Source organism: Mesorhizobium kamtschaticum (assembly GCF_056174585.1).
In genome coordinates this window covers 6207138-6322480 of sequence record NZ_CM149691.1, presented here as the reverse complement: position 1 = coordinate 6322480, position 115343 = coordinate 6207138, and the positions used below count along the sequence as shown (strand labels likewise).

Annotated in this window: 93 protein-coding genes, 6 pseudogenes and 1 riboswitch (1 of these 100 only partly in view); of the genes and pseudogenes, 50 read left to right on the top strand and 49 right to left on the bottom strand. The window is 64.1% G+C overall.

Features of this window, described 5'->3' with window-relative positions:
• The first annotated feature begins 189 nt into the window (after nt 1-189).
• The 3 genes from AC0V7N_RS31410 (at nt 190) to AC0V7N_RS31400 (ending at nt 3387) form a co-directional block, all read left to right on the top strand.
• Nucleotides 190-627, top strand: a complete 438-nt coding sequence (locus AC0V7N_RS31410) for an SRPBCC family protein (RefSeq protein WP_475452064.1) — start codon at nt 190-192, stop codon at nt 625-627.
• 9 nt (nt 628-636) lie between these two features.
• Nucleotides 637-2157: a zinc-binding dehydrogenase gene (locus AC0V7N_RS31405; RefSeq protein ID WP_475452063.1), complete on the top strand. Its 1521-nt coding sequence runs from the start codon at nt 637-639 to the stop codon at nt 2155-2157.
• 195 nt (nt 2158-2352) lie between these two features.
• Nucleotides 2353-3387, top strand: a complete 1035-nt coding sequence (locus tag AC0V7N_RS31400; RefSeq protein WP_475452062.1) for a LacI family DNA-binding transcriptional regulator — start codon at nt 2353-2355, stop codon at nt 3385-3387.
• Here AC0V7N_RS31400 and AC0V7N_RS31395 read toward each other — a convergent pair.
• Both AC0V7N_RS31395 and AC0V7N_RS31390 read right to left on the bottom strand, forming a co-directional pair.
• Nucleotides 3375-4325, bottom strand: coding sequence for an alpha/beta hydrolase (locus tag AC0V7N_RS31395; protein WP_475452061.1), 951 nt, complete (start codon nt 4323-4325; stop codon nt 3375-3377). The genes AC0V7N_RS31400 and AC0V7N_RS31395 overlap by 13 nt on opposite strands.
• 18 nt (nt 4326-4343) lie before the next feature.
• Nucleotides 4344-5492: a Gfo/Idh/MocA family protein gene (locus AC0V7N_RS31390; RefSeq protein ID WP_475452060.1), complete on the bottom strand. Its 1149-nt coding sequence runs from the start codon at nt 5490-5492 to the stop codon at nt 4344-4346.
• 174 nt (nt 5493-5666) lie between these two features.
• On the opposite strand from AC0V7N_RS31390, the gene AC0V7N_RS31385 reads away from it, so the two are divergent.
• The 11 genes from AC0V7N_RS31385 to AC0V7N_RS31335 are packed head-to-tail and all read left to right on the top strand — an operon-like array spanning nt 5667 to nt 15167.
• Nucleotides 5667-6086 (top strand): hypothetical protein, encoded by a 420-nt coding sequence (locus AC0V7N_RS31385; RefSeq protein ID WP_496627494.1) that lies wholly within the window; start codon nt 5667-5669, stop codon nt 6084-6086.
• A complete protein-coding gene (locus tag AC0V7N_RS31380) occupies nt 5983-7014 on the top strand; it encodes an extracellular solute-binding protein (protein ID WP_496628039.1) in 1032 nt (343 codons plus the stop codon). The genes AC0V7N_RS31385 and AC0V7N_RS31380 overlap by 104 nt, the downstream gene beginning before the upstream one ends.
• A gap of 2 nt (nt 7015-7016) precedes the next feature.
• Nucleotides 7017-7949: an ABC transporter permease subunit gene (locus AC0V7N_RS31375; protein WP_496627493.1), complete on the top strand. Its 933-nt coding sequence runs from the start codon at nt 7017-7019 to the stop codon at nt 7947-7949.
• Complete coding sequence (locus AC0V7N_RS31370; RefSeq protein WP_475452057.1) at nt 7946-8782, top strand: carbohydrate ABC transporter permease; 837 nt, start codon at nt 7946-7948, stop codon at nt 8780-8782. Before AC0V7N_RS31375 ends, AC0V7N_RS31370 begins: the two co-directional genes overlap by 4 nt.
• A gap of 5 nt (nt 8783-8787) precedes the next feature.
• On the top strand, nt 8788-9609 hold the full coding sequence (locus AC0V7N_RS31365; protein ID WP_475452056.1) for a sugar phosphate isomerase/epimerase family protein: 822 nt from the start codon (nt 8788-8790) through the stop codon (nt 9607-9609).
• Nucleotides 9610-9620: 11 nt separating this feature from the next.
• Nucleotides 9621-10697: a Gfo/Idh/MocA family protein gene (locus AC0V7N_RS31360; RefSeq protein WP_475452055.1), complete on the top strand. Its 1077-nt coding sequence runs from the start codon at nt 9621-9623 to the stop codon at nt 10695-10697.
• On the top strand, nt 10697-11515 hold the full coding sequence (locus tag AC0V7N_RS31355; RefSeq protein WP_475452054.1) for a sugar phosphate isomerase/epimerase family protein: 819 nt from the start codon (nt 10697-10699) through the stop codon (nt 11513-11515). Before AC0V7N_RS31360 ends, AC0V7N_RS31355 begins: the two co-directional genes overlap by 1 nt.
• Nucleotides 11515-12348: an alpha/beta fold hydrolase gene (locus AC0V7N_RS31350; protein ID WP_475452053.1), complete on the top strand. Its 834-nt coding sequence runs from the start codon at nt 11515-11517 to the stop codon at nt 12346-12348. Before AC0V7N_RS31355 ends, AC0V7N_RS31350 begins: the two co-directional genes overlap by 1 nt.
• The gene (locus tag AC0V7N_RS31345) at nt 12345-13067 is read left to right on the top strand and encodes a ribulose-phosphate 3-epimerase (protein ID WP_475452052.1); all 723 of its coding nucleotides are present in this window, start codon (nt 12345-12347) and stop codon (nt 13065-13067) included. Before AC0V7N_RS31350 ends, AC0V7N_RS31345 begins: the two co-directional genes overlap by 4 nt.
• Nucleotides 13064-14083 carry an ROK family protein gene (locus AC0V7N_RS31340; protein ID WP_475452050.1) on the top strand — a complete coding sequence of 340 codons (1020 nt, stop codon included), beginning with the start codon at nt 13064-13066 and terminating at the stop codon, nt 14081-14083. The genes AC0V7N_RS31345 and AC0V7N_RS31340 overlap by 4 nt, the downstream gene beginning before the upstream one ends.
• Nucleotides 14076-15167, top strand: a complete 1092-nt coding sequence (locus AC0V7N_RS31335; protein WP_475452049.1) for an ABC transporter ATP-binding protein — start codon at nt 14076-14078, stop codon at nt 15165-15167. The genes AC0V7N_RS31340 and AC0V7N_RS31335 overlap by 8 nt, the downstream gene beginning before the upstream one ends.
• Before the next feature lie 74 nt (nt 15168-15241).
• Here AC0V7N_RS31335 and AC0V7N_RS31330 read toward each other — a convergent pair whose 3' ends face one another.
• Entirely contained in the window at nt 15242-16570 is a 1329-nt protein-coding gene (locus AC0V7N_RS31330) for a dicarboxylate/amino acid:cation symporter (RefSeq protein WP_475452048.1), read from the bottom strand.
• A gap of 287 nt (nt 16571-16857) precedes the next feature.
• Here AC0V7N_RS31330 and AC0V7N_RS31325 point away from each other — a divergent pair, with 287 nt between their 5' ends.
• From AC0V7N_RS31325 to AC0V7N_RS31315, 3 genes are all read left to right on the top strand, one after another.
• Nucleotides 16858-18696 (top strand): ATP-binding protein, encoded by a 1839-nt coding sequence (locus AC0V7N_RS31325; protein ID WP_496627492.1) that lies wholly within the window; start codon nt 16858-16860, stop codon nt 18694-18696.
• On the top strand, nt 18693-20081 hold the full coding sequence (locus AC0V7N_RS31320; protein WP_475452047.1) for a sigma-54-dependent transcriptional regulator: 1389 nt from the start codon (nt 18693-18695) through the stop codon (nt 20079-20081). Before AC0V7N_RS31325 ends, AC0V7N_RS31320 begins: the two co-directional genes overlap by 4 nt.
• A 63-nt stretch (nt 20082-20144) precedes the next feature.
• Nucleotides 20145-20567 carry a GNAT family N-acetyltransferase gene (locus tag AC0V7N_RS31315; protein ID WP_475460575.1) on the top strand — a complete coding sequence of 141 codons (423 nt, stop codon included), beginning with the start codon at nt 20145-20147 and terminating at the stop codon, nt 20565-20567.
• 10 nt (nt 20568-20577) lie between these two features.
• On the opposite strand, the pseudogene AC0V7N_RS31310 reads toward AC0V7N_RS31315, so the two are convergent.
• The 9 genes and pseudogenes from AC0V7N_RS31310 to murA form a co-directional block, all read right to left on the bottom strand.
• Nucleotides 20578-21678: pseudogene (locus tag AC0V7N_RS31310) on the bottom strand (anhydro-N-acetylmuramic acid kinase); the annotation flags it as partial.
• Nucleotides 21678-22685 (bottom strand): serine hydrolase domain-containing protein, encoded by a 1008-nt coding sequence (locus tag AC0V7N_RS31305; protein WP_475452046.1) that lies wholly within the window; start codon nt 22683-22685, stop codon nt 21678-21680. The pseudogene AC0V7N_RS31310 and the gene AC0V7N_RS31305, both read right to left, overlap by 1 nt.
• Nucleotides 22686-22915: 230 nt before the next feature.
• The gene (locus AC0V7N_RS31300) at nt 22916-24664 is read right to left on the bottom strand and encodes an ABC transporter ATP-binding protein (RefSeq protein ID WP_475452044.1); all 1749 of its coding nucleotides are present in this window, start codon (nt 24662-24664) and stop codon (nt 22916-22918) included.
• A complete protein-coding gene (locus tag AC0V7N_RS31295) occupies nt 24661-25500 on the bottom strand; it encodes an ABC transporter permease (protein WP_475452043.1) in 840 nt (279 codons plus the stop codon). Before AC0V7N_RS31295 ends, AC0V7N_RS31300 begins: the two co-directional genes overlap by 4 nt.
• On the bottom strand, nt 25500-26459 hold the full coding sequence (locus AC0V7N_RS31290; RefSeq protein WP_475452042.1) for an ABC transporter permease: 960 nt from the start codon (nt 26457-26459) through the stop codon (nt 25500-25502). The genes AC0V7N_RS31295 and AC0V7N_RS31290 overlap by 1 nt, the downstream gene beginning before the upstream one ends.
• Before the next feature lie 27 nt (nt 26460-26486).
• On the bottom strand, nt 26487-28004 hold the full coding sequence (locus AC0V7N_RS31285) for an ABC transporter substrate-binding protein (RefSeq protein ID WP_475452041.1): 1518 nt from the start codon (nt 28002-28004) through the stop codon (nt 26487-26489).
• Nucleotides 28005-28102: 98 nt separating this feature from the next.
• Nucleotides 28103-29026: an N-acetylmuramic acid 6-phosphate etherase gene (murQ, locus tag AC0V7N_RS31280; RefSeq protein ID WP_475452039.1), complete on the bottom strand. Its 924-nt coding sequence runs from the start codon at nt 29024-29026 to the stop codon at nt 28103-28105.
• A 168-nt stretch (nt 29027-29194) separates the two neighbouring features.
• On the bottom strand, nt 29195-30073 hold the full coding sequence (locus tag AC0V7N_RS31275) for a glucosamine kinase nucleotide-binding domain-containing protein (protein ID WP_475452038.1): 879 nt from the start codon (nt 30071-30073) through the stop codon (nt 29195-29197).
• Nucleotides 30070-31326 (bottom strand): UDP-N-acetylglucosamine 1-carboxyvinyltransferase, encoded by a 1257-nt coding sequence (gene murA, locus AC0V7N_RS31270; protein ID WP_475452037.1) that lies wholly within the window; start codon nt 31324-31326, stop codon nt 30070-30072. Before murA ends, AC0V7N_RS31275 begins: the two co-directional genes overlap by 4 nt.
• Nucleotides 31327-31503: 177 nt before the next feature.
• Here murA and AC0V7N_RS31265 point away from each other — a divergent pair, with 177 nt between their 5' ends.
• A complete protein-coding gene (locus AC0V7N_RS31265; protein ID WP_475452036.1) occupies nt 31504-32364 on the top strand; it encodes a MurR/RpiR family transcriptional regulator in 861 nt (286 codons plus the stop codon).
• Between the two features lie 3 nt (nt 32365-32367).
• Here the strand turns inward: AC0V7N_RS31265 and AC0V7N_RS31260 are convergent, their stop codons facing one another.
• The 3 genes from AC0V7N_RS31260 to AC0V7N_RS31250 form a co-directional block, all read right to left on the bottom strand.
• Nucleotides 32368-34557 (bottom strand): TonB-dependent siderophore receptor, encoded by a 2190-nt coding sequence (locus tag AC0V7N_RS31260; protein WP_475452035.1) that lies wholly within the window; start codon nt 34555-34557, stop codon nt 32368-32370.
• Between the two features lie 136 nt (nt 34558-34693).
• Complete coding sequence (locus AC0V7N_RS31255) at nt 34694-35578, bottom strand: helix-turn-helix domain-containing protein (protein ID WP_475452034.1); 885 nt, start codon at nt 35576-35578, stop codon at nt 34694-34696.
• 133 nt (nt 35579-35711) lie between these two features.
• The gene (locus AC0V7N_RS31250) at nt 35712-37067 is read right to left on the bottom strand and encodes a glutamine synthetase family protein (RefSeq protein WP_475452033.1); all 1356 of its coding nucleotides are present in this window, start codon (nt 37065-37067) and stop codon (nt 35712-35714) included.
• Between the two features lie 675 nt (nt 37068-37742).
• Here AC0V7N_RS31250 and AC0V7N_RS31245 point away from each other — a divergent pair.
• Entirely contained in the window at nt 37743-38084 is a 342-nt protein-coding gene (locus AC0V7N_RS31245) for a hypothetical protein (protein WP_475452032.1), read from the top strand.
• 84 nt (nt 38085-38168) lie between these two features.
• Here AC0V7N_RS31245 and AC0V7N_RS31240 read toward each other — a convergent pair whose 3' ends face one another.
• The 9 genes from AC0V7N_RS31240 to AC0V7N_RS31200 form a co-directional block, all read right to left on the bottom strand.
• Nucleotides 38169-38867 (bottom strand): GntR family transcriptional regulator, encoded by a 699-nt coding sequence (locus tag AC0V7N_RS31240; RefSeq protein ID WP_475452031.1) that lies wholly within the window; start codon nt 38865-38867, stop codon nt 38169-38171.
• A gap of 197 nt (nt 38868-39064) precedes the next feature.
• Complete coding sequence (locus AC0V7N_RS31235; RefSeq protein ID WP_475452030.1) at nt 39065-40204, bottom strand: C45 family autoproteolytic acyltransferase/hydrolase; 1140 nt, start codon at nt 40202-40204, stop codon at nt 39065-39067.
• A gap of 122 nt (nt 40205-40326) precedes the next feature.
• Nucleotides 40327-41112 carry an ABC transporter ATP-binding protein gene (locus AC0V7N_RS31230; RefSeq protein ID WP_475452029.1) on the bottom strand — a complete coding sequence of 262 codons (786 nt, stop codon included), beginning with the start codon at nt 41110-41112 and terminating at the stop codon, nt 40327-40329.
• 1 nt (nt 41113) lies between these two features.
• Entirely contained in the window at nt 41114-41884 is a 771-nt protein-coding gene (locus AC0V7N_RS31225; RefSeq protein ID WP_475460573.1) for an ABC transporter permease, read from the bottom strand.
• A gap of 68 nt (nt 41885-41952) precedes the next feature.
• Nucleotides 41953-43311: a histidinol dehydrogenase gene (hisD, locus tag AC0V7N_RS31220; protein ID WP_475452028.1), complete on the bottom strand. Its 1359-nt coding sequence runs from the start codon at nt 43309-43311 to the stop codon at nt 41953-41955.
• A gap of 29 nt (nt 43312-43340) precedes the next feature.
• Nucleotides 43341-44081: an SDR family NAD(P)-dependent oxidoreductase gene (locus AC0V7N_RS31215; RefSeq protein WP_475452027.1), complete on the bottom strand. Its 741-nt coding sequence runs from the start codon at nt 44079-44081 to the stop codon at nt 43341-43343.
• A gap of 23 nt (nt 44082-44104) precedes the next feature.
• On the bottom strand, nt 44105-44818 hold the full coding sequence (locus AC0V7N_RS31210) for an SDR family NAD(P)-dependent oxidoreductase (protein WP_475452026.1): 714 nt from the start codon (nt 44816-44818) through the stop codon (nt 44105-44107).
• The gene (locus tag AC0V7N_RS31205; protein WP_475452025.1) at nt 44815-45699 is read right to left on the bottom strand and encodes a polysaccharide deacetylase family protein; all 885 of its coding nucleotides are present in this window, start codon (nt 45697-45699) and stop codon (nt 44815-44817) included. Before AC0V7N_RS31205 ends, AC0V7N_RS31210 begins: the two co-directional genes overlap by 4 nt.
• A gap of 70 nt (nt 45700-45769) precedes the next feature.
• The gene (locus AC0V7N_RS31200; RefSeq protein WP_475452023.1) at nt 45770-48910 is read right to left on the bottom strand and encodes a N,N-dimethylformamidase beta subunit family domain-containing protein; all 3141 of its coding nucleotides are present in this window, start codon (nt 48908-48910) and stop codon (nt 45770-45772) included.
• A 141-nt stretch (nt 48911-49051) separates the two neighbouring features.
• On the opposite strand from AC0V7N_RS31200, the gene AC0V7N_RS31195 reads away from it, so the two are divergent.
• The 19 genes and pseudogenes from AC0V7N_RS31195 (at nt 49052) to AC0V7N_RS31105 (ending at nt 71799) form a co-directional block, all read left to right on the top strand.
• Nucleotides 49052-49873 (top strand): helix-turn-helix transcriptional regulator, encoded by an 822-nt coding sequence (locus AC0V7N_RS31195; protein WP_475452022.1) that lies wholly within the window; start codon nt 49052-49054, stop codon nt 49871-49873.
• Nucleotides 49874-50105: 232 nt separating this feature from the next.
• On the top strand, nt 50106-51143 hold the full coding sequence (gene ftsZ, locus AC0V7N_RS31190) for a cell division protein FtsZ (protein ID WP_475452021.1): 1038 nt from the start codon (nt 50106-50108) through the stop codon (nt 51141-51143).
• Nucleotides 51144-51285: 142 nt separating this feature from the next.
• A complete protein-coding gene (locus AC0V7N_RS31185; RefSeq protein WP_496627491.1) occupies nt 51286-51588 on the top strand; it encodes a hypothetical protein in 303 nt (100 codons plus the stop codon).
• Nucleotides 51521-52672, top strand: coding sequence for an SWIM zinc finger family protein (locus AC0V7N_RS31180; protein WP_496627490.1), 1152 nt, complete (start codon nt 51521-51523; stop codon nt 52670-52672). Before AC0V7N_RS31185 ends, AC0V7N_RS31180 begins: the two co-directional genes overlap by 68 nt.
• A complete protein-coding gene (locus AC0V7N_RS31175; RefSeq protein WP_475452019.1) occupies nt 52669-54096 on the top strand; it encodes a DUF5691 domain-containing protein in 1428 nt (475 codons plus the stop codon). The genes AC0V7N_RS31180 and AC0V7N_RS31175 overlap by 4 nt, the downstream gene beginning before the upstream one ends.
• A 31-nt stretch (nt 54097-54127) precedes the next feature.
• A pseudogene (locus AC0V7N_RS31170) lies at nt 54128-55205 on the top strand (ATP-binding protein).
• A gap of 4 nt (nt 55206-55209) precedes the next feature.
• Nucleotides 55210-57459: a DUF5682 family protein gene (locus AC0V7N_RS31165; RefSeq protein WP_475452017.1), complete on the top strand. Its 2250-nt coding sequence runs from the start codon at nt 55210-55212 to the stop codon at nt 57457-57459.
• Nucleotides 57452-58687 carry a VWA domain-containing protein gene (locus AC0V7N_RS31160; RefSeq protein WP_475452016.1) on the top strand — a complete coding sequence of 412 codons (1236 nt, stop codon included), beginning with the start codon at nt 57452-57454 and terminating at the stop codon, nt 58685-58687. The genes AC0V7N_RS31165 and AC0V7N_RS31160 overlap by 8 nt, the downstream gene beginning before the upstream one ends.
• A 243-nt stretch (nt 58688-58930) precedes the next feature.
• Nucleotides 58931-59905, top strand: coding sequence for a sugar-binding transcriptional regulator (locus tag AC0V7N_RS31155; RefSeq protein ID WP_475452015.1), 975 nt, complete (start codon nt 58931-58933; stop codon nt 59903-59905).
• Nucleotides 59906-59950: 45 nt separating this feature from the next.
• Nucleotides 59951-61396, top strand: coding sequence for an ABC transporter substrate-binding protein (locus tag AC0V7N_RS31150; protein WP_475452014.1), 1446 nt, complete (start codon nt 59951-59953; stop codon nt 61394-61396).
• Nucleotides 61397-61555: 159 nt separating this feature from the next.
• Complete coding sequence (locus AC0V7N_RS31145) at nt 61556-62479, top strand: carbohydrate ABC transporter permease (RefSeq protein WP_023777019.1); 924 nt, start codon at nt 61556-61558, stop codon at nt 62477-62479.
• Nucleotides 62480-62488: 9 nt separating this feature from the next.
• Nucleotides 62489-63346: a carbohydrate ABC transporter permease gene (locus tag AC0V7N_RS31140; RefSeq protein WP_475452013.1), complete on the top strand. Its 858-nt coding sequence runs from the start codon at nt 62489-62491 to the stop codon at nt 63344-63346.
• A 2-nt stretch (nt 63347-63348) separates the two neighbouring features.
• Nucleotides 63349-64467 carry an ABC transporter ATP-binding protein gene (locus AC0V7N_RS31135; RefSeq protein ID WP_027041279.1) on the top strand — a complete coding sequence of 373 codons (1119 nt, stop codon included), beginning with the start codon at nt 63349-63351 and terminating at the stop codon, nt 64465-64467.
• Nucleotides 64464-65588 carry an ATP-binding cassette domain-containing protein gene (locus AC0V7N_RS31130; RefSeq protein ID WP_496627489.1) on the top strand — a complete coding sequence of 375 codons (1125 nt, stop codon included), beginning with the start codon at nt 64464-64466 and terminating at the stop codon, nt 65586-65588. Before AC0V7N_RS31135 ends, AC0V7N_RS31130 begins: the two co-directional genes overlap by 4 nt.
• Nucleotides 65588-67142, top strand: a pseudogene (locus AC0V7N_RS31125) (FGGY family carbohydrate kinase). The gene AC0V7N_RS31130 and the pseudogene AC0V7N_RS31125 overlap by 1 nt, the downstream one beginning before the upstream one ends.
• A 10-nt stretch (nt 67143-67152) precedes the next feature.
• Nucleotides 67153-68193: a 2-hydroxyacid dehydrogenase gene (locus AC0V7N_RS31120; protein ID WP_475452009.1), complete on the top strand. Its 1041-nt coding sequence runs from the start codon at nt 67153-67155 to the stop codon at nt 68191-68193.
• Between the two features lie 45 nt (nt 68194-68238).
• Entirely contained in the window at nt 68239-69756 is a 1518-nt protein-coding gene (locus AC0V7N_RS31115; protein ID WP_475452008.1) for a glycerol-3-phosphate dehydrogenase, read from the top strand.
• The gene (locus AC0V7N_RS31110) at nt 69726-70814 is read left to right on the top strand and encodes a class II aldolase/adducin family protein (protein ID WP_496627488.1); all 1089 of its coding nucleotides are present in this window, start codon (nt 69726-69728) and stop codon (nt 70812-70814) included. The genes AC0V7N_RS31115 and AC0V7N_RS31110 overlap by 31 nt, the downstream gene beginning before the upstream one ends.
• A 43-nt stretch (nt 70815-70857) precedes the next feature.
• The gene (locus AC0V7N_RS31105) at nt 70858-71799 is read left to right on the top strand and encodes a TIM barrel protein (protein WP_496627487.1); all 942 of its coding nucleotides are present in this window, start codon (nt 70858-70860) and stop codon (nt 71797-71799) included.
• 64 nt (nt 71800-71863) lie between these two features.
• Here AC0V7N_RS31105 and fba read toward each other — a convergent pair whose 3' ends face one another.
• Nucleotides 71864-72928, bottom strand: coding sequence for a class II fructose-bisphosphate aldolase (fba, locus tag AC0V7N_RS31100; protein WP_010914722.1), 1065 nt, complete (start codon nt 72926-72928; stop codon nt 71864-71866).
• Nucleotides 72929-73202: 274 nt separating this feature from the next.
• Here fba and AC0V7N_RS31095 point away from each other — a divergent pair, with 274 nt between their 5' ends.
• The 3 genes and pseudogenes from AC0V7N_RS31095 to derI all read left to right on the top strand — a co-directional run bounded on the left by AC0V7N_RS31095 (nt 73203) and on the right by derI (nt 75218).
• Nucleotides 73203-73967: a DeoR family transcriptional regulator gene (locus tag AC0V7N_RS31095; protein WP_496627486.1), complete on the top strand. Its 765-nt coding sequence runs from the start codon at nt 73203-73205 to the stop codon at nt 73965-73967.
• Between the two features lie 55 nt (nt 73968-74022).
• Nucleotides 74023-74750, top strand: a pseudogene (locus tag AC0V7N_RS31090) (triose-phosphate isomerase).
• A gap of 27 nt (nt 74751-74777) precedes the next feature.
• Entirely contained in the window at nt 74778-75218 is a 441-nt protein-coding gene (derI, locus tag AC0V7N_RS31085) for a D-erythrulose-4-phosphate isomerase (protein ID WP_475452004.1), read from the top strand.
• Here the strand turns inward: derI and dhaL are convergent.
• From dhaL to AC0V7N_RS31065, 4 genes are all read right to left on the bottom strand, one after another.
• Entirely contained in the window at nt 75215-75850 is a 636-nt protein-coding gene (dhaL, locus tag AC0V7N_RS31080) for a dihydroxyacetone kinase subunit DhaL (protein ID WP_475452003.1), read from the bottom strand. The two genes, derI and dhaL, sit on opposite strands and share 4 nt — an antisense overlap.
• 13 nt (nt 75851-75863) lie before the next feature.
• Entirely contained in the window at nt 75864-76877 is a 1014-nt protein-coding gene (locus tag AC0V7N_RS31075; protein ID WP_475452002.1) for a dihydroxyacetone kinase subunit DhaK, read from the bottom strand.
• Nucleotides 76878-76935: 58 nt separating this feature from the next.
• Nucleotides 76936-77409 (bottom strand): 6,7-dimethyl-8-ribityllumazine synthase, encoded by a 474-nt coding sequence (locus AC0V7N_RS31070; protein WP_475452001.1) that lies wholly within the window; start codon nt 77407-77409, stop codon nt 76936-76938.
• Nucleotides 77410-77486: 77 nt separating this feature from the next.
• A riboswitch (FMN riboswitch) is annotated at nt 77487-77634 on the bottom strand.
• Between the two features lie 100 nt (nt 77635-77734).
• Nucleotides 77735-78904: an MFS transporter gene (locus tag AC0V7N_RS31065; protein WP_475452000.1), complete on the bottom strand. Its 1170-nt coding sequence runs from the start codon at nt 78902-78904 to the stop codon at nt 77735-77737.
• Nucleotides 78905-78953: 49 nt separating this feature from the next.
• Between AC0V7N_RS31065 and AC0V7N_RS31060 the strand changes: the two genes are divergently transcribed.
• Nucleotides 78954-79493, top strand: a complete 540-nt coding sequence (locus tag AC0V7N_RS31060; RefSeq protein WP_475451999.1) for an Lrp/AsnC family transcriptional regulator — start codon at nt 78954-78956, stop codon at nt 79491-79493.
• A gap of 32 nt (nt 79494-79525) precedes the next feature.
• Here AC0V7N_RS31060 and mtnA read toward each other — a convergent pair whose 3' ends face one another.
• Both mtnA and mtnK read right to left on the bottom strand, forming a co-directional pair.
• A complete protein-coding gene (gene mtnA / locus AC0V7N_RS31055; RefSeq protein WP_475451998.1) occupies nt 79526-80620 on the bottom strand; it encodes an S-methyl-5-thioribose-1-phosphate isomerase in 1095 nt (364 codons plus the stop codon).
• Nucleotides 80617-81891, bottom strand: coding sequence for an S-methyl-5-thioribose kinase (mtnK, locus tag AC0V7N_RS31050; protein ID WP_475451997.1), 1275 nt, complete (start codon nt 81889-81891; stop codon nt 80617-80619). The genes mtnA and mtnK overlap by 4 nt, the downstream gene beginning before the upstream one ends.
• Before the next feature lie 136 nt (nt 81892-82027).
• On the opposite strand from mtnK, the gene AC0V7N_RS31045 reads away from it, so the two are divergent.
• The 3 genes from AC0V7N_RS31045 (at nt 82028) to AC0V7N_RS31035 (ending at nt 85718) form a co-directional block, all read left to right on the top strand.
• Nucleotides 82028-83539 carry a sugar ABC transporter ATP-binding protein gene (locus tag AC0V7N_RS31045; RefSeq protein ID WP_475460571.1) on the top strand — a complete coding sequence of 504 codons (1512 nt, stop codon included), beginning with the start codon at nt 82028-82030 and terminating at the stop codon, nt 83537-83539.
• An 81-nt stretch (nt 83540-83620) separates the two neighbouring features.
• On the top strand, nt 83621-84616 hold the full coding sequence (locus AC0V7N_RS31040; protein WP_475451996.1) for an ABC transporter permease: 996 nt from the start codon (nt 83621-83623) through the stop codon (nt 84614-84616).
• 49 nt (nt 84617-84665) lie between these two features.
• Nucleotides 84666-85718, top strand: coding sequence for a substrate-binding domain-containing protein (locus AC0V7N_RS31035; RefSeq protein WP_475451995.1), 1053 nt, complete (start codon nt 84666-84668; stop codon nt 85716-85718).
• Between the two features lie 65 nt (nt 85719-85783).
• Here AC0V7N_RS31035 and AC0V7N_RS31030 read toward each other — a convergent pair whose 3' ends face one another.
• A complete protein-coding gene (locus AC0V7N_RS31030; RefSeq protein WP_475451994.1) occupies nt 85784-87838 on the bottom strand; it encodes a bifunctional aldolase/short-chain dehydrogenase in 2055 nt (684 codons plus the stop codon).
• An 86-nt stretch (nt 87839-87924) separates the two neighbouring features.
• Entirely contained in the window at nt 87925-88890 is a 966-nt protein-coding gene (locus AC0V7N_RS31025) for a sugar-binding transcriptional regulator (protein WP_475451993.1), read from the bottom strand.
• Nucleotides 88891-89091: 201 nt separating this feature from the next.
• On the opposite strand from AC0V7N_RS31025, the gene AC0V7N_RS31020 reads away from it, so the two are divergent.
• The 5 genes from AC0V7N_RS31020 (at nt 89092) to AC0V7N_RS31000 (ending at nt 97902) form a co-directional block, all read left to right on the top strand.
• Nucleotides 89092-90732, top strand: a complete 1641-nt coding sequence (locus AC0V7N_RS31020) for an AMP-binding protein (RefSeq protein WP_496627485.1) — start codon at nt 89092-89094, stop codon at nt 90730-90732.
• A gap of 435 nt (nt 90733-91167) precedes the next feature.
• Nucleotides 91168-91776, top strand: coding sequence for a TetR/AcrR family transcriptional regulator (locus AC0V7N_RS31015; RefSeq protein ID WP_475451992.1), 609 nt, complete (start codon nt 91168-91170; stop codon nt 91774-91776).
• A gap of 54 nt (nt 91777-91830) precedes the next feature.
• Entirely contained in the window at nt 91831-92973 is a 1143-nt protein-coding gene (locus AC0V7N_RS31010; protein ID WP_475451991.1) for an efflux RND transporter periplasmic adaptor subunit, read from the top strand.
• 243 nt (nt 92974-93216) lie between these two features.
• Nucleotides 93217-96357 carry an efflux RND transporter permease subunit gene (locus AC0V7N_RS31005; RefSeq protein WP_496627484.1) on the top strand — a complete coding sequence of 1047 codons (3141 nt, stop codon included), beginning with the start codon at nt 93217-93219 and terminating at the stop codon, nt 96355-96357.
• 189 nt (nt 96358-96546) lie between these two features.
• Nucleotides 96547-97902: an NtaA/DmoA family FMN-dependent monooxygenase gene (locus AC0V7N_RS31000; RefSeq protein WP_496627483.1), complete on the top strand. Its 1356-nt coding sequence runs from the start codon at nt 96547-96549 to the stop codon at nt 97900-97902.
• 51 nt (nt 97903-97953) lie between these two features.
• On the opposite strand, the gene AC0V7N_RS30995 is transcribed toward AC0V7N_RS31000, so the two are convergent.
• The 16 genes and pseudogenes from AC0V7N_RS30995 to AC0V7N_RS30920 form a co-directional block, all read right to left on the bottom strand.
• Nucleotides 97954-99663, bottom strand: a complete 1710-nt coding sequence (locus AC0V7N_RS30995) for a trimethylamine N-oxide permease (RefSeq protein ID WP_475451990.1) — start codon at nt 99661-99663, stop codon at nt 97954-97956.
• Between the two features lie 254 nt (nt 99664-99917).
• A pseudogene (locus AC0V7N_RS30990) lies at nt 99918-102288 on the bottom strand (trimethylamine N-oxide demethylase).
• Between the two features lie 264 nt (nt 102289-102552).
• Complete coding sequence (locus AC0V7N_RS30985; protein ID WP_475451987.1) at nt 102553-103176, bottom strand: sarcosine oxidase subunit gamma; 624 nt, start codon at nt 103174-103176, stop codon at nt 102553-102555.
• Nucleotides 103169-106149 (bottom strand): annotated as a pseudogene (locus tag AC0V7N_RS30980) (sarcosine oxidase subunit alpha). Before AC0V7N_RS30980 ends, AC0V7N_RS30985 begins: the two are co-directional and overlap by 8 nt.
• Entirely contained in the window at nt 106149-106424 is a 276-nt protein-coding gene (locus AC0V7N_RS30975; protein WP_475451985.1) for a sarcosine oxidase subunit delta, read from the bottom strand. Before AC0V7N_RS30975 ends, AC0V7N_RS30980 begins: the two are co-directional and overlap by 1 nt.
• Before the next feature lie 10 nt (nt 106425-106434).
• Complete coding sequence (locus AC0V7N_RS30970) at nt 106435-107688, bottom strand: sarcosine oxidase subunit beta family protein (protein WP_475451984.1); 1254 nt, start codon at nt 107686-107688, stop codon at nt 106435-106437.
• A gap of 36 nt (nt 107689-107724) precedes the next feature.
• Nucleotides 107725-109032, bottom strand: a complete 1308-nt coding sequence (gene glnT, locus AC0V7N_RS30965) for a type III glutamate--ammonia ligase (protein ID WP_258585068.1) — start codon at nt 109030-109032, stop codon at nt 107725-107727.
• A 91-nt stretch (nt 109033-109123) separates the two neighbouring features.
• Complete coding sequence (locus AC0V7N_RS30960) at nt 109124-110452, bottom strand: FMN-binding glutamate synthase family protein (protein ID WP_027034102.1); 1329 nt, start codon at nt 110450-110452, stop codon at nt 109124-109126.
• 6 nt (nt 110453-110458) lie between these two features.
• A complete protein-coding gene (locus tag AC0V7N_RS30955; protein WP_475451981.1) occupies nt 110459-111187 on the bottom strand; it encodes a GltB/FmdC/FwdC-like GXGXG domain-containing protein in 729 nt (242 codons plus the stop codon).
• Between the two features lie 4 nt (nt 111188-111191).
• Complete coding sequence (locus tag AC0V7N_RS30950) at nt 111192-112088, bottom strand: class II glutamine amidotransferase (RefSeq protein WP_475451980.1); 897 nt, start codon at nt 112086-112088, stop codon at nt 111192-111194.
• 85 nt (nt 112089-112173) lie between these two features.
• The gene (locus AC0V7N_RS30945; RefSeq protein WP_475451978.1) at nt 112174-112503 is read right to left on the bottom strand and encodes a hypothetical protein; all 330 of its coding nucleotides are present in this window, start codon (nt 112501-112503) and stop codon (nt 112174-112176) included.
• Nucleotides 112500-113189, bottom strand: a complete 690-nt coding sequence (locus tag AC0V7N_RS30940; RefSeq protein ID WP_475451976.1) for a hypothetical protein — start codon at nt 113187-113189, stop codon at nt 112500-112502. The genes AC0V7N_RS30945 and AC0V7N_RS30940 overlap by 4 nt, the downstream gene beginning before the upstream one ends.
• A 45-nt stretch (nt 113190-113234) precedes the next feature.
• Nucleotides 113235-114629 carry an APC family permease gene (locus AC0V7N_RS30935; RefSeq protein WP_475451975.1) on the bottom strand — a complete coding sequence of 465 codons (1395 nt, stop codon included), beginning with the start codon at nt 114627-114629 and terminating at the stop codon, nt 113235-113237.
• A 14-nt stretch (nt 114630-114643) separates the two neighbouring features.
• Nucleotides 114644-114805, bottom strand: coding sequence for a hypothetical protein (locus tag AC0V7N_RS30930; RefSeq protein WP_475451973.1), 162 nt, complete (start codon nt 114803-114805; stop codon nt 114644-114646).
• Nucleotides 114806-114820: 15 nt separating this feature from the next.
• Nucleotides 114821-115198 carry a hypothetical protein gene (locus AC0V7N_RS30925; RefSeq protein ID WP_475451972.1) on the bottom strand — a complete coding sequence of 126 codons (378 nt, stop codon included), beginning with the start codon at nt 115196-115198 and terminating at the stop codon, nt 114821-114823.
• Nucleotides 115199-115210: 12 nt separating this feature from the next.
• Nucleotides 115211-115343, bottom strand: partial view of a hypothetical protein gene (locus AC0V7N_RS30920; protein WP_475451971.1) — the 3' end only. Its footprint extends 155 nt past the window's final position; the window shows 133 of its 288 coding nt (coding positions 156-288); its start codon lies off the right edge, out of view — the gene reads right to left on this strand; it ends in the stop codon at nt 115211-115213.

Below are 115343 nucleotides of genomic sequence, written 5' to 3'. Positions count from 1 at the left end.
TCCTGCCGGACATCTCCCCCTCAAGGGAGGAGATCGGCCGTCATCAACGGTGTCGCCAACCTCCAAATTCGGAATGTCGGGGCAGATGGAAAACTTGCCAATCTCCCCCCTTGAGGGGGAGATGCCCGGCAGGGCAGAGGGGGGTACGCCTGGGCGCGGACTTCGTCATTCGATCCTCGGCTCGCAAGCATGACCAAGGTCTATGTTTCCTCGGTCATTCCCGCGCCGGCGGCGGAAGTCTGGAAGCTTGTGCGCAACTTCAACGCATTGCCAAGCTGGGCGCCTTTCGTCGCCGAGAGCCGCATCGAGCAGAATGCGCAAGCCGACCAGATCGGTTGCATCAGAAGTTTCACGCTCAAGGACGGCGGGCGCATCCGCGAAAGGCTGCTGGCGCTGTCCGATTACGATCTGTCCTGCAGCTACGCCATCCTCGAAAGCCCGATGGCGGTCGAGAACTATGTCGCCACGCTGTCGCTGACGCCGATCACCGACGGCAATGTCACCTTGGCCGAATGGCAGGCGGAGTTCGACTGCGCGCCGGATCGCGAGGCATCCTTGATGCAGCAGATCGGCAACGGGGTGTTCCAGACAGCCTTGACCGCGCTGAAACACCGGTTCGGGCGCTGACGCCGGCCGATGGTCAGGGTTTGCCAGAGCACGATCATCGAGGCACCGGTCGACGCGGTCTGGGCGATCCTGCGCGACTTCAACGGCCATGACCGCTGGCATCCGGCGATCGCCTTCAGCGAGATCGAGGGCGGCGAGCCGGTCGATGCCGTCGGCGCCGTGCGTCACTTCAGGCTGAACAATGGCGGCGAATTGCGCGAGCAATTGCTGGCGCTGTCGGACAAGGACCGGCGGCTGAGCTATTGCCTGCTTGAAGCGCCGCTGCCGCTGATGGGCTATGTCGCCTCGCTGCGGCTGAAACCGGTGACCGACGGCAATGCCACCTTCTGGGAATGGCGCTCCGAGTTCCAGCCGCCGGCGCATCGCCGCGACGAACTGGTCAGGTTGGTCACCGAAGGCATCTATCAGGTCGGCTTCGCGGCCGTGCGCAATCTGCTGCGACGCAGGAGCGCGGCCCCACCAGTTGAGACGAGAACGCCCCAAGTGATTGCCGCGCCGGCGCTGTCCTTGGACATGCCGCGTGTCGCGTCAAGGGTCGCGGCAGGCCAGACCGCAACGACCCGTGCGATCGTTGTCGAGCGCTATGGCGGGCCGGAGGAACTACAGCTGAGGGAAATCGGGCTGCCGCCGCCCGCGCCGAACGAGGTACGGATCCGCCATACGGTGATCGGCGTCAATTTCATTGATGTCTATTGCCGCACCGGGTTTTTCGACCTCCTGCAGCCGCCTGGCGTGCCGGGTATGGAGGCGGCCGGCATCATCGAAGCGGTTGGACCGGCGGTGTCGGGCTTTTCGATTGGCGACCGCGTTGCCTATGCCTGTCCGCCGGTCGGCGCTTACAGTGAGCAGCGCAACGTGGCGCCCGATCTGCTGGTCCATGTCTCGGACGACATTGCCGATGAGATTGCCGCCGCCGGCCTGCTCAAGGGCGTCAGCGCGAGTTTCCTGCTGCATGATGTCCATGCCGTAAAGCCGGGCGACGTCGTCCTCATCCATGCGGCCGCTGGCGGCATCGGCCAACTCTTGGTGCAGTGGGCGCGTCATCTCGGCGCGACTGTGATCGCCACTGTATCGAGTGACGACAAGGCGCGTGTCGTCGAGCGTCTCGGTGCGCACCACGTCATCGTCTATTCCCGCGAAAATTTCGCCGATGCGGTCATACGGCTGACGGGGGGCAGGGGCGCCGATGTCGTCTATGACGCGGTCGGTAACGACACGTTCGGCGGCTCGCTGGCGGCCCTTGCCGTGCGCGGCCATCTCGTCAGCTTCGGCCAGGCTTCCGGGCCGGTCGGCAATTGGGATATCGGCCGCTTCGCTTCCAAGTCGCTGACCATCTCGCGGCCGAACTACGCGCACTACACGGATACCCCGGAAAAACTCAGCCCCCACGTTGCCAGGTTCTTTCAGGCGCTTCGCCAGGGCGTCGTTCGGGTCGAGGCGCCGACGCCTTACACCCTCGCCAACGCCGCCGATGCGCACCGCGATCTGGAAGCGCGGCGCACGACGGGAGCGCTGGTGCTGCTGCCGTAACCGAGGCTCAAAGTCCGGGTTTCAGTTTTAAAGCGTCAATAAATAATTTGACGCGCGCAACTCTTTTGCGTTGTACTGGAAACGCTGAAATTTGACTGAACAAATTTGGTCAAGCAATGCTGCCTCTCGGCAACGGCCGCAAGACTGATTCTGGCTGGAAGGCTGGCAGCGAGGGCAAAGGGGCCTGAAAGATCGATGGCGGAGAAGACCCACCGCACGATGGATGATTTCGCCAGGGCGTCCGGCGTATCGCGGCCGACCCTGTCGAAGTATTTCGACGACCCGGCCAGCGTGAAGCCGGCGACGCGGGCGCGCATCGAGGCGGCGCTGCGGTCCTCGGACTATCAGCCCAACGTTTTCGCGCGCAATCTCAACCGCAAGCGCACCCGCAATGTCGGCATCGTCGTGCCGGCGCTGACCGATCCGTTCTATGCCGAGATGGTCAGCCGCATCGAACTGCGCTGCCGCGATGAGGGTTTCTGGCCGATCGTCATCTCCTCGCACGGTTCGCCGAAACTGGAGGCGGAATCGGTCAAGACGCTGTTGTCGCTGAAGGTCGCCGGCGCCATCGTCGCTCCGCTCGGGTTGGTCTCCGAACCCGGCGTCTTCGAGCGGATGAGCGAGGACATTCCGATCGTCTATTTCGACACCTACATCGAAGGCGATACGCCTTTCGTCGGCAACGACAACCACCAGAGCACGTCGACCATCGTCGACTATCTCTGCCGGTCTGGCGAACCGCCGGTCTATGTCGACATTCCGCACGTCAACCACAATTCGGGCGAGCGCCTGCAGAGCTATATCGAGACGATGCGAGCCGCCGGCCTGGAACCTGTCGTTCTCGAGGCGGCGGGCGGCTACAACTGGGACTTCGAGCGCATCGGCCATGAGTGGATGGAGAGGACGCTCGAGAAAGGCGGCCTGCCGGCCCGCACGCTGCTGTGCGCCAATGACCGTCTCGCCTTCGGCGTCATGGCGGCGGCTTTTTCGCGCGGGCTGAAGATCGGCCGCCGCGCCGATTGCGACTTCCGTGTCGCCGCCCATGACGATCATCCGCTGAGCCGCTACACCTGCCCGGCGCTGACCACCATGGCGCAGGATTTCGCCGCCATGGCCGGCCGCAGCGTCGAGATGTTGCTGGCCTTGCTGGACGAGGCCGACCCATCTGGCCTGGGTCTGGCGCGCAACGTCAAGCTCGGCGCGACACTGGTGATGCGTCAGTCGGCCTGAGCGGGCGTCTGCTGTTTGAGCCAGGCCGCCGCCTCGCTCACCGCTTGCCGCGCAGCCAGCATGTGGCGGCCCATCGAGACGAAGCCGTGGATCTGACCTGGCCAGTGTCGCAACACCAGCGGCACGCCTCCGACCCGCAGGCGCTCGGCATAGGCCGTGCCTTCGTCGGCAAGGATGTCATGGCCGGCGCTCACGACAAACGCAGGTGCGGCGCCGGCAAGGCTTGACGCCAGCAGCGGCGAGACGCGCCAGTCCGTGATGTCGTCCGGTGTTCGCACATAGTGGTCGCGGAACCAGGCCATGGTGGCGGCGGTGAGCCCGAAGCCGTCGCCGAAACGCCGATAGCTGTCCGCAATCTGGCGGGCATCGGTGTTGGGATAGATCAGGATCTGGGCGGCAAGCGGTGGTGCCAGCCCGTCACGAGAGAGCAACGCCAGGACGGCGGCAAGGTTGCCGCCGGCGCTGTCGCCGGCGACGGCGATATGGGCCGGGTCGATGCCGAACTCGCCGGCGTTTTCCGCCATGAAGCGGAGCGCCGCCGCGCAATCCTCGAGCCCTGCCGGAAACTTGTGCTCCGGCGCCAGCCGATAATCGGGGCAGACGACGACGGCGTTGGCCAGATTGGCCAGCCAGCGGCAGATCTCGTCGTGCGAGGAGAGATTGCCGATGACCCAGCCGCCACCATGCAGATAGAGCACGGCGCGTGCTCCGGTCCGTGGCGCGCCGATGCCGCGATGGATGCGGATCGTGACCGGGCCGTTTGGCCCGTCGATCTCTTGCTGCGAGGTCGCCGCGACCGGCTCGTGCTCGCCCTGCTGTGCCGGGAGCGAGGTGATGTAGGCGGCGCGCGCCGCCGCCACGCTGCCGTTTTCGAACGGCTCGCCGCCGGCCGCACGGCCGATTTCGAGGACACGCAGCGCATCCGGATCGAGCGTCATTGCCATCTCCGTCATGAACTAGGCGAGCAGGCTGCTTGCTTCATCCTCGGTGAGCAGCGCCGGCTGGACGACATCGCCGGCAATGGCGACCGAGCTCTTCGTTTCGCCCGAATGCAGGATCGCCTCCATGATCTCCAGCACATGCAGCGCCAGAGTGCCGGACGCGCGCGGTGCTGCACCAGTCTTGAGTGAACGCACCAGATCGGCGACGCCGAGCATGCGGTAATTGGCGCGATCGGGTGCGGCATAGGGCCAGTTGCGGGCGCCGTAGAGTTCGCCTTCGCTGACGAAATCCTTCCACTCCGCGCCGCGTTCGGACAGCGACACCGTGCCGCCAAACGTGTCGGGATCGGGCAGGCGCAGCGAGCCTTCCGTGCCATGCAGTTCAATCGGATGGTTGGAATGCTTGAAGACATCCCACGAGGCGCCGAAGGTGACGGTGGCGCCGGAGCGGAATTCGAGCAGCGACAGCACGTTGGTCGGCGTGCCGACCTTGAATTTGGTGTTCTTGAACGGTCCCTCGGCGGTAATCAGACGCTCCTCCTGGCCACGCGTCGCCATCGCCATGACGCGCGCGACCGGGCCAAGCAGATTGACCAGCATGGTCAGGTAGTAAGGACCCATGTCGAACACAGGGCCGCCGCCCGGCTGGTAGTAGAATTGCGGGTTCGGGTGCCAGTGCTCCATGCCGCGTCCCATCATGAAGGCGGTGCCGGTGACCGGGCGGCCAATGGCGCCTTCATCCATCAGGCGGCGCGCCCGGCGCCCGGCGGCACCGAGGAATGTGTCGGGGGCCGAGCCAAGCAGCACGCCGCGCTTGGCGGCCTCGGCTACCAGCCGGCGTCCGTCGCTGGCCGAAGTCGCCAGCGGCTTTTCGGTGAAGACGTGTTTTCCCGCCGAAAGCGCGGAAAACGAAATGTCGAAATGCGCTGCGGGAATGGTCAGGTTGAGCACGAGATCGATCTCGGGATCGGCGAGCAGCGCATCGACGCCGAGCGCCTGGATGCCATATTCCTTCGCTCGCAGCGCCGCCATCTCGGCCGAGATATCGGCGCAGGCGCGCAGCTCTATGCCACCGAAAAGCGCGGCATTGCGCAAATAGGTCATCGAGATGTTGCCGCACCCGATGACGCCGATTCCGAGCTTGCCCTTTGATTTTGCCTGCATTTTTGGCCGTACCTCCCAACTTCGTCATGCTCTGCCGGATCCGCTGCGCCGGCAACAGATCGTTCTGGGAAAGCGCTATACAACATTTTAAATATTGACGCGCGTAAAATTTTTATAGAACATGCGAAAATTCTGGCGCGACATTCGGGAGGCTGCCAGCCCTAGGAGGAGAAAATGACAGACATGAAAAAACGGCCGACCGCCGACACTAAGCCTGTGGGTCATGTGACGATCGCCGATCGTCGGCAATTTCTCATCGGTTCCGCCGGCCTGCTTGGCGCGGCGGCATTCGGGGCAGGGACGTCCCTCGGCATTGGCCGTGCTCGCGCCCAGTCACGCGCCGAGATCAGCTTCGCCAGCGCGGCCTTCTTCGGCAAGGAGACCTTCGGCGACCTGATCAAGGTCTTCAACGAATCGCAGGACCGCGTCCTGGTCAGAGAATATCGAACTGCCGCCGCCGAGCTCCTCGACGGAGGTCTACCAGGGCTTGGTGCAGCAGCTTGCCCGCCGCAACGGCACGCCGGACGTCTTCAGCCAGGACGTGATCTGGATCGCCGGCTTTGCCGCCGCCGGATGGGCGCTGCCGCTGGATGAGTATTTCCCCGCCGACAAGCGCAGCGCCTACTTCACCGGCACCCTCAACGCCTGTACCTATGGCGGCAAGCTGACCGCCCTTCCCTGGTTCATGGATTCGGGCATGTTCTATTACCGCAAGGATGTGCTGGAAAGGCATGGCGGCAAGGTGCCGGAAACCTGGGCCGACATGGCGACCATCGCCGCCGCCGCGCAGAAGGCAGGCGACATCGATTTCGGCTATCTCTGGCAGGGCAAGCAGGCCGAGGTGCTGGTCTGCGACGCGGTCGAGATCATCACCTCCAACAATGGCGCTATCCTGGCGCCCGACGGCAAGTCGTCGCTGATCAACCAGAAGGGCGCGGTGGAAGCCATCCAGTTCCTGCACGACACCATCGCAACCACGAAGATCAGCCCGCAGGACGTGCTGTCCTGGGATGAGGAACCGTCGCGCCAGCCTTTCACCTCGGGCAAGGCGCTGTTCATGCGCAACTGGTCCTATGTCTATCCGATCGCTCAGGACGCCAAGGCGTCCCAGGTCGTCGACAAGGTTGGCGTCGCACCTCTGCCGTCATTCCCCGGCGGCAAGAGCTCGGCCTGCCTCGGCGGCTATCAGCTCGGCGTCAACGCCAACTCCAAGCAGCGCGAAGCCGCGATCGAACTCTTGACCTGGCTGTCGTCGACCGAGACCCAGCATCGCATCGCACTGAACTTTGGTCTGGCACCAACGCGCCCGGCGCTGTTCCAGGACGAGCAGATCAAGAAGGAACAGCCCTTCATGGCGAGCCTGGAGAAAGTATTCACCGGCGCCACGGCGCGGCCGATCACGCCGCAATACGCCAAGGTGACGCTGGCCTTGCAGTCCGGCATCTCCAAGGCCCTGGTTTCCGGCAACGTCCAGGCCGAGATGGACGCGACCGCCGACCAGATTAACAAGATCGTCGCCTGATCATGACCGCGGCCGCCACCATTTCAGGCGCTGGCCGGCCGCGGCGGTTTGGCAGGGCGCTTCCCGGCGCCTTCTGGGCCCTCATCCTGCTGACGCCGGCCTTCGTGTCGCTGGCGTCAGTCTCCTTCTACCCGATCGTCAACGGGCTCTACCTCTCGCTCACCAACACCTCGCTGATCACGCAGGATCAGGATTTCACCGGCTTTTCCAACTATGTGCAGCTGTGGGGCGACCCGCAGTTCTGGAATGCCTGGTGGCACACGATGTGGTTCACCGCCGCGTCGACGGTGCTGGAGACGGTGATCGGGCTCGGCATGGCGCTGATCCTGTGCGAGGCCTTCAAGGGGCGAGGGCTCGTCCGCGCGGCCATGCTGGTTCCCTGGGCTATGCCCACCGTCGTCACCTCAAAAATGTTCGGCTGGCTGTTCGACGGCCAGAACGGCATCATCAACTACATGCTCCTGCATGCTGGCCTGATCGCCCAGAAGATCAACTGGTACGGCTCTCCCGACACGGCGATGATCACCATCATCATCGCCGACGTCTGGAAGACGACGCCGTTCATGGCGTTGCTGCTGCTGACCGGTCTGCAGACGGTGCCCAATTCGCTGATCGAGGCGGCACGCATGGATGGCGCCAAGGGTTGGATCACCTTCTGGCACATCCGCCTGCCGCTGTTGATGCCGACCTTGCTGATCGCCGGCCTGTTCCGCGCGCTCGACGCTTTCCGCGTCTTCGACCTAGTCTATGTGCTGACCGGCGGCGGCCCGGCCGATTCCACCGAAACGCTGTCGACGCTGTCCTACAAGGTGCTCTTCTCGACGCTGCAGTTCGGTTACGGCTCGGCCGTGTCGACCGCGATGTTCATCACCGAGGGTCTCATCGCGCTGGTCTTCGTCGTCTTCCTCATCCGCCAGATCAGGAGGGCGCAATGAACGAGACGCGCTCGCCACTGCAGAGCTTCGCCATCTATGCCGGCGCCGTGCTGATCCTCATCTGGTCGGGCGGTCCGTTCCTCTGGCAGTTCTCGACCTCGTTCCAGCTCGACAAGATGCTGACCTCGGGCTCGCCGTCGCTGATCCCGCATCCCTTCACGCTGGAGCACTATTACAACGCCTTTTTCGAGAAGCAGCTGCACCGCTATGTCTGGAACTCGCTGGTGGTGTCGCTGGCGACGACGTTCCTCTGCCTGTTCGTCGGTTCGCTGGCCGCTTTCGCTCTGTCGCGGCTCAACATCAAGGGCCGCTTCGGCATCCTGATGGTCATCCTGTCGGTGTCGATGTTCCCGCAGATCGCGCTGGTCGGCCCGCTCTATCTCGTCGCCACCAATCTCGGCCTGCTCGACACCTACACGGCGCTGATCATTACCTATCTGGCGCTCGGCCTGCCGCTCGTCACATGGGTGCTGTTCGGCTATTTCGAGACGCTGCCGCGCGAGATCGATGAGGCCGCGCGCATGGACGGAGTCAGCGTTCTCGGCCTGCTCTGGCGCATCATCCTGCCAATGTCGCTGCCCAGCCTGGTGACGACCGGCCTGCTTGCCTTCATCACCGCGTGGAACGAATTCCTGTTCGCGCTTGCCTTCACCTCCAACATCGACCGGCAGACGATCCCGGTCGGCATCGCCAACTTCACCAACCTCTATTATGTGCCCTGGGGCGACATCGCGGCGGCCTCCGCCGTGGTCACCGTGCCCTTGATCCTTCTGGTGCTGTTCTTCCAGCGCCACATCATCGAAGGCTTGACACAGGGCGGCGTCAAGGAATGAACGACATGACAAAGACGAAGCTCAAGGTCGGCTGCCAGACCTTCACCTGGGAAATGCTGGGCGACCGTTTCACCGGCGGCCCCGACGATCTGTTGAAGGCCATCGCCGATGGCGGCTATGCCGGCATCGAGATCACCGACACCATGATCGGCCGCTACGCCGACCGGCCGTCGGAGTTCGCCGTCGCGCTGAAATCGTCCGGCCTGACGCTTGTTTCCTTCGCCTTCGGCTCGAACAGCGGTTTTACACTCACGGAGGAGATCGGCGCCGACCTCGACACCGCCAAGCGGTGGATCGACTTTGCCGCCGCCTTTCCCGGCGCATTGGTCTCGATGGGGTCGGCAACCGTGGTGTCAGACGGGCCGCGCGACGACAAGTTCGCCATCGCCGCGGAGGTTTACAACAAGGCCGGTGAACTCGGCCGCCAGGCCGGTGTCCAGGTGGCGGTGCATCCGAGCTCACACCACAACACGCTGCTGTTCGACCGCGCCGACTATGACCGGATCTTTGCCTTGCTCGACCCCGGTCTGGTCGGCTGGGTGCCGGATACCGGCCATCTCCTGCGCGGCCACAAGGACATGGCCGACACGCTGCGTAGCTATCGCGACCGCATCCGATACATCCATTTGAAGGACGTCGACGCCAACGGCACCTGGGCGATGCTGGGTGAAGGCGTCTGCGACACATCAGCGGTCATCGAGATCGCAAACACCGCGCCGCACTTCAATGGCTGGCTGGTGCTCGAAGAGGAATCCGACACGGCCGCCGCCGACCCCGCCGGCGCGGTCAAGACCAACCGCCAGACAATGCGCAGCTACGGCGCCTGAAGAACGAGACGATGATCAAGAAACAAGACAGACGCCTCAGGGTCGGCGTACTCGGCTGCGGTCCCATCGCGCAGTTCGCGCATCTGCAATCCTGCACGAAGGCCGCCAATGCCGATCTCTACGCCATCTGCGATGCGGCGCCGGATTTGCTCGCCCGCATGGGCGCCACCTACGAGCCGCAAAAGATGTATGCCGACTATGACGCCATGCTCGCCGATCCCGAGCTGGAGGCGGTGATCGTCGCCACCTCGGACGCCTATCACGTGCCGATGTCGATCAAGGCGCTCGACGCCGGCAAGCATGTTCTCTGCGAAAAGCCGATCGGCACCTCGGTGGAGGAAGGCGAGGCGCTGGCGGCGGCGGTCAAGCGTTCGGGCAAGGTGCTGCAGGTCGGCCACATGAAGCGCTTCGACCCGGCGCTGGAGGCGGCGCGCGACTTCGTTCGCGACGAGATGGGTGAGGTGCTGGCGCTGAAGGCCTGGTATTGCGATTCCACCCATCGCTACACCAACACCGACGCCATTCAGCCGCTGCCGGTCACCAGCAAGCTGGCGAGGAAACCATCGGGCAATCCGAAGGCCGACTTGCGGCAGTACTTCATGCTGGCGCACGGCTCGCATCTCGTCGACACGGCGCGCTTCCTATGCGGCGACATCACAGCGGTCCGCGCCCGTCTCAACGAACGCTTCGGCGCCTATTGCTGGTTCGTCGAGACCGAATTCGCCAGCGGCGCGCTTGGCCATCTCGATCTCACGGTTGCCGTGCGCATGGACTGGCATGAAGGGTTCCAGCTCTATGGCGAAAACGGTTCCGTCATGGCGAAAACCTTCAACCCCTGGTACTTCCGCGCCAGCGAGGTCGACATCTTCCATGAGAAGGACGCAACCTCGCGCAAACCACTCGGCGCCGACGGCCATTTCTTCCGCCGCCAGCTCGAAGGTCTTGCCGATACGGTGCTGAACGGCACGCCGATGCGCGGCGCCAATGTCGAGGACGGCATCGCCTCGATCCGTGCGATGGTGGCGATTGCCCGCTCTGTGGAAACGGGCGAGCGGGTTGAACTCGCCTCGGTTTCGGGTGCGGTCTGATGCGTCTGGGCATCTTCGCCAAGACTTTTCCCGGCGCTGACCCGGCCGCCGTGCTGGCTGCGGTGAAGCAGGCCGGATATGAGACGACGCAGTTCAATCTTGCCTGCGCCGGCCTGCCGTCGATGCCGGATGTCGTGCTTGATACAGCCATTCTAGACATCCGTGCCGCCGCGCGATCGTCCGGTGTTTCGCTAGCCGCTCTGTCGGGCACCTACAACATGGCGCATCCCGACAAGGCGGTGCGCGATGACGGTCTTCGCCGTCTCGCTGTCGTCATCAAGACGGCGGCAGCTCTCGGCATTCCGCTGGTCACGCTCTGCACCGGTTCGCGCAATGCCGCAGACCAATGGGCGTATCATCCCGACAATGCGACATCAGCCGCCTGGTCCGACATGGCCGTTGAGATGGAGAAAGCGCTGGCGCTGGCGGAAGACGCCGGCGTCGATCTCGGCATCGAGCCAGAGCAGGCCAACATCGTCACCTCGGCCACGGATGCGACACTCCTGATTGCCGACATGGGCTCCAGGCATCTCAAGATCGTGCTCGATCCGGCGAACCTGTTCGAGCACGCGACGCCGGACGAGGCGCGCGCCATCGTCGCCACCGCGATCGACGAAGCCGCTGGCCACATCGCCATGGCGCATGCCAAGGATCGTCACGGCGACGGCCGCTTCGCCACATCGGGGCAAGGCATCGTCGACTTCCCGGATTTCGTCGCGCGGCTGAAGGCCGTGGGTTTCGACGGAGCGCTGGTCACGCACGGGCTGTCCGCCGATGAGGCGCGCGATGTCGCCGCCTTCCTGCGAGGGCTGCTCTGATGAGTGCGGCGCCAACGATCCTGCTGCGCGACGATGCCGCTCTTCGTGTCTTCGACACCGGGCAGGGCGGGCTTCCCGTTATCTTCCAGCATGGTCTCGGTGGTGATGCCGCCCAGGTGGCGCAGAATTTTCCAGACAGCCCGTCATACCGCCGGCTGACCGTAGAGTGCCGCGCGCAGGGCGGCGCCGGCGCCGGCAGCACGCGTCCGTTCTCGATCGCCATGTTCGCCGATGATGTGCTGGCTGCCGCCGATGCGGCCGGGCTCGACCGCTTCGTCGCCGGCGGCATCTCGATGGGCGCGGCCATCGCGATGCGACTTGCCGCCCGCCACCCGGACCGCGTGCTTGGCTTGGTGCTCGTGCGTCCCGCCTGGACCTTCGATGCGGCACCGCAAAATATGCGCCCTTACGTTGAAGTGGCGGAGCTTATCCGGAGGCTCCCGCTGGCTGAGGCGCGCGACGCCTTCGCGTCCTCCGCGACATCGGCTCGCTTTCGCGCAGAGGCGCCGGACAATCTCGCCTCGCTGCTCGGCTTCTTCGCGCGTGAGAACGCGACCGTCTTCGCCGAGGTGATGCAGGCGATCGCAAAGGATGGGCCCGGCGTGACGCGGACGGAAGCCGCTGGTCTCGCAATTCCCACGCTGGTCATCGGCAGCGGCATCGATCTCGTCCACCCCTTGGCGACCGCCCGCGAACTTGCTGAGACCATCCCCAATGCCGCCTTCGCAGAGGTGACGCCGAAAGCCACCGACAAGGATCGCCATTTCGCCGAAATCCGCGCCGCCATCGGCGGCTTTCTCGACAGACATTTCAACAATCAGGACCAATCATGACTTCAAAGCCCCTGTCAGGCCCCGCCGCCATCGCCGCATTGCCGCGCGATCGCTTGATCGCCGAATTTTCGCTCTGGTCGGCCAATCTCGCCAATTTCGAGAGCGATCTGAAACGGATCGAACCTCATGTCGATCTGCATCACATCGATGTCGCGGACGGCCATTTCGCGCCGTCCTTCCTGTTCTTCCCCGATCTCGTCGCCCGCATCGCCGGGCTGACGGCAAAACCCATCCACGTCCATCTGATGGTCGATGACGCGATCGTCGAGGCACAGACGCGTCAGTTCATCGAGGCCGGCGCCGACATGATCAGCGTCCATGCCGAAAATGGCGAGGCGGGATTGCGCGCCGTGCGGCTGGCACGTGAACTCGGCGCCGAAGCCGGAATCGTGCTGCGGCGGGAGACGCCGGTCGAGGCCGTAAAGCCTTTCGTCTCCGAGGTCGCCTTCGTCACGCTTCTGGGCACGGCGATCGGCGTCAAGGGCCAGAGCCTGTCGGAAGAAGCCTGTGACAGGCTGGGCGCCGCCCGTGCCATCCTGCGAGAGGCCGGCCGCGAGGCTGCGGTCGTGCTTGCGGCCGATGGCGGTATCCGCCACGAGACCGTGCCGTTGCTGCGCGCCGCCGGGGCCGAGACGGTGGTGCTGGGTTCGCTCGCCTTTGGCGACAAGGATCTGGCCGGCCGCATCGGCTGGCTGCATGGGCTGAAGGTTGCGGCATGACCACTGAAGCCGCCCTTGCGATCGATCTTGGCGGCACCGAGCTTCGTGCCGCGCTGGTCGACCGTGACGGCAAGATACTGGCCTTCGCCGCGGTGCCGACACAGGCACAGGCCGGGCCCGACGTGGTGATCGGCCAGATCGAGGCGCTCGCCGCGACCGTTCATGCCGAGGCGCCGGGGCTTGCTATTGTCGGCGTCGGCGTCGGCGCGCCGGGACCGCTCGATCCGCTGGCCGGCATCGCCGTCGGGCCGCCGACGCTGGCCGGCTGGCAGGATGTGCCGCTGGCCGACATCCTCGAGCGGCGGCTCGGCCTGCCGGTGCGGCTGGAGAACGACGCCAATGCGGCGGCCCTTGGCGAATGGCGCTTCGGCGCCGGCCATGGCGCCCGCTCGCTGGTCTTTGTCACGGTCTCCACCGGCATTGGCGGCGGTGTCGTTGCCGACGGACGCATCCTGCATGGCCGCCGTGGCCTGGCCGCCGAGATCGGCCATATGACCATCACCAATGAGGGCGAGCGCTGCGTCTGCGGCGTCGTCGGTTGCTTCGAAGCCATCGCCTCGGGCACGGCACTTGGCCGCCGCGCCAACGCCGCGACATCAGCCTTCGATGGCTCGACGCTGCGTCGTCTCTCGACCAACGGCGAGGTCACGGGTCGTCATGTGGTCGAAGCGGCGCGGCTGCAGGACGACCTCGCCGTGGCCCTGCTCGAGGAGGAGGCGCGCTGGCTAGGCGTCGGTTTCACCAATCTCCTGCATCTCTATTCGCCCGACGTGCTGGTCGTCGGCGGCGGCATCGCCAATGGCCTAGACCTCATGCATCCGGTCATCGAAGCGACCATCCGGCAGCGCGCCATGCGCGCCTATCGCGACGTGCCGGTCGTCCAGGCGCAGCTCGGCCGCCATGCCGGGCTGGTCGGCGCCGCCAGCCTTGTCCTGTTCGACGATGGCAGCCTGGCGGCCCGTATGCCGGTCGGTCCAAGCACGTTTCCAGAAGCGAGGAGGGACTTCAATGGCTGAGCTCAAGCTGCGCGGCGTGCGCAAGTCCTATGGCGGTGTGGAGGTGATCAAAGGCGTCGACCTCGATGTCGGCGACCGCGAGTTCGTCGTCTTCGTCGGCCCGTCCGGCTGCGGGAAGTCGACGTTGCTGCGCATGATTGCGGGGCTGGAGAAGATCACCGCGGGTGAGCTGATGCTCGATGGCGCGCGCATCAACGAGGTCGATCCGTCCGAGCGTGGCCTTGCCATGGTGTTCCAGTCCTATGCGCTCTATCCGCATATGACGGTGGCGGAAAACATGGGCTTCGCGCTGAAGATCGCCGGCCTGCCGGTGGCCGAACGCGACGCCAAGGTCAGGGCGGCTGCCGACGTGCTGCAGCTGTCGGCTCTGCTCGAGCGGCGGCCGAAGGAACTGTCCGGCGGCCAGCGCCAGCGTGTCGCCATTGGCCGCGCCATCGTGCGCCAACCAAAGGTCTTCCTGTTCGATGAGCCGCTGTCGAACCTCGACGCCGCACTGCGCGTCAACATGCGGCTGGAGCTGATGCAACTGCACGAACGGCTCGCCGCCACCATCGTCTACGTCACCCACGACCAGACCGAGGCGATGACCATGGCCGACAAGATCGTCGTCCTCAACGGCGGCACGATCGAGCAGGTCGGCACTCCGCTCGATCTGTACAACCGCTCGGCCAATGTCTTCGTCGCCGGCTTCATCGGCTCGCCGAAGATGAACATGCTGCCGGTCCGGGTTCTTTCGGCCGATGGGAATGGCGTTGCTGTTGCCTTGCCGGACGGGGCCAGCCTGGTTATCCCTGTCGAGGCCGGAAGGTTTGCGCCGAACAGCGAACTGCTGCTCGGCATCCGGCCGGAGCATATCCGCATCGCGAGTGCGGGGCAGTTCAAGGGTGAGGCGGTGCTGGCCGAACGGCTCGGCGGCCTGACCATCCTGCACACCGACATTGGCGAGAAGGCACGGCTTGTCGTGCAGACCGAAGGCACCGACACCACCCCGCTGCACAGCCCCATCGCCATGCAGGTCGATGCGTCCCACTGCCATCTCTTCGCCGCCGACGGCAAGGCGCTGGCGCCGCTCGGCAAAGCCTGACATCACCGACGCACGAAAATGGCCGGAGGCAGCGATGCCTCCGGCCATTTGGTATTGCTATGCGATCGCCTGGACTACTCGGCGGGAACGACATCCGCCGGCAGGCTGTCGTCGGCCGTTCCGGCCAGAGCCCTGGCGAGCTTTGCCTCGTCGAGCTCGCCTTCCCAGCGCGCGACAACCAGCGTGGCGACGGCATTGCCGACGAAGTTGGTCAGCGCCCGGCACTCCGACATGAAGCGGTCGACGCCGAGGATCAGCGCCATGCCGGCGACCGGCACCGAGGGCACCACCGAGAGCGTCGCGGCCAGCGTGATGAAGCCTGCCCCGGTGATGCCGGCGGCGCCCTTGGACGAGAGCATCGCCACCAGCAGCAGCAGGATCTGGTCACCGATAGACAGATGGATGTTCGTCGCCTGCGCGATGAACAGCGCGGCAAGCGTCATGTAGATGTTGGTGCCGTCGAGGTTGAAGGAATAGCCGGTCGGGATGACCAGGCCGACCACCGAGCGCTTGGCGCCGGCCTTTTCCATCTTTTCCATCAGCGAGGGCAGGGCGGCTTCCGACGAGGAGGTGCCCAGCACCAAAAGCAGCTCTTCCTTGATGTAGCGCAGTAGCGACAGGATGGAGAAGCCGTTGTAGCGGCAGACGGCGCCCAGCACGACGAACACGAACAGCAGGGACGTCGCGTAGAAGGTGCCGACCAGCATGGCGAGGTTGATGACCGAGCCGATGCCGTATTTGCCGATGGTGAAGGCCATGGCGCCGAAAGCGCCGATGGGGGCTGCCTTCATCAAAACGCTGACCAGCTTGAACATCGGCGCCATCAGCGCCTGCAGGAAGTTGAGCACCGGCGCGCCCCGGTCGCCGACCAGCGCCAGTGCGATGCCGAACAGCACCGAGAAGAACAGCACCTGCAAGATGTCGCCATCGGCGAAGGCGCCGACGATCGTGCCGGGGATGATGTTCATCAGGAAGCCGGTGACCGACTGGTCATGCGCCTTGGCGGCATAGGTGTTGACGGTCGAGGCATCGAGCGTCGCCGGGTCGATGTTGAAGCCGGCGCCGGGCTGCACGACGTTGGCGACGATAAGGCCGATGATCAGCGCCAGCGTCGAAAAGGTGAGGAAGTAGAGCATCGCCTTGCCGGCGACGCGGCCGACCTTCTGCAGGTCGCTCATGCCGGCGATGCCGGTCGCGACCGTCAGGAAGATGACCGGGGCGATGATCATCTTGACCAGCTTGATGAAGGCGTCGCCGAGCGGCTTCATGCTCTCGCCGACAGACGGATAGTAGTGGCCGAGCAGGATGCCGACGGTGATCGCCACCAGCACCTGCACGTAGAGTTGGGCATAAAGGGGCTTGCGCTGCGCGGCGGGCGCGCCCGATTGGTCTGCGATGTGCATCGATCTCTCCCTGGCCGGATGGACGGAAACCGCCCTGCGTGACTTCTCCCATCGCGGCGTTCCGGTCGCCCGCCGCTGGAAGGAGTTTTGCAAGCGCCGTGCCAGATCGCGGAAAGCCCGGAATCCCGGGATTCCGGGCATTCTTCAGCGTCCTTTGGTGGAGGTTTGTGCGGATTTCCGCACACGAAACATTTTGCCTGGGCGGAATTTCGCATTACAGTGACCTCGAGGCCGCTAGCAAAGGGAGAGGGCAGACGCCGCAAGCAAGCACCGATAGCGGTCACGCAGTGTTTGCCGGTCGCGAACTGCTGCGTGAGGCGGTGGCCCGGCTGCGCGATGGCCGCTGGGTTATCGTCGTCATTGCCCTGGCGATCCTTGCAGGCGCGATCGCCATTGCCGGGCGCATCGCTACCGGCCAGGCGGCCGATGATCTGCGCGACGCAGCGCTTGCCGCTTTGCCTCTGGCGGCGGGAACGCTGACCGGCGAGATCGAAAAACAGCGCCTGGTTCCCTTGGTGCTGGCCCGCGACGATGCCGTGCGCGGGGCGCTGCGCCGGGCCGGAAAGATGCAGGAAGCGGCCCTCAACGACAAGCTCAAGGCGATTGCCGGCGATGCCTCGGCGTCCGCCATCTATGTCATCGACACGGCGGGCATCGCGATATCGGCCAGCAATGCCGGCGAGCCGACGAGCTTTGTCGGCATCGACTATAATTTTCGTCACTATTTCAACGAGGCCATGGCGAAGGGCTCTGCCAGCCAGTACGGCCTTGGCACGATCAGCGGCCGGCCGGGACTCTATCTTGCGAGCCGCGTCGACGATAACGGCAAGCCGCTGGGCGTCGCGGTGCTGAAAGTCGAACTCGACGGCGTCGAAGCCAATTGGCGCTCCAGCGGCTTCCTCGTTTTCGTCACCGACGAACACGGCGTCGTGCTTGCCACCAGCCAGCCCGAATGGCGGTTTCACGCGTTGGCGCCATTCTCCGCCCAAGATGCCGCCGCTGCCCATGAGCAACTGCAATTGACGGACGCCGCCTTCGAACCCTTGCCGATACGACGCGGCGCCGGCGACGGCCTGGCGACGATCGACAGCTCCGGCAAGCCGCGCCAGTTCGTCGAGGTGGTGCAGGACCTGCCCGGTGCGGTCCCCGGCTGGCGCCTCTGGCTGTTGACGCCCGCCGACGCCGCTCTGTCGTCCGCCGCCAACACGGCGCGGCTGACGACGCTGCTCGGGCTGCTGCTGACGGGTTTGCTTGCCTACGTGCTGACAAGACGGCGCCGCACACGCCGGCTGCGGCAGGAGGCGCTGGCGCGCATGAATACCGAGCTCGAAAGCCGCGTGACCACGCGAACCGCCGAGCTGACACGCTCCAACACCGCACTTGCCGGCGAAATCGCCGAGCGTGAGAGCGCCGAAGCCAAGGTGCGCCGGCTGCGCGACGATCTCGCCCAGGCCAACCGGCTTTCCATCCTCGGCCAGATCGCCGCCGGCGTGGCGCATGAGATCAACCAGCCGGTCGCCGCCATCCGCACCTATGCCGAGAATGCCGGACGCTTCCTCGAAACCGGCAAGACCGAACCGGCAAGCGGCAATCTGACCTCGATCGTCTCGATGACCGAACGCATCGGCGCGATCACCAGCACCTTGCGCACCTTCGCCCGCCGGCCGGGCCTAGCTGCCTCGCCCTTGCCGGTGCGCGAGGCGATCGATGGCGCACTGTCGCTGCTCTCCGGCCGTATCCGCGATTCCGGCGTCACCATCGTCAAGCCGCGCGGCAACGCCTCGCCATTGGTGATGGCCAGCCGCATCCGGCTGGAGCAGATCCTCGTCAACCTGCTGCAGAATGCGCTGGATGCCATGAAGGATCAGCCCGATCCCCGCATCGAGATCGAACTCGCCGAGCGCGACGACCACGTGCTGATTTCGGTGCGTGACAATGGTCCCGGCCTCGGGCCGGAAGCGGCCGGCAATCTGTTCATGCCGTTCCAGACAACCAAGGAGAAAGGGCTCGGCCTCGGGCTGGTGATTTCGCAGGAGATCGCCCAGGAATTGGGCGGCACCTTGCAGCTCGATCCCGACAGCGCCAAAGGCGCGTCCTTCACCATCGATTTGAGGCGACTTGAATGACGCAGGGATCAGGGCGGGTGGCGCTCGTCGACGACGATGCTGACCTGCTGCACGCTACAACGCAGTTGCTCGAGCTTGCCGGCTTCACGGTCGTCGCGCGCGATGCCGCCGAGGCCGCACTTGCCGTCGTCGACAGGGATTTCGACGGCGTGGTCGTCAGCGACATCCGCATGCCGGGCATGAACGGGCTGCAACTGTTCGATCGCATCAAGGCGATCGACCCAGATATACCTGTCATTCTGGTCACCGGGCACGGCGATGTCGATCTTGCGGTGGCCGCGCTCAAGGACGGCGTCTACGATTTCATCCCGAAACCCTATGCCGGCGATCGTCTGATCGAGGCGCTGAAACGGGCGAGCGAAAAGCGGCGGCTGGTGATGGAGAACCGGCGGCTGCGCGAAGCCGCCGCATTGGCCGCGGATGGCCTGCCGCTGATCGGCGAAGCGCCTGCCATCCGCCGGCTGCGCGAAACCCTGCGGCAGATCGCCGACATGGATGTCGACGTGCTGGTCGAAGGCGAGACCGGAACCGGCAAGGAAGTGGTGGCCGACCTGCTGCACCGATGGGGCCGCCGCCGCGCCAAACCCTTCGTGGCGCTGAACTGCGGCGCCCTGCCGGAGACCGTCATCGAAAGCGAGCTGTTCGGCCACGAGGCCGGCGCGTTCACCGGTGCGCAGCGGCGGCGGATCGGCCGCGTCGAACATTCCAGCGGCGGCACGCTGTTCCTCGACGAGATCGAATCCATGCCGCCGGCCCTGCAGGTCAAGCTGTTGCGGGTGCTGGAGACGCGCAGCCTCACGCCGCTCGGCTCGAACGAGATCCGGCGCCTCGATCTGAGGGTCGTCGCGGCGACCAAAATCGACCTCGGCCGGCCTGACCAGCGCGGCGATTTTCGCGAGGATCTCTATTTCCGCCTCAACGTGGTGACGCTGCGCATCCCGCCGCTGCGCGAGCGGCGCGGCGACATCCCGATGCTGTTCGGCCATTTCCTCGGCAAGGCGGCGGAACGGTTCGGCCGGCCGGTTGCCAAGGTGAACGCCGCGGTCAGCGATCATCTCCAGTCGCATGCCTGGCCGGGCAATGTGCGTGAGCTCGCGCATTTTGCCGATCGCGTCGCGCTTGGTCTTGGCCCGGACGATGAGACGAGGGCGGTTTCCCGGCAATCGCCGGAGCCAGCGGCCGCCTCACTGCCCGAACGCGTGGGCCATTATGAAGCGCAAATCATCCGCGATGCGCTGCGCGATCATGGCGGTGACGTGCGCGGCGCCATCGACGCGCTCGGCGTGCCGCGCAAGACGTTTTACGACAAGCTCAAGCGCTACGGCATTGCCGCATCAGAATTCCGCAACGGCGGCGATCCGCAACCTGTTCGAGAGCAGACATAGATTGCGCGGACCTCACGCTTCATAACCCTTAATCCCCTCCAGCCATGCATTCCGGAAAGAGCCATGAACACGACACTCGAAACGACGGCAAACCCCTTGCCGGAAGACCTCGCCTTTCTCAGCGAACGGCTGACGGCGTTCAACGACGGCGATGTCGGAGCTTCCGAGAGAAAGGCGCTGGCCGTGTTCGTGCGCGACGAGGAAGGCGCCGTAGTCGCCGGCATCTCGGGTTACACGGCCTGGGGCTGGCTTTACGTGCAATGGCTGTGGGTCGATGAAAGGGTGCGCGGCCAGCATATGGCCGGCCAGATGCTGGCCGCGGCAGAGCACGAAGCCTTGGCGCGCGGCTGCCAAAACGCCTGGATCGACACCTTCAATCCGAACGCGGCCAAGGTCTATCAGCGCCAGGGCTATCAGCCCTTTGGTACACTGGCCGATTTTCCTGTCGGCCGCAGCCGCATTTTTCTGCAGAAGAAACTGGCTTAACCGGCGAGTTTCCCCCGCGCATCGGCTGCGGCGCGCCGGTCGTGCTTGGAAAACTGATCGGCAAGCCGCGCAGCACGCGCACCGCGAGGAAGGCAAAACACTCGGCCTCCACCGCATCGCCGCTCCAGCCAAGGCTTTCGGCCTGTACCACCTCGACGCCGGCGCGGCTGGCGAGCATGGCCATCATCGTCGGATTGTGGCGGCCGCCACCGCTGACCACCAGCTTTTTCGGCCGGCTCGGCAAGAGGTCGAGGGCCTTGCCGACGGCGCCGGCGGTGAAGGCGGTGAGTAGGGCCGCGCCATCCTCGGCATTGAGGCCGTCGGCCATGGCAGCGCCGAAGTCGAAGCGGTCCAGTGATTTGGGGTAGGGCTTGCTGAGATAGGGATGCTGCAGCAGCTTGGCGAGCCTTGCTTCGTCGACCGTTCCCGCGCGGCCAAGCGCGCCGTCGCGGTCCATGTCGCCGAGCCCCTTCGACTTGATGAAATCGTTGAGCGGCGCGTTGGCGGGGCCGGTGTCGAAGGCGACGACATTGTCGGCGCCGTCCCACCAGGTGACGTTGGCGACGCCGCCGAGATTGAGCACGGCCACCTCGCCGCTGGCGCCGGCGCTGCGCATCAGGGCGGTGTGATAGGCAGCGGCCAGAGGCGCGCCTTGCCCGCCGGCGCGCATGTCGGCCGAGCGGAAATCATAGGCGACCTTGGTGCCCAATAGGCTGTGCATCAGTTCGCCGTCGCCGAGCTGCCGGGTCTGGCCGAGCCGTCCGACCTGCGGCGCGCGATGCAGCACCGTCTGGCCGTGAAAGCCGACAACGCCGATATCGGCCATGGTCATGCCATAGCCTTCGACCAATTCCTTCACAGCCGCCGACTGGGCACGCGTCAGCGCTTCCTCGGCTTTGCGGAAGATCGCTGGTTCCGGCCCGACAAAATTCCAGGCCCGCGCCGCCGTCAGCGTCTCTTCCAGCAGCGACCGGATCGACTGGGGATAAGGCATCAGCCGGTAGGTGCCGAAATCATCGATGCGTTCGCCATCGGTCTTGATCAGCGCGACGTCGATATTGCCGTCAAGCACGGTGCCGGTCATCAGGCCGATGGCCCAGATTGGTTCCATCATTGAGCTCCATTCAAGATATCGCCGACCGCTTGCCGAAGCTGAACGATTCCGCTGTCGAAATGACGTGTCGGATGGATCCGGTTGGTGAGCAAGGTCCAGGCCTTGCCGCTGTCGAAATCGATCCACAGTCCGGTGCCGGTAAAGCCGGTGTGGCCGATGGTTTCGGGGCTGCATAAGGACCCGCCGGACCAGCCGTCGTAAGGATGTTCCCAGCCATGGGTGCGGGTGGCGGACAAGGGCGTGCGCATCAGCGCGATCGAATGTTCGGTGGCACCTCTACCGTCGAGCAGCCCTTGCGCGAAATCCAGCACCGACGCAGCTGTTCCGAACAACCCGGCATGACCGGCGCCTTGCAGCGCCGAGCAGTTGTCGTCATGCACCTCGCCGGACAGCACGCGATGGCGCCAGGTGCAGTCCTCGGTCGCCGCGGCGACATCCGGCTCCGTCGACCAGACAAAGCCGGGGCCGGGATCCATGTCGCGGATCGTCTTTCCCGACAGCCGCTCGAGCGCAAAGCCGAGCAGGATGAAGTTGATGTCGGAATAGACGGGATCACGGGCGCGCCATTCGCGCTGCAGGATGAAGGCGCGCAACAGTTCGGGGTCCCGCCCGTAAGTGTAGATCGGTTCGACGGCCGGGAAGGGTGTCTGGTGGCCGAGACACTGGCGGAAGGTTACCTTTCGCTCCCAGGCCTCGGCATCATATTGGCGCAGGTCGGGCAGCACCGAGATCAGCGGCGCGTCGAGATCGATGACGCCATCTTTCGCCAGCGCCAGGATGCGCGGCGTGGTGAAGATGATTTTGGTCAGCGATGCCAGGTCGAACCAGGTTTCGGCGGTCATCGGCCGCTGCTTGGGCACGAGTTGCGCCGAGCCGATTGCCTTGGTGATGCGGTGGCCATTGCTGTCGACGATGCCGAGTACACCGCCGGGAATACGCTTGGCAGCCACTGCGGCTTCCAGCGGTGCGAACGCGCGGTCGAAGAGGGAGGCGGGGGTGCTCAAGGGCAGCCTCCACTCGAAAGTTGGCGATCCTTGTCGCCCCCCTCTGTCCTGCCGGACATCTCCCCCTCAAGGGGGGAGATTGGCAGTTTGAAGGTTCCGCTCGCCTTCCAACGTTGGAGATTGGCGAAAGCCGCAACGACATCCGATCTCCCCCCTTGAGGGGGAGATGCCCGGCAGGGCGAGAGGGGGGTGCTGTCCCGCCAACCTCGCATATCCCCGCACACCACCCATCACCCTTCCACCCTCGCCATATGATCCCCGCCAAACTTCTCCCACCGCGCCGGCGCCGGCTCAAACCCCTGCGGACGCACCAGCGAGGGCACCTGGCGGGTGTCGATCTCGAAATGCTCACGCCGCCGGTCGACGGTCGGAACGGCGGCGATGAGCTTCTTCGTATAGGAATGCTTCGGCATCGACAGCACCGAAGCCGCATCGCCGATCTCGACGATCTGGCCGGCATAGATGACGGCGATGCGATGCGCGATCCGCTCGACGACCGCCATGTCGTGCGAGATGAACAGATAAGCCAGCCCAAATTCCCGCTGCAGATCGACCAGCAGCTCCAGCACCTTGGCCTGCACCGAGACGTCGAGCGCCGACACCGCCTCATCGAGAACGACCACGGACGGGTTGAGCATCAATGCGCGGGCAATGCACAGCCTTTGCCGCTGGCCGCCGGAGAATTCATGGGGATAGCGCTGCAAGCTGTTCGCAGGCAGGCCGACGCGTTCCAGCAGGCTCGCCATTCTGGCCCGCGTCCCGGCATCCATACGGCCGCCGGTGGCGATCACCGGCTCGGCCAGGATGCTTTCGATGCTGAGCCTCGGATTGAGCGAGGCATAGGGGTTCTGGAACACCATCTGCACGGGCTTGGCGCTGTGCTCTGCCGAGGCTGTTCGGGTGCCGACCGAGAAGCTGCCGCGCGTCGAGCGCACCAGCCCGAGCACCGCCTTCGCGGTGGTCGATTTGCCCGAACCACTCTCGCCGACAATCGCCAGCGTCTCGCCCGGCATCAGGTCGAAGTCGACGCCGTCGACGGCATGCACCGCGCCTGTCGCGCGGCTGAAGAAATTGCTCTTGAGAGGAAACCGCACCACGAGGCCGTCGACCTTCAAGGCCGGTTCTGCGCCTGCATCTTTGTCGCGCTGTCCGTCCGCGCGCGTCGCGCTTCCGTTGGCGAAATGCGGCACGGCGTGCAACAGATGCTGCGTGTAGGGATGCTGCGGCCTGTCGAGGATCTGGTTCAGTTCGCCTTGCTCCACGGCCTGCCCGCTCTGCATCACCATCACCTTGTCGGCGATGCCGGCAACCAGGCCGATATCGTGGGTGATGAAGATCATCGACATGCCGGTCTCGCGCTTCAATTCGGCCAGCAGCGCCATGATCTGCGCCTGCACGGTGACGTCGAGCGCCGTCGTCGGCTCGTCGGCGATCAGCAGGCGTGGATTGCAGGCGAGCGCAATGGCGATCATCACGCGCTGCAGCATGCCGCCCGAAAGCTGGTTGGGCGTGTATTTCAGCCGCCTTGCCGCATCGGGAATGCGCACGCGGTCGAGCGCATCCCTGGCTGCCGCCGTGGCCTGCCGGCCGGTGAGGCCACGATGCAGCCGGAACGATTCCTCGATCTGCGTGCCGATGGTCAGCACCGGATTGAGCGATGTCATCGGCTCTTGGAAGATCATGCCGATCTCGGCGCCGCGAATGCCGGTCAGCTGCGGTTCGGTCGCTCCCATCAGGTCGAAGAGACTGCCATCGGCCCGCTTCAGTTTCATCGCGCCGCCGGTAATGCGGCCGCCGCCAAAATCGATGAGCCGGTTGATCGACAGTGCGGTGACGGATTTGCCGGAGCCGCTTTCGCCGACAATGGCCAGTGTTTCGCCATCGGCCAGATCGAAGCTGACGCCGCGCACCACTTCGTTGGCTTGGCGGTCGCGGCCGAAGCCGACGCGAAGGTCGTTGACCGACAGCAGCGGGCTCATGCCGGCGCCCTCCGCATCCTGGGGTCGAGGATGTCGCGCAAGGCATCCCCCAGCAGGTTGAAGCCGAGGATGCTGATCATGATGGTCAGCCCAGGAAAGATCATCAGCCAGGGCGCAGTTTCCATCAAATTGCGGCTGTCGCTCAGCATCAGGCCGAGCGAGGCGGCGGGCGGCTGCGTGCCGAGACCCAGGAAGCTCAGGCCGGCTTCCGTCAGCAGCGCCCAGGCCAGCGCCAGCGTCACCTGAACGGTCAACGGCGCCACCAGGTTGAGCAGCAAATGGCGCGTGACGATGTAGAACGAGCTGCTGCCGAAGGTGCGCGCGGCGTCGACGAATTCGCGTGCCTTGAGTGAGAGGGCAGGGCCGCGCACCACGCGGGTGAAGATTGGCGTGTAGACGATGCCGATGGCGACGACGCTGGTCCATGTGCCTGGCCCGGCGACAGTGACGATGAGCAGCGCCAGAAGGATGGCCGGGAAGGCCAACAGCACATCCATGATGCGCATCACCACACCATCCCAGCGGCGACCGAGCCAGGCGGCGGCCAGCCCGAGCACGGTGCCGGCGAGAGTGGCGAAGGCCACCGAGAAGAAGGCAACCGTGAACGACTGGCCGACGCCCGCCATCAGCCGGCTGGCCACGTCGCGCCCGAACAGGTCGGTGCCCATCCAGTAGGCGCCGTTGGGCGCGTGCAGCCGGTCGACGCGGAACTGCGTGATCGGGTTGTGCGGCGTCAGCCCGACCAGCCCGAGGATGGCGATGAGCAGATAGACGCCGACAATGACGCCGCCGATGCGGCCGCTGCCGTGGCCGAAGATGGCGCGCAGGATGCGCATCACTGCTCTCCCAGCCGGATGCGCGGATCGAGCGCGACATAGGCGAGGTCGACCAGGAGATTGACGATCATGAAGTTGAAGGCGATGAACAGCACGGCTCCCTGCACCAGTGCGTAGTCGCGCTGCAGGATGGCGTCCAGCACCATGCGTCCAAGCCCAGGCAGCGCATAGATCTGCTCGACGATGACGGCGCCGCCCAAGAGATAGCCGAACTCGATGCCGCTGAGCGTGACGACGGGGATCAGCGCGTTGGGCAAAGCATGGCGCCAGATGACGCTGCGCGCCGAGGCGCCCTTGCTGCGCGCGGTGCGCACATAATCATCGCTCAACACGTCGAGCATCGCTGAGCGCGATATGCGGGTCACGGACGCCGCGAAGGCGAAGCCGAGCGTGATGGCGGGCAGGATCAGCTGGCTGAGGTTGCGCAGGGGATCCTGCCAGAGCGGTGCGAATTCGCCCATTGCCGGCAGCACGCCGAAACCGGCCGACAGCGTGTAGATGATCAAGAGGCCAAGCACGAAGCTCGGCGTCGACTGGCCGATCATGGCGACGATGCGTACTCCGAGATCGGACAGTTTTTCATTGTGCGTGGCAGCGAAGATCCCGGCTGGCAGGCCGACCACCAGCGCAATGATCATCGACAAGATTGCCAGTTCCAGCGTCAACGGAAATCGCTCCAGAATCACGTCGAGAACCGGCCTGCCGTAGGTGACGGAGATGCCGAGATTGCCGTGCAGGATGCCGCCGATCCAGCGCCAGTACTGGACGAACCAGGGCTGGTCGATGCCGAAATAGGCGGCGAGCGAATCCCGCTGCGCCGGCGTCAGCAGGCCGGCTTCGGTACCCAGCATCGCCGTGATCGAATCGCCCGGCACCATCCGGATCGCGACGAAGACCAGGATGGACACGCCAAGCAGGACGAGAGGAAACGTCGCCAGTCGTCGCATCAGATAGTTCACGCGAAGAAGTCCTCTCGCCAGCGGCGGCTACTGCTGGATGGTAACCTTGCTCAGGCTGAACAGCGTGCCCGTCGGCGTCGGCACGAAGCCGGCGACGTTCTTCTGCTGGGCCGTGTAGCTGTAGGACGTGTAGAGCCAGATCCACGGTGACATCTCGGCGAGGTGCTTCTCGAACTCGGCGAAGATCGCCTTGCGCTTGGCCGGGTCGGTCTCGGCACGGCCTTGCTGCATCTGGCTGTCCAGCGTGTCATCGATATAGTTCGCCACCTTCTGCAGATTGCCTGCCTTGGTCCAGTAGCGGTTGTACATGGTGTAGGGGTCGGCGCGGCCGCCATTGAGCGCGATCGCCATGTCGAAATCGCCCTTCAGCCAGGCGTCGACATAGACGTTGAGCTCCATCATCTTGATGTCGAGCTTGACGCCGATTTCGGCCAGCTGCGACTGGATGACCTGAGCCTCCGCCGCCGCCGTCGGCGGCTCGCCGGTGGCGCCGATCACGGTCGCCGAAAAGCCATCGGCAAAGCCGGCTTCCGCCATCAGCTTCTTGGCCTTTTCGACGTCGCGCTTGTAGCAGAACAGCTGGCTCGGATCGGTCGCCAGCGCCGGGATGGTCAGCGGCCCGGTGACCTTGCCTTCGCCAAGCGAGGCGGTGTCCAGCACCTCCTGCCGGTCGATGGCGCAGGAGATCGCCTGGCGCACCTTGAGCTCTGTCATCGGCTTGCGCGACGGGTTGAGCTGCAGCACGTGGTAGGAGAGCACCGGCACGCGGTTCAGCTGCAGGCTGGCCTCCTTCGGCACCAGCGTGGCGACCAGCGGGTCGTTGAGCAGCGCGAAATCGATCTGCTTGGTGCGCATGGCGGCCAGGATCGCCGCTTCGTCCGGCAGCACGCTGATCTCGATGCCGTCGACACCGGTCGCGCCGCCGGCCCAGTCCTTGTTGGCGCTCAGCACTTCCTTGGCGTTGGGGTCCCATTTGTCGAGCTTGAACGGGCCGGAGCCGACCGCCTTGGTGCCGATCGAACCGGCCTTGATTTCAGCCGCCGGAACGATGGCCGCATTGACGTCGCTCATCGCCGTCAGGATCGGCACGTCGGGCTGCGACAGATGGAAGACGACGGTTGCCGCATCGGGCGTGTCAATGCTGGCGATCGACAGGAAATTGGCGCGCGCGGCCGCCCCCGTCTTCTCGTCGAGGATGCGCTCGAACGAGGCCTTGACGTCGGCCGAGGTCACGGCCGTGCCGTCCTGGAATTTAGCCTTGGGGTCGAGCTTGAAGGTCAGCTCCTTGCCGTCCTTGGAAAACTCCCAGGAGGTGGCGATGGCGGGGATGATTTGCAGGCTGGCATCGACGCGCACCAGCGGCTCATAGATCAGTTCCAGCAGCCGCAGCGACGAAAAGGCCGTCTGCTTGTGCGGATCAAGCCCGGTGGCGTCCTGCGACCAGGCCATATGCAGCGTCGCCGCCTGCGTCGAAACCGTGGCCATGCCGAGCATCGCGGCAACCGTGATGCCCCACAGCAATGTTCTTGCGAGATGCCTTGTCATTTTCGTCTCCCATTATGATTTGACTTGATGCCTTGCAGTTTCTGCGGACCGCTTCCAAGACACACATGCTTCGGAGTATCGGCCCAGTCTATGCGGCTTCATGCCGTCTTGTCGCTGATTGCCTTTCGCAGGAAGCCTCCGGCCTTGCCAAGGGCGGTTCGCGCCGCCTCGACATCAAGGCCAGTGATTGTCACCAGGATCGCCAGCTTCACGTCATTGCCGGTTTGCTGGAGCGCCTGTTTGGCCTGCTGCGCCGAACAGCCGGTGGTCTGCATGACGATCCTGATCGCCCTTGCCACCAGCTTCTTGTTGGATGGGTTGAGGTCAACCATCAGGTTCTGAAAACTCTTGCCGATACGGATCATCGAGGCCGTGGTCAGCATGTTGAGCACCAGCTTCTGCGCGGTCCCCGATTTCAGCCGGGTCGAGCCGGTGAGCACCTCAGGCCCGACGACGGGCGAGATGGCGATATCGGCGATGCCGGCAATGGTCGAGGCCGGATTGCACGACAGGGCAACCGTTGTAGCGCCTACTTGCCTGGCATACTTCAGACCACCGATGACGTAGGGCGTGCGCCCGCTGACCGCGATGCCGACCACCACGTCGTCCGCTGTGAGCCCGATCTCCTGCAATGCCTTGGCGCCCATTTTCGGATCGTCCTCGGCGCCTTCCAGCGATCGCACCAGGGCATCGGAACCACCGGCGATCAGGCCGACGACCATGCCTTCGGGCACGCCGAAAGTGGGCGGGCATTCCGAGGCGTCGAGAACCCCGAGCCGGCCGCTGGTGCCGGCGCCGATGTAAATCAGCCGCGCGCCTTTCTGGAAGGCAAGCACGATCCGGTCGACCGCGGCGGCGATTTCCGGCAGCACCTTTTCGACAGCCGCCGGGACAAGCCTGTCCTCGTCATTGATCTTGCGCAGCACATCGATGGTCGGCAGCAGGTCGATGTCCATGGTCCGCGGGTTGCGGCCTTCGGAAACCAGCAGGTCCAGCTCAGACATCAACCCTTGCTCGGTCATTCCAGTGCTTTCAAAAATTCTGCCACCGGCGTTCGGCATGGTTCAACGGGCACCAGGGCACACGGACCTCGGGTCCGTCATCGCGGTTTTTCTTTGTTAACTTTTTAGAATTGTATATTCGTATCGTCAACAGAGATTTGGAATATTTTATTCCTGACGGCGCAAAACCTACCGTGCGCAGAGCGACCTCTTGGCAAGGATGATCGCGCCGGACACGGCGTCGCCGTCGGCGGGCTTCAGCCGGCGCCGCACATCGGGCGAAAGCCAGGGTTCGAGCGGGCTAGCGAGGCCGCCCAGCAAGGTCACGCGCGGCGCGCCTTTTTCGAACAGCACCCGTACCAGCGTGTCGATCTGCTCGGCCGCGCTTTGCACGATGCGCCGTCCGGCCGGGTCGCCCTGGTCGGCATGGCGCATCACCATTGGCGCCAGCGCCGCATAGTCGGTGGCGCTGGCGCGGTCCATCCAGGCGACGGCCTCCATCGGGTCACCGTCGAAGCGCTGCATCACCTCCGCCAGCAGCGCCGTCCGCTCGTGCCGGCCGTCATGGCCGCGTAGCGCCAGTTGCACGGCTTTCAGGCCAAGATCGGCGCCGCTGCCTTCGTCGGAGATCGGAAAGCCGTAGCCGCCGACGCGCAAATCGCGGCCTTCGGCGAAGCCGAGGCCGATCGAACCCGTACCGGCAATGACGATAGCGCCGTCCTGGCCGGAATGCGCGCCAAGGCAGGCGCCGACGCCGTCGCTGACGAAATCGATGCTGGCAAAGGGATGCGCGATCGCCCGCAACGCCTCCAGCGCGCCCTTGCGGCCGATGCCGGCAAGGCCGATGCCGGCACGAATTCCAGCGATCTCGGCTGGTCCGAACCCCGTCTCCTCGATTGCCGCGCCAAAAGCTTTCGCAATGGAGGCCCAGGCTGCGTCGATGCCGAGCCGCGTCGTCGCCGGGCCGGACAGGCCTTGCCCCAGCACAGTTCCCGCCGCATCCTCGATGCGGGCTCGGCAGCCGGTGCCGCCGCCATCGACGCCGAGAAAATAGTCCGCGCCGCTCATGCGCTTAGCCGCTCGATGTCGGCGCCGCACAGGCGCAGCTTGCGGTCCAACTGCTCATAGCCGCGGTCGAGGTGGTAGACGCGGTTGATGATCGTCTCGCCTTCGCTGACCAGCGCCGCCAGCACCAGCGACACCGAGGCGCGCAGGTCGGTGGCCATCACCTGCGCGCCATGCAGCCTCTCGCCGCCGCGCACCAAAGCCATGGTGCCTTGCAGCTTGATGTTGGCGCCAAGCCGCATCAGTTCCGGCACATGCATGAAGCGGTTTTCGAAAATGGTTTCGCGCAGCAGCGAAGCGCCGTCGGCGCAACACATCAGCGCCATGAACTGCGCCTGCAGGTCGGTCGGAAACCCCGGATAGGGCTCCGTCGTGAGATCGACCGCCTTGAGCGGCCGCTCGCGTGACACGATGAGCCCACGGTCGCCGGGCCAGACGTTGACGCCGGTGGCCTCCAGCAACTGCACCACCGAGGCCATGTGCTCGAGCCGCGCGTGGGTCAGTTCGAGCTGGCCGCCGGTGATCGCCGCGGCGATGGCGTAGGTGCCGGCCTCGATGCGGTCCGGGATGATGTCGTGCCGGGCCGCATGCCAGCTGGTGTCGCCGGCGATCAGGATGCGGTGCGTGCCGGCGCCTTCGATGCGCGCCCCCATGGCGTTGAGGCAAGCGGCGAGATCCGCCACTTCCGGCTCGCGCGCGGCGTTGAGGATCTCGGTTTCGCCCTTGGCAGTCGTCGCCGCCATCATGGCCGTTTCGGTCGCTCCGACCGACGGTGAGCTCAAGACGATGCGCGTGCCGGTCAACCCGTTGGGCGCCGAGGCGACGATCGAGCCGTTCTCGATCGCAATCCTTGCACCCAGTGCTGCGAGTGCCGCCACATGCATGTCGACCGGCCGCGCGCCGATCGCGCAGCCGCCCGGCAGTGAAACCCGGGCATGGCCGAACCGGGCCAGCAGCGGCGCCAGCACCAGCACCGTCGCGCGCATCTTGCGCACCGTGTCATAAGACGTTTCCTTCGAAACGGCGGCGCTGGTGTCGATCGTCGCGGCATGCGCCGACCGCGTCACCTCGGCGCCATGAAGCCGCACGACGCCGAGCATGTTTTCAACGTCGGTGACATCCGGCAGGTTGGTCAGTTCGAGCGGGTAGGGGCTGAGCAGGGCGGCCGCGATCTGCGGCAGAGCCGCGTTCTTGGCGCCGGAAATGGTCACCGCGCCTTCCAGTCTTCGTCCGCCGACGATCCGCAATCTGTCCATGGTTGAACCCTTGTATGGCGAAAGGGTTAGTGGCCCGGTTTCGCTCTCCGAAAGACCTGCCTCGAATCCCGGGCTTTCGCCGACCCATTGAGAATTAATTCTGCGTTCTTGGCTGTCAATCGAAATTGGAATAATTTATTCCTCTGACGTCGAGCACCGAAGCGCTGTAGAGGGTTCATGTCCGTCCTGAAGACGATCAATGCGAAGCTCGATGGCATGGCGGCCGGCGATCGCGAGATCGGCCAGTACATCGTCGACAATCCCGACCAGATGCTGCGCCTGTCGACGGCCGCACTTGCGGCCGAGATCGGCCGCAGCCAGTCTAGCGTCGTCAAGTTCAGCCAGAAGCTCGGCTATGCCAGCTATCAGGAGCTCAAGCTCGCCGTCAGCGAGGCTAAGGCGCAGGACTGGCAAGTGCCGGCCGGCGTCATCCATGGTTCGATCGAGGTCGGCGACACCTATCCGGTCATCCTGAAGAAGCTGATCGGCAGCAAGCTGCTGTCGATGCAGCAGACCGTCGCGGCCAACAGCGAGCGCATCATCTCCCGGACGCTGGAACTGCTGGATGGCGCGCGCCGCATCCACCTGGTCGGCGTTGGCGCCTCCTCGCTGGTGGCACGCGATTTCTCCTACAAGCTGATGAAGCTCGGCCGCAATGTGCTGCATGACAGCGACAGCCACATCCAGATGGCCAATGTCTCGACGCTCGGGCCCGGTGACGTGCTGTTCGCGCTCTCCTATTCCGGCGCCAGCATCGAAACCTTGCGCATCGCCGAGCTTGCCCGCAAGCGCGGCACGACGGTGATCGCCGTCACAGGCCTGCACGACAATCCGCTCAGCCGCGTCGCCGACATCCGCCTCTACACCATCGCCGACGAGGAGCGTGCGCGCTCCTCCTCCATCACCGCGCGCGACGCGCAGCTGACGCTGACCGATCTGTTGTTCATCCTCCTGGTGCAGAGGCAGCCGGACGCCAACGACTATGTCCACAACAGCGAGATGGCGGTCTCGGTGCTGAAGGCCGAGCGGTCCTCGTAAGCGCTACCAGGTCGTGTGCATCTTCAGCTTGAACGAGCGGCCTTCGCCGTAGGAGCAGGTCAGCGTCGTCTGGCAGCTGGCGACATAGGTCTTGTTGAACAGATTGGTGACGTTGAGATCGACGCCCCAATTCTCCTTTTCGTAGCCGAGTTTCAGGTCGGCCAGTGTCACGGCCGGCACCTTCGCCGTGTTTGCATTGTCGGCCCATGACGAGCCGATATAGCGCAGACCCCCGCCAATCGAGATACCGTCATACCAGTCACCACGGAATGTGTAGTCGGCGGAGGCCGAGGCCATCACTTCCGGGACGATAAAGGGCGTCTTGCCGATGAGCGCCGAGTTGGCGTCCTTGGTGATGTCGATATCGTAAGCGGTGAAGGCGCCCGTCACCCGGAAATCATCGGAAATGTTTACCTTGCCTTCCAGTTCCACGCCGCGCGAGCGCACTTCGCCGGTCTGCATCTGCGTGAACAGGGTGACATTCGACGGCACGTTCTGACGCGTCAGATCAAACAGCGACACGGTGAACAGGCCATCGACAAAGGTCGGCACATACTTCACGCCGACTTCATATTGCGTACCCTCTTCGGGCTTGAACAGATTGCCCGTCGCGTCGGTGCCGATGATCGGATTGAAGAAGGTTGCGATGCTGGCATAGGGGGTTACGCCGTTGGCGAACTCATAGGCGAGGCCGGCACGGCCGGAGAAATCGCCTACCGTGCTGCTCTGCGTGCTGGAGCTCGACGAGTAATAGGTCGGACGATTATCGGCGTCGAGCCAGCCACGGTCGTAGCGGCCATTCAGCGTCACCAGCCAGCCATCGCCAAAACGCAGCTGATCCTGCGCATAGAAGCCAAGCTGCTTCTGCGTCAAGTTCTGGTTGAGGTAGCTGACGCGCGGCGTCAGCGGCGAGCCGTATACCGGATGGAAGGCATCAATGGGATTGTCGTAGTTTGGATCGTAAAGGCCGGACGACTGGACCTGGTCGATGTTGTAATATTTGAAATCGATGCCGGCGAGGATCGTGTGCTCGACCGGGCCGGTCACGACCTTGCCTTCGATCTGGTTGTCGAGAAGGAAGGTTTTTGCCGTCGTGTCGTGGTCGAAATTGATGCGGGCGAGATCGGTAGGCCCCGCCGTTACGGACCATCCGTTGGGGTAGACGCTGACTTCGTTGATATCGGCTGCGGTGAAACGGGCGTTGGAGCGCACCGTCCAGTCACTGTCGAACGTATGCTCGAATTCGTAACCGATCGACCCCTGCTCACGCTTGTAGAGATCGATGCTCGGTTCGGTGAAATTCGCATCCGGATCGATGCGGCCGTAGTTCACCCCGTCGACGATCCGGTCCGTCACCGTCCCCGCATAGGGCAGGAAGCTGCCGCCATTGTGGTTCTCGTCGATGTGGCTGTAGTTGGCCAGGACGGTCAGCGTGGTCGCTTCGTCTGGCTTCCAGCTGATGCTGGGCGAGATGAAGCCGCGCCAGCCGTTCTGGAAGTCGCTGTAAGTATCGCCGCCGGCGACCTTGCCATTGATGCGGTAGCTGACCGTGCCGTTGTCGGCCACGTCGCCAATGTCGAAGCCGAGATAGACATTGCCGGCATCGTTGACGCCGGTCTCGACATAGCGCTTGCGCTCGAACTCTGGCCGCTTGCTGACATAGTTGACCACGCCGCCCGGATTGCTGCCGCCATAGAGCACGGAAGCCGGGCCTTTCAGCACCTCGATCCGCTCGAGCCCAAAACTGTCGACGTAGAAGCCGCCAAAGGCATAGCTGAACAGCTGCAACCCATCCATGTAGGTGCCGGTGGCCGTCGCATCGAAGCCGCGGATGTACAGCCAGTTGGTGTCGCTGTCCGGGCCGAAGGGCTGCGCGAAGACGCCGGCCGTATAGCGCAGGGCTTCATCCTCCTTCTGCGCGCCCTGGGCGTCGATTTCCTGCATGCCGACCACCGAGACCGATTGTGGGATGTCCTTGATATCGGTTGCCGTCTTCGAGCCGGTCGTGGTCTTCTTGGCAACGACACCGTCGACCGGGCCGGTGGCGCTGCCGCCAGCCTCGCCCTCGACCACCACGGGTTCAAGCTGGGTGCTCGCAGGTGCTGTTTGCGCGAAGGCGGCCATCGGCGGGATCACCGCGGCTGCTGCGACGCCGCCCGCCAGAAGCGCCTTCATCCGGTAAAGTCTGCTCATCAGGAAAGTCCCCGCCTGTCGTCGTTGAGATACTTGATCATTTATCTCAACTTATATGCGGGTCATTGGATGGATTTGGGCGGCTTGTCCATTCTTGTCCAAACGAGGGACATCGCGGCGTCATGTTGCGGAAATGTCACGGGCTGCCGGCGCTCTTCATCCAGGCGCCGGGCGTCACGCCGACCACCGCCTTGAACACCCGCGTCAGATGCGCCTGGTCGAAGAAGCCGGTCGCCTCGGCGATGTCGGCAAGCGAGGCGGCGTCATGCGCCATCATCGCCTTTGCCCTGTCGACCCGCGCCTGCATCTGCCAGCGGTGCGGCGGCACGCCCGTTGCCGCCTTGAAGGCATGGCTCATCGCGGTTTCTGAGAGGCCAGTCAGCGCGGCGAGATCGGCAAGCCGGATCCGGTCCAGGCAGTGCGCGTCGATGTAGTCGGTGACCAAGCGCAGCTTGCGGCGCGACAGCGGTGACCGACGCCTGGCAGCACCCGGCTGATCGATCTGGAAAAGGCTGGCGAACAAGGCATTGAGCAGGCCCTCGCCGTAGAGATCGTGCAGAGGCTGATCGCTGCCGCATTCGGCAGCGATCAGGCCGGCCAGCATGGCGATGCGTTCGTCGCGGAACTGGAAGCGCGACATCTGCAAGGCTTCGCGGTCGAGGCTGCGGCCGAAGCGGCGCGTCAGCGTCGCCACGTCGAAATGCAGGTCGAGATGCCGGATCCGGCGCAGCCCCTCGACCCGGCCATGGACCGGCACACCGGCCGGAATGTAGGCCATGGAGAGGGCCCTGTCGTGGCGGGATACTTCGCCATTGGCGCCTTCGACGAAGAAGGCGCCGTCGCCATCGACGTCGAGCGCGACAAACAGCCGGGGATCGGGAGAGACATAGTAACCCTCTGCCCGCTCACTGCACGAGACATCCCAGAGGTCGGCAACCACGCCGTCCCACAGGTGCCATTTCAGGTCGCCGATGACGGAAAAGCCCTCTATCCGGCTTTCCATGCGCGCAACGAAGGTCAAGTCCTGTCTATCCCCGGGCATAATACATGATAAAAATAATCATGTTTATGCCCGATCACGGATCGCGCCGCAAGCCTCCTGCTTTTACGACTGTTCGAAGGTCGTCCGCGCCAAAGCCGATGGTCCGTGGAGCCTAAACGCTTTCGAGATAGGTCTCGATCTCGAAGTCGCTGACATTAAGCGCGAAGGTGTTCAGCTCCTGGCGTTTGCAGGCGACGAAGGAGTCGCGCAGGATCGCCGGAAAGATCTCCGCCACATGCGTTCCGCTCTCGAACGTGGCGATCGCGGACGCCCAGTCCGGCGGCAGCTTGGCCGGCACAACGCCTTGTCCGTCGCTGCCGGTCGGGTCGCCCGGCGACATCTGCCTTTCGATGCCGATCAGTGCCGCGCCCAGTATGGCCGCAAGCACCAGATAGGGATTGGCGTCCGCTCCCGACACGCGATGCTCAATGCGGCGCGCGCCGGTCGGGCCGCCGGGAATGCGGATCGCGACCATGCGGTTCTCGTAGCCCCAGGCGACTGCGGTCGGTGCATAGGAGCGCGGGCGAAGCCTGCGGTAGGAATTGAAATGCGGCGCAAACACCAGCGTGCTCTCGGCCATCGCCGCCAGCAGGCCGCCGACCGCATGGCGCATGATTTCGGAGCCCTGATCGGTGCCGTCGTCGAACACGTTGCGCCCTTCGGCGTCGACAAGGCTGAAATGGACGTGAAAGCCGTTGCCCGCCCGATCGCCATAGGGCTTGGCCATGAAGCAGGCGGCAAAGCCGTGCTTGCGGGCAATGCCCTTCACCGTGCGCTTGAACAGCACGGCGTCGTCGGCGGCCCGTAGAGCGTCCGCGACATGGTTCAGATTGATCTCGAACTGGCCGACGCCATTTTCGGCAATCGCCGTGTCGACGGGAATGCCTTGTGCCCGGCAGGCCTCGTAGACGTCATGGATGAAGGATTCGAAATCGTCGATCTCGTCGATCGACAGCGCCGCGTCGGAATCGAGACGGCGCCCGGTGACCGGCGAGACGGGTCCCACCGGCCGCTGCGACTGCGGATCGACCAGGTAGAATTCGAGTTCGGTCGCTGCGACAGGGGTCAGGCCGAGCGCCCTGTAGCGGTCGAGGATGCGCGCCAGCGCCCGCCGAGGATCGCCGAGATAAGGCGCGCCGCTTTCGTCGGCGAGCCAGAGCGGAACGAGTGCCGTCGGATGCGCCGTCCAGTCCACCGGCAGGATGCCGCGTCCCGTCCATTGGCAGAGGCCATCGGCATCGCCGGTCGAGAAAACCAGGGTGTTGCCTTCGATATCCTCGCCCCAGATGTCGAGCCCGATCAGCGAATAGGGCATGCGCAGCTTGCCTTCCAGCGCCTTGCGGGCCTGTTCCACGGGGATGCGTTTTCCCCGCATGACGCCGTTGAGGTCGCACACCGCCGCCCTCAGGCTCTGGATGTCGTTTCTGCTTTCAAGCCAGCTCAGGACGTCCGCAATTGCATCGCTCAATTTAAAACCTCTGGTTTTCGAAGGTGCCTAAGCCGGATCGGCTGCACTGTCCCTGGTAAAAAATGCTTGTGAGTTTTCGGGAAGCCTATCCGACGATTGCCGGATAGTTTTCCTTATTTTTTCAAGTCACTAACCGGGATGTCGGGAGGCATTTTCAAAACCAATTGCGCGATCTGCGATCGCAACATAGAGGCAAGAGGACAGAAAGCCAAGGGGCATTCGGGTCGTGGGTCAGTTTGAAATTCGGCCTTCAACCGGTCCCCTTGAAGTGTCATATTGTTGGCATGAACCCCAAAATAGAAATCAGGGCTTGGATTGTCCCTGTCTGGACCACTAACGACCCTCCTATGGCCTTCTGCTGGATCGCTGGGTACGGCGACCCCATGGAGGCGCAAGAGGCTGTGAGGCGAAAAATTGGGACAGCCGATATCAGGGACCCGTCTCCTGTATCAAATGCGACCGCTGACAAGTTGGGCGTCAGACCGGGCGAGGCGTGGCTACTATGATCGACAAGTACCCGAAGTGGCCGCGTATCGCGCATGATCCCGGCGATGGCCGCTGGCGTTGCCAAAAAGCTTTGGCGGTGGAGATATCATTGCTCCGATCGAAGTGAGGGAGGCCGAAACGCTGATGGTTCGCGGGTCGTATAAGAGACGGGAAGCGTAAGGTGAAAGCATGCGAGATGAAGAACGGCGTTCTAGCATCCGCTCATTGGTTGAGTTAGATCGGCCTGTTGCCGAGCTTGAAACGCTCCTAGCGCCGCTTCCTTGGGACTATCCAAAACCGCTGGTCAGGCTGACCTACGATCATATTCGAAGCGTTCTCTTGCGCTTTCTCGCTGGGAACCTTGATGCGAAGGACGTAGAGGAATGGGCCGATCTTGTTGAAATGCGAGATGACATCGAGTTCGCGGACGAGCGGACGCAAGAGGTAATCCACATGCTGTCCACGCCGCAAATCCACTTTCCTATCGACGGCCAGCTTGCGCAGCTTCTGCTCTCGCCAATTTCAAACTGAACCACTACCGGCATTCGTCTTTCTGGATCCGCCACCGAGGCAACATGGCTGGACCCGGGCTCCAACAACTGCCCACCGGCAATCCTAGCTTCTTGCGTTCGGAAATCTGGCCTGCCGCAGGATGTGTGCAGCACCCTCGTCAATGTCGCGGACAATGGCTGCGCGGGCGCGCGCGCCGTCCTGGGCCTCGATCGCCGCGACGACTTCCTCGTGATAGTCGATGTCGAGGATGGAGGAGAGATCGTCCTCGAAGCCCATGGCGAGATTCCTGAGGAAGGGGCCAACCTGCATCCACACGGTCTCGATCAGGAAGACCATCTGCTCGTTGCCGCAATGGCGGTAGATCGAGAATTTGAAGGCGTAGTTCTTCCTGAGATAGTCATCGATATCGCCCTGGCGCGCTGCCAGGGTCAATTCGGTGCTGTGGCGCCGGATCGTCCGCAGATTGTTGCCGTTGATGCGTTTTGTCGCGAGCTCCGTCGCCGAACCTTCGAGGATCGTGCGCACGGCGGTCAATTGCGAAAACCGGTCGGCCGAAATGACAGGCACCTCGACGCTGCCGTTCGGCATCGGGCTCAGCGCCCGCAGCGCCTGCAGCCGCATGAAGGCACTGCGCACCGGCATGTCGCTGGTGCCGAGTTCCTTGGCGAGCTTGCGCGAGGTCAGCTTCTGCCCGGGCGTGAACTGGCCGGACATCAGGGCCCGCACAAGCTCCAGATAGACCTTCTCATGCAGGGGCACGCTGTCGATGGCGCTCAACCCGAATTGTGTTCTGTCGGCCATTGGCGGGGGCGCTACTTCATTCGTTCTGAAATCTGGCCTGACGACAACAGCCGCGGACAATCCGATCGGGCCGAGCATGGCGGAGATGCCGAAGCCGGAGATTTATCAGGGCATGATAGACGCTTCAATCGTTGCGCGGCAAGCCGTCTAGCAATGCGGCCAAGGGCAGGTTCGACATTGAAGGCCTCTACGCGTTGCTACCGCTTTTTGGCCTTCTCCAGAACCGCCTCCCCCATTGCCAGTTCGTAGCGTGTGAAGGTGCGGTTCTCGCCAGGCAGCGGCGCGATTTCCATGAACCCGCTCGCCGGCTCGAAGATGATCATCGCCACCGTCGCCGACAGATTGCCGCCTCCCTCGCGGATCGCCGGGCGGCAGACGCTGAAGGGCGCGGCAAAATCGTCGAACAGTGCCTCCTTGAGGTCATCGACGGTGATGACGCCATGCCGAGCCGCGAGATGCCGGCGCACGCGGTAGTCGCGGTAGAGACTATCCGGCACGTCGCTGAGCCCGGTCTCGCGCAGCTTCGATAGCGCGATCGGGCTTTGCCAGTGATTGGCATGCACGATCAGGTCGTTCTCGGGATAGATCGGGAAGGCTTCGTCCGGCGCGCATTCGATGTCGACGGCAAAGCCTTCGGCGGTGCTCAGCATCATGTTGTTGGAACAGGACTTCGGCGTCGTCGCCACCACCTTGATGGCGTGGGCGAGATGCCTTGCTTCCAGCACGCGGCGGCGGATGAAGGGCAGGGGGATGCCGATGTCGCGATAGTCGCGATCGGATTCCAGATAGTTCGCGGTGATGCCGATGCCGGCCGCGTTGAAGCCGCTGCGGGCGAGCCCGCCGGCCTCGGTGAAGGTAAGCAGATCCGGGCCGTTTTCGCGCCGCACACGCAGCACAATCGAAGTTTCCGCGCATTCGATGCGCCAGTCCCAGTTCTGGCCGTGGATCAGCCTGCCGGCCTTGGTCGCTTCCGGCAGGATCACCGCGCCCGTGCAGCCGTCGGGCTCGTCATCGGTGATGCCCTTCTCGCGCTTGGCCTGTTGCAGGATTTCGGTGCGGCCGTTGACGAGCAGGATCGCGGACAAGTCGACACCAGCGCCGGCGGCGATGCCTTCCATCTCCTCGACAAGGTCGGGCGCCCATTGTCGAAGACGGGGCAGGAACATGCCGCCGAAGCGCTCGATGTCGCTCTCGCCGAAGCCGAACCGGTCGAGCTGCGCGGCATAGAGCGCGACGGATGCATGGATGCGGCCACGCGCCTGCTCGCCATAGGCATTGCCGCGCTCAGTGGGTGTTCCGCTCACATCGATGAGCGGAAAGGGCGCGACTGCCGTCATGGAAAAGACCTCGAATTTTTGCCGGTGCCCTCGACCATAGTGCACTTCGTCAGGCGTCGGAATTCACCTTTCCGCCACATCCGCCGCGAAGCCTCGCCCGCAGGCGAGTTGCCGCCTGACGCTCAGTCGAACTCGGCGCGTCGCGTCTCTTCGCGAATGGATTTCAGCACTTGCGCCTGAAGTTCTAGGACGTCGCGGTCATGCTGAATGCCGGTCGGTCTTGGCCTGACCGCAGGCACCGCAATGCACTCCTTGATGCGCCCCGGATTGAGGCCCATGACGAAGATCCGGTCGGACAGATAGACAGCCTCCTCGACATCGTGGGTGACGAAGATCACGGTCAGGCGATGCTCCTGCCAGATCTGCATCAGCAGTTCCTGCATCTGGCCGCGGGTCAGCGCGTCCAGCGCACCGAAGGGTTCGTCCATCAGAAGCATTTTCGGCCGGTAGGACAAAGCGCGCGCAATGGCGACGCGCTGCTTCATGCCGCCGGACAGCTGGCTCGGAAAGCTGTCGGCAAAGCGCGAAAGCTTGACCAGGTCGAGATGCTGGCGCGCCACCTCGGGGATGTCCTTGGCGTCATGTCCGGTCTCGCGCAGCGCGAACTCGACATTCTGCAGCGCCGTCAACCATGGCAGCAAGGTGTAGGACTGGAAGACGACGCCACGGTCGCGGCCCGGTCCGTTGATCGGGCTGCCGTCGACCAGCATCTCGCCTTGCTCGTAGTCCTGCAGGCCGGCGATGATCGACAGCAGTGTGCTCTTGCCGCAGCCCGACGCGCCGACCAGCGAAACGAACTCGTTGTCGCCGACTTCGAGGTTGATGTCGTCGAGCACCTTGATCGTCGACCGTCCGTTGGTGAACGATTTCTGCAGATGCGAAATCTTCAGCTTGGGATACGCCTGCATGTCAGGACTTCCTCTCATATTTGAAGAAATGCCGACCGAGGAATCGCATGATCTGGTCCGTCGCCAGGCCCAGTATGCCGAGCATCAGTATGTAGCCGATCGCCATGTCGGTTTGCAGGTAGCGCTGGGCAACCGTGATCCGGTAGCCAAGCCCGGAATTGGCGGCGACCAGTTCGGCCAGCGTCACCCAGGTCCAGGCCCAGCCGAGCGAGATGCGCAGCGTGTCCCAGATCTGCGGCATCGCCGAGGGCACGACAATGCGCATCAAAACGCGCAGATCGCTCATCCCCAGTGTCCGTCCGAAGCCGATGAAGTCCGTGGGAACGCGTTTGATGTTGTCCTTGAACATCAGCGCCTGCTGGAAATAGGTGCCGATCCAGATGATCAGGAATTTCTGGATATCGCCGGTGCCGCTCCACAGGATGGTCAGCGGCACGAAGGCGACGACCGGCATGTAGCGGACAAAGTCGAGGAACGGCTCGATCGCCGCCTCCCAGAAGCGGTAGGCGCCGATCAGGATGGCCGTCGCCAGCGCCATCACCGAGGCGATGAGGAAGCCGATCATGATGCGGTAGACGCTGTTGCCGACATCGCTGGCCAGCGTTCCGTCCATTGCCAGTTTTGTCAGCTTGGCGACGACGGCAAGGGGCGAGGGCAGGAAGATGGGTTTGGTCATGCCAAGCCCGGTTGCCAGGAACCACGCCGCGATGAAGAGCAGGAAGGCGCAGACGGCGATGAACAGATAGGTCGAGCCGGAAATCTCCGCCGCCATGCTCAGCAACGGCTTGCGTTGGGGATGTTGCGTGGTCTGCTTCGGGGCCGCTGTGTCGGTCTGTACGGTCATTGTGATCTCGCCCGCGGGGCTGTGAAAGGTCTGCTGTTCGACAGGATGCGATCGCGGATTTCCGAAACCGAATTCGCGTGCGCCATGAACCCTTCATATTGGGCGAAGGTGCGGGCGGCGGGCGCCAGCCGTTGATAGGCCGCCTGGGACAGGTAGGCGATCGAGGAGCGCTTCATGAAATCGAAGACGGACAGCGGCGATGCCGTGTTGGCCCGCCCGCCGGTCGGCAGGACGTGGCTCGGTCCCAGCACGAAGTTTGCGATCGGGATTGCCGAATGCGGGCCGAGCAGGATTTCGCCGGCATTCCTGATCCTCGGCAGCAGCTCGAAGGCCGACGTCGACAGCACGGCCAGATGCTCGGCGGCATAATCGTTGATGAAGTCGAACGCCGCTTCGATCGAAGGCGCCAGCACGATGCCGCCATTCCTGCCGTTCAGCACGGTGCGGGAAAAATCCGCGCGATACTCGCCCATCGCCTCCCAGAATTCCGGTACCGCGGCGGCGATGGCCTCCGCCAGCGTCCGGTCGGTGGTGACGACGAAGGCAGACGAGTCCGGGCCATGTTCCGATTCCACCGTCAGCTCCAGTGCTGCGAGTGCGGCGGGAACCGAGTTGTCGGCATAGACCAGCAATTCGCTTGGGCCGGCGGGGCTGCCCGGATCGATCCGGTTCGACAGAAGCTGGCGCGCCGCGCTGACCCATGGACTGCCGGGGCCGACGATCTTCGCGCATTTCGGCACGGTCTGGGTGCCGTAGGCAACCGCCGCCACCGCCTGGGCACCACCGCAGAGATAGATGTCCTCGATGCCGATCAAGGAAGCGATGAAACGCGTGGCGGAATCGGCCGTGCCGTCCGCTCCGGGCGGTGTCACGATGACCACCCTTGGCACGCCGGCCACCTTCGCGGGCACTGCGGTCATGATCGCGCTCGACGGGAAGAATCCCTTGCCGCGCGGCACGTAGCAGGCGACGGAATCGATCGACGTCCAGCGGTCGCCGATCAGCGCGCCTTCGGTTGCCTCGCTCAGCCAGAGATTGTCGGGCATCTGCGCCTCATGGAAACGCCTCACTTGCGCCACCGAGAGCCGGATCGCCGCGACGATCTCGGCATCGAGTTCCTTTTCGGCGCCGGCAATCTGGCTTGCGGACACCTTCAAAGCCGCGCGGTCCAGCGTCACGCCGTCGAACCGGGCGGCAAGCTCGATCAGGGCATCGTCCCCCCTGGTCCGCACTGCGGCGATGATCGGTTCGACCTTGCTGATCGTGTCGGTGAGGTCGGCCTCGGTCCGCTCGAGCAGGCTTGTGCGCGCCTCGGACGACATTTGCGCCAGGTCGTGGATTGCAACAGGTGACATTCTCTTTCCTTCGTGCTGTCTGAACGCCCTCACGGGGCGACGCGTGCGGCAAGCCAGCCGCCGTCGATATTGAGGATGTGGCCGGTGATGAATTGGGCGTCCGGGCCGCACAGGAACAGGATGCCGCCGGCGACGTCCTCTGCCGTGCCGACGCGCCGGATCGGCGTGGTTTCGATCATGGCCCGCCGGTACCAGGCGTCCGAGGCGATCCGCCCGGCGACGATCGGCGTGTTGATAACGCCAGGCGCCACACCGTTCACGCGGATTCCGTCGGCCGACAGGTCGGCAGCCAGCTGGCGCGTCAGTTGCGACAGCGCGCCCTTGGACGCGGCATAGGGTGCCGTGTTGGGGAAACCGACCTCGCCGAACACCGAACAGACATTGACGATAGAGCCGCCCGGCCTCGTCAGATGCGGAAGCATGTCGCGGGTCAGCCGCATCGCGGCGCGTACGTTGATACCCATGACATGGTCGATCAATTCGTCGCTGCTGTCGGCAAGCGACTTTGGACCGGCGACACCGGCGTTGTTGATGAGAATGTCGATGGTCCCGAACTGTGCCTTGGCGGCAGCTATGATCCGCGCCGGGGCATCGTCATCGGAGAGATCGATCGTCAGTTTCGGTTCCGCGCAATCCGCCAGATAGTCTGCGTTCCAGTCGACCGAGAGCACCTCGGCGCCTTCGGCTTGCAGCCGCCTGGCCGTGGCGAGACCAATGCCGTTGCCGGCGCCGGTCACCACGGCGGTCTTCCCTTGAAATCGCCTTTCCATTGTCAGCTCTTTTTCTTGAGTCTCTAGATCGTCTGCCCGCCGTCGATCGTGAATTCCGACCCGGTGATGTATTCGCTGCCCGGTGACGCCAGGAACGCCACGAGATGCGCGACCTCCTGCGGGCTGGCCAACCGGTTGAGCGGCACCGAGGCGGTCATAGCAGCCAGGTTCTCGGCGGTGTTCTCGCCAAGCATCGGCGTGTCGACCAGGCCCGGATGCACCGCGTTGACCCGGATGTTGCGGCCGGCAAGTTCGCGCGCCGCGACCTTGGTCATGCCGCGGATCGCCCATTTCGAGGTCGAATAGGCGAAGGCGCCGCTGAAGCCTCTCAACCCGCCCGTCGAGCAGACGTTGACGATCGAACCGCCCTGCGCCGGCATCAGCGCCGCAGCAGCGCGCATGCCGAGAAACGTGCCCAGCTGGTTGACGTCGGTGACGGCCTGGAAACCGCTGACGCTTTCTTCCAGGAACGGCACCGGATTGAAGATGGCGGCGTTGTTGACCAGCGCATCGATAGGGCAGAACCGCTGGGCAACCATGGCCGAAATCCTCACCCAATCGGCTTCATCAGCGACATCGAAGGAGGCCGACAGGATCTGACCGGCACCGGTCGCCTGTTCACTCATGCCGGTGAACGACCGGTCGAGCGCGATCACGGTGGCGCCTGTCGATGCGAACAGCGTCGCGATCGCCGCGCCGATCCCGCCGGCGGCACCGGTGACGATTGCCGTTTTCATCTGGCCAGCCTGTTGTCGCCGGCGTCCGCGGGCAGGGATGGCGAACGCCCCTTGCGCCACTGCCGCACATAATCCTGGCATGTCGTGAAGCCGGCGCGTTCATGCGAGGCGACATGGCGGATGAATTCCTCGAGCATCAGCAGCCGATGGCCGCGGCCCATGATCTGCGGATGCATGGTCACCACCATCACGCCACTGCCAATGCGCTGGTAGAGGAAGTCGAACTCGGCCTTCCAGATCTCCAGAACTGTCGACGGCGGGCGCCCGCCGGGCAGATAGCCCTTGTCGGTCGCCAGGAACTCGAATTGCGGAAAATCATCCAGATGCCAGGCGACAGGCATTTCGACGAGGTCGACCGGCAGACCGAAGCGGAATTCTTCCGACGTCGACCACGCATCGCCGATCCGGCACCAATAGGGCTCGTGGTCGTTGCCCATCATCGAGCTCTCATATTCGAAGCCGAATTCGAGCAGCAGTTCGATGGTGGACGGGCTGTTGTCCCAGGCCGGCGAGCGGTATCCGGATGGCTTGACGCCCGCGACCTTGTCCAGCGCGTCCAGGCCTCTCAGCAGGACGTTGCGCTCTTCCTCCCGCGTCATCAGCACCGGGTTCTCATGAACCCAGCCATGATGGCCGATCTCGTGGCCGCCATCGCGAAAGGCGCGCACGACCGGCGGGAAGGCGAGCGCCGAATGGCCGGGCACGAAGAAGGTTGCCGGGATGCCGGCGTGCTCCAGCACATTGAGAATGCGGCGCGCGCCGATTGGATCGAACTCGCCACGCGAAAGCATGCTTGGCGACGTCGCCCGATGGCTGCCGATCCATGTCGAATAGCCGTCGAAATCGAACGTCAAGGCGACTTGAACGTCGGTGCTGGTCATGTCTGGGTTTCTTCCCGCCATTGCGATGGGGAGGCAGAGCCGCGATGACCTGCCTCCCGGTCGCTGGCGACTACTTGGAATGCGCCACGGTCGAGTCGATGGCTGCGTCGTAGGCGATGTCCTTGTCGATCAGCTTGGCCGCGATCGCCGCCTTGACGATGCCGGGATAGGTGTCGGACTTGAACACGCCGTTGAGCGCCTTCTGGCTTTCGCTGACCGAGTAATACGACACGCCGTCGAAGGCTGTGGCGAGGTCCGCCGGCTCGGCGCCGACGCCCTTGGCGATGATGGCGCGGCCTTCCTCGGTGTGGGCGCGATAATATTCCAGCGCCTGATCCCAGCTCTTCAGCATGGCCTGCACCTGGCCCGGCTTCTTCTTCAGCGTCTCTTCCGGCACGGAAAGCACGTCGCTGATCAGGCCTGGCGCCTCGCCGGCCTCGGCCAGCACCTTGATGTTCTTGTCGGCGCCAATGGCCGCCGAAATATACGGCTCATAGGTCACGGCCGCCGGCACTGTGCCGGAAATGATCGCGGTGCCGGCGCTGGCCGCCGGCATCGGCAGGACGCTGACGTCGTCGATGGTCATGCCGTTCTTCCGCAGCACATAGTTCAGCAGCAGATCGCTGGTCGAGCCGCGCTCGAAGGCAACCTGTTTGCCCTTGAGGTCGGCCACCGTCTTGATGTCGCCGTTGACGAGGATGGCATCGGCCTTGGTGCTGGCATCGAGCAGCAGCACACCCTTGATTGGAATGCCGGCCTGCACCTTGGCCAGCAGCTGCTGGATGGATTCATTGTCACCGTCGACCTGGCCGGCGGCAACCGCCGCGCCCATGTCCTTGTCCTCGACGAAGTTGGTCAGCTCGACGCCTTCCAGCCCGTTGGCTTTGAAGAAGCCTTTTTCCTGCGCGATGTACCACATGCCGTAGCCGAGCCAGGGCGATATTGCGAGCTTGAACACGCCCGGTTCGACCGGCAGGTCCTGCGCCTTCGCCGGTTGCGCGGCGAACGGCAGTGCGGTGGCGAGCGCCAACAGGGCGACCGCCCCGACGAAATGTTTTCTCAATCCCATGATCCTGGTCCTTGTTCCCAAAGTGTGATGTTGAACTGTCGTTATTGAAGCCGATGGGGCGGCGGGTTGGCTCCCGCTCTGTTGCTGTCGATCCCGGGCCGGCCGGCTCTTTGCCGGCGCCAGATGCGTCAGCAAATTCTTGGTAATCCTGCCGACGTCGTTCATGGCGTCGCCGGTCGGCAGAGCGCCGCACCAGGCGACCGAACTCGCGCAAAAGATCAAACCGCCTGAAGGCAGATGGCGCAGCGTCATCTCCGCGCAGCGCCGCGATGCGCGTTCCTCCGCGCCACCCTCATACCAGCGCGTGGCGTCATGGACGAAGCTGTCTGGAAAGCCGGTTGCGCGCGCTATGACTGTCGTATCAGGGGAGGTGCCCAGATGCGGGTCGGTGGCATCGACCTCGTAGCCGGCCGCACCGCCAAGCACGATGCCCTCGTCGCCGAAGGTTTCGTTGGCGACGCCGTCGAACAGCCATGCGGCCGAAGGTACACGGCTTTGTGGTGTGCGGGTGAAGGGCCGCGCGCTGTCAAAACCCATCAGCGAGATGGCGACGCCGGTCAGCGAGAATTCACCACGCCCGCTGGCGCGCAGATGGCCGCCCGGCTGGTTGGTCATCGACAGCGATTGTTCGGCGATCGGTCCGTCCCAGGTGCGGCCGGCCTCGAGCGGCGAACGGCGCAGTTCCATCAGGTCGTCCTGGAACGCCACCTTGCCGGCAAAGCCATTGCCGCCGAGATAGGCGATGCTGCCGCCCGTCGCCGCGAACTGGCGCAGTGCATGCTCCATCTCCACCGACATGTATTCGGGATGGCTGCCGGTGATGACCGCCTGGTAGCCCTGCAGGCCGGCAAGGCCGCGCCCATGCAGGTCGCGGTCGGTGATGAGATCGAAGGCGATGCCGTTATTGTGGCAGAAGCGCAGAAAATGCAGGTCGACCGGCAGATTGTGAGGGCAGCCGCACAGGGGATAATTGTAGTCGTCGCGCAGCGTCGCCTTCGGCTTCCTGGTGGAAGAGATGGACACGCCGCTGAGGTCGCTGTGATAGTCGTAGAGCGACTTCAGATTGTTATCGATGGCGAAGCGATGGCCGCGATCTTCGCACATCCATTCATAGAGATGCGCCGGCAGGAATTCATCCGCATAGGCGAGATAGGTGGCCGTCGGCACCAGGAACAGCAGCGGCGCCCGGCGTGCGGTCGAGGTGATGAAGAACACGATGCGCTCCGATCCTTCGTCATGACCGACCTCGAAGGCATAGATACCGGCAGAGGCTTCGGCGGGGATCTGCAAACGGTATGAAGCGGGCCAATCCAATGACCCCATGTCGTCGTCGTGGCAATGCACCGCATCGTAATGCAACGGCACCAGCCGGGGATCGAAACTCGACCCGTCCCAGCGGCGCGAGGTCATGCAGAACGCCGGTTGGTTGATGGTGTCCAGCAAGAGGACGCCATCTCCGCCGGTCGAGGCGATCGGACCGCCCGGCAGCAGAGTGGGGAAGGTCCAGGCGATGCGTCCGGCCGCGGTTTGCAGGGCGATTGCCGAGAATTTGGCGTTGAGCGACCTGACATCGTTTGCCGCGCTGGTGCCGAAGACCATGTCACCGGACAGCGACCAGCGCAGATCGAATTGGTGATGCAGGCGAAACGGCGACAACAAATCGTCGGAGCCGATGTTCAGGATCGTCCCGCTGCCATCGGACGAAATTTCGACCGTGAGCCAGGTGTTTGCCGGCAAGACCTCGCCCGTTTCCAGCGGCTTGCCGTCATGGCCTGATGTCAGCCGCCCGTCCTGCAATCCAAGACGCAAGTTTCCGCACTCGAAGAGCACGCGGGCGCCGTCATTGCGGGTCAAATAGACTTCGAAGGCGACGCCGCTGATTTCGGTGGCCTTGGCCAGCTCCGATGCCGCGATCCTCAGGAAGGACCCATGATCGAAGTCGCGGTGCGACACGGCAGTCCCGGTTGGTTCGACATGCCAGTCCATGAATTCGGGCGAAGGCGTGTCGAGCCGTACGATCCCTACATTGCGCACTTGCTGCGAGGACGAGACATGAAGCGCGACGGGCGTACCAGTCGCTGTGTGCCAAGGAACGGTGTAGCCCGAAACGGCCATGGCGCCATGATCGACGGGACGCTTCATCGCGGCAAAGAGCCGCGCCGCGATCCCGGCCTGTATGCGCTCTTGAATGGCAAACTGGACAATTCTCTCGTACCCCTTTCTTTTTTGATTTACACTACGGGCATGGTTTCTTGGGGATATACCCCCATCGGGGTATGATTGGTGACAAAGTCTGTTTTTGAAGGTCTCGCGCTGGCCATCGACGCGATCGGCAAGCGCGAGTTCTATCCGGCTGTTACCGAGTATCTGCGGCGCTGCCTCAGCTACGACAACGTCATCGTCATCGTTTTCTCGGGCACCGCGGTGCCGAGCGTGCTCTACAAGAAGATCTACGGCCCGGACGTGTTTCGTTATCTCGCCGAACAATATCTGCCGGCGGCCTATCTGCTTGACCCGATCTATCATTTTCACCTGAGGCGCGGCGCGCCGGGGCTTTATCGTCTTCTCGACGTGGCGCCGGATCAGTTTCGCCGCAGCCGCTACTTCAAGTGGTATTACGGCCGGATCGGCATCACCGACGAGATCTCGGTCGTGCTGCCGATCGGCGAGAACGCCACCATCACCATCTCGATGGGCAAGGACGGTTCGTCCGGCCAGGCCTTCGCGGCCAAGGCCGAGGAATGCCTGCGGGCGCACGAGCCGGCGATCATGTCGCTGCTGCGCGCCCACTGGGTCGCATCCGAAGCGCCGCCCGCAACTGCCCCGCGCCCGATGTCGATCACCGACAGCCTGATCGCGGCGATGCGGAAGCACCACGATGTCCTGTTGAGCAAACGCCAGGCTGAAGTGGCGCTCCTGATCTTGCAGGGGCACTCCTCGCCATCGATCGGTTTGAACCTTGGGGTCAGCCCGCAGACCGTGAAGGTCTTTCGCAAGCAGCTTTACAACAAATGCAGCCTGTCATCGCAGGCGGAACTGTTCGCCCTGATGATGCCGATCCTGGAACGGGCGACCAGTCAGGTTCCGGAGCGCAGGGCGTCCTGAAAAGCCTCCGGATCGCGCATGATCGCCCAGGACCGGACACCCGGTCGCGCAAGGTCAATCCCTTCATCACAAATCTTGACCTTTCCCGCACTTGCACGTCCGGCCGCTCTCTGGCTTTTTGGGGCACCCATCCGAACGGACTGATTCGCGTCATGCCGCTCGATTGCAATGTCCTAGAGGCAGTCTGCGGATGGGTCGTGAAGCGCGCGCAATTGGCGAAGGAGAAGCAGGCATGGCCGAGTTCAAGAAGCCGGAAATCTCCGAGATGAGACCCAAGATCACCGTTATCGGCGTCGGCGGCGGTGGCGGCAACGCCATCAACAACATGATCACGGAGCAGCTTCAGGGAACCGAATTCATCGCCGCCAACACCGATGCGCAGGCGCTGACCATGTCGAAGGCGATGCGGCTGATCCAGCTTGGCGCCCATGTGACCGAAGGTCTCGGCGCCGGCTCGCTGCCGGAGATCGGCCGTGCCGCGGCCGAGGAATCGCTCGACGAGATCATGGATCATCTGGCCGGCACGCATATGTGCTTCGTCACCGCCGGCATGGGCGGCGGCACCGGCACCGGCGCTGCGCCAATCATTGCGCAAGCCGCGCGCAAGGCCGGCATATTGACGGTTGGCGTCGTCACCAAGCCTTTCACCTTCGAGGGCAGGCGCCGCATGCAGATGGCCGAGGAGGGCATCGAGCGGCTGCGCGAGGCCGCCGACACGGTGATCGTCATCCCGAACCAGAATCTGTTCCGCATCGCCGATGCCAAGACCACCTTCGCCGACGCCTTCGTCATCGCTGACCGGGTGCTTTATTCCGGCGTCAGCTGCATCACCGACCTGATCGTCAAGGAAGGCCTGATCAATCTCGACTTCGCCGACGTCAAATCGGTCATGCGCGGCATGGGCCGCGCCATGATGGGAACCGGCGAGGCGTCGGGCGACGGCCGGGCGATGAAGGCGGCGGAGGCCGCGATCGCCAACCCGTTGTTGGACGAGATGTCGATGAAGGGCGCCAAGGGCGTCCTGGTCTCGATATCGGGAGGCAGGGACATGACCTTGTTCGAAGTCGACGAGGCAGCCACCCGCATCCGCGAGGAGGTCTATGAGGACGCCGACATCATCGTCGGCGCGATCTTCGACAAGAGCATGGAAGGCCGCTTCAGGGTTTCGGTGGTGGCCACCGGTCTCGATCGTGCGCTCGGCGCGGAGGATGCCGGTGTCGGCGTCGCGCATGACCGCGCCGCCCAGTCGCCATTGCGGACGCTGCAGTAAGTCTTAGGTTGGCTGGCGCAACGATCGCGGTCAGCTGTATCGATCTCTGTGCCGCTGCTGCTACAAGAATCCGTCATAGACGGTCCTCTATACTGGCAGTCCGTATCGTTCGAGCGACGAGAGGCGCGGCTTGGAATTTGACTTGAAAACCATCGAAGCGCTCGCGCCTGACCAGGCGTCGCTGAGCTCGGCTTCCAAGTTGACCAAGCAATCGAACTGGCCCCGGCTCGAAAAGAACGAGCAGCTGGCGCTCATCTGGGGAGAATGCCAGGGCTCCGGCTCCAACCCTTATCGCGTGATCGTCGACACCGGCGACCACGGCTACAAATGCACCTGTCCGTCGCGGAAAATTTCCCTGCAAGCACACATTGGCGCTGATGTGGATCGCTGCCACCACGCCAGCCAGTTTCACCGCCGCCGGCTCGACGCCGGAATGGGTGAATGACTGGCTCGGTCGTCGCCGGAAAACCAGCTCGCAGCCTGCCGCACCGGCGCCTGGTGCGGGAGGCAAGAGCATTGGCGAGGCCTCGCGCGATGATGAAAGCGCCGTTGTCGAGGATGCCGCCACGGTCGAGCGCCGCGAGGCCGCGCAGCGCAAACGCGCCCAGGATACGCGTTCCGCCGTTTCGGCCGCACTGGACGAGCTCGATCAATGGATATCGGATCAGCTGCGGCTTGGCCTTGCCGGTTTTGTCGACAACAGCAGCGATCGTTGCCGCCGCATCGCCGCGCGGCTGGTCGACATGAAGGCGACAGCGCTTGCCGGCCGCATCGACGAGATTCCATCCCGGCTGATGGGGCTGCGCAGCGAGGAACGGCCGGACGCCGCGATCCGCGAGCTCGGAAAGCTTGTGCTGCTGGCCAAGGCCTGGCGATCGACACCTGACGACGCCGAGCTGCGGCGGCTGGTATCGACTTCGGAAAGCCGCGAGCAAGTTCTTGCCAATTCCGACGCGATCCAGGTCGACAGCGTCTGGGAGGTGCTCGGCGAGAAGATCGAGACGCGCCGCGATGGTCTTGTCAGCCATTCGACCTGGCTGCTCGATCTGAACAGCGCCAGTCCGCGATTCGCCCTGCTGCTCGACTATTTCCCGGCCTCCGCCGGCCGTCGGTCCAACGCGTTCACGCCGGGCGATCGCTTCGATGCAAGGCTGGTCTTTTATCCGGCACGCCAGCCGCTGCGGGCGCTGGTGGTCGAGCGCAAGGGCGATGTATCGTCAGGGCAATGGCCGGATTTCGGCTTTGACGCGGCCGATCCGCTCGCCGCCCATGTCGCTCACCAGGACACGGCCCCCTGGCTCACCGACTGTCCCGTCATGCTGCCGCCCGGCGCGATCCTGCTCGACGATCGCGGCGATGCCTGGTGGCAGTCCGCCGATGATCCGCACGGCATCGCCTTGCCGATCGCCGATACCGTGAACCCGACGCTACTTGGGCTGGACCTCGTGGCAACGGCAGCGCTTTGGAGCGGCAGCCGACTTCATCTGCTGGCGGCGCAAAGCGGGTTCGGGAGGCTAGATCTGTCGTGAACGAGATCGAGCAGACGGGTCTCGCGACCATGCGCGATTGCTGGATCACCGGCGGCACCAGCTTTGACCTGGCTCCGGCCGCCTGGAAGGACATCGCCGCTGGCGCAAACCCCGACGAGCGTGAGCGCCGGCTGCTGGCAATCGCCGCGCAAGCCCTCGAAATTGCCTTGCGGCCGGCAGCACCAAAGACGCTGAAGCGGCGCCCGCCGCTGCCTGAACTTGCCTTGCCGATGCTGCCTGAGCGGTTGCGGCCGCTGTTGCGGGCGGCGCTGAAGCACGCCGTCGACGCGAGAGGCAAGTCGCGTGTGGTGGCGCTCGTCGCCAGCCGCGGCTTCGTGCTGCATCCGATGGATTGGATGCCGGCCGCGTCGGATCAGACCAGTCCGGACGTCTATGCGCCGTGGATCGACTGGCAGGCTGGCGTGGATGGCGAAAAACACACGAGACGTGAGCAACTGACGGCGCAGAATTGGGACGATTTCTATCCCGCCGCGCGCCGCAGTGCGCTGGCCGATATGCGCCGCACCGCGCCGGCTGTAGCCCGGCAACTGATCGAGACCAAGGGATCGGCCGAGCCGGCGGAGATCAGGCTTGCGTTCATAGCACTCATGCATTTCGGCCTGGGGGCCGATGACGTGCCCTTCCTGAAGAGCCTGTCCGCCGATCGTTCCGGCAAGGTGCGCGAATTGGCCGGCCGGCTGCTGGCGCGGTTGGGGCAGCTTGGCCAGCCAGGCGATGGCGGGCCGGAAAATCCCACGGCCGAACTCGCCGCCTTCATCACGGAAGGCAAATCCGGCTTCATCCGCCGCCGCACCACCTACACGCCGGCAACACTGAGATCGCCGGCGCAGGAACGACGCCGCGCCGAATTGTTCGAGACCTGCAACCTGGTCGATCTTGCCGCGCGCTTCGGCGTCACCGAATCCGACTTCATCGGCGCGTGGCAGTTCGGCGCCGACAACCACGTCGATATCCTTGTCGCCCGCATGGTCGCCGCGTCGGGCAGTGACACCGCGGTCACGCACATGGCCGATACGCTTGTCGCTGAGGGCGGCAAACCGGCGCTTTTCGTCCTGCATTTGATGCCGCGCCTGGACAGTCGCCGGCAGCGTGTCCTGGTCAGGCTGATCCTGAAGGACACGCAATATCTCGGTGCGCTCAGCCTGGCCGAGGGCGTCGAAGCAGGCTGGCTGGACTGGGCCGACCTGACGAACGGCAAGACGCTGCCGGCGCTGCGCGCCGCTGTCGCGGGAAACGATGACGCCGTGAAGCGCGGCGTCGACCAGCTTCTGGAAACGCTGGGCTTTCTCGCCACAGCGGCGGCGGCGGAAAAATTGATCGGCGATGTCGTCGCGGCCGGTATGGCGCCGGCAGCACCTTCGCTCGGTCTTCTGCGCCTCAACGCATCCCTGACCGCGCCTTGAACCATCACATGATCAATCCGGAGAACAGCAAATGAACGCAGCCATCCGTCTTCCGGTCGAGCAGGCCTACGCCGGCGAATTGCAAGCGCTCGCGCGCAACGACGACCGGCAAAGGCCCGCCGGCTGGAGCCTGTCGCCAAAGGCGGTGCTGACCTATCTGCTTGGCGGAAAGGCCGACGACGGCACGCTGATAACGCCCAGATGTCGGCCGGCGCCGGCTGATGGAAACCGCCGTGGCGACGCTCGCCACCGACCGCGCCCTGTTGCTGCTCGGTGTTCCCGGCACCGCCAAATCCTGGGTGTCGGAACATCTCGCCGCCGCCATCATGGGCGACTCGACGCTGATCGTGCAATGCACGGCCGGCACCGACGAGAACCAGATCCGCTATGGCTGGAACTACGCGCAGCTTCTGGCCAAGGGCCCCAGCCAGGACGCGCTGGTGCCGACGCCGCTCTACCGCGCCATGCAGGACGGCAAGCTCTGCCGCCTCGAGGAACTGACGCGCATGGGCTCGGACGTGCAGGATACGCTGATCACCGTGCTGTCCGAAAAAATGATGCCGATCCCGGAACTCAACACCTCGATCTATGCGCAGCGCGGTTTCAACATCATCGCCACCGCCAACAATCGCGACAAGGGCGTCAACGAGCTGTCCTCGGCGCTGAAGCGCCGCTTCAATGTCGTCGTGCTGCCCTTGCCTGAAGACATGGCGGAGGAAGTGGCGATCGTCTCCAAGCGCGTCGGCGAGATGGCTGGCGGTCTCGACCTGCCGGTGCCGAAGAATGTCGGCGAGGAGATCGCCCGTGTACTGACCATTTTTCGCGAATTGCGCTCGGGTGCGACAGCCGACGGTAAGGTGACGTTGAAGACGCCGTCCGGTTCGCTGTCCACGGCCGAGGCGATCGCCACCATGGTTGGCGGCCTCAGCCAGGCGGCCTGGTTCGACAGCGGCAAGCTCGGCGCCGAAGGTCTGGCGGCCAGCCTTGTCGGCGCGATCGTGAAAGATCCGGTGCAGGACAAACTGGTGCTGGAGGAATATCTGGAGACCGTGCTCAAGAAGCGACCCGATTATGCCGGCTATTACGCGGCCTTGAACGCAGCGATCTGACGCCATGGCATCAGGCGACGTTTCCTATTTCGGCATCCGCCATCACGGGCCCGGCTCCGCCGCCAGCCTGGTGCAGGCGCTGCAGGAGTTGAAACCGATCGCCGTGCTGATCGAAGGGCCGGCCGATGCCTCGGCGCTGCTGCCCTTGCTCGCCCACCCCGAAATGCAGCCGCCGGTGGCGCTGCTGTGCTATCCCGAAGACGATCCGGCCTCGACGAGTTTTTGGCCGTTTGCCGAGTTCTCGCCGGAATATCAGGCGACGCTGTGGGCCGTCGCCAACAACGCGACGGTCCGGTTCATCGACCTGCCGTCTTCGGCCCGGGTCGCACCGGCTGAGGCCACGGAAATAGCCGATGCCGACGGGACGGAGGTCACCGTCGAGACCGAGACGGCACCGCATCTGCGTGACCCGATTGGAACCCTGGCGCAGGCCGCCGGCTATGAAGATGGCGAGAGCTGGTGGGCCGACATCATCGAGCAGAATCCTGAGCCGGGTCCCATCTTCGCCGCAATAGCCGATGCGATGACGACGCTGCGCCAGGGCGAAGGTCCGCTTGCCGAATTCGAGGCAAAACGCGAAGCCCATATGCGGCTTGAAATCGCCGCCGCGCGCAAGGAATTCGACGGGTCGATCGCTGTCGTCTGCGGCGCCTTCCATGTGCCGGCACTGCAGGCGACGCGTCCGCTCAAGGAAGACCAGGCCCTGCTCAAGGGGCTGGCCCGGCGCAAGAGCACGATGACCTGGGCGCCATGGACCGGGCCGCGCCTGGCGCTCGGCTTCGGTTATGGCGCCGGTGTCGTCGCGCCCGGCTGGTGCAAGCATCTGTGGCGCACGCGGGGCCGCCACGACGCCGCAATCCTGTGGCTCGCCATGATCGCCGCAGTGCTGCGGGCAAAGGGACACATGGTCTCGACCGCCTCGCTGATCGAAGCCGAAAGGTTGGCTCGTACGCTGGCCGTGATCCGCGAGCGGCCAAAGCCTGGCTTCGAGGAATTGCGCGATGCAGCGATTGCCGCTCTGTTCAACGGCGAAGCGGTGCTGTGGGCGCTGGTCGAAGCCGAACTGCTGCTGGGCGCCGATGTCGGTGAAATTCCACCCGACACCCCGCTGGCGCCGCTGATCGAGGATCTGCAACGCAACCAGAAGGCGGCGCGGCTGAAGCCCGAGGCGCTGGCGCGCGAACTGTCGGTCGACCTGCGCAGCGACAGCGGGCTGTTCCGCTCGACCCTGCTGCACCGGCTGAACGTGCTTGGCGTGCATTGGGGCAGACTGACCGACAGCGGCCGCAGCCGCGGCACGTTTCGCGAGCGCTGGACGCTGGCGTGGGAGCCGGAATATGCCGTTCGCCTGGTCGAGAACTTGGTCCATGGGCCAACCATCGAAAAGGCGGCCAATGGCCGGCTGATCCAGATGATTTCCGCAGCGACATCGCTCGATGCACTGGCGGCACTGGTTCAAGGTGCCATCACGGCCAACCTGTCGGAAGCCTCGACGGCAGGGCTGGCCACATTGGAGGAGCGGGCGGCGCGCAGCAGCGAATGCCTGGAAATCCTGGCATCGGTGCCGCCGCTTGCCGACATCATCCGCTATGGCGAAGCCCGCAAGACCGAAACGGCCCGCCTGTCCGGTCTGCTGGAGCGGCTGATCGTCGAAGGCGGCATCGCGCTTCCCTATGCCGCCCGCGACCTCGATGCCCAGGCTTCGACGGCGCTGGTCGGCGCCATGCGCAGGGCCGACGAGGCGATCAAGCTGGTCGAGCCGGAACAGGACGTGCTGGACGCCTGGCGCAATGGATTGGCGGCCGTGCTCGACGGATCGCGATCGACGGCGCTGGTGGCCGGCTGTGCCGCGCATCTGCTTTACGAGGCCGGCCATCTGTCCGCCGACGCCGCGGCAGGCCTGATCGCGCGGCGCCTGTCGCCGGGCACGCCGGTCGCCGAGGCCGCAGGGTTCTTCGAGGGCTTCTTCAGCACCGCCGGTCAGCGGCTGATCTATGACGAGGGCCTGCGCGGAGCGGTCGATGCCTGGCTCAAATCGCTCGACGAAGACGCTTTCATCGCGCATCTGCCACTGCTGCGCCGGGTTTTTTCGCATCTGGACTCGATGGAGCGGCGGCGGCTGATCGAGGCAGTCCTCGGCCGCGCCAGGCGCCTGCCAGTGGGGCTGACACCGACGCCCGGCGGCGACGAGGCCTGGCGCCGGCATCTGGAACGGCTTGGACCCTTGCTGATGAGCGAGAATGGCAATGGATGACGAGGCCGACATCAGCGAAACCGAGCCGGCCGGCGACGGACGGGAGCGCCGCTGGCGCCTGGCGATCGGCGCCGATGACGAAACCTCTTCAGCGCTGTCCGATACCGACAAGCGGCTGTCGGCGGCGCTCGATGCACTCTATGGCGATGGCGCCGGCGATGCGGCTGCCGATCCGCGCAAGCGGCGCGGCGGGCTTGGTCGCTCGGCGCCGAAGGTGGCGCAGTGGATGGGCGATATCAGATCGTTCTTTCCCGCCCAGGTCGTCCAGATCGTCCAGAAGGATGCCTTTGAGCGGCTCAATTTGAAGCAGATGCTGATGGAGCCGGAATTCCTCAAGGCGATTGAGGCCGACGTCAATCTCGTCGCCGACCTGATCTCGCTGCGCTCGGTCATGCCGGCCAAGACCAAGGATATCGCCCGCACCATCATCGCCGACATCGTTGCCAAGCTGATGCAGCGGCTGGAACAGAAGACAGCCGAGGCGATCCGTGGCGCGCTCGACCGGTCGCAGCGCACCAACCGCCCACGCCAGCGCGACATCGACTGGCCGCGCACCATCTCGGCCAACCTTCGCCATTACCAGCCCGAGCACAAGACCATCGTGCCGGAGAAGCTGGTCGGCTTCATGCGCAAGCAGCGCAGGCTGGTCGATCTGGACGAGGTCGTGCTGTGCGTCGACCAGTCGGGCTCGATGGCAAGTTCGGTGATCTACGCTTCGATCTTCGCCGCGGTGATGGCCTCCTTGCCGGTGGTGCGCACCAAGCTCGTCTGCTTCGACACGGCCATCGTCGACCTGACCGAGGAGCTCAGCGACCCCGTCGAAGTCCTGTTCGGCGTACAGCTCGGCGGCGGCACCGACATCAACCAGGCCGTCGCCTATTGCGCCGACCGCATCGAACGGCCGACCAAGTCGCATATGGTGCTGATCACCGACCTCTATGAAGGCGGCAACGGCCAGGAATTGCTGCAGCGGCTGGCGGCACTGGTTCGCTCCGGCGTCAATGTCGTGGTGCTGCTGGCGCTGACCGATCAGGGCAGGCCGGGTTATGACCCGAAGATGGCAGGCTCGGTGGCAGCGCTCGGCATTCCGGTCTTCGCCTGCACGCCGGATCTGTTTCCAGACATGATGGCGGCGGCCTTGCGGCGCGAGGATATCGGCGCATGGGCGGCCGGGGCCGACATCAAATTGGTTCGTGCCGAGACCGACAGTCCCGAGGCCGGCGCGTAAAACGCGCTCTTCACGCGCCTAGCGTAATCAAAAGCGGCAATCCAAAACCGGGCTTGAAGAGCCGGCGATGCTGACCTGCACGCCGGATGCGGCTCCTCGCATCACCATTCACTGACATCGCCAGACAGACGACCGAAGCCTGCTTCGGCCGTCATGTCGTGATTTGTGCCAAGCGGTCGCTTGACTCTGATCGCGCCTTGTGAAAAATTTTGCATCAACTGATAAAAATATCAAAGGGTGGAAATGGTAGGGTTCGGCAACGGTCTCCTGCGCGACGATGAAACCAGCATGGCGACACGTGCCGCGTGGCTTCACTATGCCGGCGGGCTCACCCAGTCCGAGGTTGCCAAGCGGCTGGGGCTGACCAGCCTCAAGGCCCATCGCCTCATCACCAAGGCCAACCAGGAAGGGCTGGTGAAGGTCTATATCGACGGCGAAGTGTCGGAATGCGTCGAGCTTGAGGACGAGCTGTCCCGCCGCTACGGCCTCGACTATTGCGAGGTGGTTCCGGACTTCGATTCCGAGGATCTGCCGCTCAAGGCGCTCGGCATTGCCGGCGCGCAGTTCCTCAAGCGCGAGATCGAGCGCGGCGAGGAGGCGCTGATCGGCGTCGGCCATGGTCGCACGCTGGCAGCTTGCGTGGAATATCTGCCGCGCACCTCGACCGACAAGATTCGCTTCGTCTCGCTGCTCGGCGGCCTGACGCGGAAATTCTCGGCCAACCCGCACGATGTCATCCACCGCCTGGCCGAACGCACCGGCGCTGAAGCCTATGTCATGCCGGTGCCGATGTTCGCCAACACGGCGGAGGACCGCACCGTCCTGCTTGGGCAGAAAGGCATCAGCGAGGTCTTCGATCTCGCCAAATCCGCCGACCTTTTGTTCGCCGGCATCGGCACCGCCGAACGCGAGGCGTCGCTGGTTGCCACCGGCATGATCGAAAAGGGCGAGATGGAGGAGATCCGCCGCAATGGAGGCGTCGGCGAATTGCTCGGCCATTTCTTCGACGAGGCCGGCAAGGCGGTGGCGACGACCGTTTCCGACCGGGCGCTGGCCTTGACGCGCGAGGACATTGCCAGCCGCCGCATCGTCGCCGTCGCCGGCGGCAAGATCAAGGTTCGCGCTATCAAGTCGGTGCTGGAGGGCCGCTATCTCAAGGGCCTGATAACAGACGAGCGGACGGCGCGATCGCTCGTGGAAGAGACGCCGGTCGGGTAGCCGGTATCAGTTTGGTTGAAACTACCCTGTGGAGGAGAAAACGAAATGCATGAGAAAGAGAAAGACCTCATTGACGCCTTCCTGCGCGGACAAGTCGACCGTCGCGGGCTGATCAAGGGCCTGGGTGCGATGGGCCTTGCCGCCGGCACCGCCGGTACCCTGCTCAACCTGGGACAGACCCGGGCGCTGGCCGCGGATTTCGACTGGCAGGCGCATAAGGGCAAGACCATCAAGCTCCTGCTCAACAAGCATCCCTATGCCGATGCGATGATCGCCGATCTCGAAAACTTCAAGAAACTGACCGGCATGGAAGTCGTCTACGACGTGTTTCCTGAAGACGTCTATTTCGACAAGGTCACGGCAGCACTTTCGGCAAGCTCGCCCGAATACGATGCCTTCATGACCGGCGCCTACATGACCTGGACCTACGGCCCGGCCGGCTGGATCACCGACCTCAACGAATGGATCAAGGATCCGGCCAAGACCAACCCGAAATACGCCTGGGACGACTTCCTGCCCGGCGTCAAGAACTCCTGTGCCTGGAATGGCAAGCCAGGCGGCGCGCTGGGTTCGGACGACGCCAAGCAGTGGTGCATTCCGTGGGGCTTTGAACAGAACAACATCACCTACAACAAGGCGATGTTCGACAAGGCCGGCGTCGCCATTCCCGGCAACATGGACGAGATGGTTGCCGCGGCGGCCAAGCTCACCAAGGATGTCGGTGGCGGCGTCTACGGCATCGGCGTGCGTGGCTCGCGCTCCTGGGCGACGATCCATCCGGGCTTCCTGTCGGCCTATGCCAATTTCGACCAGAAGGATCTGAACGTGTCGGCCGACGGCAAACTGTCGGCCGCCATGAACACCGCCGGATCCAAGGCCTTCCACAAGCAGTGGGTGCAGATGATCCAGGAGAGCGGCCCCAAGGACTGGTCGACCTACACCTGGTACCAGGTCGGTACCGATCTCGGCGCCGGCGCCTCGGCGATGATCTTCGACGCCGATATCCTCGGCTATTTCATGAATGGCGGCGACAACAAGATGGCCGGCAAGCTCGCTTTCGCGAACTTCAAGGCCAATCCGGCAGCCAAGGCGGCGACACCCAACATCTGGATCTGGTCGCTGGCAATGTCCAACTTCTCGAAGGACAAGGACGCCACCTGGTACTTCATGCAATGGGCCTCCGGGCCGGAGCATGGGTTGTTCGGAGCGACCAAGATGGACTTCGTCAATCCCGTCCGCCAGTCGGTCTGGAAGGACCAGGGGTTCCGCGACAAGCTGAACAAGAGCTATCCGGGCTATGTCGAGATGTTCGACGCCTCGGCGCCGGGCGCCTCGATCAAGTTCACGGCACAGCCGCTGTTCTTCGACCTCACCACCGAATGGGCGGCGACGCTGCAGAAGATGGTGGCCAAGGAAGTGCCGGTCGACGAGGGTCTCGACAAGCTCGCCGAAAGCATCAACGGCCAGCTCAAGGAAGCCGGCCTCGGTTAAGTCGCTACGAGGGCCGGCCTGCTTGGCGGACCGGCCCCCGTCACACCTTTTGACGTTTGCGATGCGGTGCCGGAAGGTGGCCGCTATTTCGCCCGACCGGTCGCCTTGCTCCCTTAGGCGGCCGGCAGGGCTAAGCGACAGCAACAACGGAGCAGCTCGATGACTGCGGTGGTATCGCAAAGGCCCAAGCCATCCGGCTTCAGGATCAGCAAGCGGGTGCTGCCCTATGTGCTCAGCCTGCCGGCCTTGCTCGTCTGCATCGGCATTCTGATCCCGTTCCTGACCTCGGTCGTCTACTCGTTCCAGCGCTACCGGCTGAGCCAGCCCTGGGCGCGGCAATTCAACTGGGGCGACAACTACATCTCCTTCTTCACCGACCCGAAATTCTGGAACACGCTGAAGGTGTCGCTGCTCTATGCCGGCACCACCGTCGTGCTGGAACTGCTGCTCGGCCTCGCCATCGCCCTGCTGCTGCAGAAGCGCTCGACGCTGAACAATTTCATCTCGATCATGCTGTTGATGCCGCTGATGACGGCGCCCGCACTTGCCGCGCTGATGTGGAAGCTGATGACCAATCCCGGCTTCGGTGTGCTCAGCTATCTCGCCAGCCTGATCGGGCTGCAGGATTTCCGCTGGGCGTCGTCACCGTCGACAGCGCTGTTCACCGTCGTGCTCGTCGACATCTGGGTTTACACGCCCTTCATCATGATCCTGCTGCTCGCCGGCCTGCGCAGCCTGCCGACGCAGCCCTTCGAAGCGGCGGCCCTCGATGGCGTGCCGAGGAGTTTCGTCTTCTTCCGCATCACGCTGCCGATGCTGACGCCCTACATCCTGACCGCGACTTTGTTTCGCCTGCTCGATTCCATCCAGCAGTTCGATATCATCTACGCCATGACCCAAGGCGGACCGGGCGACACGCTGACCGTGTTCCAGGTCGAGGCCTATCTCAACTTCTTCCAGTCGACCAATGTCGGCCGCTCGGCGGCGCTGATGATCATCCTGTGGGCGATCACCTATTTCCTCTCCAACATCTTCATCAAGAACTGGCTGCGGCTGCGCGAACGCGCCCGTGGCCAGGCATAGGAGGCCGGGATGGAACACACCTCGCTTCTCGAACGCATCCTGCGCGGCGTGGCACTGACGCTGGTCGTGATCTTCTTCATGTTCCCGATCGTCTGGATCTTCATGATGTCGTTCCAGACCAACGAGACCATTTTGCGCATTCCGCCGCAGCTGATCTTCGAGCCGACGCTCGCCAATTACACGGCGTTGATCACCGGCAAGCTGATCACCGCCGCCGGCACGCTCGACATCGCCTTCATGCGCAACCTCTGGAATTCGGTGTTCCTGTCGACAACCTCGGTGGCGGTCGCGCTGCTGCTTGGCGTGCCGGCGGCCTACGCCTTCGCGCGGCACAAGTTTCGCGGCTCGGAGGACATCGCGTTCACGCTGCTGTCGTTCAAGTTCGCGCCGGCGCTCCTGGTGCTGTTGCCGCTCACCCTCTATTTCCAGAAGCTTGGGCTCGCCAACACCTATATCGGGCTGATCTGGGTCTACCAGCTGATCTGCCTGCCGCTGATCTTGTGGATCGTGCGCGGCTATTTCGAGGATATTCCCGCCGACATCGAATATGCCTATCGCATCGGCGGCCATTCCTGGTTCGCCACCTTCCGCAAGATCGCGCTGCCGCTCGCCGGCCCCGGCATCGCAGCCGCCGGCCTGCTTGCCTTCATCTTCGCCTGGAACAATTTCGTCTTCGCGTTGGTGCTGGCCTCGGCCGACAAGCAGCCGGTGACGGTCGGCGCGCTTGCCTTCATCACCTCCTCGGGTATCCAGTACGGCCAGATCTCGGCGGCCATCGTGCTCTCGATCACGCCGACGCTGGCGCTCGCCCTCTATGCACAGCGCTATCTGGTCGAAGGCCTCTCGCTCGGTGCGGTGAAAGGATAGATATGGCCAGCCTCGAACTCAGAAACATCGTCAAGCGCTACAAGAGCCAGACTGTCCTCGACAATCTGTCGTTGACCGTGGCCGATGGCGAAACCCTTGTGCTGTTCGGTCCGTCCGGCGCCGGCAAGACGGTGCTGCTTAGGCTCGTTGCCGGCGTCATCGATCCGGATGAGGGCAAGATATTCATTGGCGGCGACGACATGACCGATGTCGATGCGGAGTTCCGTGGCATTGGCATGGCGTTCCAGAATTTCGCGCTGTTTCCGCATATGACCGCCTTCGACAACATCGCCACGCCGCTGGAGGCCAAGCGTTCCTCGCAAGGCGCCATCAAGGCCGGCGTCGAGAGCGTCGCCAAGCTGTTGAAGATCGCCCATGTGCTCTCCCACAAGCCGCGCGCGCTCTCCAACGGCCAGAAGCAACGCACGGCACTCGCCCGCGCCCTGGTCGGCTCGCCGCCGCTTCTGCTGCTCGACGATCCCTTGCGCAATGTCGACGCCAAGCTGCGCTTCGAGATGCGGCTCGAGCTGCCGCGCCTGCTTGCCGATCGCGGCGCCACCGTCGTCTACGTCACCCAGGACTACAAGGAAGCCATGGCGCTCGGCGACCGCATCGCTGTCATGTCGCAAGGCGTCATCAGGCAGCTCGGCACGCCCGAGCAGATCTATCGCGAGCCGGCCAATATCGAGATCGCGCGGCTGTTCGGCGACCCGACCATCAACCTGCTCGACGTCAAGCCCGCGCGGGATAGCAGGGGGATTTATGTCGGCCTCTCCAATGTCCAGGTCCATCTGGCAGGCGCTTACGACACGGCGGTCGGCCGCGACTGTGTGATCGGCTTGCGGCCGGAAGCGTTGAGCTTCGTTGAGGAAAGCACCCCCGGCGCCATTCCGGTGACGGTCGAGGCCGAAACGCCGCTCAACGAAAAGATCGTCACGCTGGTGCGCACCGTGCGCGGTCGCGAGATCCTGGTTTCGCGCCCGGCCGGAACGCCGGGGCGCAGCGAGGGCAAGGCCCATATCGCCGTCGACGGCAAGAGCGCCTTGCTGTTCGATCACGCCAGCGGCGAGCGCATCGGTTCGAAGAACGTCGTTGCTTTGCGCAATGGAGAAGCGGCATGAGCCAGAGCGCACTCACCATTTCAGGTGTCGACAAGTTCTATGGTCCGATCGACCGGGGCGTGCACGCCGTCAAGAACCTGACCATGGCAATCGCCAAGGGCGAGATCGTCGCCCTGCTCGGTTCGTCGGGCTGCGGCAAGACCTCGACGCTGCGCATGATCGCCGGTTTCGAGGACGTGTCGCGCGGCGAGATCGCCGTCGCCGGCCGCAAGGTGCACACTCTGGCGCCGGTCAAGCGCAATGTGGCGATGGCGTTCGAAGGCTACTCGCTCTATCCGCCGCTGACCGTGCGCGAGAACATGGCTTTCGCGCTCAAGGCGGCGAGGCTGCCGAAGGCCGAGGTCGACGCCAAGGTCGCCAGCATCGCCAAACTGCTCGAGATCGAGGACATACTGGAGCGCTACCCCAGCTCCATCTCCGGCGGTCAGCAGCAGCGCGCCAGCCTTGGCCGGGCGCTGATCCGCGAGGCCGACCTGCATCTCCTGGACGAGCCGATGGGGCAGCTCGAACCGCAGCTGCGCGCCGTATTGCGTGGCCGCATCAAGCACTTCATCAAGGAGCGCGGCCTGACCGCGATCCTGGTCACCCACGACCAGACCGAGGCCAATGCGCTTGCCGACCGCATCGCGGTGATGGAAGGCGGCGTGTTGCAGCAGTTCGACACGCCGGACCGAATCAAGGAGCGCCCGGCGAACCTGTTCACCGGCACCTTTGTCGGCGAACCGCCGATGAACGTCTTCGAGGCTTATGTCGGGACCGCCGCCGGCCGCATCAATCTCAGGCTGCCCGACGGCCTGTCGCTCGACTACGACAAGGACGCCTTCAGCGCTCCGGTTCGCGATCAACTGCTCAGCCGCGAGCGGGTCGTCATCGGCATCAGGCCCTACGCGGTCCGGCGCTCGAAGGAGGGTGTTCCCGCCAGGGTTTCGGCCAACCAATGGCTCGGCGACCAGACCCATATCGCCGCCGACTTCGCCGGCGGCTCGCTGGTTCTCGTCGAACATGACCGCACCCGCCTCGACCTTGGTGCGCCGATCAATGTCAGCATCGATCCGAAGAACTTGCATGTCTTCGACCAGGCGAGCGGTGAGGCGATCTCGCACGGCATGGAGCTTGCCTGATGCGCGACGTCATGATCGGCATCGATGCCGGCACCTCCGTCATCAAATCCATAGCCTTCGACACGGCCGGCCGGCAGATCGCCGCCGCAGCACTGCCGAACCACTATGAAACGCTGCCGGGCGGCGGCGCCGAACAGGATTTGGCGCGCACATGGAGCGATGCCGCTACAACCTTGCGCCAACTCGCCGACAAGATGCCGGACCTTGCCAACCGGACGGTGGCGATCGCGGTCACCGGGCAAGGCGACGGCACCTGGCTGATCGACGACAAGGGCGAGCCGGTGGCCAAGGGCTGGCTCTGGCTCGACGCGCGCGCCGCCGCCGTCGTCGAAGAAATCCCGCGCGCGGCCCGAGGACCGGCTCCGCTTCGAAAAGACCGGCAGCGGTCTCGCCGCCTGCCAGCAGGGTTCGCAATTCGTCTTCATGAAGCGCACCATGCCCGAAATGCTCGGCAAGGCGGCGACCGCCTTCCACTGCAAGGACTGGCTCTATTTCAGGCTGACCGGCGAACGCGCCACCGATCCGTCCGAGGGAACATTCACCTTCGGCGATTTCCACACCCGCGACTATAGCGACGAGGTGCTCGACGTGCTTGGCGTCGCCGATCTCAGGCATCTGCTGCCGCCGATCGTCGATGGCACCAGGCACAGCACCGGGCTGTCGCAGGCAGCCGCCGACGCCACCGGAATGCTGGCTGGTACGCCGGTGGTGCTTGGCTATGTCGACGTCGTCTGCACCGCGCTCGGTGCCGGCCTGCTCGATCGCGAGCGCAAACCCGGCTGCTCGATCATCGGCTCCACCGGCATGCATATGCGGCTGGCCGAGACCCCCGACGATGTGCAGCTCAACGAAGCGGCGACCGGCTATACAATGGCAATGCCGGCGCCCGGCGTGTTCGCGCAGATGCAGTCGAACATGGCGGCGACGCTCAACATCGACTGGGTGCTTGGGCTGGCCTCCGGGATTCTCGCCTCGCAAGGCATTTCGCGCAGCAATGGCGAGATGATCGCGCTGGTCGACGCCTGGATCGCGGCCGCGCAGCCGGCCTCGCTGCTCTACCAGCCCTATGTGTCGGAGGCGGGTGAGCGGGGGCCGTTCGTCGATGCCAATGCGCGGGCAGGGTTCGTCGGCATTTCGTCGCGGCACGGCTATGCCGATCTCGTCCGCGCCGTCTTCGAAGGCTTGGCCTTCGCGGCGCGCGATTGCTACGCCGCCATGGGGCCTCTGCCGCGCGAAGTTCGCCTTACCGGTGGCGCCGCCCGAAGCCCGGCGCTGCGCAAGATCCTGGGTGCGGCGGTGGGCGCCGACATTCGCACCAGCGCGCGCGAGGAAGCGGGCGCGGCGGGCGCGGCAATGATCGCCGCGGTCTGCGTCGGTCTTTACCCGTCCATGGATGCGTGCGTCGACGAATGGGTGACGCCGCTGCTTGGCGAGGCCGAGCCGAGCGACCGCAGCCTCGCCGCGATCTACGACAAGATGACCCCGTCCTACATGTTGGCGCACCAGGCGTTGCGGCCGGTCTGGCGCGCAATGGCTTCAGTGCAGGCAAATTGAGAAGTCGAGTATGCGTAAGACAATAGCGATCATCGGCGACAACTTCATGCTCCCGGAGGTGTTTCGCGCCAAAATCGAGACGGTCGCGACTGGCGACCTCGACATCAGGACATTGCAGACAGCCTGGCCCGACGAGCCGATGGAATTCGGCAATCCGGTGCTCGGCCTCGACAAGGTCAAGGAGTACTTTGGCCATCCCGACGAGGTCGTCGACTTCATCGGCGATGCCGAGATCCTCGTCACCCAGTTGGCTCCGCTGTCAGAGGGAATGATGCGACGCCTGCCCGCGCTCAAGCTGGTCGCGGTCTCGCGCGGCGGCCCGATCAACATCGACATGGCTGCTGCCAGGGCGCACGGCATCACCGTGGTCAATGTGCCCGGCCGCAACGCGACCGCCGTCGCCGAGTTCACCATCGGCGCCATCCTGGCCGAGACGCGGCTGATCCGGGTCGGCCACGAAGCCTTGCGCAAGGGCGAGTGGCGCGGCGATCTCTACCGCGCCGACCGCACCGGCCGCGAACTCAGCGAAATGACGGTCGGCGTCGTCGGTTATGGCAATATCGGCACGAAGGTGGTGCGCCTGCTGCGTGCCTTCGGTTGCCATGTCCTGGTCAGCGATCCCTATGTGCAGTTGAGCGCCGAAGACCGAAATGCCGGCGTCGAGCTTGTCGCGCTGGACGATCTCCTTGCCCGCTCCGATGTCGTCACGCTGCATTCGCGGGTGACCGAGGAGACGCGCGGCCTGATCGGCAAGGACACCATCGCGCGGATGAAGCCTGGCGTGATCTTCGTCAACACCGCGCGCGGGCCGCTGGTCGACTATGACGCGCTCTACGAGGCGCTTGTTTCAGGCCAGATCGCCAGCGCCATGCTGGAGACGTTCGCGGTCGAGCCGGTGCCTGCCGACTGGCCTTTGCTGCAGCTTCCCAATGTGACGCTGACGCCGCACATCGCCGGCGCTTCGGTGCGCACCGTCACCTATGCCGCCGAACAAGCCGCCGAGGAGGTGCGCCGCTATCTCGCCGGACTGCCTCCGGTCAATCCGTGCTGAGGCAGCCGCCATGACGCATCACATCGGCATCGAGGCCACGGCGACATGAACGGCGGTCCTGAAATCGTCGACCTCTTTGTCATCGGCGGCGGCGTCAATGGCGCCGGCATTGCGCGCGATGCCGCGGGCCGCGGCCTTTCGGTCATCCTGTGCGAAAAGGACGATCTTGCCGAAGGCACCAGCTCGCGCTCGGGCAAGCTCGTCCATGGCGGCCTGCGCTACCTCGAATATTACGAGTTCCGCCTGGTGCGCGAGGCGCTGATCGAGCGCGAGGTGCTGCTGGAATCGGCGCCGCACATCATCTGGCCGATGCGCTTCGTGCTGCCGCACAGCCCGGACGACCGGCCGGCATGGCTGGTGCGGCTCGGCCTGTTCCTCTACGACCATCTCGGCGGCCGCAAGCGGCTGCCGGCGACCCGCACGCTCAATTTGCGCACCGCGCCCGAGGGCGCGCCGATCAAGGACGCCTTCAGGCGCGGCTTCGAATATTCCGACTGCTGGGTCGATGATGCCCGCCTCGTCGTCATCAATGCGCTCGACGCCGCCGAGCGCGGCGCCAGGGTTTTCACTCGCACCGCTTGCACCGCCGCCCGCCGCGAGAACGGCCTTTGGGTCGTCGAGATGCAGGACGGCAGGACGGGCATCAGGACGGTCGTTCGCGCCCGCGCACTAATCAATGCCGCCGGCCCCTGGGTCAACGACATCGTCAACCGCGTTGCCGGCCAGAACTCAAGGCGCAATGTGCGCCTGGTCAAGGGCAGCCATATCGTCGTGCCCAAATTCTGGGAGGGGCGGCAGGCCTATCTCATCCAGAACAGCGACAAGCGTGTGATCTTCATCAACCCCTATCAGAACGATCTCGCTTTGATCGGCACCACAGACATCCCTTATGAGGGTCGGCCCGAGGATGTGGCGGCGGATGAGAGTGAGATCGATTACCTCATCAAGGTTCTCAACCGCTATTTCAAGCGCGGCCTTACGCGTGGCGATGTCATCTATTCGTTCTCCGGCGTCCGGCCGCTCTATGATGACAATGCCGACAACCCCAGTGCCGTCACCCGCGACTACATTTTCGAGCTCGACGCGCCGGACACGCAGGCGCCGCTGCTCTCCGTCTTCGGCGGCAAGATCACCACCTTCCGCAAACTGGCCGAGCATGCGCTGGACAGAATCGCCCCGTTCTTTCCCCATATGGGCAAGCCCTGGACGGCGAAGGCGCATCTGCCCGGCGGCGACATCGCCAATGCCGACTTCGAACAGTTTCTCGGCGATCTCGGTCGCGAGTACCCGTGGATGCCGGCATCGCTGCTCAAGCACTACGGCCGGCTCTACGGCACCAGGACACGGGCTTTGGTCGGCGCGGCGCGTTCGCTCGATGAACTCGGGCGCTGCTTCGGCAGGGATTTCTTCGAGCGCGAGGCCAACTATCTCTTCGATCAGGAATGGGCGGTGACATCAGCCGACATCTTGGAGCGGCGCACCAAGCATGGGCTGCATCTGTCCGCCGAGGAGAGGGCGGCCTTCGAGCATTGGTGCGCGAACCGGCTGGCGAGGGCAGGCTGATGGTCCATCCCGTCGATACCGGCACCACGGAATTCCGCATGCTGCGCTCCTTGTCGGCCAGCATCGGCGCCGACCCGCTGCTGGTCCAGGGCGCCGGCGGCAACACCTCCATCAAGCAGGCCGGCGTGCTGTGGATCAAAGCCTCCGGCACCTGGCTGAAGAATGCGCGCGACGATGAGATCATGGTGCCGGTCGCGCTGGCGCCGTTGCTCGATGCCGTGGCGCATCGCAGCCCGGCGGCCGAGACGGCCGGGCAGTTCACGCTGGCGGACCTCAACCCGCGCCAGCTGCGGCCCTCCATCGAGACGACGGTGCACGCGCTGCTGCCCCAGAAGATCGTCGTGCATGTCCATTGCGTCGAGACGATTTCGATTGCCGTGCAGGCCAATGCCGAAACGCTGCTGGAGGAGCGCCTGCGTGGGCTCGATTGGGCGTTCGTGCCCTATCGTCGGCCCGGTCTGCTGCTGGCGCAGGCGATCGCCGAACGGCTGAAGCCCGCGACCAACGTGCTCGTGCTTGGCAATCACGGGCTGGTGGTCGCCGCCGACACGGTCGGCGAAGCGGCCTTGCTGCTGCAACGGGTGACCGGGCTGCTGGCGCGACCGCCGCGACCGGCTCCGCCGCCCGATCTCGACGCGCTGCTGAGGCTCGCCACCGGCAGTGACTACCGGTTGCCGGTCTCGGCGGCCGCGCATGCTGTCGCGACCGATCTTGCCAGTTGCCGCATCACGGCTTCCGGCAGCCTCTATCCGGATCATGTCATCTTCCTCGGCGTCGGCTCGGTGATCGCCGGCCCCGCCGAGAACGCGGCGGCGGTCGTCGCCCGCACCGCCTCCGCTCCGACATCCATCCTCTTTCCCGGCAAGGGCGTGCTGATGCGCCGGGATGCCAATGCCGGCGCCGAAGCGATGGCGCGTTGCCTGGCCGATGTCGCCGCGCGAATCGATAGCGCGGCGCGCGTCAACTATCTCAGCCCGAGAGAGAATGCCGAACTGCTGAACTGGGACGCCGAAAAATACCGCCAGCAACTCAACCGCGAGGGGGCGACGCTGCAATGACGGCCGTCACCACCCGTGCCAGTGCTGAGGAGGGATAGCGGCCTTGGCCTTCACGCTTTCCCTCAACACCAATCCGCTGGTCAACCGCTTTGCCGATCCGGACGATTTGATCGACACCATCGCCTATGACATCGGCATAAGGGACGTGCAGCTCACGCATGAATTCGTCAATCCGGGCTGGCCGGCGGCGACGATCGTCAAATTCGTCCGCCTGTTTCGTGGCGCGCTGGACCGCACCGGCGTGCGCATAACGTCCGGCATGACCGGCCCCTACGGCCGGCTCAATCATTTCGGCCACCCCGACGCCGATGTGCGCCGCTACTATGTCGACTGGTTCAAGACCTTTGCCGACATCTCGGCCGAACTCGGCGCCAGCGGCATGGGCACGCAATTCGCCATTTTCACGCACCGCGACTTTGACGAGCCAGAGCGCCGCGAGCGGCTGTTCGACATCGCGCTGGACTGCTGGCGCGAGGTCGCCGAGCATGCCAAGGCGGCCGGCCTGACCTATTTGTTCTGGGAGCCGATGTCGGTCGGCCGCGAGTTCGGCCACACCATCGAGAACTGCCGCCAGCTGCAACGCGCGATCGACGCCGCCGGCATGGCCATTCCGCTGGAGATGATGGTCGACATCGACCATGGCGACGTCACCTCAAGCAATCCCGCCGATATCGATCCCTATGCCTGGGCGGAAGCGTTTCCTAGGAAATCGCCGATCATCCACATCAAGCAGTCGTCGATGAACAAGGGCGGCCATTGGCCGTTCACCGCTACCTACAACAGGGATGGCCGCATCACGCCGGAAAGACTGCTGGAGACGGTGCGGCGCGGCGGCGGCACCGACAACGAGATCTGCCTCGAACTGTCGTTCCGCGAGCGCGAGCCGGTCGACCATCAGGTCGTCGCCATGATCCGCGAGTCGGTCGACTACTGGGCGCCGTTCATCGACGCCGGCAGGTCCGGTCTTCTGCCAAAGGCCAAATGAAAAACGGGCAGGGGCCGATGCGGCTCCTGCCCGTTGAATTCAGCAGATTTGAAGTCGCCAGAACTCAGCCGAATTTCGGATCGAGGCTGCCCGACTTGTAGCGCTTGGCCATTTCCGAGACCGGCAGCGGCTTGATCTTCGGCGCGTTGCCGGCGGTGCCGAACTGCTCGAAGCGCTCCTTGCAGAGCTTCCGCATCGCCGCCATTGCCGGCGTCAGGTACTTGCGCGGGTCGAACTCGCTCGGGTTTTCCGTCAACACCTTGCGGATCGCGCCGGTCAGCGCCATGCGGTTGTCGGTGTCGATGTTGATCTTGCGCACGCCATGCTTGATGCCGCGCTGGATCTCTTCCACCGGCACGCCCCAGGTCGGCTTCATCTGGCCGCCGTACTTGTTGATGATCTCCTGCAGATCCTCCGGCACCGAGGACGAGCCATGCATGACCAGATGCATGTTGGGCAGGCGGCGATGGATCTCCTCGATGACGTTCATGGCCAGCACCGCACCATCCGGCTTGCGCGAGAATTTGTAGGCGCCATGGCTGGTGCCCATGGCCACCGCCAGCGCATCGACATGCGTGTCCTTGACGAATTCCACCGCCTGTTCCGGATCGGTCAAGAGCTGGTCGTGGCTGATCGCGCCTTCGACGCCGTGGCCGTCTTCCTGCTCGCCGCCGCCGCTCTCCAGCGAACCGAGCACGCCGATCTCGCCTTCGACCGACACGCCGCCCCAATGCGCCATGTCGACGACGCGCTTGGTGATGCCGGAATTATAGGCGTAGTCGGCCGGCGACTTGCCGTCTTCCTTGAGCGAGCCGTCCATCATCACCGAGGTGAAGCCGTACTGGATGGCGGTGACGCAGGTGGCTTCGTTGTTGCCATGGTCGAGATGCATGCAGACCGGGATGTCGGGGTGGATTTCGACCAGCGCGTCGATCAGCTTGGCCAGAACCACGTCATTGGCATAGGCGCGCGCACCGCGGCTTGCCTGCAGGATGACGGGCGATTTGGTCTCTTCCGCCGCCTCCATGATGGCGAGGCCCTGTTCCATGTTGTTCATGTTGAAGGCCGGCACGCCATAGCCGTATTCGGCGGCGTGATCGAGCAATTGTCTCAGTGTGATGCGAGCCAACGAAATAGTCTCCCGTATCTGGTTTCAAACCTGGTGGTTGCGGACTGTCCGCGCATTGTCCAGCCCACCGATGCTTCTGGCCGGATTTCCGCGCCACCGCAACCGTGACAGACCGTCCCGGCAGCAATTCTTGTTACAGCGCCGCGATCGGGGCAAGCGGAATATCCCAAGAAATTATCTCATTATCACAAAATATCTGATACTTTTGCGACGATAGCTGTTATCTCTTGGGCGTGATCAAGGAGCCGCGCTACGGCGTTGGCGGTCGGCAGCGATGAAAAGCGACATCAGGCGGCAAGGCATCATGGACTTTCTGATGGACGCTGGTCAGGCCGGCGTCGATGACCTCGCCTTGCGCTTTGGCGTCTCCAAGATGACCGTGCACCGCGACCTCGACGAACTCGAGGAAAGCGGTTTTTTGCGCAAGGTGCGCGGCGGCGCCTCGATCCAGCCGAGCAGCCTGTTCGAAAGCGATTTCCGCTACCGGCAAAAGCAGGCGACCGAGGAGAAGCAGCGCCTGGCAGCAGCCGCCGTGGCCATGATCGAACCCGGCCAGACGGTGATCATCGACGACGGCTCGACGGCGGGCGGCATCGCGCGCCATCTCGCCGATTTGCGGCCGCTGACGGTGATCTCCAACAATCTGGCCGTGATCCAGGAACTGGCCGGGGCGGGCGGCATCAACCTGATCGCGCTCGGCGGCCAATACAGCAAGAAGTTCCATGGCTTCTTCGGCCTGCTCGCCGAGGACATGCTCAAATCGCTGCGCGCCGACGTCGCCTTCCTGTCCTCATCGGCCATCCACGGCGCCTCCGCCTTCCACCAGGACCAGGAGGTGGTGCAGGCCAAGCGGCTGATGATGGCAGCGGCAACCCGCAAATACCTGTTGGTCGATCACGGCAAGTTCGGCCGCACGGCGCTGCATTTTCTCACCGACCTCAAGGCGTTCGACACGGTCTTCACCGGTCGTGAGCTCGAGCCGGGGTTGTACGAAGCGCTCGATGCCGCCGGTGTCTCGGTGGCCCTAGTCGGCAACTAAGTTCGGCACTGAGTAAGGAGCACCTGTGGTGTATTGGGTCGGTACAAGCTGGAAGATGAACAAGACGCTCGCCGGGGCGCTGGATTTCGCGGAGCGCATGGCCGGATTCATTCCCGGTTTCGATGACCGCATCCAGCCCTTCGTCATCCGCCTTTCACGGCGGTGCGCGAGGTCAAGCAGGCGCTGTCGTCGACGCGCATCAAGGTCGGCGCCCAGAACATGCATTGGGCCGATGCCGGCGCCTGGACCGGCGAGATTTCACCTGTGATGCTGAGCGACTGTGGGCTCGATCTGGTCGAACTCGGCCACAGCGAACGGCGCGGGCATTTCGGCGAGACCGACCACACCGTTGGCCTGAAAACGGCGGCGGCCGTGAAGCACGGCTTGATACCGTTGATCTGCGTCGGCGAGACGCTTGCCGAGCGCGAAAGCGGCAAGGCCGATGCCGTGCTGACCGCTCAGGTCGAGGGCGCGCTGCAATTCCTCGAAGGCGAGGCGAAGGGCGCGAAAATCCTGTTCGCCTACGAGCCGGTCTGGGCGATCGGCGACAAGGGCATTCCGGCGAGCTCCGACTATGCCGACAGACAGCAGGGGCTGATCAAGACGGTGGCCGGCGGCCTGCTGCCTTCCGTGCCGCCGGTGCTCTATGGCGGCAGCGTCAATCCCGGCAATGCGGCCGAACTGATCGGCCAGCCCAATATTGACGGCCTGTTCATCGGCCGCTCCGCCTGGCAGGCGGATGGCTACATCGACATTCTCGGCCGCGCCTCGGCGGCGATCTGAGATCATCCAAACACGAAAGGGAAAACCATGAAAATAGCCATTGGAGCCGACAGCGCCGGCAAGCCGCTGCTCGACGTCATCGCCGCACACCTTGCCACCAAATCCGGCCTGACGGTCAGCGATCTCAGCCAGGCCGGTTACTATGCCGACCTCTCGCAAAAGCTCGCCCAGACCATCATCGACGGCGAGAACGAGCGCGGCATCCTGTTTTGCGGCACCGGCATCGGCGTCTCGATCTCGGCCAACAAGGTGCCGGGCATCCGCGCAGCGCTTACCCACGACACCTATTCGGCCGAGCGCGCGGCGAAATCCAACAACGCCCAGATCATCACCATGGGCGCCCGCGTCATCGGCCCGGAACTGGCCAAGGCGATCGTCGATACCTGGCTCGCCTCCGAGTTCGACGAAAAGGGACCGTCTGCCGGCAATGTCCAGGCGATCGACAGGCTCGACGCGGCGAAGGGCTAACCCAGGCTCTTGCGTATCGCGCCGATGACGGTGACGGCCGAGGCGGCGCCCGGGTCCATGTGGCCGAGCGATCGCTCGCCGAGCCGCGAGGAGCGGCCCTTGGCGGCGATCATGTCCTTGGTCGCTTCAGCACCGGACTCGGCGGCGGCAAGGGCCGCCTCGAGGCTCTCAACCAAAGTCTTGCCGGCGAGATTGGCGGCGGCGGCCGCTTCGGCCGCCGGCTGCCAGGCATCGACCATCGTCTTTTCGCCAGGTTCCGCCTTGCCGCGATCCTTGACGCCTTGCGCCATGGCCTGGAACAGGGCGATGAAGTCCGCGTCCGCCAGCGTCGCCTTGCCTTTGACGGCTGCAGCGGCGCGCATGAAGGCCGTCGCATAGAGCGGGCCTGACGAGGCCCCGACGGCATTGAGGAACGATTTTGCCGCCGTGTTGAGCAGCGCCGTCGGCTCGGTCGTTGCAAGGTCGAGCGACGCCAGCGCATCGCGCACGGCATTGAAGCCGAGCTCCATGGCGATGCCATGATCGGCGTCGCCAATGACGCCATCGAGCTGGCAGAGCCGGTCCCTGTCGGCCTCGATCGCCACCGCGATCGTATCGAACATTCTCTTCAGGTCAGCGGCGTCGATGGTCACAGGAACTCTTTCGTCAGCCTGCACGGAACATGGCGCAGTCGCAGGGGTGGTCGAGCATGGCCTGCAATTCCTCGTCGAGATGAAAAAGCGTCACCGAGGCGCCGGCCATTTCGAGCGACGTGCAGTAATTGCCGACCCAGGTCGCGTGGATGGAAACGCCGAGTGCGTCGAGCCGCTGCTTGACCCGGCGGTTCATGATGTAGAGCTCCATCAGCGGCGTCGAGCCGAGCGAGTTGACCAGCACCGCGACCTTGTCGCCGCGCTTCGGCGCCATCTCGGCGAAAATCTTGTCCAGCATCTCGTCGGTGATGGCGTCGGCGGTCCTGAGCTTGCCGCGCGCGATGCCGGGTTCGCCATGGATGCCCATGCCGATTTCCATCTCGTCGGCGCCGATTTCGAAATTCGGCCGCCTTGTCTGCGGCAGGGAGCAGGGCGACAGCGCCACACCCATGGTGAAGGTGTGGTCGTTGGCCTTGCGCGCGATGCGCTCGACCTCGTCCAGGGACAGCATGAGGTCGCAGGCGGCACCGGCCGCCTTGAAGATGAAGAAATTGCCGGCGACGCCGCGACGCTTCTGCCGCTGGTCGCGTGGCGCCGAGGCGACGTCATCGGTGGTCAGCACCGTGCGCACCTCGATGTCGTCCATGTCAGCCATCTCGGCCGCCATGTCGAAATTCATCACGTCGCCGGCATAGTTGCCATACATGAACAGCACGCCGGCGCCACCGCTCACCGCCTTGGCGCATTCGAGGATCGGATCGGGCGGCGGCGAGGCAAAGACATTGCCGATGGCCGCCGCATCCGCCAGTCCCTTGCCGACAAAGCCGAGAAAGGTCGGCTCATGGCCCGAGCCGCCGCCGATGACAAGCCCGACCTTGCCGGGTCGCGGCCCGTCACGGGCGATGATCGAGCGCGGGCTGCCGTCCGCGCTTTTGAGATGGCGAGGATGCGCGGCGAGGATCCCTTCGAGCATCTCGTCGACGGCGCGATTGCCGTCATTGATGATCTTCTTGGTCTGCACCGGCATCCTCCCGACTTTTGGTAAATACTACCGGGTGTTATCGCGATTTCCACCCGGGAAGATTTCATGCCGCGATCTTTTCCCGCGCGGCGAGAATTTCCACGCAGGCCTTGGCCGCTTCCTTGCCCTTGACGGTGAAGTGCTCGAAGAAGAAGCGATGGTGCTCGGCGCTGTCGTGGTAATTGTGTGGCGTCAGCACCGCCGAAAGCACCGGCACGCCGGTCGACAGCTGCACGGTCATCATGCCGTCGATGACGGCGCTGGCGACGAACTCATGCCGGTAGATGCCGCCATTGACGACGAACGCCGTGCCGAGGATCGCGGCATAGCGGCCGGTCTGAGCCAAGGTCTTGGCATGCAGCGGTATTTCGTAGGCGCCGGGCACGTCGAAGACATCGACGGCGAAGCGGTCGCCTCCGATGGCGGCCAGTTCCGCCTCGAAGGCGTGCACGCACTGGTCGACGATGTCGGCGTGCCAGCGCGCGCGGATAACGGCGATGCGAACAGTCTCATAGTCTTTGTGGGAATGCTGATTCATGGGTCCATCCTTCCGTTTCGAACCAGAATCAGGACGCACGATACGAAATACGGCCCGCCAGGGCGGTCCGTTTTCCGTTTCGTTCTCTTTCATCCGGACTATACCGTCGGCTCCGGAATCACACCGGATCTGCTGACCTTTTCCGATTTTGCCGGAAAGCGCTCGCGGGCTTGGATCGAGATCCTTACCGCCGGTGGGGACTTTCACCCCGCCCTGAGAACATTAACGCCGTTTGTATGGAAGGGCAGGGGTGTTGCTGTCAACCACGCGAGGCCAGTGGCCAATCACGTTCTGTCGACTGGAGCAATTCCGCGAAGGAAGCGCTCTATCGCGTGCGCCACGCCGCTGCCGCTGCGGCAACCAGCATCAGCAACGCCGCAACCATCGCGCAGAAGGCAAAGCCAAAGCTGGAATAGAGCGGCCCGAAGCCGGTGGTGCCGATGAAAACGGCCAGATAGGTCACCGCGCTGTTCAGGCCCATGATCGTGCCGCGCCGTGAGGGATCGAGTGCGGAGAGGCGCATCACCAGGACGTTCAGCCCGAAATGATTGGTAAGTCCCCATAGCGCCACCATGGCCAGGGTCAGTCCAAAACTATTGCTCGTTGCGGCAATGGCGACATAGACGGCGGCAACCAGCAGATAGGCGAACGGCATGACGCGCCGCGCACCAAGCCGATCGATGACGCCGTCGAGGAGTGCCGCGGTGCCGAAGCCGATGCCATAGGCAAGTGCTGCCCAACCATTGGCGCTCACGGGTTTGCCCAGTCCGCTGTGCAGATGGTCGCCGAGATAGCCATAGACCCCGTAGAACGCCGTCATGAAGGCCGCGCAGGCAACGAGAAGCGGCACGATGCCAGGAATGCTCAGCGCCGCCAGCGGTGTCGGTGCAGGGCCGCCCTTCCTGATGTCGCTCAGCGACGTCATCGTGAGACTGGCCAGCGCAATCATCGCAAGCAATGCGACTGCTGCGAAAACGGCGCGCCAATGCACGAGATCGGCAATCACGGCCGACAGCGAAACGCCGGCCACCATGCTGAGCGTCCATCCGGTGAGCACGACGCCGATCGTCCCGCTTTCGCGGCCGGGCGGCGCGATCGCCGCCGAACTGGCATAGATCGCCGGCATGGCGACGCCGGCGGCAATGCCGGCGACCAGCTGGGCCGCGACCAGCATGATCAGGATCGGTGCGGCTGCACTGGCGACGAGGGCCATGGCCAGCAACAGCAGTGCACCCTGCAGCATCCGGCGGGCGCCGAGCCGGTCGATGTAGCGTGCCAGGAACAGGGCGCTTGCCGAGGTGCCGAGGCCGAAGGCGGCCGCCGCGATCATCACCACCGGTACGCTTGTTCCGAACGACAAAGCCACGGCCGGCGCTATCGGCCCCAGCACAAGCGAATTCGAGCCGATCACGGCGATGCAGCCGGTGAGCAGATAGGCCAGCGCCGGGATCGGCGCTCGGGCGGTCAATGGTGCAACTTGATCAACGTTCGACATATCAGCATAATGGCCGTATTCCATTCAGCAGAAAACCGGGAATTTTGACATGGATGAAGAAACAGATGGCATTCCGCAGAATAGGGCAGCCGCCCGCGACCTTGATGCGATAGACCGAAGAATATTAGGCGTCCTCGTCGACGACGCCACCATCAGCTACGCCGAGCTCGGCGATCGCGTGGGCTTGTCGCCGCCGGCCGCGCATGAGCGGGTCAAGCGCTTGCGGCGCAGCGGCGCCATCCGAAACACCGCCGCCATCATCGATCCCCGGGCGGTGAAGAAGCCGTTGCTAGCCTTTGTCCATATCGACACCAAGGGCTGGGGGAAGACGCCGGAACTGATGGCGGTCTCGCAATACCCCGAGGTGGAGGAGATCCACACCGTCGCCGGCGACACCTGCATGCTGCTGAAGGTTCGCACGGAAGACACGAGGGCACTCGAAGGACTTTTGGCGCGCCTCTACGAAACGCCGGGAGTCACTTCGACGCGCAGCTACGTGGTCCTCTCGACCTATCTTGAACGGCCGGTGCAGCCCGGCATCACCGAGACATGGCCAACGCCCAAGCACATGGCCGAGCCTCTGTACTAGAAGCGCGGATCAAGCCAACCTGGTATCCGGTGCTACGCTCGTTCGGGGAACATCGCCTTCAGACCCTCGCGCGAGGCCTTGGCGATGCCGCGTTCGGTGATCAGTCCGGTCACCAGCCGCGCCGGGGTCACGTCGAAGGCCGGGTTCGCGGCCGGTGTCGCCTCGGGCGAGATGCGCACCTGGGCGATCTCGCCGCTGGCGGTCTTGCCCCAGACCAGCGAGACTTCATCGGCCGAACGCTGCTCGATCGGGATCTCGTTCAACCCGTCATGCACCGTCCAGTCGATGGTCGGTGACGGCAGCGCGACATAGAACGGCACGTCATTGTCTGCCGCGGCGAGCGCCTTGAGATAGGTACCGATCTTGTTGCAGACATCACCATCAGCGGTGGTGCGGTCGGTGCCGACGATGACCATGTCGATGGCGCCGCGCTGCATCAGATGGCCGCCGGCATTGTCGACGATCAGCGTGTGCGGCACGCCGTGGCCGGCCATCTCCCAGGCGGTCAGCTGGGCACCCTGGTTGCGCGGTCGCGTCTCGTCGACATAGACATGAACGGGAATGCCGGCCTCGGTCGCCAGATAGATAGGCGCGGTGGCGGTGCCGTAATCGACGGTGGCCAGCCAGCCGGCATTGCAGTGGGTGAGGATGTTGACCGTCTCGCCGGGCTGCTTGCGGGCGGCGATCGCCTTGATGATGGCGAGACCATTTTCGCCGATGGCGCGGTTCAGCCCGACGTCCTCGTCGGCGATCTCACCGGCCCGCCGATAGGCGGCTGCGGCGCGTTGTTCTGTCGGCAGCGGGCGGAGGAAGCGCCGCATTTCGTCCAGCGCCCAGCGCAGATTGATCGCCGTCGGGCGCGTCTCGTGCAGCGTCTCCCACACGGCATCGAGCGCTTCGTCGGACGGATCACCAGCCATCTGCATGGCGACGCCATAGGCGGCGGTGACGCCGATCAGCGGCGCACCGCGCACCCACATATCGCGGATCGCGGTGGCGATGCCGGTGACCGTGCCGATCGTCTCGACGCGGAAATCATGCGGCAGCCAGCGCTGGTCGATGATGTCAACCGAACGTCCGTCGTCGCTCAGCCAGATGGTGCGATAGTGGCGGTCGCCGACGTTCAAATGCTGTTCTCCTGTTCGATCAGCGTGGCCAGAGTGTTGACCTCGTCGATGCTGTGTATCTGGCGCCGGTTGACGGCGATGTGACGGCCGAATTTGAGCGCCTTCGCCTCGCAGGAGGCGCGCAGGTCCTCGTCGACGATGGTCTCGAAATCAGCATTGTGGGCGAGGCCGAGGATGCGCCTGTGCACCTCGATACCGGCAAAGCCGAGCAGGTCGGTCCAGATCTGGTGCAGCACATGGTCGAGCGCCTGTTCCGCGGCGAGTATGTCGCCCTGATCCTCGAACAGGCTTTTTTGATAGAGCATGCCGGTCCGCTCGGTGCGCCACAGATGCGAGAACTCGGTGCGGAACACCGCCCATGTCTCTGTGGTGACCCCGAGCAGATAGGAACGCATGGCGTCGCGTTTGCCCTTCTGCTCATGCCCGCGCTGCGAGAAGAACGACATCCAGAAATTGGCCAGCAGCATGCCGACATCGAACGCCATCGGGCCGTAGAAGGCGAATTCCGGATCGATCATCCGGGTCTCGCTGTCGGTGACCATGATCGAGCCGGAATGCAAATCGCCATGCAGCAGCGTCTCGGCATTGGCGGCGAAAATGTGCTTCAGCCGCTGCGCCTCGACCTTGAGGTCGCGATCGGCGCGCAGTTCGGCGACGAGGCCGTCGAGTTGCGGACTGGTGTGCCGGTTCATTTTTGCATCGAAGTAAGGGTCTGAGAACACCAGGTTCTCGGTGATGTCGCAGAGGTCGACATTGTCGGCGAACAGCGCCAGATCGGCCTTGCGGTCCCTGGTCACCATCGACAGGTCGGAACCGCGAAACAGTGTGCGGGCCATGAACAGGCCGATATCCCGGGCGATGTTCGGAAGCTGGCGCCCGTCGATCAGGGCGCGCCTGAGAATGATGTGTGGCGGCGCCAGATACTCCATGATGATCAGGGCCTGGCCTTCATCGAAATAATAGATCGCCGGCACGGAGCCGGGCGCGCGCGCCTCTTGCCTCGTGAGCGCGTGATATTCGAAGAAGGAGCGTTTCAGCGGTAGCGGCCAACTGTCGCCGACCAGGCGGACATAGGGCAGGGCCTGCTTGACCACGGCGGCACCGCTGTCGCCCTCGACGATGAACACCAGGTTGAGATTGCCGTCGCCGACCTCGCGGACTTTCCATTGGGCCGTGTCCTTGCCGATCTTGGCGCACAGCGCCTCGTTGGCGCCGAGGCGCGTTGCAAGCGTCTCGACCGACAGTGCTTCGAACGGCAATTTCCCAGTCATCGTCATCCTCTCGCATATGCACTCCGAACATAACGGAGGCATGGCGGCCTGGCCAAGCTAGGAAGCTGTCTGGCAATTGTCAATCGTGTTGACAATTGCCGACATTGACCATAGCGTCATGGTCAGGGAGGAACGCATGGTCGGCAATGCCGTGTTCCGCGTAGAGGGACTGAGGAAATCCTTTGGCCGCAACGGGGTGCTTGGCGGCATCTCGCTCGAGCTGCATTCCGGCGAAGTCACCGTGCTGATGGGCGCCAATGGCGCCGGCAAATCCACACTCGTCAAGATCATCAGCGGCGTCTACGAGCGCGGCGGCGGCACGATGAGCCTCGCCGGGCAGGACTTCGCGCCGAACACGCCGGCGGAGGCGATCCGCGCCGGTGTCGTCACCGTGCACCAGAACATCAATGACGGTGTCGTCGCCGACCTCGATGTCGCGACCAACCTGACGCTCGACAGGCTGAGCGGCCGGGGCGTGCCGACCCTGTTCAATCCGGCCCGCGTGCGCCGCGAGGCCAAGGCGGTCGCCGACCGCATGGGTCTGGCCATCGATCTCAAGGCGCGCGTCAATGACCTTTCGCTGGCCGATCGCCAGATGGTGGCGATCGCGCGTGCCCTGGCGCACCAGCCGAAGGTGCTGATCCTCGACGAGCCGACCTCCTCGCTCTCCAGCGCCGAGGCCGACCGGCTGTTCGCGCTGGTCGACCGGCTGCGCGAGCAAGGCGTGGCGATCCTCTACATCTCGCATCGCATGTCCGACATCAGGCGGCTTGCCGACCGCATCGTCTCGATGCGTGACGGCGTTATCTCCGGCGTCTTCGACAGGAAACCGCTCGACTATGAAGGCGCGGTCAACGCCATGCTCGGCCGCAAGATCCATCTCGACCAGATCGTTGCCAGGGACTCAGTCAAGGCGGTCCTGACCGTCGAGGGTCTGCGCATCGCGCAAAGCGCCAAGCCGATCTCGCTGACGCTTGGCGATGGCGAGGTCGTCGCCATCACCGGCCTCGTCGGCGTTGGCAAGACGGCACTTGCAGAAACGCTGTTTGGTGTGCGCAAGCCGCTCGCCGGCACCATGACCATGAACGGTAAGCCCTATGCGCCGCGCTCGGCCGGTGATGCGATCGCCGCCGGCGTGTTCCTCGTCGCCAAGGATCGCGCCACCAGCGGCATCGTCGGCGGCTTCAACATCGAGCGCAATGTCAGCCTGCCGTTCCTCAAGCGGATGTCGAATCTGAGCGTTCTCAAGCGCCGCCTCGAACGCACCACCGCGCGCCGGCAGATCGAGGAACTCAGCATCGTCTGTCGCTCCGAGAAGGACGAAATGTCGGCACTGTCCGGCGGCAATCAGCAGAAGGTGATGGTCGCCCGCTGGATGGCACAAGACGCAAAGCTGTTCATCCTCGACGAGCCGTTTCAGGGCGTCGACATCTCGGCTAGGCGCGACATCGCCGCCAAGCTGAGGGCAAGCGCCCATGGCCGCGCGACGCTTTTGTTCGTCACCGAACTCGATGAGGCGCTGGAGACGGCCGACCGCATTTTGGTGATGTCGGAACACACAATCGTCGGCGAACACCGCAATGCCGAAGTCGATCTCGATCGCCTGCTGGCCGAGGTCGCCAGCGGGCCGCTGCACAGCGCTGCCTGAGCGTGGCGGCGGATAGAATTGGAATGGAGAGAGCATGGGTTCGAGTTGGGTAAAGTGGGCAGCAGCGCCGGGGTGCGCTGAATGACGTTGCGCGACTATGCCATCCGTTACGGCTTCATCGTCCTCTTGTTCGGGCTGGTCGCTTATTTCGCGATCGCCGCCGACGGTTTCGTCTCGCCGCAAAGTGCCGTCTTCATCTTCCAGTCGGTCGCCATCACCGGCGTGCTGGCGCTCGGCGTCACCGCCACGCTGGTCGTCGGCGGCTTCGACCTGTCGATCGGCTCGGTCGCCACCTCGGCCATGATGGCGGCGGCCTATGTCATGGTCGTGCTGGAGCAGAACGCCGTCGTCGCGGTCGTCGTCTGCCTGCTGATCGGCGCCATTGTCGGCCTGATCAATGGCTGGCTGATCGTCTACATGCGCGTGCCGGATTTGCTGGCGACGCTCGGCATGATGTTCCTGCTTGTCGGCCTGCAGCGCATCCCCACTGAAGGCCGCTCGATCGCCACCGGCATGACCATGCCCGACGGCTCGGTTGCCAATGGCAAATTCTCTGATGCCTTCCTGGCGCTTGGCCGCCACCGCTTCGACTTCTTCATCCCGAACCTCATTCCGGTGTCGGTCGTCGTGCTGCTGGTGCTTGCCGTACTGATCTGGTTCTTCCTCGAATACACCCGTTTCGGCCGCATGATGTACGCCGTCGGCTCAAATGAGCGCGCCGCCGAACTCGCCGGCGCGCCGGTCAAGGCATACAAGATCTGGGCCTATGTCATTTCAGGCGTCTTTGCCTCGATCGGCGGCATCTTGCTCGCCGCCCGGCTTGGCCGCGGCGACATCGCCTCGGGCAACAATCTGCTGCTCGATGCGGTTGCCGCGGCCCTGATCGGCTACGCGGTACTCGGCGCCGCCAAGCCGAACGCCTTCGGCACCGCCATCGGCGCGCTGTTCGTCGGCATCCTGCTGCAAGGCCTGACGATGATGAACGCGCCTTATTACACGCAGGATTTCGTCAAGGGCGTGGTTCTGGTCGTCGCCCTTGTCTTCACCTTTGCCCTTTCGGGCAGGGGCAGGGGATAGTTTCGACCGGACAGGATTTTCGAGTTCAACACAAGTGGAGGAAAACAAGGTGAACATCACAAGAAGACTTCTGGGGAAGGCGGCGCTCGGACTGGCCGGCGCAACCATGCTGATGCAGGTCCCGGCGCTGGCCGCAGACAAGCCGGCGCCGTTCGACAAGCCCGGCGTCAAGATCGCGCTGGTGCGCTATCTCTCGACCGGCGACTTCTTCCAGGCCTATCTCTCGGGCGTCGAGGCGCAGTCGAAGGCGCTCGGCATCGACCTGCGCGTGCTCGACAGCCGCCAGGACGCCGCCCTTCAGTCAGACATGGTCGACCAGGCCATCGCGCTCGGCGTGCAGGGCATCATCATCCAGCACGGCCTGACGGAATCGATGAAGGACGCCGCCCAGCGCGCGGTCGACGCCGGCATCAAGGTGGTGGCTTTCGACGTCAATGTCGAAAACCCCAAGATCCCGCAGATCGAGCAGTCGGACAAAGACCTGGCCCGCCTCGCGCTTGAGCAGGCGGTCAAGGACAATGGCGAAAGCTGGAACGCCGGCTATGTCTATGTCGCCGGTATCGCGCCGCTCGACCGCCGCAACGAGACCTGGATCGACGTGAAGAAGAAGTACGCGGGCATCAAGGAAGTCGCGATGTTCGGCACGCTCGACAACCCGATCGCCAATTCCGTCGCCAACCAGGCACGTTCGGTGTTGACTGCTCACCCCGACATCAACGTCATGTTCGCCCCCTATGACGAATTCGCCAAGGGCGTGAAGATCGCCGTCGACGAGGCCAGCCTGAACAAGAAGATCAAGATCTATTCGGCCGACATTTCGACGTCTGACATCGCAGCGATGCGCGAGCCTGACAGCGCCTGGGCGGCAACCGCAGCGACCAACCCGGCCGTCGTCGGTCAGGTCTCGGTGCGCGCGCTGGCGCAACTGCTCGCCGGTGAAGACCCCGGCCACAATGTCATCGTGCCACCGACGCTGATCACCCAGAAGGAGCTGATCGACAAGGACATCAAGAACATGGAAGACCTGTCGGCCAAGCTGCCGCAGTTCGCCCATGCCGATGTCGCCATGCCGGCCTGGATGCCGAACCCGAACGCGAAGTAAGGTTCATCATCGCGCAAACGAAAAGGGCGGCCCGTGAGCCGCCCTTTTTGGTGTCTGCTGGAAGTTTACCGCAGCGCCGCCGCGATGTTGCCGCCGTCGACTGTCGTCACGTCGGCGGTCGTCCGTTCGGCCAGCGCGTGATGCAGGAAGGCCTGCGCCACGTCCTGTGCCGTCACTTCCTGGCCGAGCAGATTGCCGGACATGTATTCCTTCTCCGACACGCCGCGCGCGCCGGAGCGGCTGGCGATCATGGCGTCGGTCAAAATGCCCGAGCGGATGCGGTCGGCATTGACCGCGTTCGAACGGATGCCGTGGGCGCCATAGTCGAGCGCGTATTGCCTGGACAGGAACAAAGTCGCCGCCTTCGGCACGCCATAGGCACCGAATTTCGGGCCCGGATTGACCGCCTGCTTGGAGGTGTTGAACAAAAGCACACCGCCGGTGCCCTGTTCGAGCATGATGCGCACGGCGTTCTGCGCCACCGACTGGTGGGCGAAGAAATTGAGCTCGAAACTCTTGCGCAGCAGGGCATCGTCGAGCTCGCCGATCCGGCCTTCCCAGGCCGCACCCGCATTGGAGACGAGAATGTCGACGCCGCCGAACACGGCGACCGCTTTGTCGAAAGCGGCGCGCACCTGTGCCGGGTCGGTGATGTCGGCGCCGACGCCGATCGAATTGTTGCCGGCTTTCTTGGCGGCATCAGCGGCCTTGTCGCCATCGAGATCGACCACGACGGCATGGGCGCCATTGTCGGCGAACAATTTGGCTGTCGCCGCGCCGATCGCGCCAGCGCCGCCTGTGATCAGCACCACCTGGCCGGTCAGCGGCTTCGGCTTGTTGGAGGCAAGCTTGGCCTGCTCCAGCGACCAGTATTCGAGCGGGAACAGATCGGCCTTGGAGAGCGGGTGGAACCGGCCGACCGCCTCGGCGCCGCGTACCGCCTCGATCCACATTTCGCCGACGTCCGAGGCGATCCTGGCATCCTTCAGCGTGCGGCCATGGCCGAACATGCCAAGCCCCGGCACCAGCGTCAGCCGCGGCATCGGGTCGAGCATGGTGCGTTTGACGTCGTCGAGCGCGTCATTGGTCTCGAAATAGGCGCGGTAATCCTGGGCGAAGGCGTCGACATGGCTCTTGATCACGGCCTTGTAGTCGCCGGCCTTGTCGGCATCGGGAGCCGGCACCGCCATCGGTCCGGTCTTGATGCGGATCGACAGATCCGGCGTCGACACGCCGCGTCCGGCATAGTCGGCGATCCCTGCCGAGTTGATGAAATCGACAATTGCATCCGAGGTGCGGAAGTCAGAGATCATGCGGTCGAAGCGGCCTTCGCCGCGTGCCACCGCGACGGCGCCGCGCAGCATCGGAGCGATGGAAGCCGGGGTTGACAGCTTTGCCGGCAGCGCCGCCTTTGCCGCCTGCGGCTTGGCGTTCTTGGCGACGTATTCCTCGGCGACGTTCACATAGTGGATCATCCGGTCATAGGCCTGTCTGGCATCGTCGCCGAAGGTGAAGATGCCGTGCTTGTCGAGAATCAGGCCTTCCACGGTCGGGTCGGCATCGAAGACGTCAGCCGCCGCCTTAGCGAGGTCGAAGCCGGGCATGATGTAGGGCACGTAGCCCATCTTGCTGCCGAATACCGTCTTCACCAGCGGCTTCGAGTCTTCCTGGTCGACGATGGCCAGGATGGCAGTCGAATGGGTGTGGTCGACGAATTTGTGCGGCAGGAAGGCGTGCAGCAGCGTCTCCACCGAAGGGTTGGGCGAGGAGGGATCGATGAGGTTCGCCCGCTGCAGCGCCACCATGTCCTCGTCGGCGAGCTTGTCCAGCGCGCGCGCCTTGAGCAGGGCGCCCATTTTGACCGCTGGCAGGCCCTGCGGCTCGATGACGGCCATGTCCCAGCCGCTGCCCTTGACGCACAACACGTCCCATTCGTCGCCGACGAGGTCGGTCGCCTTGATCTTGCAGGAGGTGTTGCCGCCGCCATGCAGGACCAACTGCGGCACGCCACCCAGCAGCCGCGTCGTGTAGACGCGCAGCGCGAGATCGCGGCCGACGCCCTTCTTCGCATAGTCGGCAACGAGTTTCTCGGCCGCGTCGTCGTTCCACAAATTCTTCATGTTCGCTTCGTCCAGTTGCTGTCTTGGGTGGTGAAACAGGAATGCCGCGACGCCTTGATGACAATGCGCCGGCGAAGGGTTGCTTTTCAGGATGCTTTTTGGGGCGCCGCTCCGGCATGATCGAGCAGCCGCTGCGCCATATGCGCGCCGACCACCAGATGCGTGCAAAGTCCGCCGGCGATCGCCGCCAGCAGCGGTTCGAACTTGCTGTCCTCCTGCACCACCATCAGGCGCCTGGCGATGGCACGCAGCGAGGCAAGCTCGGCGGAGATCACCCGGCGGTTGTAGCTGCAGTCGAGCACCTTGCCTTCGGCGTCGATGATCTGCCCGGCAATGACGCCGGCGGCACCTCGGCTGCGCAGCTCCGCCATTTCATCTGATGTCAGCGCGCCGCATTTGACCAGATGGCTGTCGGCGTCGACCGCGCCGACCGAGTAGAGCGCCAGATCGCAGTCCTTGACCCCCGACAACTGCTCGCGGATCACCGGCTCGGCCCGCAGCGCGCGCGCCAACTCTTCCGTCGACAGCACCAGCGGCGCATAGAAGTTGAGACCCTTGGCATTGAGCCGGCGCGCGATCTCCATCGTGCATTGGTCGGGCCGGTAGGAATAGGGCGCGCCGAGATTGCCGCAGAGCTGAACCACCGTCACATCCTGCAGGTCGGCATAGGACATGATGTCGGCGATCGTGTAGACGGTGCGGCCCCAGGCGACGCCGATGCGGTCGCCCTTCTTGACCAGCTCGAGAAAGACGCTTGCCGCCAGCACGGCAATGTCCGTCGACGGGTCCGGGATATGGCCGTTCTCCGGCGCGATCCAGACCGCGTCGAGGCCCAGCGCGTCCTCGAGCTTGCGCGCCATCACATCGTCGGTGAACAGCTGCGTCGAGGTCGAGATGTTGACGATGCCGGTCTCGCGCGCCTTGCGCAGATACATGGCCACCGAGGCACGGGAAATGTTAAGCTGGCTTGCAACCTGATCCTGCCTCAGGCCATGCGCATAATAGAGCCAGGCGGCTTTGTGTATGAGCTGTTCTGCCGGTCGGATCGCCATGCCGTCTCCTCGGCTGACATTAGTCACGGCTCTCGACAAAAGTCAAATTGCGATGCTGGAGCGCGATCGCCTCTCAGCAAGGCTCATCCGGGATCGTCGTTCTACAAAGCCTGAACACCATAGCATTTTCGGCCATCCAGGGGGATGGCCTGACGAGACTCCTAAGGTTAGAAAGTCGAAAAGGACTTTGGGGAGAACGGGATGGGCAATCCTTACGAACAGGATCTCGACAGGAATGCGGCCAACCACCAGCCGCTGACGCCGCTCACCTATCTGGAGCGCGCGGCAAAGACCTATCCTGACCACATCGCCATCATTCATGGCGGCCAGCGCATCTCCTATCGCGATTTCTGGCGCCGCTCGCTCAAGCTCGCCTCGGCGCTGCAAAAGCGCGGCATCGGCAAGGGCGACACGGTCACCGTCATGCTGTCAAACACGCCGCCGATGCTGGAGGCGCATTTCGGCGTGCCGATGACCAAGGCGGTGCTGCACTCGCTCAACACCCGCCTCGATGCCGCGGTCATCGCCTTCCAACTCGATCACGCCGAAACCAAGGTGCTGATCGTCGACCGCGAATTCTCAGGCGTTGTCCGGCAAGCGCTCGATCTGGCCAAGGTCAAGCCGCTGGTCATCGACTACGACGATCCCGACTACGCTGCGGACGCACCCTATCCGAAGGGTGAGCGGATCGGCGCGCTCGACTATGAGGATTTTGTCTCAGGCGGTGACGAGGATTTCGCCTGGTCGATGCCGGACGACGAATGGGACGCCATCTCGCTCAACTACACCTCAGGCACGACAGGCAATCCGAAGGGCGTCGTCTATCACCACCGCGGTGCCGCCCTGATGGCCTACACCAACACCATCCATGCCGGCATGGCCAAGCACGCCGTCTATCTTTGGACGCTGCCGATGTTCCACTGCAATGGCTGGTGCTTCCCCTGGACGCTGGCCGTCCAGGCCGGCACCCATGTCTGCCTGCGCTGGGTGCGGCCGAAGCCGATCTACGATGCCATCGCCGATCATGGCGTCACTCATCTCTGCGGCGCTCCGGTCGTCATGTCGGTGCTGATCAACGCCAAGGACGAGGACAAGCGAACGTTCGCGCAGACCGTGACCTTCAACACCGCGGCCGCGCCGCCACCCGAAGCGGTGCTGTCGGGCATGGCCGATGCCGGCTTTGCCGTCACCCATCTCTATGGCCTGACCGAGACCTACGGCCCGGCGGTGGTCAATGAATGGCATGGCGAATGGGACGGTCTCGCAAAGGGTGAGCGCAGCGCCAAGAAGGCGCGGCAGGGCGTGCGCTATGCCGCGCTCGAAGGGCTTACCATCATGGACCCCGAGACGATGCGGTCGACGCCGGCCGACGGCGAGACGATCGGCGAGGTCATGTTCCGCGGCAACATCGTCATGAAGGGCTATCTGAAGAATCGCAAGGCGAGCGACGAAGCCTTCGCCGGCGGCTGGTTCCACTCCGGCGATCTCGGCGTCATGCATCCCGATGGCTATATCCAGCTCAAGGACCGCTCCAAGGACATCATCATCTCCGGCGGCGAGAACATTTCGTCGATCGAGGTCGAGGATGCGCTCTACAAGCACCCGGCTGTGGCGTCATGCGGTGTGGTTGCCCGCGCGGACGACAAATGGGGCGAGGTGCCGGTTGCCTATGTCGAGTTGAAGCCCGGCAAGGCGGCGACCGAGGCCGAGATCATCGAGCACTGCCGGGGGTTGCTTGCCCGTTTCAAAGTGCCGAAAGCGGTGATTTTCGCCGAAATCCCCAAGACCTCGACGGGCAAGATCCAGAAATTCCGGCTGCGGGAAATGGCGAAGGGGACGTAGGCCCGCTGGCGCTTTTGCGGTGACGTCGACAGGTTTCCTGGACGCCTCGCGGCTTCGTCATCCTAGGGTGGAGCAGTCGCGAAGCGACGTCGCGGAAACCCTGGGATCCATGCCGTGACCTGGCGGCCGTGCTCCAACAGCTCTTCGCAAGCTGCCGGCGCTGATCCGCGTAACTCTTTGATCCGCCTCGCTCTTCGGCATACGTCACGGAATGGATCCTAGGGTCTGCGCCGCGTCGCTTCGCTCCTTGCTTCGCCCTAGGATGACGAACTCATCGGCGCCTGCCTCCAATTGTAGGCGTCGGCTACACGCGTCCGCCCACTGTCACCATCTGTCACCAATTATACGTGTACGTCGATTTCGCGTTGACATCCCGCTTTCTTCAATTTACGACTGACGAAAATTGAAATTCGTCACTTGTCAAACGAAAGAGCCATGTCCGAAGCCGCCAACATAGTCGCCGATGCCGCCAGGCAAGAGAATGTGACGCGCATTCTCGACTGCGCCGAGCGCCTGTTCCGGCACTATGGCTACGGCAAGACCAATGTCGCCGACATTGCCCGCGAACTCGGCATGTCGCCGGCCAACATCTACCGTTTCTTCGCCTCCAAGGTCGAAATCCACCAGGCGGTCTGCGGCCGCATGCTCGGCGCCAGCTACAAGATGGCTTACGAGATCATGCACCTGCCGATCGGCGCCGAGGAGCGGCTTCGTCGCTACATTCATGCGCAATACAAGATGACGCTGGAGACCATGCTCGACGAGCAGAAGGTCCATGAGATGGTCATCGTCGCGCTCGAGCGCGACTGGGGCGTCATCGACAAGCACGTCGACAGCATCCACGACCTGTTCGCGGAGGTCATCCGGGACGGCATCGAAGCCGGCGAGTTCAGGGAACAGGATCCGGTGATCGCGTCGCGCTGCTTCGGCGCCGCCACAATCATCCTGTGCCATCCGCAGATGGTGGCGCAGTGCCTCGCCAAGACCAACCGGGCGATGCCCGACGACCTGATCGACTATGCGATCAAGGCCCTGAAGAAATAGCCGCCGCCCGCCGGGCGCCGGTCGACAGTTCATCTCCAGTTCGGGAGTGCCAAGGTGTCTTTGTCCAATTCCATCATCAGCCGGTTGCCGGTCGCGGGCTTGATCGTCGGAGCGCTCGCTCTCGCCGGCTGCAGCCAGGAGAAAGCCGAAGTCAAGGATATCATCCGCCCGGTCAAGGTCGTCGAGATCGCCCAGGCGCATGACACCCGCATGCTTTCCTATTCAGGGTCCGTGCGGGCCCGCACCGAAAGCGCCCTGGCTTTCCGGGTCAACGGCAAGATCACCGAGCGCCTGGTCGACATCGGCCAGCACGTGGCGCCGGGCGATGTGCTCGCCCGCATCGATCCCACCGACTACGACCTCTCGGTCAAGAGCGCCCAGGCTACGCTCGATGCCGCCGAGCGACAGGTCGAGACGACAGAGCTTGCCCGTAAGCGCGCCGAACAGCTTTTCGCCAAGAATTTCTCACCAAAATCGCAGCTCGAACAGGCAACGCTGACCTATGACCAGGCGGTCGCCACACGCGACTCCGCCCGCTCGTCGCTTGACCAGGCCAAGAACCAGGTCGGCTATACCGACCTCAAGGCTGACAAGGACGGCATCGTCACGGCGGTCAACGCCGATGTCGGCCAGGTGGTCGGCTCCGGCACGCCGGTGGTCACTGTCGCGGTCGATGGCGAGAAGGAAGTGCTGATCGCCGTGCCCGAAATGGAGATCGCCGAATTCAAGCCGGGCAAGTCAGTCAAGGCCGGATTCTGGTCCGACAACACGCTGGCGCTCGACGGCAAGGTCCGCGAAGTCGCCGGCAGCGCCGATACGCAGTCGCGCACCTTTGCCGTCCGCGTCAGCCTGCCCAACGATCCGCGCGTGCTGCTCGGCATGACCGCCAATATCGAGGCTTCGGCCGCCAATGAAAAGCAGCTCGTATCGATCCCGCTGAGCGCGTTGGCCGAGAAAGACAGCCAGTCGATCGTCTGGACCGTCGATCGTGGCGCCGACACCGTTCATGCCCGCCCGGTCAAGGTCGCCGAGTTCGCCGCCGATGGCGTGCGTGTCACTGAAGGATTGAAGCCCGGTGACATCGTGGTCGCCGCCGGCACGCAGTTCATGACCGAGAATCTGAAGGTGAAGCTCGCCGGCGGCGTGGCGCAGCAATCCGCCTCTGCCGAGGGCCAGGACGCCAGCCAGCTGCGCTGACGACAGACAGGTTGGCCGCGCGTTCCCGCGGCCGCAGGTTTCCGGGCGGCGTGCGCCCGAAGGTCGAGACGTCAAGGCCGATGTCCCCCCGCATCGATCCTAGCGTCCCACCGCGATGAGTGTCTCTCCACTTGGAAGGCCTCGCCGCCCGGAAGCCAGATCGAACGCAGACGATTTCGTTTCGCGCGCCGCGCTTCTTCGAAGCACCAGGCGCCGGCAACCAAGCAAAGTGGACCAGCACCAATGACGACCTCCACTGAAGAAAAGCGGCCTTTCAATCTGTCGCGCTGGGCGATCGGCCACCCCTCCATCGCGCGCTTCCTGTTCGGGCTGATCATCATCGCCGGTGCGCTCGGCCTGATGCGCATGGGCCAGAAGGAAGACCCCGACTTCACCTTCCGGGTCATGGTCGTGCAGGCGATCTGGCCGGGCTCCTCGATCAAGGAGATGGAAGACCAGGTCGTCAACAAGATCGAGCGCAAGCTGCAGGAAACGCCGCATCTCGACTTCGTGCGCTCCTTCACCCGCGCCGGCAGTGCCATCATCACCGTGCAGATCAAGGGCGACACCAATGCCGCAGAGGTGACGGACGCCTTCTATCAGGTGCGCAAGAAGGTCGGCGACATATCAGGTGACCTGCCGCAAGGCCTGCTCGGCCCCTATTTCAACGACGAGTTCGGCGACACCTTCATCACGCTGCATTCGATCAGCGGCGACGGCTTCTCCTATCCAGAGCTGAAGAAGTTCGCCATCCAGGCGCGCGACATGCTTTTGACGACGCCCGGCGTCGAGAAGGCCGTCATCATCGGCGACCAGCCGGAAAAGCTCTATATCGACGTCTCGTCCAAGGCGCTCGCCGAGCGCGGCCTGACGCTGACCGACCTGCAGAACGCGATCAAGGGCCAGAACAATGTCGATCCGGCCGGGTCCGTCGACACCGGCGTCAATTCGGTGCGCATCTCCGTCGAAGGCGACGTCACCAAGGCCGCCGACATCAGGGAACTGCGCCTGCGCGCCGGCGGACAGGTCACCCGGCTCGGCGACATAGCCGCGGTGACATCGGGGCTCGAAGATCCCTTCCAGCGCAAATACCGTTTCAACGGTCATGACAGCGTGCAACTCGGCGTCGTCATGGCCAAGGGTTTTAAAGTCACCGATGTCGGCAAGGACGTCGAGGCGACCTACAAGCGCTTCGAGGAGGCGTTGCCCTATGGCGTGTCGGTCGACCAGATTTCCGACCAGCCCGGCGTCGTCACCGATGCGGTGGCCGAATTCATGCACGCGCTCGGCGAAGCGCTGCTCATCGTGCTCGTCGTTTCGTTCCTGTCGATCGGCTGGCGCTCGGGCCTGGTCATCGCCATAGCCATTCCGCTGGTTCTGGCAGCCACCTTCGCCATCATGTACGAGCTCGGCATCGACCTGCAGCGCATTTCGCTCGGCGCCCTGATCATCGCGCTCGGCCTGCTCGTCGACGACGCCATGATCGTCGTCGAGATGATGGAGCGAAAGCTGGAGGAGGGGCTGGTCAAGATCGAGGCCGCGAGCTTCGCCTATACATCGACCGCTTTCCCGATGCTGACCGGCACGCTGATCACCACCGCCGGCTTCATCCCGGTCGGCTTTGCCGCCTCCACAGCCGGCGAATATGTGCGCACCCTGTTCTATGTCGTCGGCATCGCGCTGATCGTGTCGTGGTTCGTCGCGGTCTATTTCACGCCATGGCTCGGCAACATGATCCTCAAGCAGCGCAAGCATGCCGGCAGCCATCACGATGCCTTCGATACGCGCTTCTACCGCCGGCTTCGTTCGACCGTCGGCTGGGCGGTGCGCCATCGCATCATCGTTCTGGTGATGACGCTGGTGACCTTCGGTACCAGCCTGTGGGCGTTCCAGTTCATCCCGCAGAACTTCTTCCCGCAATCGTCACGGCCGGAAATCCTCGTCGATCTCTGGCTGCCGGAAGGCACCAGCATCAAGGAGGTCGAGACGCAGGCCAAGGCGCTTGAAGCCAAGATGATGGACGACAAGGACAAGCGCTTCATCGCCACCTATATCGGCGAAGGCGCCCCCCGTTTCTTCCTGCCGCTCGACCAGCAGCTCGCCAACCCGAACTTCGCCCAGATGCTGGTGATGGCCAATGACGAGCCGGCGCGCGAGCGGCTGATCGTCAAGCTGCGCACCGTTCTGGCCGAGGACTTCCCCTCGATCCGCGGCAAGGTCGACCGCCTGTTCCTCGGCCCGCCGACCGGCTGGCCGGTGCAGATGCGCGTCATGGGTCCGGATCGCCAGGAGGTGCGCCGCATCGCCGACCAGGTGAAGGCGAAGTTCCGCGAGGATCCGCTGCTTGGCGCGGTCCATGACGACTGGCTCGAACCCGTCCCGGCAATGAAGCTGGTCATCGATCAGGATCGTGCCCGCGCGCTCGGCGTCACCTCGCAGCGCATCCGCCAGATGCTGCAGGCATCGATGTCCGGCGCGCCGCTCGACAACTTCCGCGACGGCGAGGAGACGGTCTCGATCGTCGCTCGTGAGCCGGATGCCAGCCGCAGCCTGCTGTCCTCGGTCGACTCGGTCTATATCCCGACCGATTTCGGTGGCTTCGTGCCGCTGTCGCAGGTGGCCAAGGTGGTGCCGGTGCTCGATCAAGGCATCGAGTGGCGCCGTGACCGCCTGCCGACCATCAGCGTGCGCGCCACGCTGCCTGATGGCGTGCAGTCCAACGACGTCGTCACCAAGATGTACAAGGACATGCAGGGCCTGCGCGACGGCCTGGCGCCCGGCTACAAGATCGAGATCCAGGGCGGTGCCGAGGATTCGGCCGAAAGCCAGGCGTCCATCGCCGCCAAGGCGCCGATCATGCTGGCCATCATCGTCGTGCTGCTGATGATCCAGCTGCAGAACTTCGGCAAGGCGATGCTGGTGCTGGCGACAGGTCCGCTCGGCATCATCGGCGCTGCCGCGGCATTGCTGATCAGCGGCGCGCCGTTCGGCTTCGTCGCCATCCTCGGCGTGATCGCGCTGCTCGGCATCATCATGCGCAACTCGATCATCCTGGTCGACCAGATCGACCAGGACATCGCCAGAGGCATGGAACGCTCCGAGGCCATCATCGGCTCGGCCGTGCGGCGTTTCCGGCCGATCGTGCTGACAGCGATGACGGCGGTGCTGGCGCTGATCCCGATCTCGCGCGCCGTGTTCTGGGGGCCGCTCGCCTATGCCATGATGGGCGGCATCATGGTTGCCACCGTGCTGACCATTCTCGTGCTGCCGGCAGGCTACGCCCTGTTCTTCGGCCGTGAGCCCAAGAAGGTGGTGAACAGTGAGCAGGCGCCCGAGCCGGAACTGCCCGCCGAGCGGCCGCAACTAGCCTTGGCCGCGGAATAGAGCGGTTCTATCGCATCATCCGCCGTCTGTGATGGCGGATGATGCCGTGTGACGGTTGGTCCGTCACGCCGATGAAAATGCTCCCCGGAGCGGATTCTGCAAAACAGAATTCCTTCCCAGGACCGCAAGGCGGTCCCATCCTGCGCTACACTGGAGCGGTAACGCTCGTCCTCATCAGGGTGTCTTCCCATGACAGAAAAACGGCAATTGCGGCTCGGCGCCTTCATGCGCCCCGTCAGCCTGCACACCGGCGCCTGGCGCTATCCCGGCGCCTATCCCGACGCCAATTTCAACTTCGCGCATCTGAAGCGCTTCGCGCAGACGCTGGAGGCGGCGAAGTTCGACGCTTTCTTCATGGCCGATCATCTGGCCGTGCTCAACATGCCGATCGAGGCGCTGCGGCGCAGCCACACGGTGACCTCGTTCGAGCCGTTCACGCTGCTGTCGGCGCTGGCCGCCGTTACCGATCATATCGGCTTGGTCGCCACCGCATCGACGACCTTCGACGCGCCCTATCACATCGCCCGCCGCTTCGCGTCGCTCGACCATATCAGCGGCGGCCGTGCCGGCTGGAACATCGTCACCACGTCCAATCCTGATGCGGCGCTCAATTTCGGGCTGGACGAGCATGTCGAGCATGACGAGCGCTACCACCGGGCGCGGGAATTCTACGATGTCGTGACCGGCCTGTGGGACAGTTTTGCCGACGATGCCATCATCCGCGACGCCGAAAGCGGGCTCTATTTCGATCCGGCCAAACTGCATGTGCTGGATCACAAGGGCGAGCACCTCTCCGTGCGCGGGCCGCTCAACATCGCGCGCCCCGTGCAGGGCTGGCCGGTTATCGTCCAGGCTGGTGCCTCGGAGGCGGGGCGGCAACTGGCCGCCGAGACGGCCGAGGTGATTTTCGCTGCCCATGGTGATCTTGCCGCCGGGCAGCGCTTCTTTGCCGACGTCAAAGGCCGGGCGCAAAAACTCGGCCGCTCGCGCGACGATATCAAGATCCTGCCTGGTGCCTTCGTCATCGTCGGCGACAGCGTCGAGGAAGCGCGGGCCAAGCGGGCGAAGCTCGACAGCCTGGTCTATTACGAGAGCGGTATTGCCTCGCTGTCGATCGCGCTTGGACATGACGCATCGGCCTTTGATCCCGATGCCGCCTTGCCTGAGATACCTGAGACCAATGCCTCGAAGAGCAGCCGCGAGCGCGTCATTGAATTGGCGCGGAACGAAAATCTGACGGTGCGCCAGCTTGCACAGAGGCTGGGCGGCTATTCCGGCCTCGCCTTCGTCGGCACGCCGCAAACCATTGCCGACGAGATGGAGGAATGGCTGGTCACTGAGGGATCCGACGGCTTCAACATCATGTTTCCCTATCTGCCCGCCGGGCTCGACGATTTCGTCGAGAAGGTGGTGCCCGAGCTGCAGCGGCGCGGCATCTTCAGGCGGCAGTATGAGGGATCGACGCTGCGCGAGAATCTCGGCCTGAAGCGGCCGGCCAACCGGTTCTTCGAAGACCCGAAAGTGGCGGTCCGCAAGGCTGGCTGAAGAAAAAGATCGGGCGCGCCGAGGCGCGCCCATTTCTTTTGCTCTTAGTCGTCAGATGACGAAGAACCAGTTGGCGAGCAGCATCACGGCAACGCCGGCGATCAGCGTCAAATAGGGCAGCATTCCCGCTTTCTTGACCGCGAGGTCGGCTCCCGTCATGCCGAGATCGGCCAGCATGTGGTCGGGGAACTTGCCCTTGTCCTGGATGTAGTGGCGGAAGCAGAACACCGGGATGATCAGCGCCGCGGTGATCAGTCCGGCCCACAGCGCCATCGGGTTCCACACCTTGGCGCCGGCGCCCATGAAGATCGCATTGACATAGGCGAAGATCGCCCCGATGCCCAAGAGCCAACTCGGCGCCTTCCATGGCCGCGCGATATGGCCGTTGTCGATGCGGTGGATCCAGCCGGCATTGAGGTTGAGGAAGTTGAAGATGATGTAGCCGCAGTTCGACACGGCGAGGATGAAGAAGAAGCTCGTCGCGTCGGCCGAGGCGATCGCCAGCACGATCAGGTTGAAGACGAGATCGGTCCACATCGCCCGCGTCGGAGCGCCATGCTCGTTGACGTGGCTGAGATAGCGCGGCAGCCAGCCATCCACGGAACCCTGATAGAGCGTGCGTGAGGAACCGGCCATGGCGGTCATGATGCACAGCACCAGCGCCAGGATCATCAGCATCACCAGAAGGCTGTGGATCAGCGCGCCCCCACCGACCATGCCGGCCAGAGCGTCTGCAACGCCGGAGCCGTCGACGATCGGTGTCGCCAGCATGCCGTTCAGGCCGAGCACGCCCTGGAAGGTGAAGGGCACCAGGATGAACAAGAGCATGCAGAGCAGGCCGGAATAGAAAATGGCCTTGAAGGTGTCGGTGCCCGGGTTCTTGAACTCGGATGTGTAGCAGACGGCGGTTTCAAAGCCGTAGGTCGACCAGGCGGCGATGAACATGCCGCCAAGCACCAGCGTCCAGCCGGCGATGTTCCAGGCGCCCGGCTCGGGCGCGTAGGCGGTGGCCAGCGGCACCAGCGGCGAGAAATTGGCCCAGTTGATCTGCCCGGTGACGATCGGCACGACGCCGACGATCAGCATCGGGATGATGACCAGCAGGCCGATGTACTTCTGCACGTTGGCGGTGCCGAGGATGCCGCGATGCTGGATCGAGAAGATGATCAGCATCAGCACCGCGCCGATGAAGAATGTCGCATTGAAGGTGAAGGAGACCGGACCCAGCGTGTGGCTGTACAGCGTCCAGTTACGGATGGCTGGCGTTGCGGCCGCGGTCACCGCGGTGATGGCGTCGGCGGGCGCCGTTCCGGCATGCGCCGCGATATAGGCGACGACATCGGCCGAGGTCTCGGTGAACAGCGGCACCGGCGCCAGCGCGTTGAGGATATAGGCGGCGGCGATCGAACAGCCGAGCGACAGCACAGGCGACCAGGCGAACCAGTTGCACCACACCGACAGCGGCGCGATGAACTTGGAGTAGCGCAGCCAGGCCGTGGCGCCGTAGATCGAGGCGCCGCCGGATTTGTTCGGGAACAGGCCGGCGATCTCGGCATAAGTGAAGGATTGCAGGAAGCCCATGATCATGGACACCGTCCAGATCAGGAAGGCCAGCGTTCCCGTCGTGCCGGCGATGCCGCCGATCGAAAACAGAACCAGCGCCGGAACGCCGCTCGCCACCCAGAAGGCGCCGCGCCAGTCGATATGCCTGAGCAGCTTGCTTTCGGCAGGCTGCTCGAGGGCCGTGCTTATGGTGCTCATGTCAGTGACTTCCCCTTTTCCAGTGTTCCCCGCCGGCGATGCCTCGGCTTTGCGAAGCTTGCTCCCCGGCACTATCACCTCACGACTCCGGTGTTTCCACTCAGTCGTATTTTTTTCTTAAGAGTGAAGATTGATCCGGCGCGCTTTCACGTCAAGCGTTTTGTGAGACCGTGCACATCACGCTTGCGCGCGCACGCAAGAATACGCCTCGCGGCGCTGCTGGCGCGCGGTCTTGCCTGTCTGGAAGGCAGCAGTCAGGAGCGCGGTCTGATCTTCTGCGGATCGTAATGGGCGAAGGCGACGACTCGCGCCGGCAGCCGTTTGGCATGGCCGTCGAGCTTGCCGATCTCGACCTCGGTGCCGATGGCCGCATGGGTGACGTCGAGCCGTGCCAGCGCGATGTTCTTGTTCAGCACCGGCGAACGCATGCCTGATGTAACGACGCCGATCTGGGCGCGGCCGACATGGACGCAGTCGCCATGGCCGACCGCGACATTGCTGTCGATGTCGAGCCCGACCAGCTTGTTCTGCGGGCTCTCCTTGCGCCGGATCAGCGCCTCGCGGCCGATGAAATCGTCGGTCTTGGTCTTCAAGGGCACGGTGAAGCCAATGCCCGCCTCGAACGGGTCGGTCTGGTCGGAAAATTCGTAACCGGCGAAGATCAGTCCGGCCTCGATGCGCACCATGTCGAGCGCCTGCAGCCCCATCGGCTTCAGCCCATGCGGCTGCCCGGCCTCCCAGATGGCGTCGAACACTTTCTCGGCGTCGCGCGGATGACACCAGATCTCGTAGCCGAGCTCGCCGGTGTAGCCGGTGCGCGAGACGACGACCGGAATGCCATTGCCGCCACCGATCCGGGCAACGGCGAAGCGGAACCATTCGAGCTCGTCGATCGACGGCTGCAATGGCGAAGTCCAGATCACTTCTCGCAGGATGTCGCGGCTCTTCGGCCCCTGCACGGCGACATTGTGCATCTGGTCGGTCGATGAGCGCACCAGCACATTGAGACCGAGTTTCTTCGCCGTTTCGCGCAGCCATTCGCCGGACAGATCATCGCCGCCGACCCAGCGGAAATTATCCTTGCCGAGCCGCAGCAGCGTGCCATCGTCGATCATGCCGCCATGCTCGTAGCACATGGCGGAGTAGACGACCTGGCCGACGCCGAGTTTCTTCACGTCGCGGGTCAGCGTGTATTGCAGCAGCGCTTCGGAATCCCGGGCCGGTGACCTCGAACTTGCGCAGCGGCGACAGGTCCATGATCACGGCGTCCTGCCGGCAGGCCCAGTATTCGTCGATGGGTCCTTGCTTGGCGAAGGAATTGGCCAGCCAGTAGCCCCTGTACTCCGAGAAGTTGCGGGTGTGCTTGGCAAAGCTCGAATGAAAGGCGGTCTCGCGGGTCATTTTCGGTTCCGAATCGGGCGTCATGCGTCTGGCGATCGCTCGCGAGAATTTGTGCTGGCCGGAATAGGTCCGCACATGGATGTCGGTCAGGTCCCAGCCATTGGCCGGTGTCGTGTCGTCGGGGCAGGCGGAGGAGACGCAGACGATGTCGGTCAGCGCCCTGAGCAGCACATAGTCGCCGGCGCGTGACCACGGCTCGTCGGAGACCATCACGCCATGCGCGTCGATCGCCGTGTTGAAGAAGAAATTGATCGCCATCCAGCCGGCGCGGGGATTGACGCCCTTGCCGGCCAGTGCGCCGTTGAAATTCTCCGAGCAGTTGGTGTGGCCGGGATAGCCGATGTCGTCGTAATATTTGGCGGCACAGGCGAGCGCGAAGGCGTCGTGCCGGCCGCATGTGTCCTGCACCACCTCGACCAGCGGCTCCATGTCCTGGTCGTAATATTTCGAATGCAGGCCGGGCATCGGATAGCTGGCGCCCATCAGCGTGCGCGTCGTGGTCACGTCGAGCGGATGGTCGAGGCCCTTGTCCAGCTTGCGCGCCGAAAAGCATTGGAAGTCGGTGCACTGGCGCCCATCGACGTCGATGATCTGCAGATAGTCGCCGGCCTTGACGAAATAGGATTCGGCCGTCGCCGAGTGGACGCGCAGGTCGAGCACAGGATCGGCGAGCGGATCGGCAAGCTGCGATTTTGTTTTCAGGCGGATCATGGCGCGGCGCACGATGGCGGTGAGCGGCGTTGCTGTGTCGTGGCCATCGACCAGCATCGGCCCGCCGGGCGCGGCGATGACCATTGAGCCGTCACGCGTGACCGTGAATGCTTGTTCCGTACCGGCAGGCGTGGTGGCGCCGAACACGCGCACAGCCTTGGCCTGATCGAGCTGCACCTGACGGCGTGCGATGCCGCGCCGCAACGCGCCGATACTGTCGTCGCCCTCGGCGAGCAGCGCCTTGATGCCGGCGGCATTGCTGTTGGGCTTTTCGCCGAAGATGCCGGGGTCGGTGGCGCCGTTGCTGTCCCAGGCCAGCAACTCGCAAGCCTGGCCGCCCTCGACATTGCGCACGGTGAGTGTGTCGCCGGCCTCGACTTCGATCAGCACCGCACCATTGCCCTGGATCGTATACCGCTCCATGCCCGGCGGCAGCGCGATCTGGCCGGGCCTCAGGATGAGGCTCGGGCGCGGCGGTCCGGCTGCGACTGTGGGGTAGGGCGACTGGCTCATCTCAGCCTTGCGGTTCGAGAAACAAGTTTGCCTGTGTGTGAAATTATTTTAGCAGCAAGAATAGCAGGGGGATCGCGTTTGGCAAGGCGGGCTGCCCTTTCTTCCTTCTCCCCTTGTGGGAGAAGGTGGATCGGCGCGCAGCGCCGAGACGGATGAGGGGTGCGTGCCGGATCGCCGTCTTTGCCAAGCTGGAGCACCCCTCATCCGACCTCGCTTCGCGAGGCCACCTTCTCCCACAAGGGGAGAAGGAAGGGCGCACAAGCGCTACGCCAGTTCCTCCGAATGCGCGATCGCCACGCCATACTCCGCAGCCGAGTCCAGCATCATGTGCCACAGGCTCTCGGCAAAAGTCGCGAAGACCAGAACGTTGAACACGGCCAATCCATCTCGATCATTGCCCCGCCAGAGCGTGACGCTGGTGTGATCCATCGAGGTCGCGGCAGCCGCGCCAATCGCGAATACATCGGCGTGCAGATCGATCGACGACAGCTTGGCCAGTATCGTCCGCGCCTTGGCGCCGGAGATGCTGATCAGCACTCGCGCATGCGATTGGTCGGACAGCGACGCCGATTGCGCGAACGTTTGGCCGAGCGCGCCAATTCCGTGCTTGCCGCCCTTCGACAGCACGAAAAACTGATCCGGTCCCGACCAGATCAGCGTGGCATCCGCGGTCTTCACCGCCTTCGGTGCTTCCGGAGCCGCAGCACCGAAGCGTGCCTTCGCGGTCTCGGCCATGTCAGCCGCCTTGCCGCGCCTCGCCATCACCTGGATGAGGTCGAAATTGCGGATCTCGGTCAATGTAACGCCGGCGTCGCCACGCGCGCCGTGCGGTCCGGCAACGAGTGCGCGATCGAGCGGGCTGCGGACATTCCAGGAAAACTCAGCCACGCTGGCGCCCTCCATCCGGATCGTAGAAGACGGGATTGCAGAGTTCGACGTCATAGTCTTCGGCGCGTATCGGATCATGTGCATGGACGATCTCGCCGATGCGTTCGCGGCCGCGCTCGACGAGCGCCAGCCCGATCCACTGGTCTGATGTCGGCGAGAAGCAGACAGAGGTGACATAGCCCTGGTCGTTGTCCGGTCCGGGTGTCTGCCCTTTCGGAATGATGTGCGCCCCGGAGCGCAGGCGGCGCGCCTTATCGACCGGTTTGATCCCGACCACGACCTGCCGGTCAGGCGCCACCAGCGCCTCGCGCCCGGCCATGACGCGGCCGATATAGTCTTTCTTGGTCGACATCATCTTGCCAAGGCCAAGATCGGCGGCCGTCGTCGTGCCGCTCAGTTCCGGTCCGGCGATGTGACCCTTCTCGATGCGCATGACGCCAAGCGCCTCGGTGCCGTAAGGCGTGACGCCGAATTGTTTGCCGGCCAGCATCAGGTTGCGCGCCATCGCCTCGCCGTAGCGCGCCGACACCGAAATCTCGAACGCCATTTCGCCGGAGAAGGAGATGCGGAACAGCCGCGCCTTGATGCCGCCGCGCAAAGCGACTTCCCGGGCGCCCATGAACGGAAAACCCTCATTGGAAAGGTCTTCGGCAGGGTCAACAATTTCCCGAAGCAGATCACGTGTCTTCGGGCCTGCGATGGAAAACTGCGCCCATTGGTCGGAGACTGAGGTCAGTTGCACGTCGAATTCGCTGAACAGCACCTGCCGGCAGAATTCGAGATGCTGCATCACCAGCCCGGCCTTGGCGGTGGTGGTGGTGAGGAAATAGTGGTCCTCGGCCAGCCGTGACGTCGTGCCGTCGTCATAGACGATGCCGTCCTCGCGCAGCATCAGCCCGTAACGGGCTTTTCCCACGGCGAGATTGGAGAAGGTGTTGATGTAGACGCGGTCGAGGAAGGCGCCGGCATCCGGGCCATGCACGTCGATCTTGCCAAGCGTCGAGACATCGCAGAAGCCGACGCCTGAGCGCACCGCCTTGACCTCGCGCGTCACCGATTCCAGCCAGTCCTTCTCTCCGGCGCGCGGATACCACTGCGCGCGCTTCCAAAGCCCGGTGTCGACGAAGATGGCGCCTGTTCGGCGGCCCAGTGATGCGGCGGCGTCAGCCTGGTCGCATGGAAAGTCTCGTCGCGGTGATGGCCGGCGAAGGCGCCGATGGCGACGGGCACATAAGGCGGCCGGTAGATCGTCGTGCCGGTCTCGGGAATGGAGCGGCCGCTAACCGCCGCCATGATGGCGAGGCCGGCGACATTGGATGTCTTGCCCTGGTCGGTCGCCATGCCGAGCGTCGTGTAGCGCTTCAGATGCTCGACCGATTCAAAACCTTCGCGCTGCGCAAGTTCGATGTCGGAGGCAGTGACATCGTGCTGGTAGTCGACAAAGGCCTTGCCCTTGCCGGCGACGTGCCAGAGCGGCGTCAACGAAAAGGCTTCGTCGTCGGCGATTGGTGCTGAGCCGGTCTTGCCGGCACGCCCGGCATCATGCGCCGCTGCTGCACCTGCGGCGAACCCTTCAGCCAGGCAGGCGCCAAGGCCGAAGGCACCGTTGGCGGCACCGGCGGCGACCATGCCGGGAGGCGCGCCGTCGGGCACGAAAGCCGAAATGTCGTCGCGCCATTTCGGCCGGCCGCGATGGTAGGAGGTCAGCCCGACCGTCGGGTTCCAGCCACCGGAGACGGCGATGCCATCAGCCTCGACCTCTGCGCGGGCGCCGCCGGTGAGCGACACCGAAATCTTGCGCACGCCGTCCTTGCCGCCGTCGACACCGCTGACCGCGCCATGCAGCACGGTGAAGCCGTTCTTGGAGGCCAGCGAACGATGGGCCGGCGATACATCGGGCCGCGCGTCGATCACCGCAGCGATCTGCAGCCCGGCGCCGAGTGCGGTCTCGACCGTGCGCCAGCCATCCTCATTGTTGGTGAACAGCGCGACGCGTTTTGCAGGCGTGGCGGCGTAGCGCCTGACATAGGTCCGCATCGCGGATGCCATCATCACGCCGGGCGTGTCGTTGCCGGCAAAAACGATCGGCCGTTCGATGGCGCCGGCAGCGACTATGCTGCGCTTCGCCACGATCCGCCACAGCCGCTGGCGCACCTGGTGCTCGGGCGGCGAGGGCAGGTGGTCGCTGACCCGCTCCAGCGCGCCATAGGTGCCACCGTCATAGACGCCGAACAGCGTCGTGCGGGTCATGATGCGGACATCGGGCATTGCCGCCACCTCGGTCAGTGTCCGCGACAGCCATTCGGCCGCGGGCAGGCCATCGATCATGCCGCCATCCGACAGCAGGCGGCCGCCAAGCGTGAAATCTTCCTCGCACAATATGACGCGAGCGCCGCTGCGGCCGGCAGCGAGTGCCGCTGCCAGACCGGCCGGACCGGAGCCGGCGATCAGCACATCGCAATGCGCCCAGGCCTTGTCGTAGTGGTCGGGATCGGCAACACCCGCGGCGCGGCCAAGGCCAGCGGCGCGGCGGATCGCCGGCTCGTAGATCGCTTCCCAGAATTTCGCCGGCCACATGAAGGTCTTGTAGTAGAAGCCGGCGACGAAGATCGGCGCGAACAGCTGGTTGACCGACATCACATCGTGGCGCAGCGACGGCCAACGGTTCTGGCTGGCGGCCTCGAGGCCTTCATAAAGCTCTGCCGTCGTCGCCTTGGTGTTCGGCTCGCGCCGGGCGCCGGTGCGCAGTTCGACCAGCGCGTTGGGTTCTTCCGAGCCTGCTGTCAGGATGCCGCGCGGGCGGTGGTATTTGAACGAGCGGCCGACCAGCTTGACGCCATTAGCAACGAGCGCGGACGCCAGCGTGTCGCCCTGGAAACCGGAAAAGTTCTTGCCGTCGAAACGGAAATTCAGCGACGCCGAGCGGTCGATGAGGCCGCCGCTGTCCAGCCGGTTTGTCTGTGCGCCGGCCATCACGCGCCAACCTTCGCGGCACCGGCGCCCGCTGCCGGTTCGACAGCGGAAATCTCATGTGTCAGCGTGTTGCGGGTGACCGTCAACCAGGCCCGGCAACCGCCGCCATGGTACCAGTTCTCGCTCATCACGCCGGCGATATTGTCGCGCAGATAGACGTAGTCGAAGACCTCATCTTCCGAAGCGCCAGCCGTCGGTCGCACCGGCTTGGCGTCGCCGAGATAGGTGAACTCGCCGAGTTCGCGTTCGCCGCAGAAGGGACAGACAATACGCATGTGACCGTCCTCAGTGCAGGTTCGGTTGGGCGCCCTGGCCCTTTTCGTCGATCATGGCACCAGTCGGGAAGCGGTCGAGGCGGAACCTTGCAGCTTCTTGATGGGATTCATCGCGGGCTAAGAGATGCGCAAAGACAAAGCCCGATCCCGGAGTCGCCTTGAAGCCGCCATAGCACCAGCCGGCGTTGAGATAGAGCCCGTCGACCGGGCTCTTGTCGATGATCGGCGAACCGTCCATCGACATGTCCATGATGCCGCCCCACTGACGCAAAAGCCGCACGCGGCCGATCATCGGCATCAGCGCCATGCCGCCCTCGCAGACATCCTCCATCACAGGCATGTTGCCGCGCTGGGCGTAGGAATTGTAGCCGTCAATGTCGCCGCCGAAGACCAGTCCGCCCTTGTCGGACTGGCTGACGTAGAAATGGCCGGCGCCAAAGGTCATGACTCCGGGGATCAGCGGCTTGATCGCTTCCGACACAAAGGCCTGCAAAACATGGCTTTCGATCGGCAGGCGCAAGCCCGCCATTGCCGCGACGCGCGAGGAAGAACCGGCCACCGCCATGCCGACTTTGCCGGCGCCGATCTTGCCACGCGACGTCTCGACACCGGTCACCTTGCCATTGGCATCCCTGACGAAGCCGGTCACTTCGCAATTCTGGATGATGTCGACGCCGAGCCCGCTCGCCGCATGCGCATAGCCCCAGACCACGGCATCGTGCCGTGCGGTGCCGCCGCGCCGTTGCAGCAATCCGCCTTGCACCGGAAAGCGCGCATTGTCGTAGTTCAGGAACGGGATCATCTTCTTGACCGCGGCGAGGTCCAACAATTCGGCGTCGATGCCGTTGATGCGCATCGTGTTGCCGCGCCGCGCATAGGCGTCGCGCTGTGCATCGGAATGATAGAGGTTGATGACGCCGCGCTGGCTGACCATCGAATTGTAGTTGAGGTCCTGCTCCATCCGCTCCCACAGCTTCATCGACAATTCGTAGAAGCCGGTATTGCCGGGCAGGCCGTAATTGGAGCGGATGATGGTGGTGTTGCGGCCGGCATTGCCGGAGCCGATCCAGCCTTTTTCCAGCACGGCGACATTCCTGATGCCGTATTCGCTGGCGAGGAACCAGGCGGTGGCCAGGCCATGGCCGCCACCGCCGATGATCACCACGTCGTAGCGATCCTTCGGCGTGGCGTCGCGCCAGGTGCGCTGCCAGTTCTTGTGGCCGGACAAGGCGGCACGGGCGAGCGAGAAGATCGAGTATTTCATCAGTTCATTCCGAGGTCGCTCGCCCCAAACCGGACATCAGATATCCAGCGTGTGGTCGCGCTCCCATTGCGTGAAGTGCGAAGCATAGGAATTCCATTCCTGGTGCTTCAGCTTTAGATAAGCCGACGAGAATTCCTCACCCAGCGCCGCCTTGAGCGATTTGTCCTTGTCGAACTCGCGCAGCGCGTCGAGCAGGTTGAGCGGCAGTTTTGGCGCGCCCTTCACCGTGTGCCCGTGCTGGTACATGTCGATGTCGTAGCGCTTGCCGGGATCGGCCTTGGAGCGGATGCCGTCCAGACCAGCGGCAATGATCACCGCCTGCAGCAGATAGGGGTTGGCGGCACCATCGGGCAGCCGCAGCTCGAAGCGGCCGGGTCCGGGCACGCGCACCATGTGGGTGCGGTTGTTGCCGGTCCAGGTCACCGTGTTCGGCGCCCAGGTCGCGCCCGAGATCGTGCGCGGTGCGTTGATGCGCTTGTAGGAATTGACCGTCGGGTTGGTGATGGCGGCCAGGGCTGAGGCGTGCTTCATGATGCCGCCGAGGAAATTCTTGCCCTTGGCCGACAGGCCGAGTTCCATCGAATTGTCGGCAAAGACGTTGGTCTTGCCAGCCTTGTCCCACACCGAGATATGGGCATGGCAGCCATTGCCGGTCAGGCCCTGGAAGGGCTTTGGCATGAAGGTGGCACGCAGGCCGTGCTTTTCGGCGACCGACCTGACCATGAACTTGAAGAAGGAGTGCTTGTCGGCGGTCGCCAGCGCGTCGTCGAAGGCCCAGTTCATCTCGAACTGGCCGTTGGCGTCCTCGTGGTCGTTCTGGTAGGGGCTCCATCCCAGCGCCAGCATGTGGTCGCAGATCTCGGCGATGACGTCATAGCGGCGCATCACCGCCTGCTGGTCATAGCAGGGCTTTGATGCCGTGTCGTACTGGTCTGAGATGACGCTGCCGTCCGGTGAGATCAGGAAGAACTCGGCCTCGACGCCGGTCTTGACATGCATGCCGTCGCCGGCGGCCTCCGCGATCAGCCGCCTCAGCGTGTTGCGCGGCGTCTGGTCGACCTCTTTGTCGTCCATGATGCAGTTGGCGGCGACCCAGGCTACCTCTTTCTTCCATGGCAGCTGGATGACCGAGTCCGGATCCGGCACCGCCAGCATGTCGGGATGCGCCGGCGTCAGGTCGAGCCAGGTGGCGAAACCGGCAAAGCCGGCGCCGTCCTTCTGCATGTCTGATATCGCCTGTGCCGGCACCAGCTTGGCACGCTGGCCACCGAACAGGTCGGTGTAGGAAATCATGAAATATTTGACGCCGTTCTCTTTGGCGAATGCGGCGAGATCGTTCCCCATTATAATTCCTCGCTTATGGTATTTTGGATGCTGTTTCTTCGCTTGAGCATGACCTTTTCCGAAAACCGGATTCCACTTTCGGGATGATGCTCTAGAAGCCGTTTTTCCCCGGTATCCAGTTGGTGCCGGCCAGCGGCACGCCGGCCATGGCGGCGGCTTCGATGGTGAGCGCGACGAGATCTTCGGGCTCGAGATTGTGCAAGCTGTTCTTGCCGCAGGCGCGGGCAATCGTCTGCGCCTCCAGCGTCATCACCTTGAGGTAGTTGGCAAGCCGGCGCCCGGCCGCCACCGGGTCGACCCGCTTCATAAGCTCGGGGTCCTGCGTGGTGATGCCGGCGGGGTCGCGGCCCTCATGCCAGTCGTCATAGGCGCCGGCCGTGGTGCCGAGCTCGTTGTACTCCGCCTCCCAGCGGGGATCGTTATCGCCAAGCGCGACCAGCGCCGCCGTGCCGATGGAGACCGCATCGACGCCGAGCGCCAGCGCCTTGGCGACGTCAGCGCCATTGCGGATGCCGCCCGAGATGATCAGCTGTACCTTGCGGTGCATGCCGAGATCCTGCAGCGCCTGCACCGCTGGCCTAATGCAGGCAAGCGTCGGCTGGCCGACATTCTCGATGAACACCTCCTGTGTCGCCGCCGTGCCGCCCTGCATGCCGTCGACGACGACGACATCGGCGCCGGCCTTCACCGCAAGCGCGGTGTCATAGTAGGGGCGGGCGCCGCCGACCTTGACGTAGATCGGCTTTTCCCAGTCGGTGATTTCGCGCAATTCGAGGATCTTGATCTCGAGATCGTCCGGGCCGGTCCAGTCGGGGTGACGCGAGGCCGAGCGCTGGTCGATGCCCTTCGGCAGCGTGCGCATCTCGGCGACACGGTCGGAGATCTTCTGGCCAAGCAGCATGCCGCCGCCGCCGGGCTTGGCGCCTTGGCCCACGACCACCTCGATCGCATCGGCGCGGCGCAGGTCGCGCAAATTCATGCCATAGCGCGAGGGCAAATATTGATAGACCAGTTGCTTGGAATGGCCGCGCTCTTCCTCGGTCATGCCGCCATCGCCCGTCGTGGTCGAGGTGCCCGACAGCGTCGCGCCGCGGCCGAGCGCTTCCTTGGCGGGACCGGACAGCGAGCCGAAGCTCATGCCGGCGATGGTGATCGGGATCTTCAGCTCGATCGGCTTCTTGGCATGGCGGGAGCCCAGCACCACACTGGTGTCGCAGCGCTCGCGATAGCCTTCGAGCGGATAGCGCGAGATCGAGGCGCCGAGGAACAGCAGGTCGTCGAAATGCGGCAGCTTGCGCTTGGCCCCGGCGCCCCGGATATCATAGATGCCGGTCGCCGCGGCGCGGCGGATTTCGGAAAGCGTGTAATCGTCGAAGGTCGCGGATTTGCGCGGCGTCGTCGGCGGGTTGCGATAGGTCATGCTGCCTCAATACGCGTCGGCGTTGTCGATATTGAAATTGTAGAGCGTGCGCGCCGAGCCGTAGCGCTTGAACTCCGACGGCTTGACGCCGGTAACGCCGGCACGGTCGAGCAGGCCCTGCAGCAACTCCAGATGCTCGGGCCGCATCTCCTTGGCGATGCAGTCGGCGCCCAGGCTGTCGACCTTGCCGCGCACGAACAGCCGCGCCTCGTAGATGGAATCGCCCAGCGCATCGCCGGCATCGCCCAGCACCACCAGATTGCCGGACTGCGCCATGAAGGCGGACATGTGGCCGATATTGCCGTGCACGACGATGTCGATGCCCTTCATCGAAATGCCGCAGCGCGACGAGGCATTGCCTTCGATGACCAGCAGGCCGCCCTTGCCGGTGGCGCCAGCATACTGGCTGGCATCGCCTTTGATCGTGATCGAGCCCGACATCATGTTTTCGCCGACGCCGGGGCCTGCCGACCCGTGCACGGTGATGATGCTGCCGGAATTCATGCCGCCGCAGTAGTAGCCGACGCTGCCGCGCACATCGATGCTGACCGGCTGGTCGACGCCGACGGCGACCGAATGGCTGCCCTTCGGGTGCAGCACTTCCCATGCCGTTTCATTCGAGCCGGGCGTGAGATTGTGCAGCGCCTGGTTGAGCTCGCGCAGCGACGACACATCGAGATCGAAGACCCGGGAGGCGTGGTCCTGCGCCGCCTTTGAAAGTTTGGTTGCCGGCATGAACTCAATGCTCCCAGAAATAGACGGTTGCGGGTTCCGGTTCCCAGACCCTCGCATTGTCTATGCCGGGCAGTTTGGTCAGCGCGCGATATTCCGAGCCGAAGGCGACATACTGGTCGGTCTCCGCCATGACGGCGGGCTTGCAGGCGATCGGATCGCGCACGACGCCAAAACCGTTCTTGGTGCCGACGACGAAGGTGAAGAAGCCGTCGAGGTCGGAGAGCGTACCTTCCAGCGCCTCGCCGAGGTTCTTGCCATGCGCCATCTGCGAGGAGAGATAGGCGGCCGCCACCTCGGTGTCGTTCTCGGTCTCGAATTTCATGCCTTCACGGATCAGCTCGCGGCGGACATTGTTGTGGTTCGACAGCGAGCCATTGTGCACCAGGCACTGGTCGGCCCCGGTGGAGAAGGGATGCGCGCCCATCGTCGTCACAGCCGATTCCGTCGCCATACGGGTATGGCCAATGCCATGCGTGCCGGTCATCTTGCGAACGTCAAAGCGATCGACGACCGCTTCGGGCAGGCCGACTTCCTTGTAGATCTCGACGACATCGCCGGCGCCCATGATACGGATGTCGGGGCGCAGTGCCTGGATCGCCTCGCGCGCTTCGTCGATCTTGTCGGGATGGGCTCTGACGACGGCATGGGTTGATTTCACCGCGATGCTCACCGGCACACCGATGGCCTTGGCGAGCTCGGTATCGAGGCCGCGAAAATCGCGCGCGGGCTTGGCCGACTGAATGGTGATCTTGGCCTCATTCTTGGAGGGGGCGCCATAGATGGCGATGCCTGCGCTGTCCGGGCCGCGATCGCTGAGCGAGACCAGCATCTCCGACAGCATCGCGCCGAGCTTCGGCTCCAGCGACTTGTCCTTCAAAAACAGTCCGACAATTCCACACATGTCAGCCTCCCGGCGTTTGTAGCTAAGAGATGATGTACCGAATGCGTTGCACGAATTCAATCACATGAAAAAAATTTTCCTCTAGTTACGTATGCGGCGCAATGCCACCATGCGAATTATCGCTGCCCTGCGCGGCATTGTGAACCCACAGGGCGTGGCGGATGCGGGCGAGCTTGTAGGCGTCGAGGACCGACAGTGCATAGATCAGGAAACCGCCGGCATGACGGCCGATGAAGCTGGCGTCGGGCGGCGCGATCTTGGCGGTGACCCAGGACAGGATCACCATGAAGAAAAGAAACTGCAACCCGCGCACCGGCACGCCCAAAATGACATGGCCGCTTGCCGGCAGCACAATTGCGGCGCCGAGGACGAGATAAGGGTTTGTCGGCGCCGGCGAGGTGTCTGAACTTGTCATGCGGCTTGCCGTTCGCTTTTGTTGATGGCGTCGCGCAGCGCCGACAGGGATATGAGCAACCGTTGGATCAGCGCCGGATCGATCTGAGCGTCACCGAACGCGGCCTGCCGGAAAACGCCGTAACGTGCCCGCTCGGCCTCCGCCAGCAGCCAGACGATGCGCACCCCGTTTGGCGTGATCAGCAGTTCCTTGGCGCGTCCCTCTGAAAAGAGTTCCAGGTGATCAGCGATGATGCCTTGCGGAAAACGCGTGCCCCGGTGGTCGGTCCGAAGCACCGCCTCGGCTGGAAATCCCGGAGCCTTGGACAGAGTATGCTGAAGATGATCGAAATTGGAGAAGGTCGTCGGCGAACCCGGCCGCATCATCATGTCGAACGTGGCGGGCACGGCCACCTTTTCGGTGATCGAAATGCTGAGCCAGCGTGCCGGCAGTTTTCGCGTCGCCAACGTATCGGCGATGGTGCGCAGTTGAACGCGTTGGCCGTTCCAAGAGCCTTCCCAGGTGACGACACCGGCGGTGCCGTCCGAAACATTGGCGACGTCGGCGATGACGGTGCGGATGCTGGCCTCGTCGGCGGCGAGCGCCGCCAATGCCCTGTTGCGGCTGCGGCGCGCCAGCCACGCAAGATGGAGGACGAGAGCCAGGACAATGGCCCCGGCAAGCAGTGCTGATGTCACTTCGGACATTTTATCATGCCTGGCCCATCCGGCATCCGGACGGGCCGTCTCCCATCAATAGCCCTGCGGTTTCGGCCACGGCATGGTGAACTGGTCGCCGCGCCGCACGAATTTGTAGCGGTAGAAATGGAACCACAGCGAGATCAGGAAATAGAAGGCGACCATGGCGCTCAGCTGTGAACCGAAGCCGAGGAAGATGGCGAAGAAGGTGACCACGCACAGGCAGAACAGCACGATCGCCGGCAGCGGGTGGAACGGATGGGTGTAGCCGCGACGGATCGTGCCGAGCGGCCACTTCTTGCGGAACATCATGATGTTGATGCTCATGAACGTATATTGCAGCACGCCCGATAGGATCGAGAAGGTGATCGCCTGGTTGAGGTCGGCGATGAAGGCGAAGGCAAGCGCGATCGGCAGCAGGAACAGGATCGAGCGATAGGGCGTACGGTATTTCGGATGCACCGCCGAGAACCAGGTTGGCAGATAACGGTCGCGGCCGAGTGAGAACCAGGCTCGCGCGGCATCGTTGATACAGCCATTGGCGGAGGCGATTGCGGCAAGCAGCGTAGCGATGAACAACAGATTTTCGAGCAGCGGGCTGCCGGTCAGCTTGCCAGCGTCCCACAGCGGATAGGGGGTGATGCCGAGATATTCCCACGGCATCAGCGAGGCGCAGACGTACCAGGTCATGGCGGCGGCGATCAGAAGCGTGATCATGCCGGCCATGGTGCCATAGGGCAGCGAGCGCGCTGGCGAGCGCACTTCCTCGGCCGCCTGCGTGGTGCCCTCGATGCCGAGATAATACCAGATGCCGAACTGGAAGGCAGCGATGACGCCGATCCAGCCATAGGGGAGCGCATTGCCGGGAGTAACCAGTTCATTGAGCTTCAGCACCGCGCCTTGCGTCCACGGGCTGACCGAGAAGAACAGGATGACGATCGAGACATAGGCGATCGCGGTGATGACGAAGTTGACGTTGAGCGTCATCAGCACGCCGCGATAGTTCAGCCACGCCAGCACGACGATGGTGGCGGCGATGAAGGAGTTGTAGCTCATATCTGGGATGCCGGCCTTGGCGACGATTGTTTGGCCGAGCAGGATGGCATCCGAGACCTCAAGCATGGTGTAGGCAAAGACCAGGAACAGCGCCACGTTGAACGCCATCAGCGGCCCGACAATGTGCTTGGCCTGGGCGTATTGACCGCCCGCGGCGGCAACGGTCGACGTGACCTCGGAATCGATCATGGCGACGGATGTGTAGAGCAGGCCCACGACCCAGCACACGATTAGGGCTGCCAGTGTGCCACCTTTGTCCGCCGAAAAATTCCAGCCGGTGAATTCGCCGACCAGAACGATGCCGACGCCGAGCGCCCAGACATGGGCCGGGCCTAGCACCCTGAGCAGCGAAACCCTGTCGCCGTGTACTGCCGGTTCAAGCGCGATCGTCATTGTTCAATCCCCACTCAGATCCGGTGTTCTTCGGAAGCGGCTTCAAGCTCACCTTCGCGCGACGAGGTCAGGACCTCCTCGGAATAGGTCGTATCGACCTTGAACCAGTCGTAAAGCATCCACAGCGCGAGCACGACCGAGATGCCCCAGCATGCGTAAGAGAGTGCCACCCACATGATCTTGTCCCCGAATTACTTGTCGTCGAACTTTTCGTTGATGACGTCGCGATATTCGCGGTCAGATGCACGGAACAGGAACACGAAATAACCGATCAGCACCGCCGCCATGATGATCAGCGTCGGCCAGTCGATGACATAGTGGAATCGGTTCTGGATAACGTCGTGCGCGGTCTCGGGCGTGTAGCCGAGCTTCTCCCAGATCGCTGCCATGGTCGGGTTCTGACCAAGCGCTTCCCAGGTCTTGGCGTCGAGCGCGTCAATGGACTTTGCCGCTCCGGCCAGGCCCAGTTTCAGCGGCAGCCACAGTGCCACGAATATGGCGACCACGACGACGACGATGTCGAAAACCTGCCCGGCCTTGCTCTGCTCCGGCGGAATGTAACGGGACATGTGGTGTACCCCTCAGGACTTGCGGTTGCTGAACGCGTCGGCGTTCTTGATATCGAGCCCGTAGATGAAGTCCTTGTCTTCCTTGTAGTGCTTGACCATCGCCAGGATGGCGGCCGTGTTGAAGATCAGCACGGCGGCGGCGGCA

Excerpts from the sequence above, each read along its gene's own strand:
- AC0V7N_RS31410 (WP_475452064.1), top strand. The coding sequence starts at position 190 with ATGACCAAGGTCTATGTTTCCTCGGTCATTCCCGCGCCGGCGGCGGAA.
- AC0V7N_RS31405 (WP_475452063.1), top strand. The coding sequence starts at position 637 with ATGGTCAGGGTTTGCCAGAGCACGATCATCGAGGCACCGGTCGACGCG.
- AC0V7N_RS31400 (WP_475452062.1), top strand. The coding sequence starts at position 2,353 with ATGGCGGAGAAGACCCACCGCACGATGGATGATTTCGCCAGGGCGTCC.
- AC0V7N_RS31395 (WP_475452061.1), bottom strand. The coding sequence starts at position 4,325 with ATGACGCTCGATCCGGATGCGCTGCGTGTCCTCGAAATCGGCCGTGCG.
- AC0V7N_RS31390 (WP_475452060.1), bottom strand. The coding sequence starts at position 5,492 with ATGCAGGCAAAATCAAAGGGCAAGCTCGGAATCGGCGTCATCGGGTGC.
- AC0V7N_RS31385 (WP_496627494.1), top strand. The coding sequence starts at position 5,667 with ATGACAGACATGAAAAAACGGCCGACCGCCGACACTAAGCCTGTGGGT.
- AC0V7N_RS31375 (WP_496627493.1), top strand. The coding sequence starts at position 7,017 with ATGACCGCGGCCGCCACCATTTCAGGCGCTGGCCGGCCGCGGCGGTTT.
- AC0V7N_RS31370 (WP_475452057.1), top strand. The coding sequence starts at position 7,946 with ATGAACGAGACGCGCTCGCCACTGCAGAGCTTCGCCATCTATGCCGGC.
- AC0V7N_RS31365 (WP_475452056.1), top strand. The coding sequence starts at position 8,788 with ATGACAAAGACGAAGCTCAAGGTCGGCTGCCAGACCTTCACCTGGGAA.
- AC0V7N_RS31360 (WP_475452055.1), top strand. The coding sequence starts at position 9,621 with ATGATCAAGAAACAAGACAGACGCCTCAGGGTCGGCGTACTCGGCTGC.
- AC0V7N_RS31355 (WP_475452054.1), top strand. The coding sequence starts at position 10,697 with ATGCGTCTGGGCATCTTCGCCAAGACTTTTCCCGGCGCTGACCCGGCC.
- AC0V7N_RS31350 (WP_475452053.1), top strand. The coding sequence starts at position 11,515 with ATGAGTGCGGCGCCAACGATCCTGCTGCGCGACGATGCCGCTCTTCGT.
- AC0V7N_RS31345 (WP_475452052.1), top strand. The coding sequence starts at position 12,345 with ATGACTTCAAAGCCCCTGTCAGGCCCCGCCGCCATCGCCGCATTGCCG.
- AC0V7N_RS31340 (WP_475452050.1), top strand. The coding sequence starts at position 13,064 with ATGACCACTGAAGCCGCCCTTGCGATCGATCTTGGCGGCACCGAGCTT.
- AC0V7N_RS31335 (WP_475452049.1), top strand. The coding sequence starts at position 14,076 with ATGGCTGAGCTCAAGCTGCGCGGCGTGCGCAAGTCCTATGGCGGTGTG.
- AC0V7N_RS31330 (WP_475452048.1), bottom strand. The coding sequence starts at position 16,570 with ATGCACATCGCAGACCAATCGGGCGCGCCCGCCGCGCAGCGCAAGCCC.
- AC0V7N_RS31320 (WP_475452047.1), top strand. The coding sequence starts at position 18,693 with ATGACGCAGGGATCAGGGCGGGTGGCGCTCGTCGACGACGATGCTGAC.
- AC0V7N_RS31315 (WP_475460575.1), top strand. The coding sequence starts at position 20,145 with ATGAACACGACACTCGAAACGACGGCAAACCCCTTGCCGGAAGACCTC.
- AC0V7N_RS31300 (WP_475452044.1), bottom strand. The coding sequence starts at position 24,664 with ATGAGCCCGCTGCTGTCGGTCAACGACCTTCGCGTCGGCTTCGGCCGC.
- AC0V7N_RS31295 (WP_475452043.1), bottom strand. The coding sequence starts at position 25,500 with ATGCGCATCCTGCGCGCCATCTTCGGCCACGGCAGCGGCCGCATCGGC.
- AC0V7N_RS31285 (WP_475452041.1), bottom strand. The coding sequence starts at position 28,004 with ATGACAAGGCATCTCGCAAGAACATTGCTGTGGGGCATCACGGTTGCC.
- murQ (WP_475452039.1), bottom strand. The coding sequence starts at position 29,026 with ATGACCGAGCAAGGGTTGATGTCTGAGCTGGACCTGCTGGTTTCCGAA.
- AC0V7N_RS31275 (WP_475452038.1), bottom strand. The coding sequence starts at position 30,073 with ATGAGCGGCGCGGACTATTTTCTCGGCGTCGATGGCGGCGGCACCGGC.
- murA (WP_475452037.1), bottom strand. The coding sequence starts at position 31,326 with ATGGACAGATTGCGGATCGTCGGCGGACGAAGACTGGAAGGCGCGGTG.
- AC0V7N_RS31265 (WP_475452036.1), top strand. The coding sequence starts at position 31,504 with ATGTCCGTCCTGAAGACGATCAATGCGAAGCTCGATGGCATGGCGGCC.
- AC0V7N_RS31260 (WP_475452035.1), bottom strand. The coding sequence starts at position 34,557 with ATGAGCAGACTTTACCGGATGAAGGCGCTTCTGGCGGGCGGCGTCGCA.
- AC0V7N_RS31245 (WP_475452032.1), top strand. The coding sequence starts at position 37,743 with ATGCGAGATGAAGAACGGCGTTCTAGCATCCGCTCATTGGTTGAGTTA.
- AC0V7N_RS31240 (WP_475452031.1), bottom strand. The coding sequence starts at position 38,867 with ATGGCCGACAGAACACAATTCGGGTTGAGCGCCATCGACAGCGTGCCC.
- AC0V7N_RS31235 (WP_475452030.1), bottom strand. The coding sequence starts at position 40,204 with ATGACGGCAGTCGCGCCCTTTCCGCTCATCGATGTGAGCGGAACACCC.
- AC0V7N_RS31230 (WP_475452029.1), bottom strand. The coding sequence starts at position 41,112 with ATGCAGGCGTATCCCAAGCTGAAGATTTCGCATCTGCAGAAATCGTTC.
- AC0V7N_RS31225 (WP_475460573.1), bottom strand. The coding sequence starts at position 41,884 with ATGGCGGCGGAGATTTCCGGCTCGACCTATCTGTTCATCGCCGTCTGC.
- hisD (WP_475452028.1), bottom strand. The coding sequence starts at position 43,311 with ATGTCACCTGTTGCAATCCACGACCTGGCGCAAATGTCGTCCGAGGCG.
- AC0V7N_RS31215 (WP_475452027.1), bottom strand. The coding sequence starts at position 44,081 with ATGGAAAGGCGATTTCAAGGGAAGACCGCCGTGGTGACCGGCGCCGGC.
- AC0V7N_RS31210 (WP_475452026.1), bottom strand. The coding sequence starts at position 44,818 with ATGAAAACGGCAATCGTCACCGGTGCCGCCGGCGGGATCGGCGCGGCG.
- AC0V7N_RS31205 (WP_475452025.1), bottom strand. The coding sequence starts at position 45,699 with ATGACCAGCACCGACGTTCAAGTCGCCTTGACGTTCGATTTCGACGGC.
- AC0V7N_RS31200 (WP_475452023.1), bottom strand. The coding sequence starts at position 48,910 with ATGAAGCGTCCCGTCGATCATGGCGCCATGGCCGTTTCGGGCTACACC.
- ftsZ (WP_475452021.1), top strand. The coding sequence starts at position 50,106 with ATGGCCGAGTTCAAGAAGCCGGAAATCTCCGAGATGAGACCCAAGATC.
- AC0V7N_RS31180 (WP_496627490.1), top strand. The coding sequence starts at position 51,521 with ATGTGGATCGCTGCCACCACGCCAGCCAGTTTCACCGCCGCCGGCTCG.
- AC0V7N_RS31165 (WP_475452017.1), top strand. The coding sequence starts at position 55,210 with ATGGCATCAGGCGACGTTTCCTATTTCGGCATCCGCCATCACGGGCCC.
- AC0V7N_RS31160 (WP_475452016.1), top strand. The coding sequence starts at position 57,452 with ATGGATGACGAGGCCGACATCAGCGAAACCGAGCCGGCCGGCGACGGA.
- AC0V7N_RS31155 (WP_475452015.1), top strand. The coding sequence starts at position 58,931 with ATGGTAGGGTTCGGCAACGGTCTCCTGCGCGACGATGAAACCAGCATG.
- AC0V7N_RS31150 (WP_475452014.1), top strand. The coding sequence starts at position 59,951 with ATGCATGAGAAAGAGAAAGACCTCATTGACGCCTTCCTGCGCGGACAA.
- AC0V7N_RS31145 (WP_023777019.1), top strand. The coding sequence starts at position 61,556 with ATGACTGCGGTGGTATCGCAAAGGCCCAAGCCATCCGGCTTCAGGATC.
- AC0V7N_RS31140 (WP_475452013.1), top strand. The coding sequence starts at position 62,489 with ATGGAACACACCTCGCTTCTCGAACGCATCCTGCGCGGCGTGGCACTG.
- AC0V7N_RS31135 (WP_027041279.1), top strand. The coding sequence starts at position 63,349 with ATGGCCAGCCTCGAACTCAGAAACATCGTCAAGCGCTACAAGAGCCAG.
- AC0V7N_RS31130 (WP_496627489.1), top strand. The coding sequence starts at position 64,464 with ATGAGCCAGAGCGCACTCACCATTTCAGGTGTCGACAAGTTCTATGGT.
- AC0V7N_RS31120 (WP_475452009.1), top strand. The coding sequence starts at position 67,153 with ATGCGTAAGACAATAGCGATCATCGGCGACAACTTCATGCTCCCGGAG.
- AC0V7N_RS31115 (WP_475452008.1), top strand. The coding sequence starts at position 68,239 with ATGAACGGCGGTCCTGAAATCGTCGACCTCTTTGTCATCGGCGGCGGC.
- AC0V7N_RS31095 (WP_496627486.1), top strand. The coding sequence starts at position 73,203 with ATGAAAAGCGACATCAGGCGGCAAGGCATCATGGACTTTCTGATGGAC.
- derI (WP_475452004.1), top strand. The coding sequence starts at position 74,778 with ATGAAAATAGCCATTGGAGCCGACAGCGCCGGCAAGCCGCTGCTCGAC.
- AC0V7N_RS31075 (WP_475452002.1), bottom strand. The coding sequence starts at position 76,877 with ATGCCGGTGCAGACCAAGAAGATCATCAATGACGGCAATCGCGCCGTC.
- AC0V7N_RS31070 (WP_475452001.1), bottom strand. The coding sequence starts at position 77,409 with ATGAATCAGCATTCCCACAAAGACTATGAGACTGTTCGCATCGCCGTT.
- AC0V7N_RS31065 (WP_475452000.1), bottom strand. The coding sequence starts at position 78,904 with ATGTCGAACGTTGATCAAGTTGCACCATTGACCGCCCGAGCGCCGATC.
- AC0V7N_RS31060 (WP_475451999.1), top strand. The coding sequence starts at position 78,954 with ATGGATGAAGAAACAGATGGCATTCCGCAGAATAGGGCAGCCGCCCGC.
- mtnK (WP_475451997.1), bottom strand. The coding sequence starts at position 81,891 with ATGACTGGGAAATTGCCGTTCGAAGCACTGTCGGTCGAGACGCTTGCA.
- AC0V7N_RS31045 (WP_475460571.1), top strand. The coding sequence starts at position 82,028 with ATGGTCGGCAATGCCGTGTTCCGCGTAGAGGGACTGAGGAAATCCTTT.
- AC0V7N_RS31040 (WP_475451996.1), top strand. The coding sequence starts at position 83,621 with ATGACGTTGCGCGACTATGCCATCCGTTACGGCTTCATCGTCCTCTTG.
- AC0V7N_RS31030 (WP_475451994.1), bottom strand. The coding sequence starts at position 87,838 with ATGAAGAATTTGTGGAACGACGACGCGGCCGAGAAACTCGTTGCCGAC.
- AC0V7N_RS31025 (WP_475451993.1), bottom strand. The coding sequence starts at position 88,890 with ATGGCGATCCGACCGGCAGAACAGCTCATACACAAAGCCGCCTGGCTC.
- AC0V7N_RS31020 (WP_496627485.1), top strand. The coding sequence starts at position 89,092 with ATGGGCAATCCTTACGAACAGGATCTCGACAGGAATGCGGCCAACCAC.
- AC0V7N_RS31015 (WP_475451992.1), top strand. The coding sequence starts at position 91,168 with ATGTCCGAAGCCGCCAACATAGTCGCCGATGCCGCCAGGCAAGAGAAT.
- AC0V7N_RS31005 (WP_496627484.1), top strand. The coding sequence starts at position 93,217 with ATGACGACCTCCACTGAAGAAAAGCGGCCTTTCAATCTGTCGCGCTGG.
- AC0V7N_RS31000 (WP_496627483.1), top strand. The coding sequence starts at position 96,547 with ATGACAGAAAAACGGCAATTGCGGCTCGGCGCCTTCATGCGCCCCGTC.
- AC0V7N_RS30995 (WP_475451990.1), bottom strand. The coding sequence starts at position 99,663 with ATGAGCACCATAAGCACGGCCCTCGAGCAGCCTGCCGAAAGCAAGCTG.
- AC0V7N_RS30975 (WP_475451985.1), bottom strand. The coding sequence starts at position 106,424 with ATGCGTATTGTCTGTCCCTTCTGCGGCGAACGCGAACTCGGCGAGTTC.
- AC0V7N_RS30970 (WP_475451984.1), bottom strand. The coding sequence starts at position 107,688 with ATGAAATACTCGATCTTCTCGCTCGCCCGTGCCGCCTTGTCCGGCCAC.
- glnT (WP_258585068.1), bottom strand. The coding sequence starts at position 109,032 with ATGGGGAACGATCTCGCCGCATTCGCCAAAGAGAACGGCGTCAAATAT.
- AC0V7N_RS30960 (WP_027034102.1), bottom strand. The coding sequence starts at position 110,452 with ATGACCTATCGCAACCCGCCGACGACGCCGCGCAAATCCGCGACCTTC.
- AC0V7N_RS30955 (WP_475451981.1), bottom strand. The coding sequence starts at position 111,187 with ATGCCGGCAACCAAACTTTCAAAGGCGGCGCAGGACCACGCCTCCCGG.
- AC0V7N_RS30950 (WP_475451980.1), bottom strand. The coding sequence starts at position 112,088 with ATGTGTGGAATTGTCGGACTGTTTTTGAAGGACAAGTCGCTGGAGCCG.
- AC0V7N_RS30945 (WP_475451978.1), bottom strand. The coding sequence starts at position 112,503 with ATGACAAGTTCAGACACCTCGCCGGCGCCGACAAACCCTTATCTCGTC.
- AC0V7N_RS30940 (WP_475451976.1), bottom strand. The coding sequence starts at position 113,189 with ATGTCCGAAGTGACATCAGCACTGCTTGCCGGGGCCATTGTCCTGGCT.
- AC0V7N_RS30935 (WP_475451975.1), bottom strand. The coding sequence starts at position 114,629 with ATGACGATCGCGCTTGAACCGGCAGTACACGGCGACAGGGTTTCGCTG.
- AC0V7N_RS30930 (WP_475451973.1), bottom strand. The coding sequence starts at position 114,805 with ATGTGGGTGGCACTCTCTTACGCATGCTGGGGCATCTCGGTCGTGCTC.
- AC0V7N_RS30925 (WP_475451972.1), bottom strand. The coding sequence starts at position 115,198 with ATGTCCCGTTACATTCCGCCGGAGCAGAGCAAGGCCGGGCAGGTTTTC.